Here is a 115,343-nt window from a genome sequence, read left to right on the forward strand (position 1 = left end):
GTTCATGGCCGAGCAACGCGCTCAACCGTGCATGGGTGGCCTTGACGGCGGCGACCGCGCTGACTGCGGTGTCCACCCGCAGCGGCAAGGTGTTGATGAACATCCCCAAGGCCCGATCCGCACCGTCGCCGGCCTGCATACGGCCCATCAATACGGTGCCGAACACCACGTCGTCACGCCCACAGACCAGTCCCAGCACCTGGGCCCAAGCCAAGTGCATCAGGCTTGCCGCGCTCACGCCCAGGCGCCGCGCCTGTTCACGTACGCGTTGGGCCAGCGCCATGGTCAGGGCCTGTTCGGCCTCTTCGATATCACGGCCGTCGCCCTGCACGTCCTGCACGCCAAAGGGCAAGGTGGGCTCATTGATGTCGGCAAGCATTTCGCGGAAGAACCGCTCATGCTCGTCGACGCTCACACCCAGGCGCGCCTGGGCCACGTAGTTGCGAAATGGCGCGGCCGCCGGCAAGTCCTGGCCGTGGTTGAACAGGAACGCGCCCATCTCCTGGCCGACCACGTCCATGGCGGTGTGGTCCAGCGCCAAGTGGTGGAACAGCAGGATAGCTGCCACATGCCCGTTCACTGGATCCTGGGCGTAAACCATGCGCAACAGCGGCGCCTGGGTGATATCCAGGCGGTAATGCCGCGCATCGAAACGGACGTGCAGCTGTTCGAGGATGTCGCCCTCGGCGGGATCAAGGTTCACCTCCTGCACCACCAGCTGCGCCTCACGCCAGACCACCTGCACCGGGCTGTCCAGGCCTTCCCAGACCACGCCGGTACGCAGGATGTCGTGACGGGCGGCGACCTGTTGCAGCGCGCCCATAAAACCGTGCAACCGCTCAAGGCTGTCGAAGGCCATGCGTGATTGCAGCAGATACGGGTCGCCCTGCTCGGCGCTGATGTGGTGGTACAGGATGCCTTCCTGCAAGGGCGCCAGCGGGTAGATGTCCTGCACGTTTGCCGCGCCGCCGGGGACATTGGCGATGATGCGGTCGATGGCGCTTTGGTCGAGTTGCACCAGGGTCAGCATCGCTGGCGTGATGTGGGTGCAGCCCGAGGGAATGCCATTGGCCGGCACCACAACCTCCCGACCACTGCCCACCGCCGCCGCCAGCGCCGCCAGGCTCGGCTGGTTGAACAGCACCCGCACATCCGCGCTCAGGCCGGCCTGACGCATGCGTTCGATCAGGCTGACCGCCAGCAGCGAGTGCCCGCCCAGCTCAAAGAAATGGTCATGCCGGCCCACACGGTCGAGCTTGAGCAGGTCCTGCCAGATCTGCGCCAGCAGGCATTCCACCTCGCCTTCCGGCGCTTCATAACCACGGCTGAGCAGCGCGCTTGCATCCGGCACCGGCAGGCCTTTGCGGTCCAGCTTGCCGTTGGCGGTAAGCGGCATCAGCGCCAGCCAGACATAGGCCGACGGCACCATGTAATCCGGCAACTGGCCTTGCAGGTGGGCGCGCACCGCTTCGATTGGCAGCGGCGCGGCGGCGGTGTAGTACGCCACCAGACGCTTGTCGCCGGGTTCGTCTTCGCGCACCAGCACCACTGCGTCGTTCACGCCAGCGAAGGCTCCCAGGCAGGCTTCGATTTCACCCGGCTCGATGCGGAACCCGCGAATCTTCACTTGCAGGTCATTGCGTCCCTGGTACAGCAAGGTGCCGTCGGCCTGCCAGCACGCCAGATCGCCCGTGCGGTACAGCACGCCCTCGCCAAACGGGTTCGGGATAAATTTTTCGGCGGTCAGTTGCGGCTGGTTCAAGTACCCCTTGGCCACGCCCGCGCCACCGATATACAGCTCGCCGACCGCGCCCAATGGCAACAGTTGCTGGCGCACATCCAGCACATAGGCCTGGGCATTCGCCATCGGCCGGCCAATCGGAATACCGCCCTCGCCCAGGTGGGTAATTTCATGGGTGGTGGAGAACGTAGTGGCCTCCGTCGGCCCATAGCCATTGAGCAAGTGCCGGGGCTTGCCGTGCTTGAGCACGCGGCCGATCACGTGCGGGTCGAGCACATCGCCGCCGACGATCAGATAACGCAACTGCGGGAACACTGGCAACAGCGCATCGGCGTACTGGTGGAACAACCCGGCGGTCATCCACAACACGCTGACGGATTGCTCCTGCAACAGCGCAGCAAACGCGGCCTGGGACAACAGCACTGCCTGTTCGACCACCACCACGCAGCCGCCATTGAGCAACGGCGCCCACACGTCGAGGGTGCTGGCGTCGAACGCCGGGTTGGAAGCGAAGGCCACGCGGTCCTGCGGGTTGAACTCGGCGTAGCCGTTATTGAGCACCAGGCGCGAGATCGCGCGGTGTGGTACCTGCACGCCCTTGGGCGCACCCGTGGAACCGGAGGTGTAGAGGATGTACGCCACGCTGTGGGAGGAAAGTACCAAGTCGAGGTTGCGCGGGGACAGCGCGTCCAGATTCAGCTCGGCCAGGGAGTTGAGCACCCGCTTCGCGCCACTGTCCTGCACGATAAACGCCTGGCGTTCCAGCGGCGCATTCACGTCCAGGGGCACGTACACGGCGCCACACTTGAGGATCGCCAGTTGGCAGATCAGCAGATCGAGGGAGCGCGGCAACGCAATCGCCACGCTTTCCCCCGGTTGCACGCCCTGATTGATCAGGTGATGGGCCAGACGGTTGGCGCGGCGATTGAGATCGCGATAGCTCAAGGATAACTGGCCTTGCACCGCCGCCACGGCTTCGGGACGCGCCAGGGCCTGGGCTTCGAACAGTTGGTGCACGGTCAGTTGCGATGGGTAATCGCGGGCAGTGGCGTTGAATTCCACCAGCAGTTGGTTGCGCTCGGCAGGCGGCACAATCGATACGCCTTGCACTGGCGTGGTCGGCGCTTGTTGCAACGCGGTCACCAGATGGCGCAAGGCAGTGAGCATGTAGTCGCCGACGCGCTGCACGTCCAACGTGGCTACGCCTTGCACGGTCAGCGCGAAGCCTGTGCCCAGGTCATCGACGTTGAGCACCAGCGGGTAGTTGCTGCGCTCCTCGGAGCTCAGGATCTGGATGCCGGACGCCGCAAACGGGCTGTCTCCCGGCGCTTCATCCGGCGCGCTGTGGCGGTAGTTGAGCAGCGTGCTGAACAACGGCAATGAGCCCGGCACCCCGCTGCAACGCTGGGCCAGGGACAGCGACGCGTGCTCATGCCCGAGCAACTGCGCCAGGCGCGCGTGGGTGGCGCGCACGGCGGCTTGTACGCCGACTGCGCCGACGCTGACCCGCAGCGGCAAGGTGTTGATAAACATCCCCAGGGCGCGGTCGGCACCCTCGCCGCCCTGCATACGGCCCAACAGCACGGTGCCGAACACCACGTCCTGCTGACCGGAGACTTGCCCCAGCACATGCGCCCAGGCCAGGTGCACCAGGCTCGCGGTGCTCACGCCCAATTGCCGCGCCTGTTCGCGCAGCCCCAGGCTCAGGGCCGGTTCCAGCGGCAGGTGCGCCTCGACAATGCCGCTGCCGTCGCCGTGCACATCCTGCAAGCCGAAGGCCAGGGTCGGCTCGTCGATATCGCCCAGCATCTCGCTGAAGAACGCTTCATGCTGGGCCTGGCTCACCCCCAGCCGCGCCTGGGCCACGTAGGTGCGGTACTGCACCGCGTCAGGCAGTTGCGCGCTGCGCCCGGACAGGCTGGCGCTCATCTCCTGCACCAGCACGTGCAGGGCGGTGTGATCGAGCAGGATATGGTGCAGCAGCAGGATGCCGACGAAACCGCCCGGCGCTTCGGCGTAGGCCAGGCGCATCAACGAGGCGCGGGACAGATCGAGGCGATAGTGGCGTGGGTCGAAACGCTGTTGCAGGTGGGCCAGGGCATCCACGCCTGGGGTTTCGACCCGCTCTACGGCCAACGGCGCCTGGCGGCAGACCACTTGCACCGGTTCGTCCAGGCCTTCCCAGAGGATCGCGGTGCGCAGGATGTCATTGCGTTCGATCACGCTGTGCAGCGCCTGGATAAACGCGTCCAACGCCGCTTGATCGTTGAAACCCAACTGCACCTGCAACACGTAGGGATCTCCGTCGGTGGTTGCCAGGTGGTGATACAGGATGCCGGCCTGCAACGGCGCGAGACCGTAAATGTCCTGCACATTGCCGATGCCGCCGGGCACCTGTTGCAGGATGTGGTCGATGGCGGCCTGTTCGAGTTCGATCAGCGGCAGCATGTCCGGGGTGATGACGGGGCTGTCTGCGTGGATCTGGTTGACCGGCACCCGCACTTCCCGTTGCCCGCCCACCGCCGCGGCGAGTGCGGCCAGAGTGGGTTGGCCGAACAACACGCGCACATCGGCGCTGAGGTCGACCTGGCGCATACGCTCAATCAGCTTGACCGCCAGCAGGGAATGACCGCCCAGTTCGAAGAAGTTGTCGTCGCGCCCAATGCGTTCAAGTTTGAGCAGGTCTTGCCAAAGGGTCGCGATGGCTACTTCAACAGGGCCGCGTGGCGCCTCGTAATCACGTCGGGCCAACGCGTCGGCATCCGGCGCGGGCAAGGCCTTGCGGTCGAGCTTGCCGTTGGGGGTCAGCGGGAAGGTGTCCAGCAACACGAAGGCGCTGGGCACCATATGGTCAGCCAGGCTCAGCCGCAAATGATCACGCAGCATCGCGACGTTGATGTCGCCTTCGGCGATCACATAGGCCACCAGGCGTTGGTCTCCGGGCGTGTCTTCACGGGCGATGACTACGGCGTCGCGCACACCTTGAGCGGTGGCGAGGCGCGCCTGGATTTCGCCCAACTCGATACGGAAACCACGGATTTTTACCTGGTCGTCGTTACGTCCCAGGTATTCCACGCTGCCATCGGCCAACAGGCGGCCGAGGTCGCCGGTTTTGTAGAGGCGCTGGCCGGTGGTTGGGTTCGTCAGGAAGCGCTCGGCGGTTAATTCGGCGCGGTTCAGATACCCCCGCGCCACACCGGCACCACCGACGTACAACTCGCCGACCACGCCCAATGGCAGCGGCTCGCGCTGTGCGTCCAGCACATACAGTTGCAGGTCGGGAATGCGCACGCCAATCGGACTCACGCCCACCAACTGCGCATCCGCCGCGTGCAGCGCTCGATAAGTCACGTGCACCGTGGTTTCGGTGATGCCGTACATGTTCACCAGTTGGGTGCCAGCATTGATCGCCCGGGCGTACCACGGCTTGAGCATGCCCGGCTCCAGGGCTTCGCCGCCGAAAATCACCTGGCGCAGCGAGTGGGCCTGGGGGCTGTTGCCCTGGGCCGCAATCAACTGGCGGAAGGCGCTTGGCGTTTGGTTGAGGATGCTCACGCCCGCTTCGCACAACAGCGTGTAGCACTCGTCCGGCGAGCGGCTGACCAATTGCGGCACGACCAGCAACTGGCCGCCGTGCATCAACGCGCCCCAGATTTCCCACACGGAGAAGTCGAACGCGAAGGAATGAAACAGTGCCCACACATCGGTGTGGTCGAAGCCGAACCACTGCTCAGTGGCGCTGAACAGTCGCGCCACCTGGCGGTGTTCGATCATCACGCCCTTGGGCTGGCCGGTGGAGCCGGAGGTGTAGATCACATAGGCCAGGTGCTGCGGGCTGACCGCAACGTGCGGGTTGATCAGGGATTCACCGCGCAGGCCATTGAGGTCGATCTGCGCCAGTTCGCCCACCAAGTGACGGGTGTTGGCCTGCACCAGCACCGCCAGCGGTTGGCTGTCGTGCAGGGTGTAGGCGATGCGTTCCAGCGGATACGCCGGGTCGATCGGCACATACCCCGCGCCGGCCTTGAGGATGCCCAGCAGCCCGATGATCATTTCCGGGCCGCGCTCCACGCAGATCGCCACGCGGTCATCGGGGCGCACGCCCTGGGCCAGCAGGCGATGGGCAACCTGGTTAGCGCGTTCGTTGAGTTGACGATAGGTGAGGCGTTGCTGCTCGAAACGCAGTGCGATGGCGTCGGGGTGGGCCGCGGCGTGGGCTTCGACGTGCTGGTGGATCAGGGCGGTGTCGGCGTAAGCGCGGGGGGTGTGATTGAGATGGTGCAGCAGGTGATGACGCTCGGTCTCAGGCAGGATGTTCAGGCCGCTCAGCGGCATCTCCGGTCGCTGTTCAAGGGCGTCGGCCAGGCTGTGGAGCGCTGTGTGCAGGTAGCTCGCCACCCGAGTTGCGCCAATGGAGGCGTCCACCATCACCGTCAGCGCGAAGCCTTCGCCCAGGTCATCCACATTCACCGTCAGCGGATAGTTAGTGCGCTCCTCGGCACCCAGCACCTGGATGCCCTCGGCCACCTCGATCACCTCGGCCATATCCGTCGCGGCACTGTGGCGATAGTTGAGCATCGCACTGAACAGCGGCGTCGGCGCGGCGACCCCGCTGCAACGCTGGGCCAGCGCGAGGGATGCATGCTCGTGATTGAGCAATGTGGTGAGCCGCTCATGGGTGGCCTTGACCCCGGCGCGCACGCTCTGCTCGCCCACATCCACCCGCAACGGCAGGGTATTGATAAACATCCCCAACGCCCGCTCACCGCCCTCGCCCGCCCCCATGCGGCCGAGCATCACGGTACCGAACACCACGGCTTCACGGCCCGAGACCACGCCCAATACCCGGGCCAGCGCCACGTGCATCATGCTTGCCACGCTGACGCCCAAGGGCCGCGCGAGGCTGCGCAGGCGGCGGCTCAGATCAGCGTCGACAGGCATGCGCGCCTCGTCGATCCCCTGGCCATCGCCCTGCACATCCTGCAAGCCAAACGGCAGGGTCGGCTCATCAATGTCCCCCAGCATCTCGCGGAAAAACCCTTCATGGGCCTGCTCGCTGACGCCATGGCGCACCTGGGCGATATAGCTGCGAAACGCCACCGGCTCAGCGGCCTGGGCTTGCTGGCCGGCCAGGTACAACTGGATCTCGTGGCGCACCACATCCAGCGCGGTGTGGTCGAGAATGGTGTGGTGGAACAGCAACATCGCCGCTACCCGCTGATTGCCTGGGTCGTCGGCATACACCAGGCGCAGCAGCGGCGCCTGACCCAAGTCCATGCGATAGGTACGTGCGTCGTAGCGGGCGATCAGTTGAGCCAGGGCATCGCCACCGCTGAAATGCGCTTCCTCACACGCCAGCGTCGCCTTGCGCCACACCACTTGCAGCGGCTCGTCCAAGCGCTCCCAGACCATGGACGTGCGCAAAATATCGTGACGGTCGATCACCCATTGCAGCGCCTCGGCAAAAGCGTGCAGGCGCGTGCGGCTGTCGAACACAAACTGCGCATGCAGCACGTAAGGATCGCCTTGCCCGGCCGAGAGGTGGTGATACAGCATGCCCTCCTGCAACGGTGCCAACGGGTAGATATCCTGCACATTCGCCACACCACCGGGGATGGCCGCGACAATACGGTCGATGGCCGTCTGCTCAAGGCTCACCAACGGCAACATCTCAGGCGTGATGCGGTAAGCCGGGCTCAGCCAATCACCGCCATGCTCAGCCACCAGCGCCAGCAGGCTGGGCTTGTGAGCGATCAACTGATCCCACAGCCGGTCATCCAACGCCTCATCGTCACCGAGGATGATCAGATCGCCCTCTTCCAGTTGCAGACGGATCGCATGGGTGGAAATCGCTGCCAATAATTCGCTGAACTGCATGGGGGTAACCTGCCTGGTAAGTCACGGTGGAGGAGAAAGTCCGTTTTCAGCTGCCGTTTGAATCGGATGCGCTGTGCGCCCAACGTTAAAAAAGCGGGCGCAGCCGGGGGCCTGGAGAGGCTTCCGGTAGGGGTAGGAAATTAAGGGATTTGGGGGGTGGGGGGTGACATGGGAAGCGGGGACAAGGGGACGCCGAGATGGTTCCGTAATTTTCTGCCGTTATCCGGCGAGCTGTTTGCGAGGTGTCTGGAGGATGCGGGGCGACTCATTCCTTTTGCACCAACAGGACAGCTAGACCGTAGGTCGTCAGGGAGGGTGCAAAAGGGATGCAACTTGATTGCAGAAAGGATGCAAAAAGAGCGCAATCAGGATGCAGATAGGGTGCAAAAACACCGGCGCAAGGCCGGTGTCAGTGTGATACAAAGTCATTGCATATCAGTAAAATCTGGGGCTTTTACTGATGAGCAAAATACTCCTCGATCAACCCCAGCGCTTCGCCCAAGCTTTCCACAAACTCTGCCTGCTCATCTGAATACTCTATTGCGATGCTTTTAAACTGTGAGCACAAAGATGATTTAGATTCCAAGTCCATCATTTGCAATGTCGAAGCTAATCGTTCAAGCCCCTGCATTGCGCATCTGGATTTAATGCATCACCCCCCGAAAACTCAAGAAATATAGCAAACTCAACAATGGCTCGCGCAACGTGCTTATTGATTTCCTGGCTCACGAGTCACCTTCACTGAAATATTTTTTATGCCCAGCTCATCAAGCATTTTCTGAGCTCTATTTGCTTGAGCCAGTGTAGGTACTTCCCAGCGCGCAGTTAAACCATTCTGACTTAACACGTCAGACTGCCTAAGCGCCTGGTCCTTCGATTTGTTCGTCGTTACAACCGAAATCTTGCAATCAACTAAAACCTCACCATCCACACCATCGAATTTAACCAACCTTATTGATCCATCCGGCATTGTTCTTTCTAGCGCAGGAGCTTGGCCAGATTGGGTTGCAGGATTGGAGCGAGCACCGGTTGCTGAGTCATTGTAATCACGGGCACGCGAACTCGTACCTGCATTCTCATCAACCCACTTGATCTTAGTTGACGCAAGATCATCTACCTTACCGGCAGCGTCACCAGTTGCTTTTGCACCATCAAACCCTGACTAAGACAAACTCCAAAAAAGTATCGCGATCTGAAATCAACTCAATGAAATCCCTAGCCGACTTTCTAGACATGGCAGGAAATGCTTCACCGGCAGCCACCGCCAAGGCAGAAAAATCCGCAATACAGTCTAAGTCAGGGATTCTTTTATCCCCTACAATTTTAAACCCTTCAATTCCGAGCACAGCCGCATCGCGTGCATCACAATAATTCAGCAACTCATGACTATCGCTCAAGTTAAATAACGGCACACCGCACCAAAGTCTGGTTGGTTCAGGTCCAAAACCCAAAAAAACAAACTCCTTCATTGCTCTACTCCCATGGTGCGACCCAGTTTTTATCATTTTTATCTGATACCTGCACGATTGCACCAGTCCGGTCATTCCGAACAACGTACGAACCATCTTTGGCTACATAACCAGTTGCGGGATCATTGAGCCGCGTACCCGAGACTGGATCGAATCTAGTGTCTTTAGTCACCACAGTCTTGCTGGGATTCGCGATGACGCTTTCAAGCGAGTCCGTTGTCCAGCCTCGCTTCCCCATCTGCTGAGCAATTTTTGGCTCAATGATGGATTGCATTCCTTTTGCACCAACAGAACCAACCGCACTCGTCCCGCCCTTCCCAACAACAAGCCCCACCCCCGGAAGCATACCAGCTATCTCGGCATGCGTTCCCTGCAAGGTCTTCTGCACGGCCAATCGCATGTCATCCTGATTGCTATCCAGAAACCCTCGGACGATTAGCCGCTCTTCCCAGTTGAGTGCGCCGCTGCTTTCGTATTTATCAAGTGCCGCATTTCCCACGGCAATTAATGACCGTTGAGCGTCGCAACTGGCGACATCGGTGCAGTGCATCAGGTCCATCCCGGACTTCTGGTCGCTGATGCCTTCGTACTTGAGCGTCAGGTCTGCTCGACAGGCAGCAGGATTTTCTGCTCCTCTGCACCCTTTCAAGTCCTTTACCAGGTCATCCACTTCGTGGTGATTGAGGTAGTTGTAAGCCGTGGCGTTCTTGGCGATTTCGGCGCCTTTCTGTACATCGCCTTCCGTAGCGCCAGCCGCCGCGATACCTACCAGTTGCGAAGCTGCCAACAAGAGCGCCGGGTTACCTTCCACCGCGTGCGCAAGACTGGTGACCAACGCTTCATTTGCACCTGCTGCCAGCGCCCCTGTAGCAAAACTGCCGCCACCGGCCTCGCTGACCAAACCACCGACCAAAGCATGGAGCGCTACTTTTTCAGGGCCGGACTCGGGCCAGTTTTGACTTTGAGAGAAGTCCCCCACTGCGTTAAAAGCGATGGCCTGCAAGGTACTCTGGAGTTGCGAAACAAGGGCCTGATTAAGGTTTTCGTTCAGGCCACCACCTTGCAGCAAGGTACTGAGGCCTGCCTGGGTAGCCCCTTGTGCTCCTGAGTACGCTGCAAACTTGGCAATATCGGAAGCCGAGGCAAGGTCCAAGCCTTGGGTAATGCCGTTGACCTTATCGCCTGTCACACCGAATGCGGGGTCAATTACGCCGGCAGTGAATCCAGCGGTCAGAGCGTTGGTGGCGTAGCCTTCAAAGCGGCGCTTGACGTAACTGGTAGCGCAGTAGCAGGTAACTTAATGACTGGGCTACTCTGAAGAACCCCCTTCAACTCATTTGGGCTAATAGTAAACACAGAGCGGGAATTGGAGACTTCTACGTCGAAATGACCTTTCACGACGTGATCAAAGCCCGCAGATACAGGTTTTCCAGTATCACGGATACGGAGTAGTTTCTGTGCGCCCATTGGCAATATTTATACGAGATTGCACTCGACCGGACACAGGTATTGCAGCCTCACCTGCGGCTTTTGCACCAGAGGAAACTCAGACAAATGAAATGTCTAACCTATCGACCCGCCATGAAATCAGCTTCCCCTCAAGGAAACCAAAGTCCGCCAGAAAAATCTCATCACAGAAGGTCAATCCACTACAGCACAAACAACTATCCCTCAACTCGCCGATAATTCTGTATGAATAGCCTGGACCTTCTCTAAGGACTGAGGGTGTGACATGAAAAACCTCTTGAACAATATACTCACCAAAAACCATGGGCAACAACTCTGCCCGATACACTCGCCCTATCTCAAGCTGATAGGGAAGATAACTTGCAAAGCAGGTAAGCCGCTGACCACATACAACAATCGAGACCTCCTCTTCTATTTCAGGATTGATGCCATCAACAAGCACTGAATAAATCATGGCACAGGCCTTATAGTTTTATCTTTAGGATCACCATTCAACATCTTCCAAAAACTCTTGCCACTTTCCACATGGATTGTAGTTATGGCGCCATCAGAATTAGTTCCTACGAACCCATACTTCGCATCTCCACGGGACGAATTACCCATGAACTGCACGTAGCCAGTTCGCATTTCGCCCTTGTACAGATACTGAACCTTATCCCCGCCTTGCATAATGTCTTTGCCCACCTGCAAATATTCGATAGACGACTTTGCCCCAAATTCAGCACCGTGTTTTTCAAAGTGACCAATCAGCTTTGCTTCATCAGCAAAACTAGCCGACCTCACATTTACAGGCGCTTTTGCACCACCCGCCACAGCCCGCTTGTAAGCCAAACCCCCTGCAACAGTACCCAACCCTACAGCCAGCGCAACCTTAAGACTATCCGCAATGTCCTTCGCCTGGCTATCGCTCAGCTCCCATTTCGCCTTGATCGAATCGACCATGGCGCCGACTGAATGCTCGGTCGTGGCTGTCGCCAGCATTTCCTGGAATTCAAAATTGCCGTTGATGAGGTTCTGTATCGCATCCCGGGCACCGGGCGAGGCGTATTCAGCGATGTCTTTGATGGCGTCCAGATTCGCCATGGTGTTGGCGACTTCTTTGGACAATGCGGCACAAGACCTGGGATCAGCCTTGCAGCCGACAATAGCGTCAATGTCCTGCTGCAGGCTTAACTCTTTGAACTTACGTGTGGTGTCTTCGATGCAGGAGGCATCGGTGCAGCGGTTTATCTGTTTGGCGGCTCGCTCAAGTTGGTTGTGTGCCAGGTAGTTGTACTGCGTTGCGTTCTTTGCAATCCAACCGCCTTTCTCCAGCGCGGCCGCATCCGTATCTTCTTTTGCTGCAGCCGCTAACACGCCGACGATTTGTGAGCTCATCGTCAACAGGTTGTCATTCCCCTTGACCAAGGAATCCAGCTGGGTGACCAACGCCTCGCTTGCAGCGGCGGCCAAGGCGCCAGTTCTAAAGTCTCCGCCCGTGGCTTCTGCCAGCAGTCCACCGACCATGGCGTGAATCGCTACCTTCGGCGCCGAACCATCCGCGAGGACGTTTTTGGTGTAATCGCCCACCAGGTTGAAGCTGGCTGCAGCCAGTGTATTGAACAGCGCGTTCTTCAATGCATCACTGACGCTTGCGCCCTGCCCCAGCGCCTTATTCAGTAACAGAGACGTGCCATTCTGCAGCCCCTGATTGGCCGCAAATTGGCCGACGCCAGTCCAGGTGTTCAGCGAGCCCGATGCAGTGACTTTCTCTAGGGCCGTATTGGTTTGGGCCCCCGTCCACTGATCAAAATACCCCACAGTCAGACCAGCGGTGATTGCCGAAACGGCGTACCCCTTCATCGCGTCGGAGGACGTCACGTCCTTGAAGACGGCGCCGAGATTGCCTCGGTTATTGATCGCGCTGACGCTGGCATTGGTAGAGGCGCCTGTTGCTACAGCACCTACCATGGCGCCCCCCACACCGCCCCCTGCGGCGGCGGCAGCCATTGGCCCGATAACCGCCGACATCACAATCGCGATGATGATTTGCGACGCAGGTCCTAGCCCCGAGTGGCTGTACTTGAAGCTGTCGTGCACCTCCCTGACTTGGCGCCAGTCCACATCACCGCGACTTTCTGCGTCCTTGAGCCAAGCCAGTTGTGGATCTGCTTTGACCATTGCCTCGATGGACTGGCTGACGGTCTGCTGATTAACCTGTTTGATATCGATCTTCAAACCTTCAACGGCCTTGATCGCAATACTGCCCTCGGCAACCAACTGACTTTGCCGCAGCGTTTCGTCGGTACTGCCCTTGCCCCTGGATGAAACCCAGAACGCGCTGTTGTTACTCTTCTCGTGACTCTCCTGGCGCAAATCCTTCACCGCCTCAAAGGTCACTGCACCACCGCTGCTAATGGTGATATCCGCACCACTCTCCAGCCGCGCGCCCTGGTACAACTGGTCGCCGCCACTGACGAGGTTGAGGCTGCCGCCGGTGCTGATCTGGCTGCCGACAGCGCGTACGTCGGTGACTTCATCGCGCTGGGTTTTGATCGCGCCAAAGCTGCCCTTTTTCTCGTAGTCGTACAGGCTGTAGTCGCTGTCATTGGCGCTCAATAACTCCAGTTGTCCGCCCGCGATCAGGTAAGCATCCTTGCCGCTGGTGACTTGGCTGGCATGCAGCAGGATGTCTTGCCCGGCCGTTGCCGTGAGGTTGCCGGCCGCGTTGAGTTGGCTGCCGATTTGGCGCACTTGGGTGGTTTGTTCGTGGGTCTTGGCACCGTTGCGTTTGCTGTGTACCTCGTGGTCGGTTTCGTTGGCGGCGGCAAGTAGGTTGATGTTTCCGCCGGCGGCCACGCTGAGGTCTTTGCCGGCATTGGCCTGGCTCGCCAACAGCGTGATGTCGCCGCCGGCTTGCAGGCTCAGGTTGCCGGCGGCGTTGACGTTGGCGCCAAGGTGTTCGGTACGGCTGTGTTGGGTGACAAGGTGCCCGCCGTTTTGCGTGGTGCGCACTTGCTGGATGTCGGTGACAGCGATGAGGTTGATATCGCGGGCGGCGGTCAGGCTCGCGTCGCCGCCGCTGCTGATGGCGCCTCGGTTGTTAATGTCGCGTCCGGCATCGAGAGCCAGTTGCTGGCCCGCGCTGATCTGGCTTGCATGATCGAGATGGGTGATGAGCGTGCCGTCACCCTGGTATTGGGCGTGGGCGGTTCGCTCATTGACGATGTCGCCGGTGAGGCTGGTGAGGTCCACGTGGCTGGCGCGGATTTCGCCGGCCATAGCGTTGCGGATGCTGTCGGTGGCCAGCAGGCTGAGGCGTTCGCCTGCAGTCATCGAGCCACCGTTGAGCAGGCTGCCATCAGCCATGGCGGTCAGGTCCTGGGTGGCCCTGAGCGTGCCGACACTGACGATATCGCCGCCGCTGACCAGGTTGATGTCCTGGCCCTGTACCAGGCTGGCGCCACGCAGGTTCTGGTGGTTAACCGTCGCCAGGTACAACACCGGTACCAGCACGTCTTCGCCTTGTACCTGGCGTTTTTCCATCCATACGATGTCGTGGGTCAGCGCGGCGACTTGTTGCGCGGTGAGGCCGACGCCGACGCTCAGTTGCAAGCTGTCGCGCGCGCTGAGGCCGTTGTCCATCAGGTGACGAAACTGCGCTTCATCGCTGTTCTGACCATCGAGAAAGCGTTGCCCGGTCTTGGCCAGCACGGCGTCACGGATCAGGCGACTTTCGTAGTAGCCGTCGCCGAGGCGGCGCCACGCCTCGTCGGTGTTGTAGCCGATCTTATCGAGCAAGTACTGGGAACTGAGGAAATTGCCCAGGTGGGTGAACAGCGGGTTGGTCTCGATGAGGTACGGGCTGCCGGGATCCTTGCTCGGGATAAACAGGCCGTACTCGCCGCTGGGCAAGTGAAACTCAGGCGGACGGGTCAGGTCATCGCTGAGTCGGTCGGGGCTCAGTTCAAGGTCATTGGGGTTGTGGCCGACCTCACCAATCAGCTGCGCCAGGGTGTTTTCGCGCAGGGTGCCATTTTGCAGGTATTGCGTGGCGTTCAGGTTGAGGCTGCCGCCCGCTTGCAGGGTGGCGGCGTACACTTCGCGGCCGTCTTCACGCCAGGTAGTGAGGGTGCCGGGGTTGCTGAAGCCGGGGCCTTCGGAACGGGCCTTGAGTTCGGCAAAGCGCAACGGATCAAAAGGCGCGCTGTTGAAGGCCGGCAGGTCGTGAAACTCCATCTGGTCCCACAGGGCTTTGTCGATGCGCCCAGGGGTGCCGATGATCGTGCTGGACAGGCCGGTTTGTGAGGCGGCGCCCTGGTTGAGCAAGCGACGCGCGCTGAGGTGCATGTCGCCGTTGGCGGCCATCAGGCTGTAGCGGTTTTCCAACGTGTCGGCGTCGATATACAACTGTTGACCGGCCACCAGGCGGGCAGCCTTGGTGGAGCCGGGAGCGGCGGTTTCGCGCCAGGTTTCGGTGATGTAGATGGTGCCGCGCTTGAAGCTGTCATCGCCGTCACAGTGCTGGCCACAAACCCACTGAATGCTGCCGCCGACCAGTTCGCGCTCAAGGGCAAGCACCGTGCGGGCGTTCTCGAATTCACGCGTCTTGATGTGCAGGTTGCCTTCGCTTTCCACGGTGCCGGACAGGTTGCGAAAGCTTGTCGCCTGGCCGCCGTCGGCGGCGGCGAAACTGAAATCGCCTACGCTGTAGACGTCGCCTTCGAGGTTGCTGAAATGCTCGCCGCGTATGTGCAAGTCACCGCCGCTGAACAGCAGTCCGGTATTGGCCACGTTGGCGCTGATCAGCAGGTTGCCTTGACTGCCCAGGCTGCCGTCGTTATTCAGTTGGGTTGCGTTGAGCTGCAGGTGACGGGCCGCACTCAGCACACCGAGGTTGTGCAGCACATCACGTACGCGCAGTTGGATGTCGTTGCCGCTGAGGATCTGGCCGTGGTTCTGGATGAGGTTGCGGGCGCTGAGAGTGGCATCGCCCTTCACGGCGATCAGGCCACTGTTGTGCAGATCTGCGTCAAGGGTAAGTTGCAGGTCACCATCGCTGAGCAGTTCGCCGCTGTTGTCGAAGGTGTTTGCGGCGAGGGTAATGTTGCCTGCCGCGACGGTCTTGCCGCTGTTGCTGACAGCATCGGCAATGAGATTCAGGTGGCCTTCGGTATGGAGCGTGCCGCTCTGGTTGTTGACCTGTTGAGCCGATAGGCTCAGTTCGCGGGCGGTGACGATCTGCCCGCTGTTGTTTATTTGTTGGCGGGCTTCGATCTCCGCGCTGTCTGCAGCGATGTTGCCGCTGTTGTCGACAACAGCGGTCTTGATGTCCAAATGGCCGCTTGCGTTGAGCTCACCTTGATTGTCCAGGCGTTCGGCGGTGATCCTGAGTTGCTTGCCGGCAATACGCTGGTCCTCCTGAATCCCACTGACCACCTTGCCCTGATTGCTCACGGTTGCCGCTTGCAAGTGCACATTGCCTGCACTGGCGAGGGTGTGCTGAACCACCAGATCGCCCTTCGCCTGCAGGTCCACATCTCCTGCCGCAAAGGTTGGGCCTTGCAACTCAATTGACGCGGCCGTGGCGTTCAACGCGCCGACGCTGGTGGTGTGGGCCAGGCTCAGGCCACCGTTGGCATTGATGACTATGTCCCCGGCGGTACTCGCCATATCCCCGGCCAGCCTTACGCCCACGCCTTGTTCCGTGCCAATCAGACGAATCGCCCCGGCATACATGCCGCCAAGGGCGCTGGCGTCGATGGCCAGTTGCGGCTTTTCGCGGCCATCATCGGCATGGGCACGAGTCTGCAGGCTGTCGGCGCTGACATCATTGCGGCCGGTAATAATGTTGAGCTGGTCAGCGTGCAACTGCGCATTGAGTTTGGCGGTGCGAGTGATCAGATCGAATTGACCGACATTGCGCGCATTGAGTCCGGCGCCTTCCAGGGCGATATCACCGCCGTCCACGCGAAAGTGATCCAGACGCCCGTCGTCCAGTACTGGTTTGCCAGTGGTCAGCGTCGCCCGTGGCGTATTGATAAAACCGCAGCCATTGCAGGTGATGCCATGGGGGTTGGCGACAATCACGCGCGCAGCCTGTCCGGCCACTTCGGTGTAGCCCCCCAGGTGGCTGCGATTGCCACCGGTGACCTCATTGAGAATCACGCTGGCTGCCTGCCCCTGCAAGCCGGGGTTGCCGAGGATCACCCCACCGAGCTGGGTGTTTTGCGTGGCATTCGTGGCGTTGTTTAGGATCAACCCGTTGCTGCCGACGTTGTAGTCGGTGAACAGGTTATGGGACAAGCCGATGCCGTTGGGACCGGCGATATTGACCACCGGCACGCCATTGGGCGCTTGATCGATGCTGGTGCCGGGGCTGGCGGGGTCGACGCTCAGTTGCGCGGCAGCCGAGACGATCGGGTTGAGAAACAAAATACCTGCGAGGCTCAGGGCCAGGCACTGGTTAAAGGGGCTGCGCGCGTCCATAGGCAAGGTTCCTTGTTGTTAGAAGAACAGGTCGATTCGGGCGTACATCGGGTGCTCGCGGTGCTCGATCACGGCCGGGCGCTCCAGAGCACGGGCGAATACCAGCGATGCGGCAAGGTGCCGGCCGCGCGCGCTGAGTTCCCAGGCATTGCCAGTGAGGCGCCCGGCCACGTCGGGGTTGTGCGGCCCACGGCGAATAACCCCAACGTCGTAGCCGAAGCCGACGCCCACTTCGTGCACCCACGGGCGCAAGGCGTCCCAACCCACGGCGTGGCGCCAGCGCAGTTGGCTGCGCCAGTAGCCGCCGCTGTTGCCCGAGAGATTCTGTTCGCTGAACCCGCGCACCGCGCCAAAGCCGCCGACGCTGAGGCGTTGTGGTCCATAGAGTTCGTCTTCGGCACGTTGGCCGGTGGCCAGGCTGTCGACGCTCCAGTGTTGGTCCAGCCAGCGAAAGGACTGCAGGTAACTGAGGGTCAGGCTGTATTTCTGATAGCGGGAGGTGGGGGCGCCGGAGCGTGTGGAGAGGTCGCGCTGGGCGTCCAACGCGCCGATGCCTTGCTGCCAACCGGCATCAAGGTTGAAAAAGGCATTGCCGATGCGACGCCCATGGTTGAACCCCAACTGGCGCTCAGTGATGCGATGGCTGGACGTGCGCAACAACGCGTCTTCCAGGTAGTTACGTGTACGCAGGTGGCTCAGGCCGATGTTGAGCGCGGTCTTGCCGAGGTTGTCGCGGTGTAGCACGCGTTCGGCGCGAAGTTGCTGGGTAGAGGTGTCGCCGGACAACGCGAAGGCAAAGCCGGACGCGTCATTTCGGGTGCGGTAATAGCTTTGGCTGTGGCTGAAATTGAAGGTCCACCAGCCATACGGCAAGCTGTAGAACAGGCTTTGGCTTTCGGAATGTCGCCAATGGTCGCTGACCGTGTCACGGTTGGCGCGCAGGCTCAGTTGGTCCGCCAGCCCCAAAGGGCTGTCCCATTCAAGGCCAAGACCGGCCTGCTGGCGGCCGGTGCTTTCGTCTCCGTGGTTGTTGCGGTTAGCCGAGACGCGCCAGGGCTTGAAGCGTTCGCCCTTGAGTGCGACACGGCTACCGCCCACCGCTTGGCCCGGCATCAACTCAAGCTGCGGCTGGCGCGAGGGCAAGCGTCCCAGCTGATCGACCCATTGCTCCAGCTCGCGTAGATCCAGCACGTCACCGACGCTGCCAGGAAAGGTCATGGCTGACTCTGCGGGACTGGCCAGTGATGAGCTGTCGAGGCCTTCGAGGCGCCCTTCCACCACGATGATTTTAAGCTCGCCGTTTGTCAGGTCTTGCTGCGGCAGGTACGCCCGGGTGGTGACGTAGCCACGGCGCAGGTAATGGTCGGTGAGGCTTTTGAGCACCTCGTTTAGCTGAGGAACGCCAAGGCAGCGCCCCGACCAGGGAGCAAGCAAGGCCTCGCGCTTTGCCTCGGAGAGCAAGGTGGCACCTTCAACGGTGATGCGCGTGAGGGTCACGCACTGGCCGTCTTCAACCAGAGCAGGTGCGGTGCGTACTGCGGCTTTTCCAGGAAGGTTTTGCAGTTCGTCCAGACGTCGACGCTGCTCTTCCAGCACTTGCTGTTGTCTTTCGCGGGCCAGCTCTCTGTCGCCCGGTAAGGTTTGCGCCGCGGCAAGAAGTGGACCGCAGAGCAGCGCCACGCCAAGTAACGCGGGTCGTAAAACGGCTGACATCCTTTTCACCCTCACTGGTACTCATATGGAAAGAGCACGCAGCTTGCCGAGGCTGAATTGGTAAAGGAAAAGCAGAAAGGTTACAAAAATCTCAGGATTGCGAAGGGTATTCCTACATCTGTCACGCAGCGTTAAAAAGTCCGTCAGATTTTTCCCAAAAACATGGGAAAAGATCAGGTACCGAGCAGGAAAAAAGAATAAAAAAAGAAACGTATGGTTTTTTCTCCCACTCGAAATCTTCAAACCTACAAGCACATCGGAAAAAAGATAGGAATGGATAAACCAATTTGTCAGAGAGATAACGCAGGACGCTTAGCCATCAGGCTTTTGCGCTTACCTGAAAACGAAAACCGCAGATTAATACCCCGCAGCTACCGTTTTACATCGTAAAAATCGTAGTTTCATCGACAAGCGGTCACGCTTCCCGCGTCTTCACCTTCAAATGCCGCGCATACCACGGCCGCTTCGGCACGCGCTTGAACAACCCTGTGAGCGCATCGTCGTCAGCACCAAAGGTAATACGCAACGCGAGCTTCATGGTCTCCGGGTCCATTTCCATCGACTTGCCCATTTGCAACCCCGGCGTGGTGCTGCAGCCGTGGGTGTCCGGGCCGAGCCACGGGTCGCCGACTTCGACCCAGCGGCCCGGGGCGAACCAGGCTACGCCGTTGACTTCCAGCCGGCTGACTTCGCCTGGATTGAAGCGTTCATGGGCGCGGAACCAGTCTTCGATGCGGTCGTCGATCCAGCCGTGGAAGTGCCAGAACACCGGGTTTACGTGGGAGGAAAACGGGTCGCCAAGGAAGTCGTTTTCGGCGGCGTACCACCGCGCGGCAAAGTCTGCCGGGTCGCGGGCAAAGGGCACTGGCGCGCCGTTGGAGGGATCGCGGGGCACCGAGGCCCAGCGCATGTGCAGCCAGTCGTGCAGGCCCAGTTCCATCTCGGAACCCAGTTGGCCCAAGGTGTATTTGGCCAGGTAACGCGGGTCGCGGTATTGGGACTCCCAGACCTGGAAGTTGCTGTGGTACGTCTCTTGCGACTTGATGTCGCTGACCCACTGGGTGTATTCGCTGTCGTCGGGGGCCAACCAGGTGGGCGGCAAGGCGAAGCCATCGTGGTTGTCGAAGTAGCGCACAAAGCCCAGGCGATCACGCTCCAGCGCCGGTTGCGGTTCGGGGAAGGCCGGCCAAGAGGGTAAGTCCTGCATGGCGCGTGCAGTGCCGAGCATGTGCCGATGCATAAAGAAGAAATCGATGCCCGAGCCGTTGCGATCTTTGCGCTTGCCACGGGCGTCGCGCTCCTGGCCCCGTGGGCCGGGTTGCCAGCCGATGCCGCGCAGGGCATCGCGTTTTTCTTCGGAGAGTTTGTGCCATTGGTCGCGAGTGGCGTGCCACAGCTGGTGGAACAGGCGGTGTTCGGGGGCGATCAGCCAGGCGAGCAGGGTCGGGTTGTGGCCGATGCGCTCGCGGGCTTCGGGAAACAGCTGTTTGTGGGCGATAAAGCGGTTGTCGCGTTCGGTCAGGGCCAGGGGGCGATTCAGGTCGAGGATCTGCCCGCTGAGGGTGCCGCTGCCGGCGTTGCCGAAGTCGGCCCAGACTTCATCGAGGGTCATCTTGAATTCATAGGCGGGCCTGCCATCGGCCGAATCGCGGTCGATCAAGCGCCAGTAGAGCAAGGCGCCCTCGCCCGTCAGCAAATCGCCCAATACCCGGTAACGCGGTTCACCTTCGGCACGCAGGTTGGCGGCGGTGTCCAGGTAGCCGCGCAGGCCTCGGCCACGGGGGGCGATGTCGAGCAGCAGTTCCAAGCCTTGCAGCGGCAGGCCCTTGAGGCCAGCGTCGCGGCCTTCCAGGCGCAGACTCCAGACGCCACGCAAGGTATTGGCCAGTTGCTGGCCGGCGGTGTCGGCCAGATCGACCGTGGCTTCGCCGGGGGTGATGGGGAATTCTTCACGCGTCCACTCGCGATGGGCATAGAAAGCTGCCGGCACAGCGGCGCCGGTGAGCGCGAGGCCTGCGATGAACCCACGTCGAGAGATGGTCATTGTTTACCTTAGGAAACGGCTTGATCAGAGCTAGAACGTTTGCTGGCAGGGGAAATTTACCGCCGCCGTCTCGCCCGCCTAAATTTCCCCGCTCATCGCTCGTTCTTCCCAGATAGCAAAGGCCTCAACTGACTGAGATGGCAATGACAAAATCACGTTCGAAAAAGGCGTTGTATATCGGCCTGCCGCTGGCCCTGGCCGTCGGCGCTGGCTTGCTGGTCTGGGATCACTGGTTCAGGGGCAACGCCGGCTACTCGCTGGAGGTGATCAAGCAGGCCAACGAGATGCAGGATCGGTTGTTGTCGTTCGACAGCCATATCACTGTGCCGGTGGATTTCGGCACCGCAGGCAAAGAAGCGGACAAGGACGGCAGCGATCAATTTGACCTGGTCAAGGCCAGTCGGGGCCGCTTGTCCGGCGCCGCCCTGACCATCTTCGGCTGGCCGGAAATCTGGAACGGCCCGAACGCACCGCACAAACCCACCGAAGGGTTTGTCGAAGCGGCACGCCATGAACAGGAAGTGCGCTACAAGATCATCAGCGCCATGGTGCGCGACTTCCCCAATCAGGTCGCCATCGCCTACACCCCGGACGACTTCCGGCGCCTGCATGGCGAGGGCAAGTTCGCGATCTTTATGAGCATGCTCAACGCCTACCCGCTGGGCAACGATCTGAACCAGTTGGACCTGTGGGCCGCGCGCGGCATGCGCATGTTCGGCTTCAGCTATGTGGGCAATAACGCCTGGTCGGACTCATCGCGCCCGCTGCCATTCTTCAATGATTCGGTGGATGCGCTCGACGGGCTGTCCGACATCGGCAAACAAGCCGTGCACCGTCTCAATGACCTGGGTGTGATCATCGATGTGTCGCAGATGTCGACCAAGGCCCTGGAACAGGTGGCGCAGCTGAGCCGCACACCAATGGTGGCGTCCCACTCGGCGCCGCGTGCGGCGGTGGATATCCCGCGCAACCTCAGCGACAAGGAATTACAGCTGATCAAGCACAGTGGCGGCGTGGTGCAGATCGTGGCCTTCTCGGCCTACCTGCGCCCGCTGAGCCAGCCAACCCAGGACAAGCTCAACACGCTGCGCGCCCGTTTTGACCTGCCGCCCCTGCCGAACCTGGCCATGGCCCTGATGCCAGGCGATCCCATCATCGCTGCCTGGCCCGAGCAGCGGTTCGGCGAGTACGCCAGCGCGCTGTACGGCATCCTCGACGAGGAACCCAAGGCCACCCTCAAAGACCTGGGCAACGCGATCGACTACACCGTGCGCAAGATCGGCATCGACCACGTCGGCCTGTCTTCGGACTTCAACGACGGGGGTGGCATCGACGGCTGGAACAACGTCGGCGAAATCCGCAACGTCACCGCCGAGCTGATCCAGCGCGGCTACTCCGAAGCCGACATCGCCAAGCTGTGGGGAGGCAACTTCCTGCGGGTCTGGGACCAAGTACAAAAAGCCGCCAAACCATTGGCCAACCGTTAACCCTCTAGAAGCCAGTCCATGACCGACCGCCGTACGTTTCTCAAGCAGGCAGGGGTACTTGCCGCCAGCCTGCCGCTGGGCGCTGCCATCCTGCCTCAGGCGCAAGCAGCCGTAACACAAGACCCATGGACCGGGTTCAAGCGACTGTTCAACCAAGACCCGGACTACCTGCACTTCTCCAACTTCCTGGTGACCTCGCATCCCAAACCGGTACGCGAAGCCATTGAGCGTTACCGCGCACAGATCGACCGCAACCCAGGGCTGGCCATGGACTGGGACTTGCAGGAAACCTGGAAGCGTGAAGGCCAGGTGCGCGAATGGGCCGGCCGCTACCTGAAGGCCTCTCCCCCGCAGATCGCCTTGACCGGCAGCACCTCCGAAGGGCTGGCGATGATCTATGGCGGGATCAAGGTACGGCCCGACCAGGAAATCCTGACCACGGTTCACGAGCACTACGCCACCCAGAACGTGCTGGACTTTCGTGTGCTCAAGCAAGCCACACAGGTACGCCGGATCGCACTGTTCGACAACGCCAACCAAGTCTCTGTCGATGAAGTACTCGGCAATATCCAGCGCAACATCCGCCCCAACACCCGTGTGTTGGGCATGACCTGGGTGCAGTCCGGCAGCGGCGTGAAGCTGCCCATCGGCGAGATCGGCAAGCTGGTGGACGAGCACAACCGCAACCGCGATGAGCAAGACCGCATCCTCTACGTGGTGGATGGCGTGCACGGCTTCGGCGTGGAAAACCTCGATTTCCCCGACATGCACTGCGACTTCTTCATCGCCGGCACCCATAAATGGATGTTCGGCCCGCGCGGCACCGGTCTGGTGTGCGCCCGCGACCCCGAGAACAAATACGTCACGCCGATGGTGCCGACCTTCTCCGAGGACAAGGACTTCGCCACCAGCATGACGCCTGGCGGCTACCACGCCTTCGAGCATCGCTGGGCCGCAGATGAAGCCTTCAAGCTGCACTTGCAGTTGGGCAAGGCCCAGGTGCAGACACGCATCCATGGACTGAATACCGAGCTGAAAGACCAATTGCTGGCGCAGCCACAGGTCGAGCTGGTCACCCCGCGCAACCCCGCGCTGTCCGCCGGTTTCACCTTCTTCCGAATCAAGGGCCAGGACAGTGAAGCAGTGGTGGCCCACATGATGAAACACCGTGTGGTGATCGATTCGGTGGACCGTGATGTCGGCCCCGTGATTCGCACCTCGCCTGGCCTGCTCAATAACGCCGACGAAATCCAGCGGTTCATGACCCTGCTGCGCCAGCGGGTGTGACGCTCACTTTTCCCTTTGAACGAGATGCCCACATGATTCCATTCCGACTCAAACCCTTGACCACTCTGGCGCTCACCGCCCTGTGCAGCGCCCTGCTGCCAGGCGTGGCCCAGGCCGCCGCGCCACAGCCGGGCAAGGTGTTCAAGGACTGTAAGGACTGCCCGGAAATGGTCGTGCTGCCCGCCGGCACCTTCACCATGGGGACGCCTGAGGATGAGGTCGGTCGCGAGCCGGATGAAGGCCCGATGCATGACGTGACCTTCGCCAAACCGTTCGCCATGAGCCGCTTCCACATCACTGCCGGTGAATGGGACAGCTATGTGCGCCAGACCGGCGTGAAGATCACCAATGGTGACACCCGCCCCGGCCGCGAATGCATCGCCAGCAAGCCGCGCTATCCACAAGGCCCACGTCAGCCGGCGGTGTGCATGGACATGGACGACATCAAGGCCTACGTCGCCTGGCTGTCGAAAAAGACCGGCCAACACTACCAAATGGTCAGCGAAGCCCAGCGTGAATACGCCGCCCGTGCCGGTTCCACCGGGCCTTTCCCGTTCCCCTTCGATGAAGGCAAGGGCTACAGCATCGCCGAACACGCCAACACCTACGGGCCTGCGGACGGCTACAGCTACTCGTCGCCAGTGGGCAGCTACCCGCCCAACGCGTTCGGCATGTACGACATGCACGGCAACGTCTACGAGCGCGTCGCCGACTGCGAACATACCAACTACATCGGCGCCCCTGCCGACGGCAGTGCCTGGGTAGAATCTAATTGCGAGTCCTATCAGATTCGCGGCAATGACTGGGGTGAAGCACCGGTATTTTCGCGCTCGGGCAACCGCAACACTATCTACCCGCAGACGCGGGGCGACTGGATCGGCTTCAGGGTTGTGCGTGATCTCTGATTACGCACACTGAAACCGGCAAAAAAAACCGCCTGGCATGAGCCAGGCGGTTTTTTTATGTCTGGAGGGCGCCGGCACACGTGCCGGCTCCCGGTGATCAGAACGCGTACTTGGCGTTGATCATTGCGTTGCGAGGTTCGCCGTAGGAGCCCGAAGTGAATGTACCAATACCGTCGTAATACTTCTTATCGAACAGATTGTTCACATTCAGACCAACAGTCAGGTGCTCATCCACTTTGTAGTTCGCCAACAGCCCCACTACTGCAAACGGATCCTGCGTTGCCTTGTAGGTAGGGCCGGTGTATTGAGGGACTTGCCCCTCGGCGTACATCTTGCTCTGCCAGGTAACGTTGCCGCCAATGGTCAGACGTTCCAGGTCGCCCTGCAAGCGGTAGGTAGTGCCGAGCTTGAGGAGGTTGGAAGGCTGGTTGGTCTGGACACGCTCACCATTCTTGTCGTGAGACTCACGATAGGTGTAGCCACCGAATATGTTCCAACCCTTGGTCAACTCGCCCGAAATCTCGGTCTCGACACCACGAGTGCTGGTGCCGCTGATAGCCTTATAGGCTGTTTTGTTGGAGTTGGGATTGAAGACCTCCTCAGGGCTGTTCTTCTGCTCTACATCAAACAACGCGATACTGGCGTTCAACGCACCGTTGAAGAATTCGCCTTTCAAGCCAATCTCGTAGTTGTCACCCTGCAGCGGCTCCAGGGACTTGTCGTCAACCGTCTTGTAGAACGTCTGCGGCAAGAAGATGTTGGTGTAGCTGGCATACGCCGAATAGGTGTCGTTCAACTCGTAGACAATCCCCGCATAGGGAGTGACAACTCCGGTTTTACGAGTTTTGTCAGTGGCTTTGCTCTGATTCGAAATGCTCGTGACGCGGTCTTCCTGATCCCACCAGCTGACACGAGTACCAAGAATTACGGTTAACGGATCGAATGGCTTCAGACGCACCGCAGTGTAAACCCCGCTTTGCTGAAGGCTCGTAACCGTTCCGCCATTTTCGACGAACTTCGGTCGAGCGAACTGACGGCCATCCCAGGCGAAAATATTGTCCACCGCCGCGAAGTCGCCATCGGCTCCAGTGCTGACGTAGTCCGGAAAGTTCAGGTGCGTGCGCGAAGTGCTGGCACCCACTACCAACTCATGCTGACGCCCACCCAAAGTGAACGGGCCGGTGGCAAAGGTATCCAGGGTGTCTTGAGTCTGGTAGCTGTCCAGACGACTGATATAGGCATTTGCGCCGACGCCTGTCACTGGGTCTGGCGCGCCATTACTGGCAGAAGCCCCCTCCCCTTTGCGATAGCTGTATTGGTGGCTGTAAGCAGTTTTCCAACTCCAGTCGTTAGCCAGCTTGTGATCCAGCATGGTGCTGAAGTTATAGCTGGTGTTGTCCTGGAATGCCCAACGGCTGGCAGGGTTGAACGAACGGGAGAAATTAGTCTGTTTGCCGGTGTTGTAGAACAACGGGATATGCCCATAAGTCGTGCCATCGGCGTTGTTGTTCTGGTAATCGAGGCTGGTGCGTAACGTGGTGTCATCACTCAAGTCGATGTCCAGGGCGCCGTACATCACACGCTTTTCTTGCTTGTACCAATCAATGAACGAATTTTGCTTCTGATAAGCCGCGACGAAACGTCCACGCACATTGCCGGTTTCGGTCAGCGGACCCGAGACGTCAACTTCGGAGCGGTAGCGGTCCCACGCCCCCGCCTCTCCGGAAACGTATGCCTGGAAGTCGCTGGTAGGACGCTTGCGCACTAGGTTGACGGTGGCGGATGGAGTGCCTGCACCACTCATCAGGCCGGTCGCGCCGCGCACAACTTCAACGCGGTCATAGATAGCCATGTCCGACAGTGGGCCGGTGTACTGCTGTGACTCGTTGGCCACTTGCGACGGAATGCCATCGTACTGAAAGTTCTGTATTGAGAAGCCACGGGAATAGAAAGAATAACGCTCACTGTCGCGGTGGTTGATGCTGATACCCGGCGTGAACGCCATCACTTCGTTAAGCGTCGAAAGATGCTGGTCGTCCATCAGTTGACGGGTAATCACACTCACCGACTGCGGCGTTTCGCGCAAGGACAAGGGAAGCTTGGTGGCGGTGCTGGTTGCTCCCGTGGTGTACGAACCGGTGTTTTCGGTCGTCTCCCCAAGACCCTCGGCACTGATCGTGGTCGCGCCCAGGTTCAGCGCCGAACCGCTGGATGGCGCCATCACGATATAGCTGCCGCTGGCTTCGCGACTGGCCTGCAAGCCACTGCCCGACAACAGTCGAGACAGGCCTTCATCCACGCCAAACTGCCCTTTCAACCCTGGAGTGGAGCGCTGGCTGGCGATCGCTGGATCGTAGGAAATCGAGACACCGGCCGCCGAGCCGAATGACATCAGCGCATCCGATAATTTACCGGCCGGAATCGCGAAGGCAACCTTGCCGGCTTCGCTCTGGGCAAGTGCGACGCTCGGCATCAATGTGGCGGCAGCTGGCACAGCCAGCGCGGCGCCCAACATCATCAGACGCACGGTCTGCGGCAATTTCTTCAGCGCGTAATGCTTGGGCGTAGACAACCAAAGGAGATAAGGCATCGACAGCAATCCTTGAACAATGAGGCGTGTGTTTGGCAGAAATTAGTGGCGTCTTTGAGCGCCTCTGGTTAATAAGACGGTTCAGGTAATGAAAACCAGACTCATTTACCTGCTTTTTTTTACCACCCCTCTAAACGCGCTCAACCCTCAACCGCCAGGGGCATTGAGGGTCGAGCACGCGTGCTCATAGAAATGAAAGCATCCATGGGAAGGGATCGGCGCACCGGCCTACGGGTGCCGGCCATGAAACATGGCCGCATCCAATCTATAACGTGGGGCTGGCGGACAAATTTAGGGTCCGCGCCCAACGCAATGAGGCTAAATCGCGCCGTAGTCGAAACGTCTTCTACAAAAGCCCGCGAGCGATCAAATGGATCGCCGGGCCTCCACTCGCCCTTAGCACGTAGCCACGTCGCGACCGAGGTAGTTTCATGACTGCAAAACCGCGTAGCGCCCTCAGCGAACTCTTGAGCCTGCTCAAGCCCTATCGCTACACCGTCATTCTGTCGATTCTGTTCGGCATCCTTGGAGGGGTGAGCGTCACGGCTCTGCTTGCCACGGTTAACCAGGGCCTGCACAGCGAGTCCGGCCTCACCACCGCAGTGGTCCTGGCCTTTGCCGGGCTATGCCTGCTCGCCCTGCTCAGCAGCATTGCCGCCGACATCGGCAGCAACTTCGTGGGCCAAAAAGTCATCGCCAGGCTGCGCAAGGACCTCGGCGCCAAGGTGCTGTCAGCGCCAATCGAACAGATCGAACGGTACCGCAGTCACCGCCTTATTCCGGTACTGACCCACGACGTCGACACCATCAGCGACTTCGCCTTCGCCTTCGCTCCGCTGGCCATTTCCATCACCGTTATCCTCGGCTGCCTGGGCTACCTGGCGAGCCTCTCGCTGCCGATCTTCATCATGACCCTGCTGGCCATCGGCATCGGCTCGGCGATCCAGTTCATCGCGCAAAGCAAAGGCATCAAAGGCTTCTACGCCGCGCGGGAAGCTGAAGACAACCTGCAAAAACATTACTCGGCCATCGCCGAAGGCGCCAAGGAACTGCGGATCCATCGCAAGCGCCGTCACGCCATGCTGACCCGCAACATCCAGGCCACCGCCGACCACATCTGCGACACCCACGTGCGCTCGATCAATATTTTCGTGATCGCCAAGAGCCTGGGTTCGATGCTGTTCTTTGTGGTCATCGGCCTGGCACTGACCCTGCAATCGTTCTGGCCCAGCAACAACCCGGCCATGATGAGCGGCTTTGTACTGGTGCTGCTCTACATGAAAGGCCCGCTGGAAAACCTGATCGCCAACCTGCCGATCATCAGCCGCGCGCAGATCGCCTTTCGACGCATTGCCGACCTGTCCGAACGCTTCTCGTCGCCGGAACCGCACTTGCTGCTTGACGCCGATGAGAGCCGCACGCCGACCATGAAGCATCTGGAATTGCGCGACGTGCAATACGCGTTTCCGCCCGTGGAAGGCAGCGCGCCCTTCAAGCTGGGCCCGGTGAACCTGACCATCGAGCCTGGGGAAATCCTGTTTATCGTCGGCGAAAACGGCTGCGGCAAGACCACCCTGATCAAACTGCTGCTGGGCCTGTACACCCCGCAGCAAGGTGAGATCCGCCTCAACGGCACAACGGTGGACGCCCATGGCCTGGATGATTACCGGCAGATGTTCACCACCATTTTTGCCGACTACTACCTGTTCGACGAACTGGTGCAAAGCGATAAAGCCCTGCCGGACGACGCCAACCAATACCTGGAGCGCATGGAAATCGCGCACAAGGTCAGCATTCGCGACGGCGCTTTCACCACCACCGACCTCTCCACCGGGCAGCGCAAGCGCCTGGCGCTGATCAACGCCTGGCTCGACGAGCGTCCGGTGCTGGTCTTCGACGAGTGGGCCGCCGACCAGGACCCGACCTTCCGCCGCGTGTTCTACACAGAGCTGCTGCCGGACCTCAAGCGCCTGGGCAAGACCATCATCGTGATCTCCCACGATGATCGTTACTTCGATATCGCCGACCAACTGGTGCGCATGGAAGCCGGGCGCGTCATTACCGAAAAAGCCTTCGCCTGACCTCCCCCTCCGGCGAGCGCCCTGCCGCTCGCCGCTGCCTGCCAAGTCCCACGTCACACCTAAATCTCGTCGGCCACGCTTCGTCTTTCTGACAACGCATATTTACGCAGCCGATGGCGACGAGACCAAACATGAACCCACTGAATCAACTCCCCGACGACGACTTGCTGGCTTTGTTGATGGCCGACGACGTCGGTTCAGAGCATTCCATCAAGGCTTCCACCCATCGCGGCCCCACTCCCCTGTCCTTCGCCCAACAACGCCTGTGGTTCCTGCAACAACTCTCGCCCGACAGCAGCGCCTACAACCTGCCTAACGCGCTGCACCTGCGCGGGCCGCTGGATACATCGGCGCTCGCCGCGGCCTTGCAGCAGATCATCGACCGGCACGACGTGCTGAAAACCGCGTTCCAGACCGTCGATGATGAACCCCGGCAAGTGCTTGACCCGCAAGCCCGCATCCACGTGCGCGAAGAGGACCTCTCAGGCCTGGCACCGCACGCCCGTAGCACCGCCGTGACTGAGCGCCTGGCCGCCGAGGCCGGTGCACCGTTTGACCTAGGGCAAGCCCCGCTGATTCGCGCCACCCTGATCACCCTTGAGCGCGACGAGCATATCCTGCTGTTGAACATGCACCACATCGTCTCGGACGCCTGGTCCAACCCGATCCTGATGCACGACCTGATCCAGGCTTACCAACGCGCCTGCCAGGGCGACACCACGCCGCTGGCGCGACCTGCCATCCAGTACGCCGACTACGCCCGCTGGCAGCGCGAGGAGTACCCGAACACGCCGGCACAACAGCGGGCCGCCGACTATTGGGCGGGTTACCTGGGACGGGAGATTCCCACGCTCGACCTGCCTACCGAGTTCCCCCGCAATGCCGAACAACAACACCGTGCCGGCAATCTTCAACTGTCAGTGCCCACAGCCCTGAGCCAACAGTTGCACGGCTTCTGCCAGCAACAGGACCTGACGCCGTTTATCGTGCTGCTGGGCACCTGGCAACTGCTGCTCAGTCGCTACAGCGGCCAGCAGGATTTCACCGTTGGCGTCCCGAATGCCAGCCGTAATCAGAGCGAGACCCAGGACCTGGTGGGGTTCTTCGTCAGCAGCCAGATCTATCGCACGCAAATCACCGACGACCTGACCACAGGCGAGTTTCTCCAAGCGCTGCGCCAGCAATCGCGGGCGGCGATGGAACATGCCGACTACCCGATTGAACTGATCATCGAGCGCTTGCAGCTGCAACGCAGCACCCAGGCCAACCCATTGTTCCAGACCCTGTTCAACTGGCGGGTGAGCCAGGATCAACCGGCCGCTCTGACGCTGGGTGAGCTGAGCCTGGCGTTCCTGCCGGTGGCGCAACATGAGGCCAAGTTCGACTTGTCGATGGACGTGGACTACACGCCACAACAGATCACGGCGAGCATCGAGTACAGCACGGCACTGTTCGGCGCGGCGACGATTGAACGCCTGGGACAGCACTGGCTGCGCTTGCTGCAAAGCCTCGTTGACGGGCCGCAGCGGCGACTGGCCGAACTGCCGATGCTCGACCACGCCGAGCAACATCAGATGGTCAGCGCATGGAACGCCACCGCCACCCACTACCCGCTGGACCACAGCGTCCAGCAACTGATCGAAGCCCAAGTGGCGGCCACACCCAATGCCACGGCGCTGGTGTTCGGCGACCAGCAGCTGAGCTATCACCAGCTCAACCAGCGCGCCAACCAGCTCGCCCACAAGCTGATGGAACTGGGCGTCGGCCCCGATGCACTGGTCGGTATCGCCACCGAGCGTAGCCTGGAGATGGTCATCGGCCTGCTCGCCGTGCTCAAGGCCGGCGCCGCCTATGTGCCGCTGGACCCGGAATACCCGCAGGACCGCCTCAGCTACATGATCGAAGACAGCGGCATTGGCCTGCTGTTGACCCAGCAGCACCTGCTCACGCAGTTGCCGATTCCGGCTGCGCTGCGCGGTGCTGACCCTCGATCAACTGGACGTCAGCGCTTATGCCGACACCAACCCGGAGGTCGCCGTTGACGGTGAAAACCTGGCCTACGTCATCTACACCTCAGGTTCTACCGGCAAGCCCAAAGGCGCCGGCAACCGGCATTCGGCCCTGACCAACCGGCTGTGCTGGATGCAACAGGCCTATGGGTTGACCGCCGACGATACCGTGCTGCAAAAGACCCCGTTCAGCTTCGACGTGTCGGTGTGGGAGTTCTTCTGGCCGCTGATGACCGGCGCCCGTTTGGCCGTTGCCGGGCCTGGCGATCATCGCGACCCGGCCATCCTGATCAGCCTGATTCAGCGTTACCAGGTCACGACCCTGCACTTTGTGCCGTCGATGCTGCAGGTGTTCCTGCTGGACGAACAGGTCGCCCAGTGCACCGGCCTGACACGCATCATCTGCAGCGGCGAAGCCCTGCCGGTGGACGCCCAACAACAGGTGTTCGCCAAACTGCCGAACGCCGGGTTGTTCAACCTCTACGGCCCCACCGAAGCCGCCATCGACGTAACCCACTGGACCTGCCGCGAGGAAGGCAAGGCCAGCGTGCCGATTGGCCAGCCGATCGCCAACCTCACCACCTACATCCTCGATGCCGAGCTGCAACCGGTGCCCGCCGGTGTCATCGGCGAGTTGTACCTGGGCGGCGAAGGCCTGGCGCGCGGTTACCACCGCCGCCCTGCCCTCACCGCCGAACGCTTCATGACCAGCCCGTTCGGTGATGGCCAACGCCTGTACCGCACCGGCGACCTGGCCAGCTACCGCCCCGACGGCGTGATCGAATACCGTGGCCGCATCGACCACCAGGTAAAAATCCGTGGCCTGCGCATTGAGCTGGGGGAAATCGAAACCCGCCTGATGGAATTGGACTGCGTGCGCGAAGCGGTGGTGATCGCGGCTGACGGGCAGTTAGTCGCCTACGCTGTGCCCGCTCAGGCCCGTGACGCCGCTGACCTGCGTAGCGACATCAAACACCGTTTGAGCGAACACTTGCCCGACTACATGGTGCCGGCCCAGTTGATCTTCCTCGACCAACTGCCCCTGAGCCCCAACGGCAAACTGGACCGCAAGGCTCTGCCGAAACCCGATGCAAACCTGCTGCAAAAAGCCTACGTGGCGCCGCAGAGCCCACTGGAACAGCAGATCGCTGCCATCTGGCAAGACGTGCTCAAGCGTGAAGCCGTCGGCCTGCACGATGACTTCTTTGAGCTGGGCGGACATTCACTGTTGGCTACCCAGGTCGTCTCCCGTGTGCGTCATGCCCTGAACACCGATGTGCCCCTGCGCAGCCTGTTCGAGTGCAGCACCTTGCAGGCGTTCGTCGCCACCTTGGCGCAAGAACCGGTCCGCCACGAGCCGCCCTTGGTCCGGGTCGCGCGCGACCAGCCGCTGCGCCTGTCTTACGCCCAGGAACGCCAGTGGTTCCTCTGGCAACTGGACCCTCAAAGCACCGCGTATCACATCCCGGCGGCCCTGCGCCTGCGCGGCCATCTGGACACCCAGGCACTGCAGCGCAGCTTTGACCACCTGATCGAGCGCCATGAAAGCCTGCGCACCTCGTTCACCCAGGACGGCGAGCGTACCGTGCAACGGATCGCCGCCCACGCTCCGCTAGCGATCACCGTCGAGTCACGGCTGGGCGCAGACGAGCAGGCGATCCAGGCGTGTGTTGAACACGAAATCCAGCAGCTGTTCGACTTGCAGCATGGCCCGCTGCTGCGGGTCAAACTGCTGAAACTGGCGGATGACGATCACGTCCTGATCCTCACCCAGCACCATATTGTCTCCGATGGCTGGTCGATCAACGTGATGATCCAGGAGCTGATTGCCCTGTACGCCGGTTTCAGCCAGCAGCAACCGGTCAGCCTGCCTGACCTGCCCGTCCAGTACGCCGACTATGGCGTGTGGCAGCGCCAGTGGATGGAGGCCGGAGAGCGCGAGCGCCAACTGGCCTACTGGACCGAGCAGTTAGGTGGCGAGCAGACGGTATTGGAACTGCCCGCCGACCACACCCGGCCGTCGGAGCAAAGCTACCGCGGCGCCCAATTGGAACTGGCGCTGGGCCACGAGCTGAATCAGTCGCTCAAGCAATTGGCCCAGCAGCAAGGCGTGACGTTGTTCATGCTGTTGCTGGCCTCGTTCCAAACCCTGTTGCACCGCTACAGCGGGCAAACCGACATCCGTGTCGGTGTGCCGATTGCCAACCGCAACCGCGTGGAAACCGAAGGGCTGATCGGGTTTTTCGTCAACACCCAGGTGCTGCGCGCAGAGCTCAACGGCCAGGCGCGGTTTGTCGACGTGCTGCAACAGGTCAAACACCACGCCTTGCAAGCCCAGGCTCATCAGGACCTGCCCTTCGAGCAACTGGTGGAAGCCCTGCAACCGGAGCGCAGCCTCAGCCACAGCCCGCTGTTCCAGGTGATGTACAACCATGCCAGCGTGCAGCCGCAAAACAGCGTCAGCCTGCCCGGCCTGAGCCTTGAAGTCTTGGAAGGCACGCTACCCAGCACCCAGTTTGACCTCTCGCTGGACACCACCGAGTCCGCCGACGGTCTGCTGGCCACCCTCACCTATGCGATCGACCTGTTTGAAGCCTCAACCGTCCAGCGCCTGGCCGGGCATTGGCAAAACCTGTTGCAGGCCATCGTCCGTAACCCGCAGCAACGCCTGGGTGAAATGGACATCCTTGGGCATGAAGAGCGGCACCTGATGCTCCATGACTGGAGCAGTGCCACCCTCGATTACCCAAGTGAACAACGGGTTCATCAGCTGTTTGAAGCCCAGGTGGCGAAGCAACCATCAGCCCCGGCCTTGCTCTTCGAAGACCGCCAGTTGAGTTACGTCGAACTCAACGCCCAGGCCAATCGCCTGGCTCGCCATCTGGTGAGCCTGGGCGTCGGGCCCGACGTGCTGGTGGGGATTGCCGTGGAGCGCGGCCTGGACATGATCATCGGCTTGCTGGCGGTGCTCAAGGCCGGTGGCGCCTACGTGCCCCTGGACCCTGAATACCCGCAGGATCGGTTGCTGTGCATGATCGAAGACAGCGGCACACAACTGATGCTGACCCAGAGCCACTTGCGCGAACGCCTGACGATTCCTGCCGAGGTGGCGCAACTGTGCCTGGACCAGAACCAAGCCTGGGTCGATCTGGACGACAGCAACCTGGTCAATCGTGCCCATGCCGATAACCTTGCGTATGTGATGTTCACCTCCGGCTCCACTGGCCGGCCAAAAGGCGTGGGCATCAACCAGTCCTCGCTGACTCGCCATGCCTACGTGTCGTTGGGGTTCTTCAATCTCAATGGCGGCGACCGCATCCTGCAGTTTTCCACCTTCAACTTCGACGGTTTCGTCGAGCAGCTTTACCCGGCCCTGATCTGCGGCGCGTCGGTGGTGCTGCGCGGCACCGAAATCTGGGACACCGAGACCTTCTACCACGCACTGATCAAGCACCAGATCAGCGTGGTCGACCTCACCACGGCCTACTGGAACCTGCTGGCCAAGGATTTTGCCGCGGCTGGCCCACGGGATTACGGGCGCCTCAAGCAAGTGCACGCCGGTGGTGAAGCCATGCCGCCAGAAGGCCTCGCCGCGTGGAGCCAGGCCGGCCTTGGCCACGTCAAATTACTCAACACCTACGGCCCGACTGAAGCCACGGTGACGGTCACGGCCCTTGATTGCACCGACTATGTAACCGGCGCACGCCCTACGCCTTTGACCATGCCCATCGGCAAGGTCCTGGCCGGACGCAGCATTTACCTGCTGGACGACAGCGGTGCCCCGGCGCCGATTGGCGTGGTGGGCGAACTGGTGATCGGCGGCGAGTTGCTGGCGCGGGGTTATTTCAATCGCCCGGACCTGACGGCCGAGCGCTTCATGCCCGACCCGTTCAGCCAAAGTGGCGGCCGCTTGTACCGCACCGGCGACCTTGCGCGCTACACCCCCGACGGGGTGATCGAGTACGTCGGCCGGATCGACCATCAGGTGAAGATTCGCGGGTTCCGTATCGAGTTGGGCGAAATCGAAGCCCGACTGCTGGAGCACGACATGGTGCGAGACGCCATCGTCCTCGCCCAACCGGCCGCCAGCGGTTTGCAGTTGGTGGGTTATGTGGTGCCCGAGGCCACGGCCGTGCCGCACGCAGAGCTGCGCCAGTCGATCAAAGCCGCGCTGGCAGCCGTGCTGCCGGACTATATGGTCCCGGGCTTCCTGATGTTCCTTGATGTATTGCCCCTGAGCCCGAACGGCAAGCTGGACCGTAAAGCGCTGCCCAAGCCGGATGCCAGCCAACAGCAAAACCACTATGTGGCGCCGCGAACGGCCCTGGAAATCCAGGTCGCCGGAATCTGGCAAAGCGTGCTCAACCTTGAGCAGGTGGGCCTCACGGATGACTTCTTCGCACTGGGCGGCCATTCGTTGCTGGCGACCCAGATCATCTCCAGGGTGCGTCAGGCCCTGGGGCTGGATGTGGCCCTGCGCAGCCTGTTCGAACGCAGCGTGCTCGGGGATTTCGTCGCCGGCCTGGACGGTCGCGCGCGGCAGCATGAGCTGCCATTGGTGCCCGTCGAACGCACTCAATCGCTGCCCCTGTCCTACGCACAGGAGCGCCAGTGGTTCCTCTGGCAATTGGACCCGCACAGCACCGCGTACCACCTGCCGGCCGCCCTGCGCCTCAAGGGCGCGCTGGATGTCGCGGCGCTGGAGCACGCGTTCAATCAACTGATCGCGCGTCACGAAGCACTGCGCACCACCTTCGTGGTGGACAACGAACACCCCCGCCAAATCATCGCCGACCAGGCACCGCTGGCGTTGGTGGTCGAGACGCTGAACGGCACGCCGGACGACGCCACGATCAAGGCCTTTGTGGAGCACGAAACCCGGCAACTGTTCGACCTCCAAAACGGCCCACTGCTGCGGGTCAGGCTGCTGCGTCTGGCGGACGATGAACATGTACTGGTACTGACCCAGCACCACATCGTTTCCGATGGCTGGTCGGTGCAGTTGATGGTGGAGGAACTGATCAGCCTGTACGGCGCCGCCCAATCTGGACAGCCTCACGCACTGGCACCGTTGCCCATCCAGTACGCCGACTATGCCGCCTGGCAACGGCAATGGATGCAAGCCGGCGAGCGCGAACGTCAACTGGCGTACTGGACCGGCCAGTTGGCCGGTGAACACAGCGTATTGGAGTTGCCGACGGATCGCCCGCGCCCGGCGGAACAAAGCTACCGAGGTGCCCACCTGTCAATTACCCTGGCGCCTGGCCTGGGCGATGCCGTGCACGCCTTTGCCCATCGCGTTGGCGTGACGCCGTTCATGCTGTTGCTGGCGTCTTTCCAGACCCTGTTGCACCGCTACAGCGGCCAAAACGATATCCGCGTCGGTGTGCCGATTGCTAACCGCAACCGGGTCGAAACCGAGGGGCTGATTGGCTTCTTCGTGAACACCCAAGTCATGAAAGCCGAGTTCAGCTCGCACCTGCGGGTCGAGGCTCTGCTGCAACAGGTCAAGCAACATGCACTGGATGCCCAGGCGCATCAGGACCTGCCATTCGAACAATTGGTGGAGGCCTTGCAACCGGAACGCAGCCTCAGCCACAACCCGCTCTTCCAAGTGATGTTCAACCACCAGAGTGCCGACAAACCCAGCGCCACCGAACGTCCGTCACTGCCTTCGGCGTTGCAGGTCGAGGGATTGGACTGGGAAGGCAGCACCTCGCAATTTGACCTGACCCTCAGCACCAGCGAATCGGCCGAAGGCTTGAGCGCGACCCTGACCTACGCCACCGACCTGTTCAACGCCACCACCATCGAGCGCCTTGGGCGGCATTGGCAACAGCTGCTGCACAGCCTGATTGCCGACCCACAACAGCGAGTTGCAGATTTGGCGATGCTCGACCACGCCGAGCAGCAGCACATTGTCAGCGCGTGGAACGCCACCACCACCCACTACCCGCTGCACCACAGCGTCCAGCAACTGATCGAAGCCCAAGTGGCGGCCACACCCAATGCCACGGCGCTGGTGTTCGGCGATCAACAGCTGAGCTATCACCAGCTCAACCAGCGCGCCAACCAGCTCGCCCACAAGCTGATGGAACTGGGCGTGGGCCCCGATGCACTGGTGGGTATCGCCACCGAGCGTAGCCTGGAGATGGTCATCGGCCTGCTCGCCGTGCTCAAGGCCGGCGGCGCCTATGTGCCGCTGGACCCGGAATACCCGCAGGACCGCCTCAGCTACATGATCGAGGACAGCGGCATTGGCCTGCTGTTGACCCAGCAGCACCTGCTCACGCAGTTGCCGATTCCGGCTGCGCTGCCGGTGCTGGCCCTCGATCAACTGGACGTCAGCGCTTATGCCGACACCAACCCGGAGGTCGCCGTTGACGGTGAAAACCTGGCCTACGTCATCTACACCTCAGGTTCCACCGGCAAGCCCAAAGGCGCCGGCAACCGGCATTCGGCCCTGACCAACCGGCTGTGCTGGATGCAACAGGCCTATGCATTGACCGCCGACGACACGGTGCTGCAAAAGACCCCGTTCAGCTTCGACGTGTCGGTGTGGGAGTTCTTCTGGCCGCTGATGACCGGCGCCCGTTTGGCCGTTGCCGGGCCTGGCGATCATCGCGACCCGGCCATCCTGATCAGCCTGATTCAGCGTTACCAGGTCACGACCCTGCACTTCGTGCCGTCGATGCTGCAGGTGTTCCTGCTGGACGAACAGGTCGCCCAGTGCACCCGCCTGACACGCATCATCTGCAGCGGCGAAGCCTTGCCTGTGGACGCCCAACAACAGGTGTTCGCCAAGCTGCCGAACGCCGGGTTGTTCAACCTCTACGGCCCCACCGAAGCCGCCATCGACGTAACCCACTGGACCTGCCGCGAAGAAGGCAAGGCCAGCGTGCCGATTGGCCAGCCGATCGCCAACCTCACCACCTACATCCTCGATGCCGAGCTGCAACCGGTGCCGGCCGGTGTCATCGGCGAGTTGTACCTGGGCGGCGAAGGCCTGGCCCGGGGTTACCACCGCCGCCCTGCCCTCACCGCCGAGCGCTTCATGACCAGCCCGTTCGGTGATGGCCAACGCCTGTACCGCACCGGCGACCTGGCCAGCTACCGCCCCGACGGCGTGATCGAATACCGTGGCCGCATCGACCACCAGGTAAAAATCCGTGGCCTGCGCATTGAGCTGGGGGAAATCGAAACCCGCCTGATGGAATTGGACTGCGTGCGCGAAGCGGTGGTGATTGCGGCTGACGGGCAACTGGTGGCCTACGCCGTGCCCACTCAAGCCCGTGACGCCGCTGAATTGCGCAGCGACATCAAACACCGCCTGAGCGAACACTTGCCCGACTACATGGTGCCGGCCCAGTTGATCTTCCTCGATCAACTGCCCCTGAGCCCCAACGGCAAACTGGACCGCAAGGCTCTGCCGAAACCCGATGCAAACCTGCTGCAAAAAGCCTACGTGGCGCCGCAGAGCCCGCTGGAACAGCAGATCGCCGCCATCTGGCAAGACGTGCTGAAACTGGAACGCGTCGGCCTGAACGACAATTTCTTCGAACTGGGCGGTGACTCCATCATCTCCATCCAGGTGGTCAGCCGCGCCCGCCAGCAAGGCATCGCCTTTACACCCAAGGAACTGTTCCAACACCAGACCGTGCAAGGCCTGGCCAGCGTGGCCCGTATCGGCGCAAGTGCCCAGGTGATCGACCAGGGACCAGCCACCGGCCCGCTCACGTTGCTGCCGATTCACCAGGTGTTTTTTGAAACGGCGATCCCTGAGCGCCATCACTGGAACCAGTCGGTACTGCTCCAACCTGCGCAACCGCTGGTGGCCGAGGCACTGCAACAGGCGTTGCACGCGGTGATTGAGCACCACGACGCCCTGCGTTTGAGCTTTGAGCAACACCCCGGCGGCTGGAGCGCCCAGTACCGGCCAATGGTCGACTGGCAGTTGCAACAGATTGACGCCACCGCCGAGCAATTGTCGGACCTGTGCGATCAAGCCCAAGGCAGCCTCGACCTGCAACACGGTCCGCTGATCCGTGCCTTGTTGATCCACTTGGCTGACGGTACCCAACGCTTGTTGTTGGTGATCCACCACCTGGCAGTGGATGGCGTGTCCTGGCGGATTCTTTTTGAAGACCTGCAAAACGCCTATCAACAGGTCAGCGACCAGCAGCCGGTGCAGCTGCCGGCCCGCACCAGTTCGGTCAAGGCCTGGGCCGAGCGCCTGCAACGCCGCGCGCAAAACCAGACGTCCCAGGACGAACTGAACTACTGGCTGGCGCAACTCGACACCAACACGCCCGACCTGCCATGCGAACGTCCCCATGGCAGCCTGGATAATCGCCACAGCCACACGCTGCATACCCACCTCGACGCCCGGCAGACAAAACAATTGCTGCAGCAGGCGCCCAAGGCCTATCGCACGCAGATTAACGACTTGCTGCTGACGGCCCTGGCACGTGTCATCAGCCGCTGGACCGGCGCCCCGCACTGCCTGATCGAACTGGAAGGTCATGGCCGCGAAGACCTGTTCGATGACATCGACCTGACCCGCACGGTGGGTTGGTTCACCAGCCTGTTCCCGGTCAAGCTCGTGCCGGCCGCCAACCTTGGCGACTCCATCAAGCAGATCAAGGAACAGTTGCGGGCAATCCCCGACAAAGGCCTTGGCTATGGCGCCCTGCGCTACCTGGGCACGCCGCAGGCACGGGCCAGCCTCGGCGCCTTGCAGGCACCACGCATCACGTTCAACTACCTTGGTCAGTTCGACGGCAGTTTCGATGCCAGTCAGGGCTCGTTGCTGGCCCCTGCCGCCGAAGGCAGCGGCCGTGAGCAGGCGCTGAATGCGCCACTGGGCAACTGGCTGAGCCTCAATGGCCAGGTATACGGTGATGAACTGACCCTAGGCTGGCAATTCAGCCGGGAGATGTTCGACGAAGCGACCATTGCGCACCTGGCCGATGACCTCAAGCGCGAGCTGCTGGCCCTGATCGAGCATTGCTGCGACACCGCCAACGTGGGGGTCACGCCGTCCGACTTCCCGCTGGCGCGGATCAGCCAGGCACAACTGGATCGCCTGCCGGTGCCGTTGCCACAAGTCGAAGACATCTACCCGTTGTCGGCGATGCAACAGGGCATGCTGTTCCACACACTGGAAGCACCGGAAAGCGCTCTGTACGTGAACCAGATGGCCGTCTCGGTCACCGGCCTGGACGTTGCGCGGTTCACCGCAGCCTGGAACGCCGTGATTGAGCGCCATGAAATCCTGCGTACCGGGTTCTGGGCCGACAACCAACTGGCCGAACCGCTGCAAGTGGTCTATCGCGCAGCGACGATGCCTGTCGACGTACTCGACTGGCAGCAACGGGGCGTCACCGCCCAAGACCTGGAGGTACTCGCGAGCCAGGATTGCGCCCGTGGCTTCGAACTTCTGCGTGCGCCGCTCACACGCCTGACCCTTGTGCAGCTCGACCCGCAGACGCACTACCTGATCTGGACCAGCCACCACATCCTCATGGACGGTTGGTCCAACTCGCGGCTGTTGGGTGAAGTCTTCGCGATCTACAACGGCCAGGCCGCACCGGCCAAACGCGGGCATTACCGCGATTACATCCGCTGGCTGCAAGATCAATCCCAGGCGGTACTGGAGCAGTTCTGGAAAACCAAGCTCCAGGACTTGAACGGCACCTCGTCCCTCGCCAACAGCCTGTCGCCTAAACCGGCCATGGAATTGGAAGGCCACGCGGCGCTGTATCTGAATTGGGATGCGCTGCAAACCGCACACTTGCGTGAGCAGGCCCAACGTCTGCGCGTCACCCCGAACACGCTGATCCAGGCCACGTGGTTACTGCTGTTGCAGCGCTATACCGGCCAGGACACCGTGTGCTTCGGCGCGACGGTCGCGGGTCGTCCAGCCAGCCTGCCAGGCTCGGAGGACATGCTCGGGCTGTTTATCAACACCTTGCCCATTATCCAGACCCCGCAACCGCACATGCCCGTCGCCCAATGGCTGCAAGCGTTGCAGGCCTATAACCTGGAAGTGCGCGACCACGAGCACGCGTCCCTGGCGGACGTACAACGCTGGTCGGGCCAAGGTGGCCAGCCGCTGTTTGACAGCATTCTGGTGTTTGAAAACTACCCGGTGGACGAACGCCTGCAGGAAGCCGGGCAAGAACGCCTGAGCTTTGGCGACGTCAGCAGCCGCGATGTGACCAACTTTGCCATGGACCTGGCGATCAACCTCGGCGACACCCTGAAGATCGAGTTCCTGTACCTGCGCAACCGCTTTACCGAGGCCGCCACCGCACAAATCCTGCGCAGCTTTGAAACCCTGCTGCTGGAACTGCTGAACAACGCCCAGGCCAACGTCGGCAGCCTCACTATGCTGGCAGGCACCGAACAGCAACTGTTGCTGCAACGTAACGTGCTGAGCCCAGCCATGGCACCACGCGCCCACCTGGCACAGGTGATCCGTCAACACGCACTGGAGCGCCCTGACGCAGTGGCGGTGGTGTGCGACGGTATCGAGTTGAGCTACGGCGAACTGGATGCCCGGGCCAACCGCCTGGCCCACTGCCTCATGGCCCAGGGCATCGGGCCGGAGATGTTCGTTGGCGTCGCTCTGGAGCGTTCGGTGGACGTCATTGTCGCGTTCTATGGCGTCATGAAAACCGGCGCCGCCTACGTGCCGCTGGACATTGACTACCCGCAGGACCGCGTGCAGTGGATCGTCGAAGACTCTGCCATGAGCGTACTGATCAGCCAGCACTCGCTGCGGTCGCGCTTCGACGGCCTGGGCGAGGCGACGCTTATCGACCTGGATCGCCTGCCGCTGTCGGACTGGCCGGCGACGTGCCCGGCGCCGCAGGTGCACGACGATAACTTGGCTTATCTGATTTACACCTCGGGCTCCACTGGCAAGCCCAAGGGCGTCGCCGTGACCCATGGGCAAATTCGCATGCATTGCCAAGCGATTGCCGAGCGTTACGAGATGGACAGCGGCACCCGCGAATTGCTGTTCATGTCGTTCGCCTTCGACGGTGCCCAGGAGCGTTGGCTGTCGACGCTGCAAAGCGGCGGGTGCCTGGTGGTGCGGGGTAACCAGCTGTGGACACCGGAAGAAACCTGGCAGGCGCTGCACGCCCACAGCATCAGCATCGCCTGCTTCCCTCCGGCGTATCTGCAACAGCTGGCCGAGTACGGCGACAGCCAAACCGATGCACCACCGCCCGTGCGCATCTACTGCTTCGGCGGGGACGCGGTGGCCGAGGCCAACTTCGAGCTGGTCAAACGCGTGCTCAAGCCGCAGTACCTGACCAACGGATACGGCCCCACCGAAACCGTGGTTACGCCGCTGCTGTGGAAAGTGAGTGCCGACGAACGCTGCAACGCGGTGTACGCGCCGATCGGCACCCGCGTCGGTGAACGTACCCTGTATGTGCTGGACGAACACCTCAACCCCGTGCCCGATGGCGTGGCGGGCGAGTTGTACATCGGCGGCGAAGGCGTTGCCCGTGGGTATCACCAGCGGCCCGGCCTGAGCGCCGAACGGTTTGTGGTTGACCCGTTCGCTGCCAACGGCACACGCCTGTATCGCACCGGAGATCTGGTGCGCCAACGCCCCGACGGCGTGATCGACTACCTTGGCCGCCTGGACAACCAGGTGAAAATCCGCGGTTTCCGTATCGAACTGGGAGAAATTGAGTCACGCCTGCGCGAGATCCCCGACGTGCAAGACGCCGTGGTGGTCGCCCGCGATACGGCCGGCGGCAAGCAACTGATCGGTTACGTGGTGGCCGACGCTTCGGCCGGGCTGGGCGAACGCCTGCGTGCAGCTTTGCAGGTGGAATTGCCCGACTACATGGTGCCGGCGCAAATCCTCGCGCTTCCGGCCTTCCCGCTCAACCCCAACGGCAAGTTGGACCGCCTGGCCCTGCCTGATCCGGACTTCAAAGGCCGCGCCTTCGTTGCACCGCGCAATGCGTTGGAGGCACAACTGGCAGCGATCTGGCAGGAGGTGCTGGAGTTGGAGAGCGTAGGCGTCACCGACAACTTCTTTGAATTGGGCGGCGACTCGCTGCGCATTCTCAAGGTGCTGTCGAAGGTGCGCAGCCAGCCGGATATCGGCATCGAACTGAAACTGCGGGACATGATCGGCAAACCCACCATCGCTGAGCTGTCCGGGTTTGCCGAGGACGATGCCAGCCTGAATCCGCTGCTACTGCTCAACAGTGAAACGACGCACAGCTCGCCGTTGTTCTGCCTGCATGCCGGTTTTGGCACGGTGTTCGACTACGAGCCCCTGGCCCGTCGCTTGGATGGACAGCGCAGCGTCTACGGCCTGCAATGTCGCATGCTGCTGGACCGCCAGTGGAACGATGATTCTCTGGCGTCCATGGCCATCGATTACAGCCAGTACATCCGCCAGCAGCAAGCCAGCGGCCCGTACCACCTGGTGGGCTGGTCGCTGGGCGGCACCCTCGCGGTGCTGGTGGCCCAGGAGCTGGAAAGCCAGGGCCAACGCGTGGAGTTTCTCGGCCTGGTGGATAGTTTTGTGCCCACTGGCGAAGACGTCTTGAGCGACGACTGGAGCGAGGACTTGCGCGGGTTCCTCGCGGTACTGTTCGGCCTGTCGGCTGAGGCCTTGCCAACCTTCGACGTCAGGGCGACGACGGACAGCGCGGTGCTGGAGCAACTGATCGCACAGGTCCAGGCAGGCGCTGCCGCGCGTTCGGTGTATGCCGCAATCAGCACCGAGGAGCTGGCTCACACGTTCCTGGTAGCGATGAAACTCAAGGCGTTGTCCACGCGCCTGGACAGCTTGCCGCCCACCCGGGCGCAAGCCCATTGCTGGTGGGCCAAGGCGCTTGCCGACCAGCCGGCATCGAACCTGGCCAGCGCCCGGAGCAACGAACAAATCGCCGCCGGCCACTACGACATGCTTAACCATCCGACCCTGCTTCAGGGTCTGTTGCAGCACCTGGCGCTGCAACCCGTAGCCAGTTGAAACGTCGCCGCCCCTGATGGTCAGGGGCGGCGCTTCAGCCTATTTCACAAGGAACATGCAATGCCCCTGGACCCTGATCTCGAAGGTTTTCTGGAATTGGCGCAGATGGGTCGCCTGACCGGTAAAAGCCACCCCATGCACGCACTGAGTGTTGAACAGGCACGGCGGGAGTTCGAACAGACTTCGGCCATTCTCGACCCCAGCCCGCCGGGGTCGGTGGTGGTCACCCAGCTGACGGCCACCGCCCGCGATGGCCATGCACTGCCCGCCCGCCTTTACCGGGCGCCCGGCACTGCGCAATTGCCGGTGATTGCGTACTTCCACGGCGGCGGTTATGTGGTGGGCAGCCTGGACTCCCACGACTCCATCTGCCGCAGGCTCGCGGCCAGCGGTCAGTACGCGGTGTTCGCGCCCAGCTACCGTCTGGCGCCACAGGCGAGCTTCCCGACCGCAGTGAATGACAGCCTCGACGCCGCCAATTGGCTGGCCGAACAGGCCGGCAACCTGCAACTGGACAACCGCCGAATTGCCCTGGCGGGTGACAGTGTGGGGGCGACGCTGGCGACCGTCCTGGCGATCACCGCAGTGAAGGCGCCGCAACAACTGGCGTTCAAACCCTGGGCCCAGTTGCTGTTTTACCCGGTCACTGATACCTCGCGGCAGCGTGATTCCCATCGCCGCTATGCCGAGGATTACCTGCTGGAAACGGCCACGCTGGAATGGTTCTACCAACACTATTGCCCGGATGCCCAACAGCGCCTGGACTGGCGGGTCTCGCCGTTGCTGGCCGAAGGGCTGACTGCACTGGCACCGGCCTATATCAGCCTGGCCCAGTACGATCCGCTGTATGACGAAGGGCAGGCGTACGCCCAGATGCTGGCCGCGAGCGGCACAGCGGTCAGCCTGCACGTGCAGTCGGGGCTGACCCATGACTTCCTGCGCATGAACGGCATTACCAGCGCGGTTGCAGGCATTTATGAAGGCGTGTTGAGTTGGTTGGGGGAACAGCGCTAAGCAACACTTGACCGTTCCAGCCATTAAACAACGGGGCTGATTGCCAGCCCCGTTTTACATCCCTACCCCTGCTCCTTGCTCGCCTGCAACTGCCGGGCCTTTTCCATAAGCGCCGCTTTCTCTTCAGGTGTCATTGCATCCATGCGCAAACGTGCCTGGGCGATTCTCTCCAACTGCCCAGCGACAGTTTCACGCTCGCGCAGCTCCCGCGCCAATGCCGCCACGCTTGGGTGATCAAACACCACACCGGGATGAATCTCGCATTGCAGCAGTTTGCGGATGCCTGCCACCAGCTTGATCACCAACAAGGAATGCCCGCCTGCGGCGAAAAAGTCCTCCTCGATGCTCAGCCGTTCCAACCCGACCAATTGGGCCATGCGCGTGGACAACAGGGTTTCAAGCGCATCCCGTGGCGCGACGTACACCGCCTGGGAAACCACAGGTTGAGCGTGCTGCAGCGCCTTGCGGTCAACCTTGCCGTTTGGCAGGCGCGGCATGCGTTCAAGGCTCACAATCTGGCGCGGCACCATGGCCGCCGGCAGATGCTGGGCCAGTTGGTTTTTCAATTGAGGCCCTACGTCCTCTGCCGTCGCCGCACGCATTACCACAAACGCTTGCGGCTCCTCTTGCACCAGCACCACCACGGCCTCACTGACCTCGGGCAAACGCAGCAACTGCGCCTCTATCTCGGCCAGCTCAATGCGGAAACCACGCACCTTGACCTGATGATCGCGACGGCCATACAGCTGCACGCCCCCCTCCACCCGATAACGGGCCAGGTCTCCCGTGCGGTAAAGGCGCTCGCCGTCCACCAGCGGGCTATGGATAAACGCGTCTGCATCCGCCTCGCCCTGCAAGTAGCCTCGGCACAGCTGGTGGCCACCGATGAACAACTCACCGAGTTCACCCGTTGCCAGCAATTGCGCGTCGGCGCCCAGTACGAAGACTTGGTTTCCGGGAAGCACGTGGGTCAGCGGCACGCCATGGGACACGTCTTCCGCAGGCAGTAACGGATGCACCATCACGCCCACTGTCGCTTCGGTGGGGCCGTAATGGTTGAACACGCGACAGTCGGGCCGCAGCTGACGAATGCGCTGCACCAGGCTCACGCCGATGGCTTCACCGCCCAGCACCAGCGTGTCAGGCAATACGGCGGTATCAGCCTCAAGCAAAGCGGCCAGGTGCGACGGCACGATTTTCAGGCAATCGATGCTGTTTTCCCGCAGGAACCCGGCGAAGCCCTGGGGATCTTGCAGGGTCGCATCGTCAGCCATATGCAAGGTCGCGCCGTTGTAGAGCGCGCCGAACAAGGCGGTGTTGCCCAGGTCCGCCGCTACCGTGGAACTAAAGGCAACGTGGCGGCAGGCGGACAGGCCCAGTTGCTGGCTGCTGCTCGCGGTGTAGTTGAGTAACGCGCCATGCTCGATCACCACGCCTTTGGGCTGGCCGGTGGAGCCGGAGGTGAACAGCACATAGGCGACGTCACGGGCCTGCACGGACACCGCCGGGGCCACCGAGGCATCCTGGGTTGATGCGCCCGGATTGAGCAGTTTGAACGCGGTCAGCGGGTCGTCCTGGCCTGGCGCATGAGTCACCAGGATCAAGCTCGCGGCGGCGTGCCCTGCGATTTCAGCCTGGCGCGCCACTGGCCATTGCGGGTCCAGCGGCAGATAGGCTGCGCCCGCACGCCAGGTGGCCAGAATGGCGACGACCAGTTCCGCCGAACGCGGCAGCGCCAGGCCCACGATCGACCCAGCGCCCACACCCTGGCGCAGTAATTCGGCACTCAAGCGCGCAGTACGGGCGTCCAGTTCAGCGTAGCTAAGGGCCTGGCCCGCAGCGACCAACGCCACGGCATCCGGCGTCTGATCAGCCCACGCAGCGATACGTTGCGGCAACAGCTGCGGCGTTTGCATGATTTGCGCCGGCGGATTCAGTGCCAGCAACCGGCTCTTTTCGTCGGCACCCAACAGGTTCAGGCGTGCAAGGGTTTCATCCGGTTTGTCGGCGATGCTGTGGAGCAACTCGCGGAGCTGGCCCAACAGCGTCTCGACGGCGGGCGCCGTATAGCGTGCGGGATTGAAGTCCAGTGATAAACCTTGAGGTTCGCCAGACGCTGCGATTTCCAACTGAAGGGCCAACTCGAATTCAGGCAGACGGGCCGGCAGGTCGCTGCCCACCCAAACCATCCCGGCCACTTCACGCGGTTCCGAAACCCACCGATTGCCAAAACCGACCGCAGGCGCGGCCTGTTGCGGGAACGACAACGGTGCCCAGTATTCCTGCCAGGTGCGGTGCTGATCCAACTGCGCGGCCAAGGTGGTCACCAGCTCACGGAAGGTGCTGGCCGGATCAATGCGAATCGCCAACGGCAGGGTTTTCTCGAACAGGCCCAGGCTGTGGCTGAAAAATTCATAGTCCAGGCGCGCATCATGCCGCCACCCCGCCAGGAATGACTCCCGACCACTGATGCGCGCCAGCAGTACCCACCAGGCGGCGTGCATCAGCACGTCCAGCGGCAACCCTGCCGTGCGCAGGCGAGCCAACAGCGATTGATCCAGTGGCACGCTCAAGCGTTCTGCCGGCAGGACTTCTGCGCACGTCAGGCGATAGGGCAAGTCTGGCCCGCTGAGCAGCCCCTCGTGCCCTTGCAGATACTGCTGCCAGTAAGCCTTAGCGGTGTCTGCGTCTTCGTCGAAGATCACCTCGCTGCGCCATTCCAGGTACTGGGAAAACTGCCCCGGCTCGTCCTCTTCAAACCCTTGCTGCCCATAAGCGGCCAACAACTCCTGCTGGATCAGGGCCAAGGTCCCGGCGTCGGCGGCGTAACGCGCCACGCCGATCAACAGTTGCCAGTGGTCCGTTTCCAGGCGCTGCAACAACGCACCGATCAGCGGCTGTTGCTGCTGCAACCACTGCTGTTGGCGTGCAATCACCTGTTGGGGCGACGCCACGTCGAGCCACTGGGTCAAGCTCACCGCTTGAGCCGGCGCAACCCGCTGGCGCAATCCGTGATAACCACTGACGGACGCAAATTGTGCACTCAATGCTTCGTGGCGCACCGCCAGGCTATCCAACGCGTGTTGCAGGCGCACCGGGTCCAGCTCGCCACGAATATCCAGTTTCAGGCAGTGGGTCAGATCCCCCCAGCTCGCCCCTTGTTGCCGTGCGTCCAGATGCTGTTGCTGCTCGACCAGCAACGCCAGTCCCGCGTCCACGGTTCCCTGTTGTGCAGTACTCATGCTCCGGCCTCTTCCTTTTCGGTCTCGCTATGCGCTAGGTGCAGCGCGCTGCGTTCAATCATTTCGCCCATTGCCACAACGATCTTGCGCGGTCCTTCGAAGGGATCACGTGCGTGGGCAGCCAGCATGTTGTCCAGCAGGATGACATCGCCCTTGTGCCAGTCGAACCGCACCGCGCAGGCTTCGTACAGCTCGCCCACCAAGGCCATGACTTCGTCTTCAATCGGCGAGCCATCGCCGTAGTACACGTGCCGAGGCATACGCTGCTCGCCGAACAGCACCAGCAAGTCTTCGCGCACATCCGGGTCCAGGCAGAAGATGTGGTGCAACTGAACCTGGTTGAAGAAGGTTTTTTCCCCCGTCACCGGGTGCCGGATGATCGCCGGGCACGGGGTGCGGATTTGCAGTTCATCGTTGTCCAGCCAGGTCCACGCGATGCCCGCTGCCCGGCAACGCGCCTCGACGTCGGCACGCACGTCGGTCTTGAAGAAGTGCTGCCAGGAAACGTCGAGCTTGTCGGCAAAGGTGCGCACGTACAGCAACCCCTTGTCCTCGAAGCGCTCGCGGATCGCCGCCGGCAACTTGAGGTACATCTGCCGGCAGTCCACCACCGGTGTGGCGCCGCCGATTGGGGATGGCTGTTCGCAGAAGAACAGCTGCTTGCGCGGCCAGCGGTCCTGATGGGAGCTTTCGTTATGGAACAGGATCATTTTCTTTTCGGGGTACGGCGTGGACCGGTAGGTGTTCTTACCGCCCTCTTTTTTCGGCAAGTCGCCATATTGGCCATAGAGGCCCGGCTGTACAGCTTCAGCAAACGCTTCGAAGTCATGAATATCGCGCAGGGCAAATCCACGGAACAGAATCCCCGCATGGCGAGCCAGTTTTTCTTCCACCAGGGCGCGGTTGTCCTTGATCCAGGCCACCAGGTCCAGGCCTGGATCAGTGGGTTCCATCAGCAATGGAAAATCCTGCCCGGGTACCAGCAGCGATTCACGCATCAACGCGCCGGCAGGCCTGTCGGTGCGGCTCTGGGATTTTTTCAGGAACTTGCCCAGCTTGTCGGCCTTGATGGCTGGCGGTACAGGCGTCGTGGTTTGTTCCAAGGTGTTGGTAGGCATGGTGATATCCCCTAATTGAATGTTCGGATCACACACAATCTGTTCAAGAATTCCCGTCCAGGCGTTGACGAATGACTCGATGCGTTGTTGTTCAAACAGGTCGCTGGCGTACTGCCAGGTACCGTGCAGGCCGCCTGCATCCTCATCGATGAACAGGGCCATATCGAACTTGGAGTAACCGCCACGAGTGGGCAGTACCTCAACCTCGATCCCGTCCATCTGGCCACCCTGCACCGGCAGGTTGTTCATCACGAACAACACCTGCACCAGTGGGTTGAAACCCCGTTGGCGCGGGCGCGGCGAGGCCTCCACAATCATGTCGAAGGGCAGGTCCTGATGATCGAAAGCGTCCAGCGCGGTGCCTTGGGTGGTGGCCAGGAAAGCGCTGAACGGTTGCTGCGCCACGAAGGTCGAGCGCAGCGGCAGAATGTTCACGAAGAAACCGATCAGACCTTCCAGCTCAGGCTGCTGGCGCCCGGCAACGTCGGCACCGACCAGCACGTCATCGCTGCCGCTGAGGCGATGCAGCAGGATCTGGAACGCGGCCAGCATCGTGCTGTAAAGCGTCACACCGGCACGCGCCGACACCGCCTTGAGCCCTTCATGCAAGGCCACGGGCAGCGTGAAACCGAGGTCGCGACCTTCATGGGTAGGCGCCTGGGGACGCGGCTGGTCGGTGGGCAGTTGCAACACGCCGCTGTGACCGGCCAGTGCCTGTTCCCAGTAACGCGCCTGCGCGGCCAGCACGCCGGTGCGTTGCAGTTGCTGTTGCCAGAGGGCGTAATCGGAATACTGGATCGGCAGCGACGGCAGCGGCTCAACGACACCCGCCTTCGCCCGGCCATAGAAGCCCACCAGTTCATTGACCAGCACCGCCATCGACCAGCCATCGGAGATGATGTGGTGCATCGAATACAGCAAAACATGTTCGGTGGGGCCCAGCTTGAGCACCTGTCCACGTAACAAAGGCGCGTGCAGCAGGCTGATGGATTGGCGGGTGTTCGCCTCAACGGCGACCGCGACCCGGCGCTGCTGTTCAGCGGGATCCAGGGACGACAGGTCCAGTAACGGCAAGTCGACCTCCACGTGCGCGGCGATGACGGCCTGCGGGTCACCCTCCTCGTCGGTGATGTAGGCCGTGCGCAGGGTTTCGTGGCGGGCAACCACCTGTGCCAGGCTGCTGACCAGCAGCGGCACCGACAACTCGCCGCGCAAGCGCACGGCCAGCGGCATGCCATAGGCGCCACTGGCCTGCGACAGCTGCTCCACTACCCATAGCCGGCGTTGCACCAGGGACAGTGTCGCGCTGGTTTTTTCGCCGTGGGCCACTAACGGGCTGCGCGTCAGCGACTTGTCCTGCCCGGTGCGGGTGGAGATCGCCGCGATAAAGTCTGCCAGTCGCGGCGCGCCAAACAGGTCACGCAGGGTCAGGTCGCAGGCCAACAGCGTCTTCAAGCGTGCGACCACTTGGGTGGCCAGTAGCGAATGCCCACCCAACTCAAAGAAGTGATCGTCCAGCCCGACCTGTTCCAGCCCCAGCACGTTTTGCCAAACCTCGGCGACCTGAATGTCCAGGGCCGTTCGGGGTGCCACATAGTGTTTTTGCCGTTGGCTGACATCCGGTTTTGGTAAGGCTTTACGGTCCAGTTTGCCGTTGGGGCTCAGGGGCAACACGTCGATCAGCATCAGGAAACTCGGCACCATGTAGTCCGGCAACGACTGACGCAACGCCGCCGTCAAGGCGTGCGCCTCCAGGGCATCCGACTGGGGCACGACATAGGCGACCAACTGCGCGCCGGTCGGCCCGTCCAGCGCAATCACCGCCGCCTCGCGCACCTGAGGCATGGCTTGCAGACAGGCTTCGATTTCACCCATCTCGATCCGGAACCCACGGATTTTCACTTGATGGTCAATGCGGCCCACGTACTCCAGGGCCGCGTTGTCGTTGTAGCGAGCCAAGTCGCCGCTGCGGTAGAGCCGCGATCCCGGCACGCCGGAGAACGGGTCCGGCAAGAAGCGTTCGGCGGTCAGCGCCGGGCGATCGAAGTAGCCCTGGGCCAAGCCCGCCGCCGCACCGATGCACAGCTCGCCGACGCCGCAGGTCGGCAGCAATTCAAACCCGCTGTCCAGCACGTACAGCGCGCGCCCGTCGATCGCCCGCCCGATGGGCATGCCAAAGGCGTCATTGGCATCTGCAAGCTGGCAGTCATGCACGCTGGAGACCACGGTGGCTTCGGTCGGGCCATAGGTGTTCACCAGACGAACGTTGCCCAACCCAGCCTCGTGCCAGGCACGTACGCCCTCCACGGCCATGGCTTCGCCGCCGACATGCACTTGGCGCAAGTTGCCCAGGGCGCGGCCATCGACGGCGCACTCCTTGGCCAGCAAGTACCAATAGGCCGCGGGTAAGTCGGCCAGGGTCACGCCCTGCTCGACGATTTGCTGCGCCAGCAACCCGGCGTCCCACAGCTCATCGCCGCGCATGATCAGCGCCGCGCCGATGCACAGCGGCGGGTAGCATTGCTCGACAAACCCGTCGAAGCTGAACGTCGCAAATTGCAGCACGCGGTCGGCAGGCGTCAGCGCACTGTAATCGGCCGCTGTGTCGCAGAACTGGTCGAGTGCAGCATGGTCGATGGCCACACCCTTGGGTTGGCCGGTGGAGCCTGAGGTGTAGATCACATAAGCGAGGTCGGCGGCAGTGGCGCGGTTCGGTGGATTGGTCAACGGGTAGCCCGCCAGCTCTTCACCCTGTGCGCTGAACTCCACACGTTTGAGCCCATGGGGCAGCGGCAGATCAGCCAGCAAGCCGGTCTCGCTGAGCAACAGGTTCAGACGGCTGTCTGCCAACATGTAGCTCAGGCGCTCGGCTGGGTAGTTGGGGTCCAGCGGTACGTAGGCCGCGCCACTTTTGAGGACGGCCAGCAGGCTGACGATCAACTGCGGGCCACGCCGGGAAACCAGGCCTACCCGTTGGCCCGGGCCGACACCCTGCTCCAGCAGGCGGTGAGCCAGACGGTTAGCCCGCTGATTGAGCTGGGCGTAACTCAGGCGTTCACTGCCTGCCTGAACCGCCAACGCATCAGGGGTGGCTTGGGCTTGGGTGGCGATGCGCTCATGCACACGCATTGGCCGCGGCGCAGTACCAGGGGATTGGCTGATGGCGAGCAGCGAGGCTTGCGTGCTGTTGTCCAGCAGTTGCAGGGTGCCGAGTGGCGCGTGGATATCCGCCACCCATTGCGCCAGCAGGTGCTGCAGGTTGGCGCTCAATTGCGCGACGTGTTGCTCGGTGAACCGCGCCCGGTCGTAGCTGAACTCCAGGCGCAAGCCAGTCCCCAGTTCGATGCCCAGGGTCAACGGGTAGTGGGTGCGCTCATGGTTGTGCATCTTGCCGAAGGTCAGGCCCGCTGGCGCGCCTTGCTTGAGCGCTTCGGCTACCGGGAAGTTTTCAAACACCAGCAAGGTGTCGAACAGTGCGGCACCTTGTTGACCGGCCCAGCCCTGGATGTCGTAAAGCGGTACGTGTTCATGGTCGCGCAGGCTGAGGTTCAGCGCTTGCAGCTCCGCGAGCCAGGTGGCGGCGGACTGGGCCGGCGAGGCCGCGCTGATGATCGGCAACGTGTTGATAAACAGGCCCAGTTGCTGCTCGATACCCGGCAACGGCGCCGAACGCCCGGCAACAGTGGCACCGAAAGCCACGCAATCCTGGCCGGTGTAGCGTTGCAGCAAGAGGCTCCAGGCGCCTTGCAGCAGGGTGTTGAGGGTGACTTTGTGCTGGCGCGCGCAATCGCCGAGCGCGCGGGTGAACTGGCTGTCCAGGGTGGTGTGATGGTCGGCCATGCCCGCCCCTTCGACCGGCACGCGCAGTGCTTCAGCCAGCAGGGTTGGGGCTTGCAACGGTGCCAGGGCTTCGCGCCAGAACACTTCGCCCGAGGCTTGCTGCTTCAGCCAACCCAAGTAATCGCGGAACTGCCCCAACGGTGCGGGCAAAACGTGGCCTGCGTAGTCGGCAATGACTTCGCCGAGCAACTGGGCATTGCTCCAGCCATCCATGAGGATGTGATGGCTGGTGAAAATCATGTGCCAGCCCGTACCGGCACCGCGCACCAACATCAGGCGAAACAGGGGCGCCGCGTTCAACTCAAAACCGCGCTGACGCTCGGCGTCGGCCAAGGCGTCGAGGTCAGCATGCGGGTCTTCGATCACGTGCAGCTGCAAATCGCCCTGGCGCTGGATCACTTGATGGGCGCTGTCCAGGCCGAGCCAGTGGAAGCTGCTGCGCAAAATGTCATGCCGATCCAGCGCCGCCTGCCAGGCACGACCAAAGCTCAGCAGATCGAGGCCTTCAATGTCCAGGCGCAACTGGTTGATATAGGCCTGGGCTTCAGGCTCGTACAGGGTGTGGAACAGCATGCCTTGCTGCATGGGCGACAGCGGGTAGATATCGGCGATGGCCGGGCCGGCCACGGGCAAATCATCCAATTGCTGTTGGGTCAGGGTTGCCAGCGCAAAGTCCGACGGCGTCACCTGCCCGGCGGGTGTATCGCAGCAGTGCCGGATCAAGGCGTTGAGTTCGGCGGTGTAATCATCCGCCAGGCGCTGGATGGTCGACGCCTGGAACATCTCGCGGCTGAACCCCCATTGCAGCGCCAGTTCGCCGCCATACACCTGCCCTTCCACCGTCAGCCAGTTGGCCAATGGCGCTTCGGGGTCTTGGGCCTGGCCGCTGCCTTGCGTGGCGGGCACGAACAATGCGGACTCATCGAACTGGCGATCGAACTGGCCGAGGTAGTTGAACGTGATGCGCGGCGCGGCCAGGCCCGCAAGGGCTTCACGCACCTGAGGCGCCGCCAGGTAGCGCAGCAGGCCGTAGCCCAGCCCCTTGTCGGGCACGGCACGCAGTTGCTCCTTGACCGACTTGATCGCGGTCGACAGCTCGCCGTCCGCCTGCAGACGTACAGGGAACAGGCTGGTAAACCAGCCAACAGTGCGGGTGAGGTCGACGGCGTCGAACAGATCTTCGCGACCGTGGCCTTCCAGTTGGATCAGCGCCGCAGCCTGCCCGCTCCACCGGCTGACTACCCGCGCCAACGCCGTCAGCAACAGGTCGTTGACCTGAGTGCGATAAGCCGCTGGCGCGTCTTGCAGCAACTGGCGGGTTTGCTCGACGTTGAGGCGGGATTCAAGCTTGCAGCCCAAGCGGTTTTGCAGCCCGCCGTGGGGGTTGTCGCACGGCAGCTCGGCGTCGACGGACTGCGCCTGCCAGTAAGGCAGTTGTTCGCTGAGGGTTTGCGCGTGGGTGTGCAGTTGGTTCGCCCAGATTTGGTAGGCACTGGTCTTGGCCGGCAAGGATGCCTGGCGGTAAGCCTGTTGCAGGTCTTCCAGCAGGATGCGCCATGAAACCCCATCCACCACCAGGTGATGCACCACCAACAGCAAGCGCTGGGTGCCATCGGCCATGGAGACGAGGGCGGCGCGCAGCAGCGGGCCTTGCGTCAGGTCGAGGCTGCGCTGGGCTTCGTCGCATAGCGCGGCCAGTTGCGTATCGTCGGTGGCATGGGAGTGCCACAGCGCAGGCTCGTCGACGGGCGCAGCGTGGGTTTGCTGCCAGCCGTCGGGACGCTGCACAAAACGCAGGCGCAGGGCGTCGTGGTGGTTAATCAACTGCGTCAGCGCCGCTTCCAGGCGCACCGGGTCCAGGGCCTCGCGCGGGGTCAACAACAAGGATTGGTTCCAGTGGTGACGTGCCGGGATGGCCTGGGCGAAAAAGCTGTGCTGTACCGGCGTCAGCAGCACCTCGCCGCTGACCGGGCCTTGGTCGATAACGCTGGCCTGCTCAAAGGTGGCGACGAGGGCCAGGCTGCGCACGCTCTGGTACTGGAACAGGTCGCGCGGGCTGAGGCGAATCCCCGCCTGGCGCGCACGGCTGACCACTTGGATGGAGATGATCGAATCTCCACCCAACTCGAAAAAGTTGTCTTCCAGGCCGACCTGCTCGACGCCGAGTACGTCGCTCCAAATCGCTGCCAGGGCTTGTTGCAGTGGGTTTTGCGGGGCGATGTAGGCTTGTTGCGGCGCGGCATCCGGCAGCGGCAGCGCTTTGCGGTCGAGCTTGCCGTTGGCGGTCACCGGCAGCTTGGCCAGGTGCACCATGTGGGTGGGCACCATGTATTCCGGCAGGCTGCTGAGCAGCCAGGCCTTGAGGTCGGTCGGCGCTTCACCTTCCAGCACCAGGTAGGCCACCAATTGCTTGCCGCCCTGCACCAGCACCACCGCCTCACGCACGCCTGGGTGTTGCATCAGGCGCGTCTCGATTTCTCCCAACTCGATGCGCAGGCCGCGCAGCTTGACCTGATGGTCGAGCCGACCAAGGTAGTCGATCACGCCATCCTCACGCTGGCGCACGCGGTCACCCGTACGGTACAGACGCGCACCGTCACCGAAAGGGCTGGGCACGAAACGCTCGGCGGTCAGCGCCGGGCGACGGTGGTAACTGCGGGCCAGGCCGGTGCCGCCCAGGTACAGCTCGCCGGACACGCCGGCGGGCACCGGGTTGAGCTGCGCGTCGAGCACGTAGGTGCCAAGGTTGGCGATGGGGCGGCCAATGGGCACGGCGTCACGGCCTTCGTCGACGCAGGTCCAGTGGGTCACGTCGATGGCCGCTTCGGTCGGGCCATAGAGGTTGAACAACCCTGCCTGGGGAAGCTTGGCGAAGACTTGCAGTTGCGCATCCAGTGGCAAGGCTTCGCCGCTGCACACGATGCGCTTGAGGCTGGTGCAGCCCTGTACGCCCGGCTCATGGATAAACGCCTGGAGCATGGACGGTACGAAGTGCAAGGTGGTGATGCCGTGCTGGCCGATGGTCTCGATCAGACGCGCCGGCTCGCGGTGTTCGCCAGGGGCCGCGACTACCAGGCGCGCGCCGGTCATCAGCGGCCAGAAGAATTCCCACACCGACACGTCAAAGCTGAACGGAGTTTTTTGCAGTACCGCATCGCTGGCGTCCAGGCCGTAGGCTTGCTGCATCCAGCACAAACGGTTGACCAGCGCGCGGTGGCTGTTACCGGCACCCTTGGGCTTGCCGGTGGAACCGGAGGTGTAGATCACATAGGCCAGGTTCAGCCCGTGGATGCCTACGGCGGGCGATGCGCTGCTGTATCCGTCAAGCCAGCCAGGCGCCTGGTCCAAGGTGATCACCTGGATGCCCTCGGTGGGCAGCGACGGTACCAGGCTGTGCTGGCTGAGCAGCAGTTGGATGCCGCTGTCTTCGATCATGTAGGCCAGGCGTTCCTGGGGGTATTCAGGGTCAAGCGGGACGTAAGCGCCGCCGGCCTTGAGAATGGCCAGCAGGCCAACGACCATTTCCACGGAGCGCTCGACGCAGATCCCCACCAATGCATCGGGACCGACGCCCTGTTCGCGTAAGGCGTGAGCCAACTGGTTGGCACGGGCATCGAGCTGGGCGTAGGTCAGCGTTTGGGCACCAAACACCAGTGCCGGAGCGTGGGGTGTGGCCTGGACCTGGTCTTCGATCAGTTGATGAATGCCACGCTCAGTCGGATATGCCTCTGCGGTTTGATTCCAGGCCTCAACCAGCACCTGCTTCTCCTGGGTAGCCAGCATCGGCAACTCGCCGACGCGCTGCTCGCCATCGGCAACCATGGCCTGCAACAGGCTGATCCAGTGCCGGGCCATACGCGCGATGGACGGCGCGTCAAACAGGTCGTTGGCGTACGTCAGCGCGGCGTGCAGGGTGCCGGATTTTTCATACGTGTCGAGGGTCAGGTCGAACTGGGTGGTACGGCCTTGCCACTCCACCAACGCCAGCTCCAGGCCGGAGGCGGTACTGACCGATGCAATATCGGCCACCACCGGCTGGTGGTTGTACATCACTTGGAACAGCGGCGTATGGCTGAGGCTGCGCTCGACTTTCAGGGCTTCCACCAGACGCTCGAACGGCAGTTCCTGATGGGCCTGGGCGCCGAGGGCGTGCTCTTTGATGCCTTGCAGCAGCTCAGCAACACGGGTTTGCCCGGTCAGCTCGGTACGCAACACCTGGGTGTTGACGAAAAACCCGATCAGCCCTTCGACTTCACTGCGGTTACGGTTGGCAATCGGCACGCCGACGCGGATATCGCTCTGGCCGGTGTAGCGGTGCAGCAGCACATTAAAGGCACCGAGCAACAGCATGAACAGCGTGACGTTGTGCTTTTGCGCACAGGCGCGCAGTTGCGCCGCCAGTGCCGGCTCAATCGCGAAGTTATGGCGGGTGCCCTGATAGCTGGGCATGGCCGGGCGCGGACGGTCCGTCGGCAGTTCCAGCACCGGGTGCTCATCGCCCAGGCGCGCCTGCCAGTACTCCAATTGACGGGCCTGCTCCCCCGCTTCCAACCAGCGGCGTTGCCACAGGGCGTAGTCGCTGTATTGGATCGGCAGCGCCGGCAATTGCGGTGCCTCGTTGCGCTCATGGGCGTCGTAAAAGCGGATGAACTCGTCGATCAGCACGTTCATCGACCAACCGTCGGAGACGATGTGGTGCAGGGTCAGCAGCAGGACATGCTCCTGGGCGCCAAGCTTGAGCAATTGCACACGCAGCAGCGGGCCGTGCTCCAGGTCGAATGGCAGCAGCGACTGGCGGGTGGCTGCGTCATTCACTGCCTGCTCGCGTTCCGCCGGGGCCAGGTCAGTCAGGTCGAGTTGCTCAACGGCCAATGAGGGTTGAACGGCGACTTGCAACAGGCGCTCATCGGCCTGGCGCTGGAACACCGTACGCAGGGTCTCGTGACGCGCCACCAGGCTGGCGAATGCCTGCTCCATCGCGCTTAAGCTCAGCGCTCCATTGAGTCTCACCGCCCCCGGCAGGTTGTAAGCGCCGCTGGCCGGGTCCAATTGCCACAGGAACCACATGCGTTGCTGTGCATAGGACAGTGCCTGACGGTCCTCCACCTCCACCCCGGCTGGAATCGGAAACCGGGAGAAATCCACCCCTTCTTTCTGCAGTGCTTGCAGGAACAGCTGGCGTTTTTCCAGGGGCAACCCGATAAACCGGCGAGCAAGTTTCAAGGAGTCTTCAGCATTCATTTGTTGGAGTCCGGAGCAATAGGCAGGAAGCACAAAGGCACGTCGTCCCTATAAAACGAACCGGAGAGGGAAAAATTAGCGGCGGGTGGAGGGGTTGGCGCGAGGGGTCATCAAGGGTTACGTCAATCCCGGGAACCCCATGCAAAAGCGAGAATGATCACGTTGCACAGGCCCGGCCCCGGCAATGCACTGAAGCACTGCCTTCGGCGCCGAATCATCGAACCATTGCGTTCAGGAGAACTGATTACGTGAACAACCAACTCAAACGAAAAGCCTGCATCGGCTCCATAGAGGCCAGCCTTGAAGGTAACTGCCTGTTCGGCAAGATCCTGTTCATCAAGGCGCTGAACGCATTCCTGCAACATCACAGCACAGAGGCATGCTCAGCGATGGGTTGATCAACCCAACCGCCGGTACCCCAACACCGCCGAGCCCAACACCACCGCGCCCGCCGCCAACGCCACCCAGAACCCGCTGGCGGCGCCGAAGTGGTCGATCATCCAGCGGAGCTGGCGGCACCAATGGCCACGCCGATGCTGAGGCCGGTGATCAGCCACGTCATGCCTTCGGTCAGGCGGCTGGCGGGGACGATACGCTCCACCAGCGCCATGGACACGATCAGGGTCGGGGCAAAGAACAGGCCGGAGATAAAGATCGCCACCGCCAGGCCTGGAATGTTGGTGACCAGCAGCAACGGCAAGGTGGTCAACGCCGTGGCCACGCCGCAGAACAGAAACTGGCGCGGCAGCGGCGCCTTGAGCTTGAGAGTGCCGAAGGCGAGTCCCGCCAGACACGAACCGATGGCGTACACCGAGAGCACGATGCTCGCCGCCGCCGGCTGACCCTGGTGTTGGGCAAAGGCCACGCTGACCACATCCACCACACCCACGATCACGCCCATGGCCAGCAAGAGGATCATCAGGATCAATACCGACGGTGACGCGATCAGCCAGCCGGCATGGTGATCGTGGTGCTCATGCACCTGGGGTTCGGTCGCTCGTTGCAGGACGAACGTGGTGACGCCCACCGCCAGCAACAAAGCGGCCACCAGCGGCCCGGCTTCGGGGAATAGCACCACACTCAAGCCCACCGAAATCGGCGGGCCGACGATAAAGCACACCTCATCCAGCACCGACTCCAGGGCAAAGGCGGTTTGCAGCTTGGGCTGACCTCGGTACAACTCGGTCCAACGGGCCCGCACCATCGCCGACATGTTCGGCATGCAACCGGCCAAGGCGGCAGACAGGAACAGCGTCCAGGTCGGCGCCTGCAACCGCGTGCACAGCAACAGCATCAGCAGCGCCCCGCCACCGATCAACGCGGCAATCGGCAGCACCCGGCCTTGGCTGTAGCGGTCCACCAGCCGTGATACCTGTGGCGCGCAAATCGCCGTAGCCAACGCGAATACCGCCGCCACCGAGCCTGCCAGGCCGTAGCCGCCATGCACCTGGGAAAGCATGGTGATAATGCCGATACCGGTCATGGACACCGGCATACGCGCCAGCATGCCGGCCAATACGAAGGCCCGGGCGCCAGGGACTTGGAATAACTCGGCGTAGGGGTTTGCCATGACTTAAACGCCTTCTGTCCTTAAATTGCGCATCCTTTTATCACACCAACCGCTTGATCTGTTTATGCCGCCACACCAACCGGTAATACGCGGTCTGCAACCCCAGCATCGCCAGGTACGTCACCGGAAACGCCATCCAAACGCCTTCCAGGCCGAAGTGCGCATTCAGCAGGTACGCCATCGGCAGCTCTACACACAGCACGCAGAAGATCGAGATCGCCACCGGCATCAGCACCACGCCGCTGGCACGCATGATCCCGCCGATCACGGCCTGGAAGCCGAACACGAGGATGCTCCACAGCATGATGTGCAGCAGGTGCTCGGCATTCACGCGTGCGGCGTCATCGGTGATGAACAGCCCGAGCAACCAGTGGGATAACAAGTAGCCCAGCACAATCAGGCCACCGGTGAGACAGGTGTTGATCAGCAACCCGGTACGAAGAATCGGCCCGATGCGCTCCAGGCGCCCGGCGCCAATCGCCTGGGCGCCGAGGATCGAGGCAGTGATGGCAATCGACAGGGCCGGAAACTGCACGTAGTTGACGATCTGCGTCACCGCCCCATAGGCCGCCGTAGCCTGGGAACCATGGCTATTGACCAACGCCAGGATGACCAGCTCCGAGAGCGACAGCACCACCATCTGCAAGCCGGTGGGCAGGCCGATACGCAGGACTTTACCGAGGATGACGCGGTCCAGGCGCAAGGCCGCGAGCAGTTCGCGATCCGGCGCCATCACGTGGTTTTTATGGCGCAGGCGCAGGACCAGAAACAGCATCGCCGAGGCATTCCCCACCAGGCCCGCGTACACCGCGCTCTGGATGCCCAAGGGCGGCAGGCCGATCCAGCCGCGAATCAAAGCCGGGGTCAGCAACAGGCCGACCAGGGTCGAGACCATCAACGCGAGCAAGGGCGAAATCGTATCGCTGACGCCCCGCAGCAATTGGGTGTAAAGGATGAAGACCAGCAACAGCGGCATGATCAGCATCATCATCTGGGCATAGCCGACTGCGTCGTCGAGCACGTCAACCGGCGTGCCCAATGCCTGCAACGCCGGGCGCGCAAACAGACTGCCCAACACCGCCGCGATCAAGCCCACCAGCGCGCCAAGGGTCAGCGTCGCGCCGGTAATCGACTTGACCATCGCGGTTTCCTGGGCACCCCAGGCCTGCCCGATCAACACCGACGCACCCGCCCCCAGGCCGATCACCAGGGCAATGAAGAAAAACACGATGGGGAACATCCCCGACACCGCCGCCAGGGCCTGAGTGCCGAGCATCTGCCCGACATAAATGCCGTTGAGCGTGCCGGAAAAACTCTGCAGGAAGTTGGACAGCACCATCGGTGCCAGAAAGATCAGATAGACCTGCCACAGCGGGCGTTGCAAAGGGCTTTGCATGAGAAACGGGGCCTCGAAGAACTAAAGCGTCCGAGGTTTATACCGCATGTGGATCCAATGTTCCTGCGGTTTATCGAGGCATGCCGTCGAACAGTGGGCAACCTGAATGGGCAACTGTTTTTTTGTCGTGAGCAAGCTCGCCCCGCTCACGACAAAGGCTATGGCGCAACCGGCAGCGCACGCTTGTGTGCGGTCTTGAGATAGGCCGATTCAACGATGTCCCTCACCCGCTCACTCACCGGCTCGCCCATCAGGTACGCATCGATCTCTTCGTACGTGCAGCCATAAGCCTGTTCATCCAGCTTGCCCGGTGCCAGTTCTTCGAGGTCGGCTGTGGGCTGCTTGTGCACCAGGTTCGTCGGTGCCCCAAGGGAACTGGCCAACAGGCGCACCTGGGTTTTGGTCAGTCCGGACAATGGCGCCAGGTCGCAGGCGCCGTCACCGAACTTGGTGAAAAACCCCATCAGAGCTTCGGCGCCATGGTCGGTGCCGACCACCAGGCCATTGTGCAAGTTGGCCACGGCATACTGCGCGATCATGCGGGTGCGGGCCTTGACGTTGCCTTTGATGAAGTCCACTTGTGCGGCGCTGGCGTCGGTGGCGGTGAGGCTGGCCATCAGGCCGTCGACGCTGGCGGCGATGTTCAGGGTGTCGATGTGGTCCGGAGTGATGAAATCCAGCGAGGCCTGGGCGTCGCGCTCATCGGCCTGGGTCTTGTAGGGCAGGCGCATGGCGATAAAGCGCGCGGCGTAATCCTCTGCCCGCAGTTGCTCAACCGCCAACTGGCACAGGCGGCCGGCGGTCAGGGAATCCACGCCACCGCTGATGCCCAGCACCAGGGCTTTGCAGCCCGACTGGCGCAACGTGGTCTTGATGAAATCGATGCGCCGTTGGATTTCCCTGGCCTCACCGCCCTTCACCAGTTGCCGGTTGATATTCAGTTCCTGCGCGATACGGTCTTGCATGTCACACCTCCACGTTGCCGACATTGAATACCTTCGCTGCGTACTGCAAAAACGAGGGGTCTTCGCAGACGTTCTTCACCGGGTCATCGGAGAACTTCACCACCGGTTCGCCGTGCACCCGTACCAGCTTCATAACGATGCTCAGCGGTTCGACGCCGTCCACATCGCAAGCAAGGCTGGTGCCCATGCCGAAACCGAACTTGGCCTTGCCACGGATGTGCCGCAGGATCGGCAGGCATTTTTCGAAGTTCAGGCCGTCGGAGAACATCAGGTCCTTGGTCATCGGGTCGATGCCCAGCTGTTTGTAGCGAGCCAGCACCTTGTCGGCCCAGGCGATGGGGTCACCGGAGTCCTGGCGCAGGCCGTCGTAGAGCTTGGCGAAGTACAGGTCGAAGTCCTTGAGGAAAAAGTCGGTGCTGATGCAGTCGGTCAAGGCGATGCCGAGACGGCCACGGTATTCATGCACCCAGTTCTCCAGGGCGGCGTTCTGGCTTTCGCGCAAGCGCCCCAATTGCTGGTGCACCATCAGCCATTGGTGGGCCATGGTGCCGATCAGCGGCAAGTCGAATTCATACGCCAGGTGCGCGTTGCTGGTGCCAACGAACTGGCCGGGGAAGTCGCGGCGCATGATGTCCACCACTTCGCGCTGGGCCTTGAAGGACAGACGGCGACGGGTCGAGAAGTCGGAGACGCGCAGGTCGGCCAACTCGTCGCGGCTGAGGTTTTTCTCCAGCCAGTCGAACTTCTGGTACAGCTTGCGGGTGACGTCTTCCAGGGTCACATCCGGGTATTTGTCGCGGTTGCGCAGTTCGCTGACCAACGCGAGCACCGGCTGTTCGAACATGATGCAGTGCAGCATCGGGCCGACCACGCGGATGTTCAATTGGCCATCGACTTCGCTGACGTGGATATAACGCAGGTTGAAGCGGAACAGGCCCAGGAAGCGCTCGTAGTCCGGGGTGAGGTACTCGCGAAAGCGTGGGTTGAACAGAAAGCGCAGCTCGCCTTCACGCACCTGCAGGCTGGCGAGTTTGTCCAACTCGGCGCGCAACTGCGGGATCAAGTGGCCGAGTTTTTCCTTGGAGCGGACGATGAAGTTGTATTCCACATCGACGTTGGGGTACTGGTGCAACACCGCCTGCATCATGGTGAAGGTGTAGTAGTCGGTGTCGAGCAGGCCCTGGATCACCGGGGCGTCGTAGTCGTAGGCACTTTCCATGGTAAATCTCCTTAACGCGTGGCCATCGCGGCCAGTTCTTCGCGGGTGCGGCTGATGCCAGCACCAGCCTTGAGCAACTCGTTGACAGCCTGTACGCCGCCCTCCTCGCTGATACCGCGGCACGCCGGCAGGTGCAGCACGACTTCCAGGCCGGCCTTGAGCAATTGCAGTGCGGTGGTTTTGACACAGTAGTCCAGGGCCAGACCGCCAACGATCACACGGGTGACACCTTGAGCCTTGAGGTACTCGATGACTCCGGTGGACAGCTTGTCGTGCAGGTCGTGGTAGCAAGCACCGTAGGGGTGCAGGTCGGGCTCGACGCCTTTCCAGATGAAGTAGTCGTAGTCATAGGGCGTGGGCAGTTCGTCGAGCAACGTGAAACCTTCAGTGCCCGGTACGCAGTGGCTGACCCATGTGAGGTCGGCGTGGGTCAGGCCGGTGGGTTGCAGCATCTCGCTGGGCTGCGCGACCACCCAGGGTGCTTGCGGGGTGTGGGCGTCCTTGCTGCCGACGCGATAGCCGGCGAGGCTGGCCATGTAGTTGAGTTCGGCACCGATCTGGTCACCACCGGCCACAGGCAATTCGTTGGGGCACAGCGGCGTGAAGCTCTTCTGAGGATCGACATCGAAAGAAGCAAGGGCAGTTTTCGCAAGGGTCATGGCTGTTCTCCTGTGGCCTGGAAACAAAAGTACACGTCATGTACTTTCATTGCAAGAAACATTTATTTATCTATTCGCCTTCAAGCACATGACATATCTTTTCGATCCGTTAGACTGAGCCCTCTTCGCCGTTCAGAAGGATTTCATATGCCACTTAGCGCCTACCTCCACACCGTCGACCTCTGCGTACTTTTTTACTGCCGCGCAACTGGGGAACTGAAACTGTTGCTGAACAAGCGCGACGCCGAGCCCTTCGCCGGGCATTGGGCGTTGCCGGGCGTGGTGGTGAATGGCGGCGTGCAAGATCTGAGCCTCCAGGATGCGGTGGAACGCTTGCGAACCAGCGACAAGGTCGGTCTGGAGCTGGCCTGGAGCGAGCAAGTGGGCACGGTGGGCGATGCGTTTCGCGACCCGCGTTGCTGGTCGTCATCAACGTACTACTTGGCGATCGTCGCGGATGAGGTGCAACTGGGGGAGCATCAAGGCTGGTTTGGGTTGAGGGCGGTGGCGGACGGCAGCATCAAGTTGCCGTTCGATCACAACAGCATCGTCGCGGCCGTGCAGGAGCGGTTGTTCTCCAAGTCGCTGTACAGCAGCTTGCCGCTGATGTTCCTGGGCAATGAGTTCAGCGCGCCGGAGGCGACCACGATCTTTTCCCTGGTGCTGGAGCGGCCGGTGCTCAAGACCAGTATTCGCCAGCGCTTGTTGAAGCTGACGGAGGCGGGATATTTGCGCGAGACGGGGCGCAAGAAGCATGGCGAGGGAGGCAGGCCTCAGGCGACGGTGGAGAACTTGAAGCCTGGGGCGGTTTACTTCTTTGATCGCAGTTTTGCCGACTAAGCACCCTTTTCAAGCGCGATGAGGTTCAAATGTGGGAGGGGGCTTGCTCCCGATAGCAGTGTGACAGTCCGCAAATAAAGTGACTGATCCTCCGCTATCGGGAGCAAGCCCCCTCCCCCAGTTTTGATTGGGGTATGGCTTTAGCTCATCCAATTGCCGCCGTCGACGTTGTAGGTCTGGGCCACCACATAATCAGCCTCCTTCGACGCCAGGAAGATTGCCATTCCGGTGAGGTCTTCAGCCGTACCCATCCGCCCAAACGGCACCTCTGCCCCCACCCGCCGCTTCTTCTCGCCAGGCGCCAGCCCTTCATGCTTGGCGAACAGCGCATCTACCCCGTCCCAATGCTCTCCATCCACCACACCGGGGGCAATGGCGTTGACGTTGATCCCTTGCTTGATCAGGTTCAACCCCGCCGATTGCGTAAGGCTGATCACCGCTGCCTTGGTCGCGCAGTACACCGCCACCAACGCCTCACCGCGCCGCCCGGCCTGGCTGGCCATGTTGATGATTTTGCCGCCGTGGCCCTGGCGGATCATTTGCCGGGCCGCGGCCTGCAAGGTGAACAGCGTGCCGGCGACATTGATCGCGAACAGCCGCTCGAAGCTATCGCGGGTGATGTCGACGATGGGCGCCAGGTCGAACAGCGCTGCGTTGTTGACCAGGATATCCAACTTCCCGACATGAGCCACCACGGCGGCAATCGCGCCATCGATGGAGGCTTGGTCAGTGACATCCATCGCGACCGCGTAGGCCTGAGGACCCAGCTCGGCGGCAGTTTGCTGGGCGCGTTGCAGGTTGATGTCGGCAATGGCAACCGTCGCGCCTTCATTGATGTAGGCCAGGGCAAACGCGCGGCCAATCCCGCGCGCCGATCCAGTGATCAGCGCGCTTTTACCTTCCAGTCGTTTCATGGGTGTTGTCCGTCAAGGTTACTTGGGATAGCCGGCGCGTTTCATTTCGCGCTCGGTAGTGGACTGCGCCTGCAACAAGGCCTGGTCAACCGTCATGCCACCGGTAAGCGCCGCTGAAAACAGCTTGCCGACCGAGGTGCCGATGGCCTGGAACTCGGGGATGGTCACGTATTGGATGCCCACGTACGGCACCGGTTTGGCTGAAGGATGGGCGGGGTCGGCGTGTTTCATCATCTCCAGCGTCACCTGGGCAAACGGCGCGGCCTTGAGGTAAGCCTCGTTGTAAGTGGATTGGCGCGTGCCCGGCGGTACGTTGGTGATGCCCTCTTTATCGGCGACCAGTTGGATGTAGTCCTTGGAAGTGGCCCAGGTGATAAAGGCCTTGGCGGCGTCCTTGTGCTTGGAAGTGGCCGGGATCGCCAGGGACCAGGCGTAGAGCCAGGATGAACCTTTGTCGGTCACCTCAGTAGGCGCGGCAGCGAAACCGACGCTGTCGGCAACCTTGCTCTGGCTGGTATCGGTGGTGAAGGAACCGGCGACGCTGGCGTCGACCCAGATCGCGCACTTACCACTGTTGAACAGCGCCAAGGTCTCGTTGAACCCGTTGCTCGACACGCCTGGCGGGCCGTATTGCTTGAGGGTATTGACGTAGAAGTTGGCGGCGGCGGTCCATTCGGGGCTGGTCAGCTCGGGCTTCCATTGTTCGTCGAACCAGCGCGCACCAAAGGCGTTGGCCATGGTACTCAACAGCGCGATGTTCTCCCCCCAGCCGGCCTTGCCCCGCAGGCACATGCCGTACTGACCCTTGTCCTTGGCGGTGAGTTTGGCGGCGAACTCGCCGAGTTGGGTCCAGGTGGGATGCGCGGGCATGCTCAGGCCGGCGCTCTTGAACAGGTCAGTGCGGTAGTAGGTGACGGTGCTTTCGCCGTAGAACGGCAAGGCGTAGAGAGTGTTATTGACCGACAGGCCCTGGCGCACTGAGGGGAAGATATCGTCGGCGTCGTAATCGGCCGGCAGCTCGGTCAACGGTTCCAGCCATTGTTTGGCGCCCCACAACGGGGTTTCGTAGGTGCCGATGGTCAGCACATCGAACTGCCCGCCCTGGGTGGCGATATCGGTGGTGAGGCGTTGGCGCAGAACGTTTTCTTCAAGCACTACCCAGTTAAGTTTGATGCCAGGGTGCTGCTCTTCGAACACCTTGGACAGGCGCTGCATGCGGATCATGTCGCTGTTGTTGACCGTGGCGATGGTCACGGTGTCGGCCGCATGGCCGGGTATAGCCATAGCCAGGCCGGACAGCAGTAACAGTGCTTTTGGAAGCGTTAACATGGCGGTTTCCACCTGTTGTTTTTGTTGTTGAGCACCGATTACAGCAGCTTGGCCAAGCCCTCACAAACGCCTGGCGAATGCGCGGCTGATACTTTTTTAACCGCACACTCAGGATCAAAAAAGTATCAGTGCCGGGCGAAAGCGGGGGTAGCCTGCCCCGTGCAAACCCGCGTATTTTGGTGTAATCCAACGCACAAGAGGCAGCACCATGCCCGTCAGCCGCGCCGAACTGTTCGAGCACCGCCCCGCCGAACTCGAAGTGATCTTGCCCGAACCCGACCACTGCTTTCGTTGGTTCGAACACGATTACCCCTATGATCTGGCGCGCTGGAACCACCATCCCGAATTTGAAATCCACCTGATCCGCCAAGGCACCGGCAAGCTGGTGGCGGGCGACTATATCGGTGCATTCAGCGCCGGCCATGTCGCATTGATCGGCCCGGACCTGCCCCACGACTGGATAGGCGAACTGGCCCCCGGCGAACACTTGAGCGGGCGCGATGTGGTGCTGCAATTCGATGGCGCCGCCCTGCTCGCCCTGCGCAATACCCTGCCGGAACTCGGGGATTTGCAGCCGCTGTTCGAACAGGCCCGGCGCGGCCTGGAGTTCACCGGTGACAGCGCCGCAAAGGCTGCGCACCTGCTGGAAGCCATCGGTAGCGCCCATGGCCTGCAACGGCTGATCCTGTTCCTGCAATTGCTCGACACCTTGAAAAACGCGCCGCCCATCCAGGTCAAGGCACTGGCCAGCCCCTGCTACGCGCCCACGCTGGATGCCCGCAGCGCTGAACGCATCAACAAGGCCTTCGACTACCTGATGCGCGAACTCACTGGCGACGTGCGCCTGTCGGTCATCGCTCAGCAACTGGAGATGAGCGAACCGGGATTCTCGCGGTTCTTCAAACGCAACACCGGCCACGGTTTTATCGACCTGATGCGCAAATTTCGCGTGCAGCGCGCGTGCCGGCTGTTGCTGCACAGTGAGCGGTCGGTGGCGGATATCTGCTTTGAAGTGGGCTACGCCAACCTGTCCAATTTCAACCGGCACTTTCGCATCGAGATGAACCAGACGCCGAGCGAATATCGCCGCGACACCGCGATGCATCTGTTCAATCCCATTGAAAAAATGACACCCAGTCATTTCTGATCAAAAGGCCGACTAATTTGTCTTTTTCCTAGGCCATTCAAGCCATTGGGCAAAGTTGGTACAGCCTGTGCAAACGTTTGCGGTACGAACTTGACCGCCAAGTTCCCCCTTACCTGAGCAATCGGGTTCAAACCGCGTACGAATAGGGACTTTCAATGCACCTCACCTCAAGGCCTCGCGCCTGCTTTGGTGTTTCCTTGCTACTGGCCGCCGTTACGGGAGTACTCAGCACACCCATTTTGGCGCAGGAAACACCTGCCAATGACTCAGCACAGGGCGAAACCCTCAGCCCTGAAGCCACACAATCGAATAAAGGCCCTTACCTGTCGCAATGGTTCAACCAGGACCTGACGCTGATCGGCAGCAAAGACATCAGCTTCGGCCCCAAGCCGTCCGATGACATTTACCTGGAATACGAGTACTTCGGCCGCAAAGGGCCCTTCGAGCTGTATGGCTACATCGACGTGCCGAAGATCCTCGGCATTGGCAACAGCAACGACAAAGGCGCATGGGACCACGGCTCGCCGGTGTTCATGGAGCATGAGCCGCGCATCTCCATCGACTACCTGGCCGGTCGCAGCCTGGCCATCGGGCCGTTCCAGGAATGGTACGTGGCGTTCGACTGGATCTACGACCACGGCAGCAACAAGGAAAACCGCGCCAACACCCTGTACAGCGGCCTGGGCACCGACATCGACACCCACTCGCGGGTCAACCTGTCGGCTAACTTCTATGGGCGCTACCAGTGGGAAAACTACGGTGCCAGCAATGAGTATTCCTGGGACGGTTATCGCGCCCAGATGAAGTACATCGTGCCCATCGGCAAGTTCGACAACGGCGCTTCGCTGACCTACATCGGCTTCACCAACTACGATTTCGGCTCCAACCTGCACAAGGACAACCCGGCGCGCACCGCCAATTCAATGGTGGCGACCAACGTGCTGCTGTACTCGTTCACCCACCTGCGCTTCACGCTGGTCGGGCGCTACTTCCATAACGGCGGCAACTGGGAAGATGGCAGCGAGTTGAATTTCGGCGAAGGCAACTTCCGCGCCCGCTCCGATGGCTGGGGCTACTACGCCGGTGTCGGCTACCAATTCTGATCAAGGAGCATGTGAGATGAACACGTTTACCCGTCTATCGATGGCCATCGGCATGGCCCTGTTGCCGCACCTGGTGCTGGCAGATACCCCGGCACCGATCAAACCCAAAGTGATGCTGATCACCATGTTCGCGCCCGAGGCACAAACCTGGATCGACCGCCTGCAACTCAAGCAAGAAGTGCGCGTGCCGGGCCTGTCCGCCGAATACCCGGTGATCCGCTGCAACACCCAGGACGTTTGCCTGCTCGTCACCGGCATGGGCCAGACCAACGCTGCCGCCTCCACCCTGGCCCTGGCGTTGTCGCCCAAGTTCGACCTGCGCCAGAGCTACTTCCTGATCGCCGGGATCGCCGGCATCAGCCCCAAGCACGGCACCATCGGCACCGCTGCCTGGGCGCATTACCTGGTGGAGTTTGGTACGCAGTGGGAACTGGATTCGCGCGATGCGCCCAAGGACTGGCCGACCGGCTACATCGGCATCAACACCAAAGGCCCCAACGAAAAACCGCCGCTGGACTACAAGACCGAAGTGTTTGAGCTCAACCCCAAGCTGCAAGCCAAGGCGTTTGCCCTGTCGCAGAAAGTCGAGCTGACGGAAAGCAAAGAGTCGACGGCCTGGCGCAAGCACTACCCCGCCGCCCCGGCCAACCAGCCGCCGCAAGTCACCCGCTGCGACACCCTGGCGGGCAACACGTGGTTCTCCGGCACGCGCCTGAGCGAACGCGCCGAGGTCTGGACCAAGCTGCTCACGGATAACAAAGGCGAATACTGCACCACCCAGCAGGAAGACAACTCCACCTATGAGGCCCTGCTGCGCGCCAGTCGCGAGGGTTTGGTGGATATTCAGCGCCTGGCCGTGGTGCGAGCAGGTTCCGACTTCGACCGGCCTTACCCTGGCTACAGCGAGGTGGATAACCTGCTCAACTATGCGGACCAGGGCGGGTTCGTGCCGGCGCTGGAAAACCTGTATCGCACGGGCAATCCGCTGGTGCAGGCAATCCTCAACAACTGGTCAGCCTGGGAAAAAGGTGTTCCCGACGCGTGACGATCCCTGTGCCGGCGATGGCGTGCTTAGGGCCAATCGCCGGTAAGCCGGCGCCTACGGGACCGTATCAGGGCAGGAAGATAATTTTGTCTGCACTGCCCTGGTTCACGTCTTCGTAGCACTGCGTCCCTTCGGCCAGCGCCACTTCGCGCAGGCCGACCGGCAGCGGCAGCAGGCCCTCATCAAAAAAGCGCCCGAACTGCTCCAGCATCACCGCGCACTGCTCGCAGCTGTAGAGCAATGAATTGATCCCCACCACCGAACCTCCCTTGCGGTACAGCGCCAGAGCCGGCAATTGCACATGACCGTCCACGGGCGCAGCAATGATGGCGATACGGCCAAAAGCCGCCAGACCCGCCACGGCGGCAGGCAGCCAGAAACCGGTGGTGTCGAAGATTACGTCGGCGCCGCCTGCGAACACGGCATTCACTTGCGAACCCAAGTCCTGCGGTTTAGCGAGGCTAATCGCCTCGAAACCTTGCGCCTGCAAAACCTCGACCTGCTCAACCCTGCGCACCGCCGCCAGCACCCGGGCGCCACGGATTTTCGCCAGGGCCAACGCCGCACTCCCCACGGCACCGTTGGCGCCGATCACCATCAACCGCGTGCCTTTGCCCACACCGCTGCGCTCCAGCGCATCCCAAGCGGTGGTGTACGGCACACCCAGGCTCGCCGCCTGGGCAAAGCTCAAATGCGTAGGCTTATGGGCCACGCCCTTGGCAGACACCGTGAGGTATTGAGCGTGGGAGCCATCGGCAAAAAAACCAAGATCGCGGCCGGTGCCCCAGACTTCCCGGCCAACCAATGCCTGCGGGCCTTCAACCACCACGCCAGCAAAATCGCGACCAGGAATGCGTGGCAGCGTGGTGTAAGGGAAGCGACCGAGCACGTTCTTTACATCGCTGGGGTTGAGGCCCGCAGCCTGGATTTTTACCAACACTTCATCAGCGCCCGGCACCGGAGTGGGAACGTCGATAAAGCTGAGGGTATTGAGATCGCCAGTGGCGGAAAATTGCAGGGCTTTCATGGGCAGTACATCCATCGAAAAGAAAAAGACTTCAGGACAACCAGGCACTGACCAACTGTCGCCCCATGGGCCACAGTTTTTCGCCGATCAACATGCCCATCAGGCCGACAAGCGCGATGGCCGGCGGCGCGGGTGAGCGAAAATCCAGCGCACCATAAATCAAGCCGACAAACAGGCCAATGGCGAGGGAAATCAAGTAATTCATGGGGGCAGCGCCGTGTGGGTTGGTGGGCTCAGTGTAGGGAGCCCCTCCCGCTGGCATCGGCCAACTGCTTCAGCGATTTCGGCCAAACCTCAGCCGGTGTAGTGCGAAGGGGCCACACCGAGTTCGCGGCGGAACATGTCGCTGAAGCTGCTCGGCGAATAACCCAGGGACCGCGCAATCCCGCTGACCGACTGACCCTGGATCAACTCCGCCACCGCCGTGGCGAGTTGCACTTGCCGGCGCCATTCGGCGAACCCCATGCCCAGGTGGTTCTGGAACAGCCGCGCCAGGGTACGCACGCTGGCACCGGCCACCTCGGCATGCTGCTCGAAGGGGATCACCAGGGAAGGCGCAGCCATGACCGCCTGGCACGCGCTGATCAGTCGACGGTCGGCTTCAACCGGCATGGCGATGCGGATCCGGGAGCGACGCGCCCGCTGCAACTCCAGCAGGGCCAGGCCGACCACCGCGTCGTAATACGCACCGTCGCCGCTATCGCCCTCCTCCACCAGCGTGACGATCAACTCGCGCAGCAACCCACCGACCTCAATCACCTGCACCTGGCTGTCCAGCGTCGCCGCCAAGGCAGGACGCAGGTAGATATTGCGCATCTGCAAATCCGACACTACGCGAATCCCGTGCTCGACACCCGGCGGCAGCCATACCGCGCGCTGTGGCGGCACCACCAGGGCTTCGCGTGGGGTCTCGACCCACATCACGCCGCTCATGGCGTAAAGCAATTGGCCCCACTCGTGCCTGTGGGGTTCCACATACCACCCACGCGGGTAAGTACGCGCCAGAGGTTGCACGGGGACAGCGTGATCACTGAGGTCAGGTGGCGCGGCCAGGGCCATGGGACGTACGTCAGTCTAGGATGAGCCACCATGGTAATGACCACCGCCCGACAATCCGAGTGAATTTTTGGCGTTCGTGACGATCACTTGCTTACACCACCAGGGTTGATGGGCCGATGAATAACGCAAAACTGTTTGTGATCGATTACACCCTCCATGGCGAGGCCAAGTCATTCATTATCCGCCTGGAAAAACTCGATGCCGCCGAAGCTTGGCATTGGGCAAGCTGCGATGCCGGCGTCGGTCGTATTGGCCGTTTCGCCCGGGAGCAGGTCAAGAAGACCAGCCAGGTTCAGGCCGAGAAATTCGGCATCACCAACGTGCAATGGCGCCGCTCGGACGCGCGCGCCCAGGCTTGATCAAGGAGAGATACCCATGAATGTATGTGGCCAGGTCAATGGCAAGGCTCGGATTGATTACACCCAGGACACCCTGTTTGGCCCACTGGCCAGGCATGTGGAATGCCAAGTGAGCGTGCAGCGCAAACCCGACAGACTCGTACTGAAGGTGTTTCAGCCGCTCCCGGATGATCTGCATGCAGCGAAAACGGTGGTGTTTGCCCTGGAGGGACGGCGGACCAGCGGGGTGGTCAGAGGTCGGCAGCGCCTGTCTGACCATAGCCTCCGGCTGGAGTTGGAAACCCAATAGCAGCTAACAGATAGATCAAATGTGGGAACGGTTTTGACCGCTCCCACCGCATTCAACCGTTGGCCGACTTGGCACACTCGCAGCCCGTAGCCGCAGCGCAGGGTTCACCATGGGCATGGTGCTCGGCACAGCCCTGGCAGCAATAGCCCTTACCGTCTTTCATCACCGCTTCGACACCCAATACACATTTGCAGTGTGGGCAGGCACAGGTTTGATCTGGCATGGTCAGACTCCTTCATCATGGTCGTCTCGGTACGGCGAGCGCCGGCACCTTAAGCAATGACTGCCGGCTCACGCAGATCGTTCAAACCATCAGTCGGTGCGCGTATTGCTGCGATACATGAACACCAGCGCCAGCGCCAGGCACACCATCGCCAGCATGCGACCGCCCGACAATTCGATGGCAGGATTGCCCAGCCAGCCGAAGTTATCGATCAGCATGCCCATGCCCAACTGCCCGGTGATCACCGCCACAGTGGCCACCGCCGTGCCGACCACCGGCACCGCACCGACCATCACCATCATGTACACCACGCCGAAAAGCGCGCCGGTCAGCTGCCATTTAGGCACGTCCAAGAGGCTCAACGCCTGTGCCGGTTCAAAGAAGAAAATCAACAGCGCGGTGGTGAGCGCGCCTACGGCAAAGGTCAGCAAACTGCTGCGCAACACACCCACCGTCTGGCCCAGGCGACCGTTGATCGCCGCCTGCACACTCAATACCGCACCGGCCGCGATGACCAGTACCAACAACAGAATCAGATTCATCGTCTTACCCTCGTGCGATCAGAACAAGTGCCACCACAATCAACGCCAGCGCGATCCAGCGCTCTCCATTGACTCGCTTGCGCGTCGTGCCGAACCAGCCGAAATGGTCGATCAGAACGCTCTTGCCCACCTGTCCTGACAGAATCGCGATCATGGTCATCGCAATACCGATGTGCGGCGTGGCCAGGGTCAGTACCACCACGTACATCGGCCCCAGAAAACCGCCGATCAGCTGCCAGCGCGGCAAGTCCGTGAGCGCCGGGCCTTTTTGCGGACCGCTGAACAGCAGCAGCAAATACAGAATCGCCGAGCCCAAGCCGAAGATGCTCAACGTCGCCCACAGGTGCCCCACCTGCACGCCCAATGGGCCGAGCAAACCGGCCTCCACCGACAAGCCCATACCGGCGAGGATCACCAGCGGCAACAACAGCAACCGCAGAAGGTTTTTTTTCGGCGTGGCGTTCGCCACACCCTCGATAGAACTGGCCTGCATACATCACCTGCGCATCAACAAATGGATTAATGGCGCGCATTATCCAGTGGCCGTCCTGTGCGATAAATGGGAGCATGCCAACAACACCTTTGCGCAAAACGCACAGCTTGGAGCCATGATGCAAGGTTTGAACGAGTTGAGTTTCAAGGCGCTGCGCCTGTTCGTCGCAGTGCTGGACCACGGCAGCTTCTCCGAAGTGGCGCGCCGCGAAAGCCTGGCGCCCTCCTCGATCTCGCGGCAGATCCAATTAATGGAGCAGGCCCTGGGGCAACAGTTGTTGTATCGACACACCCGCGCCGTCAGCCCCACCGAGGCTGGGCGCCTGCTAGGGCGGCACGCGCGCCTGATGCTCGAACAACTGGAAGCCGCCGGCCAGGCCCTGCAGGAACAGGAAAGCGAGCCCAGCGGCCTGGTGCGTATCAATGCGCCGATGGTGTTCGGCCAGCGTCACCTCTCACCCTGGCTGGGCGAGTTGTGCCGCCGCTACCCCAAGCTGCAACTGGATATCCAGCAAACCGACACCTACGTCGACCCTCTGCAAGATGGCACCGACCTGCTATTTCGCATCGGCGTGCTCAACGACTCCGGCATGCAGGCACGTATCTTCGCGCCCCAGCGCTTTCGCATCGCCGCCAGCCCTGCTTACCTGGCGAAGCACGGCACGCCCTCGCACCCCGATGAACTGATCAACCACCAATGCCTGGCGTACAAGGGCATCACCGGCCAACAACGCTGGTTTTTCCGCCGCGACCAGGGCGACTGGACGCCCTACAGCGTCAAAGGCCCGATCACTGGCAACCACGCCGACACCCTCACCCACGCCGCCGAACAAGGCCTGGGGCTGGTGGTGTTTCCATCCTGGTTGATCGGCGAAAGCTTGCGCGCCGGCACGTTGCACGCGGTGCTGACGGAGTACGAAGTGGCGACCACGCTGGAGCCGCAGCAAATTGCGGCGTTGTGGCCAGGGAGCCGGCGCTTGTCGCTGAAGGTGAGGACCGTGATTGATTACTTTGTGGAGTGTTTTGGGGCGGTGCCTTATTGGGATCGCTGACTCAAAACACCCATTGCCCAATCAACCATGCATTCGCCCCACTGATCACCACAAATAGAAACCACACCAACACCCTGGTGGGCAGGCTATTCACAAACGGTCCCATCAGCTGCTTGTCGCCAGTCATGCGAATCAGCGGATACAGCGCAAACGGCAGCTGCAGGCTCAGCACCACCTGGCTCAGGATCAGCAATTTGCCGATGGCATCGTCACCCATCAGCCACACCCCGAGAAACGCCGGGATCAGCGCCAGCCCCCGGGTAATCAGGCGCCGCTGCCAGCAGGGAATGCGCAGGTTCAGGTAGCCTTCCATGATCACTTGTCCGGCGATGGTGCCGGTAAACGTCGAGCTTTGCCCGGACGCCAGCAAGGCGACGCCGAACAGGATGCTGGCAAAGGCGCCACCCACCAACGGATCGAGCAGGTGGTAAGCATCCTGGATTTCCACCACGTCGGTGTGGCCGGTCTTGTGGAATGCGGCGGCGGCGAGTACCAGGATGGCGGCATTGACCAGCAGGGCCAGAGCCAGGGAGCCGATGGTGTCGATGCGCGCCAGCTTGACCGCGTCCTGTTTGCTGGCCAGGTCTTTACCGATCAGGCGAGTCTGCACGATTGAGCTGTGCAGGTAGAGGTTATGGGGCATCACCGTAGCGCCCAGAATGCCGATGGCCAGGTACAGCGGCGCGGCATCGCTGATGGCCGACAGTGACGGCGTGAAGCCGCTGAAGACGTCCGGCCAATACGGTTTGATCAACACCAGCTCGATAAAGAAACACACCCCGATGGTCGCCACCAACGCCAGCATGATCGCTTCCAAGCGGCGAAAGCCTCGGTTTTGCAGGGCAAGGATCAGCAGCGTGTCAAAGGCCGTGATCACAATACCGGTCGTCAGGGAAACGCCCAGCAGGAGGTGAAACGCCAGCGCGCAGCCGAGCACTTCGGCCAGGTCGGTGGCAATGATGGAGATTTCCGCCAACGCCCATTGGGTGCGGGCGGAGCGCTTGCTGTAGCGCTCGCGGCATAGCTGCGCCAGGTCTTTGCCGGTGGCGATGCCGAGTCGCGAGCACAGGCACTGCACCGCCATCCCCGCCAGGCTGGCCAGCAGCACCACAAACAGCAGGCTGTAGCCGTAGCGCGAACCGGCCTCGATGGCCGTAGCCCAGTTGCCCGGGTCCATGTAGCCAATGGAGATCAGCAGGCCGGGGCCGGCAAACATGAGGGCACGCTTGAAGAACGACGCCTTGGGATCAACGGCGACAGAGCCCGCCACTTCCGGCGGGCAGAACGGGGCGGTAGCAATTTTCGGCAGGCTGAATTTCACGCGGTATCCCAGGCAAACACACTCGACAGCGCGCAGCTTATCAGTCGGACGCGACCGTGCGCATCACCGTGTCCCGTGGCAGGTCAAACGCTTCCACCACCTGCACCACGAGGTCCATCTCCTGGTTCAGCGCCTCACGCTCCATGCGCTGGCGAATCACACCGATCACCAACACCGCCAGGGTCGTAATCGAATACGCCGGACCGGAAAACGCCCGAACACCACTCACCAGCAGCATCGCGGCCGCCAGTGCCTGCCCCACCACCGGAATCGCTGAGGCCGCCCCACGACGCAGGATAAACCCGGTCAGCCCCGCCAGCGCCGTGCCGCTCAAAGCCGTGGTGGCCGAGCGCCCAACATCGAAACGCTTGAACAGGCCCTGCTCTTTTTGCGCGGCCGCCTTGAGCTCGGCGTCGAATACCTGCCGGTCGGCATTACTGAGCTTGTCCTTGTACTGCTCGATCAGCTTTTGCGCGACCTGGGTTTCGATCTCTGCCAGCGCAACCGTTTCAAGCGACTCGTCAAACTTGATCCCCAGGCGCTGCGCCACGTCTTCGGCGATCTGGCGATAACTTACGCCATGCCCACGAGCCAGGTTCATAAAGCTATCGCCGCCCATGCGCTGTAACTCGATGGCCAGTTTGAGCGGCTCGCGCACCTTGGCATCAATCGATGCACTGCGCTTTTGCGCCATCAGTTCGGCGAGGAATTTCAACTCCTCCGGCCGCGCCTGCACCAAGGCTGGGAACAGTTCCACATCCTCCTCGGCAAAGCGCACCTCGCTGCTGCGCTGGTCGGAGCGGATCATGCCGCGTCGCTCGTGCAACAGGTCGGTGTACTGCACCACCGTCTGCAATTGCGGCCAATAGGCGGCGTGATCGAAGGTAGCCAAGTGCACATTGGTGATCTTGGCCTTGAGTGCCGGCGTCACCTCAATTGCATAACGACCAATGCAGCGCTCGGTGTCCGGCTTAATGGCCAACGCCCAATCCTTGCTGGAGTGGCAGTTGATCAGCCGGCCCTTGAGTGGCGCCGACACCTCATCCCACGGGCTCGACGTGCAGATCGCCCCGCCCATCAGCAGTAGATTGTCCAACGGCAGTTCCCGCGCGGTTTCAGGGCTGGCCAGGAGGCTCTTGACCAGAATCCGCGCGCCCAGGGAATGGCCGATCAGGTTGATACGCCGCGCGTTCAGCGACTCACCGTGCAGGTAATCCGCCAGCTCCGGCAGCAAACTCTTGGCCACTTCGTCCACCCGCGCCTCGACGCTTTTGTAGTGGTCGAGGAAATAGGCAATCGCCTTGCCCACGCCGACGGTCGCTGCGCCGACACTGCCGCCGCCGAGCATCGCGCCGATCACGTCCTTGAAAGGCGCAAACAGGTTTTCCAGGAAGTGCCCCGCGGGCCAGAACAGCATCAGGTTGGTGGAGCCTTCGATGCCCGCCAACTGCGCCTTGAAATTGCCCAGCTGTTGCCGGTTGAAAAACGCCGAATAACCGTGAACATAGAGATTGAGCACGTCACCCTGAGGCTCGCCACACAGTAGGAATGTGGGCTTGCGGGTGCGGTGCATTTCATCCCACTGGTGTTGCATTGGGCGGTAACTCCGGGTGACAAGGGTGGGCGATAGTAACAAAGGCAAGGCCCAAGGGAGGTGAATCCTGACCGACGTGGCAGCAGCAAAAGCCTCAGAACTGCGCGCCAGCCTTTGAGTTCGCCAGGTAGCGCGCCGGAGAATCCCCCAGGTTGCGCCGGAACACCGACGTGAACGCACTGGAACTGCTGAAACCCAACCCGAGCGCCACCTCGGTGATGGAAGCGCCATGGCTTAGCCGCGCAGTGGCTTCCAGCAGGCACACCTGCTGACGCCAGGACACAAACGTCATCCCCGTGCTTTCCTGGAAATGGCGGGTGAACGTGCGTCGACTCATGTTCGACCACTCAGCCATCTCGTCGAGGGTGATTTTTTGCGTGGGCGCCTCCAGGAAACGCTGACAGGCCCGCGCCAGCCGTGGTTCGCCAGGCAATGGCGCGCTGAGGGGCACCTCAGGCATGGCTCCGATTTCATCAATCAACAGCGTCAGCACGCAGCGATGCCTCACATTAAGTGGCATCGAGGGATCGATAGCCAGCGCCGCCTCCAGCAAATGCCTGAGCAAGGGCGACACTTCAAACACCTGACAGCGCGCTTGCAACCCCGCGCGCAGGACGGCATCGGCGTTCAGGTAGGTATTGAGCATCACCACCTCCCCGCGCATCTGCATTTCATGGGGCACACCACCGGGCACCCAAATCGCCCGCTGCGGCGGCACCACCCAATTGCCGAGGTCGGTGAACATTTTCAACGCACCGGTGGAGGCATAGGCGAACTGCCCACGCGCGTGCGTGTGCCGCTCGAAAACGGTGCCATTGGGGTATTCGCGTAGCGTCACCACGGCGTCAGGGCTGGAAAAATCAAAGGCTGGAATCATGGCCCGATCTTGTCAAAAGTTGACCTGACATAGCAAGCGGGCCAATCGAACTGCCCCTAACATCAACGCCCTTAAAGAAGCGTCATGACCTAGGGAACATTCCATGCTGAAAAAACACTTGGCGCTAGCCGTGCTCGTCACCCTGGTGTGGGGAGTGAATTTCCCCATCACCCAATTAGGCTTGCGCTCGATCGATCCCTTTGTGCTTACCGGCATCCGCTTTGCCTTGGCAGCCCTGCCCCTGGTGTTCTTCATCAAGCGCCCCGCCGTCAAGTTCAGCTACGTAGCCGCCTACGGTTTTATCTTCGGGATGGGCATGTGGGGCGTAATCAACTACGGGATCCAAATCGGTGTGAGCCCTGGTATTGCTTCATTGATCATTCAACTCAGCGTGTTCTTCACCATGGGCTGGGGTTTTTTACTGTTCAAGGAGAACATCCGCAAGGCGCAGATCGTCGGCGCCTTGCTGGCGCTCAGCGGCCTGGCGGGCATCATTTCCACTCAGGAAGGCAACCACGCCGTCCTTGGGGTGATGTTGATCGTATTGAGTGCGCTGGCCTGGAGCGTGGGCAACGTCATCATCAAGAAGTCCGGGGTCAAGGAGATCTTCTCGTTCATGGTATGGGCCAGCCTGTTTCCGCCGATTCCACTGTTCCTCATTGCCTGGTGGATGCACGGCAGTAGCCCGTTCGAAGGCTTGAACGCCAGCCTCGACCTGGCAGCGATACTGTCCATCCTGTTCCAGGTGTACCTGGCCACACACTTTGCCTACTGGGGCTGGAACTCGCTGCTAAAACTGTACCCCGTGTCCACAGTGGCGCCGCTGTCGTTGCTGATTCCCGTATTCGGGATCAGCAGTTCGATGTTGATCATCGGTGAGCACGTTTCCACGCCGAACCTGATTTCGATTGCAATCATCATCGTCGGGTTGGCGGTGGGCTTGTGCCGCCGGCCATCGACACTCGCGCCTGCCGGACTATCCTTGCGAAACCTCAGCAAGAAGCGCATTGCCCGTTAAAAACCGCGACACATCGGCCTGATACGCAGCAAAAACACAATTTTCAAAATGTAAAAAGCGCTCTAATACACGCCTGATGACTGGTTTTGAAGATCCTGGAGTTCGCAATGCCCCATGAAGGCAACCTGTTACAAGCAGCCGTGGTGTTCCTGCTCGCGGCCGTGCTGACCGTGCCCCTGGCCAAGCGCCTGCAATTGGGCGCGGTGTTGGGCTATCTGTTTGCTGGTGTGATCATTGGTCCATCGGTGCTGGGCCTGATAGGCAACCCGCAAAGCGTGGCGCAGTTTTCGGAGCTGGGAGTGGTGTTGCTGCTGTTCATCATTGGTCTGGAACTGTCGCCCAAGCGACTGTGGGTGATGCGCAAGGCGGTGTTTGGTGTCGGCCTCGCCCAGGTGCTGTTGACCGGGCTGGTCATGGCCGCAGTGGCGCTCTGGGTATTTGGCCAGGCCTGGAACAGCGCCATCGTGCTGGGCCTGGGCCTGGCGCTGTCGTCCACCGCGTTTGGCCTGCAAAGCCTGGCCGAGCGCAAGGAGCTCAACCAGCCCCACGGCCGGCTGGCGTTTGCCATCCTGCTGTTCCAGGACATCGCGGCGATCCCGCTGATCGCCATGGTGCCGCTGCTGGCCGGCAGCGACCACCCGACCACCGAAGCCCAGGGCGTGCAACACGTCCTGCAGATCCTCGGCAGCATCGCTGTGGTGATCATTGGCGGGCGCTACCTGCTGCGGCCAGTGTTTCGCATCGTCGCCAAGACTGGCCTGCGCGAAGTGTCCACTGCCACCGCGCTGCTGGTAGTGATCGGCACAGCCTGGCTGATGGAACTGGTGGGCGTGTCCATGGCCCTCGGCGCCTTCCTCGCCGGCCTGCTGCTGGCGGATTCGGAATACCGCCACGAACTGGAATCCCAGATCGAACCGTTCAAGGGCCTGTTGCTGGGACTGTTCTTTATCAGCGTGGGCATGGGCGCCAACCTCAGCCTGTTGCTCAGCTCGCCCCTGGTAGTGATCGGCCTGACCCTGCTGTTGATCGGTCTCAAGCTACCGCTGCTGTACGCCGTGGGCCGGATGGTGGGCGACCTCAATCGCGAAAGCGCCCTGCGCCTGGGCGTGGTACTGGCTGCCGGCGGTGAATTCGCCTTCGTGGTGTTCAAGATCGGCCGCGACCAGGGCCTGTTCGAACCCCATCTCTACGACATCCTGGTGCTGACCATCACCCTGTCCATGGCCGTGACGCCGCTGCTGTTGCTGGTGTGCCCGAAGCTGTTCAAGCCCAAGGTCAAGCCGGTGGAAGTGCCCGAGGAGTACCGCGCCATCGAAAGCGATGCGCCGCGTGTGGTCATCGCCGGCATGGGCCGTATGGGCCAGATTGTGGCGCGGATCCTGCGCGCCCAGAACATCTCGTTCATCGCCCTCGACACCTCGGTGGAAACCATCGAACTGACCCGCAGTTTCGGCGGCATGCCGGTGTTCTACGGCGACCCGCAGCGCCCCGAGATCCTGCACGCGGCCAAGGTCGACCAGGCCGAGTTCTTTGTGATCGCCATGGACGACCCGGAGATCAACATCAAGACCGCCGAGCTGGTGCGCACCCTCTACCCGCACATGAAAATCATCGCCCGCGCACGTAACCGCCAGCATGTGCACCGCCTGGTGGACCTGGACGCCTCGCCCGTTCGCGAGACGTTCTACTCCAGCCTGGAAATGAGCCGCCGCACCCTGGTAGGCCTGGGGTTGACCCAAGCCCAAGCTGATGCGCGCATCAACCGGTTCAAGAACCACGACCTGCAAGTACTCGCTGCCCAGCACGCGGTGTACGACGACGCAGCCAAAGTGATGCAGACCGCCCAGGAAGCCCGTACGGAACTGGCGCGGCTGTTTGAGATGGACAGACTTGAGGAAGAGTCCGACAAGGTGTGAGGCTAGCGATGAACGATCTTGCGAATTTTCTGACAGAATACGGCGCAATTTCGTTCATCCCTGGAGCGCTTCATGGCCACTTTCACCAAGACCGCCGCCCTGCTGGCCCTCGCGCTTACCGCCGGCAGCGTATTCGCCGCTGCCAAGCCGACCGTGCAAACCATCTCCACCTTGGGCGGCAAGTTCACCTTCAGCCTGCCCAAGGCCTACACCGCCGACACCCTGCCGTCGGGTAAGGCTGAAGATGGCACTGCCGACACCCAAGGCACGATGTACGCCAACAAGACCACGAAAAGTGTAGTGATCGTCGCCGAAACCGTGCGTAACGACGGGGTTAGCATCAAGGACAACGACCCACAATTCCTCGACGGCGCCGTGGCCGGCTTCGTCAAGGACCAGAGCGCCGCCCTGCCCGACTTCAAAAAGCAAAGTGAGAAAAAACTGACCTTCAAGGGCCTAGGACTGCGCCAAGTGGACAGCACCGCCACCCAAGGCGGCGGTAAAACCTTGAACTCCACATTCCTCGGCGGTTCAGGCAATCACCTGCTGGTGATCCAGGCGATTTCACGGGCCGATGATGCAAAAGGACATGCTGAACTGGTGAAACAAATCACTGGCGGCAAGTAACCAGCAGTCCTGACGACGCCAATCAAAAGTGGAAGGGGCTCGCCCCCTCCCACTTTTGTTCAACGCACTCACTTCAAATTCGTTTCCAGCCAGGCCTTCAGGTCCTGCACTTCCGTCTCACTGACGGTGTGGTTCATCCCCGGATAGCCATGAAACTCCGGCTTCAACCCCAGCCCCACCAACACCTCATTCGCCCGCGTCGCCGACGCATACGGCAGCGCCTGGTCCAGGGTGCCATGACCGATAAAGATCGCCAGTTTGCCCAGACGTTCGTCCGGCTTGAGCTCAGCCTTGAGCACCGGCAGCAGGCTGCCACTCAGTGCCGCGATGCCGCGCACCAACTGCGGGTCACGTAAAGCCACCTCATACGTCATGATCGCGCCCTGGCTGAAACCTACCAAAAACACCCGGTCAGGCTGGGTGTGATACTTGACGGTGGCTTTGCCGACAAAGTCCCTGATCAGCGCAGCGCTGCTCTGCAAATCGGCCGTCACCCCATCGTAATCGCCGTCCCCCGGCGTCTTGGTAAACCAGCGGAAGCCATTGGGCTCCACCGGCATCGGCGCGCGGGCCGATAGGTAGGTCCAGGTGGACGGCAGCGCGTCCTTGATCCCGAACAGGTCCTCCTCATTACTGCCGAACCCGTGCAGGAAAATCACCAGCGGCTCGTTGCGCGCATCGCTTTGGGTCTGTTCCAGGTACGCCAGCGGCAAATCGGTGTGCAACTCGGAATCGGCGTGAGCAACGCCAGCCATCAGGGTCAGCGCCAGGGCAAACAGTTTGAGCATGGGAAATGACCTCAGGGTTTGCGCAATAAATAGGTGTCCATGATCCAGCCATTCTCAAGGCGCGCCGCCTTGCGCACCCGCTCAATCTCTTCAGCCACTTCGCTGACTTTGCCGCTGATGAGGATTTCATCAGGCGTGCCCAGGTAGGCGCCCCAGTAAATATCGAGGCCCTGATCCGCCACCGTGCGGTAGGAATCTTCCGCGTCGAGCATGACCACCAGGGTGTCGGCATCGCTGGCCTGCCCCGCCGCCAGCCTGCGTCCCGTGGTGATTTCGACGGACTTGCCGATACGGTTCAGCGCCACCTTATGCTGGGCCGCCAAGGCCTGCACACTGGTGATGCCGGGGATCACTTCAAACTCGAACGTGCACCGGCCAGTGGCCAGGATCGCCTGCAAGATGCGAATGGTGCTGTCGTACAGCGCAGGATCGCCCCACGCCAGGAAAGCGCCCACTTCGCCGTCGGCCATTTCCTCATTGATCATGCGCTCGAAGGTGGCCTGCTTGTCACGGTTGAGGTCCTGCACCGCGGTGGTGTAGTCGATCTCACCGCGTACACGCTCGGGGCAATCGGCCTCGACAAAGCGGTAGCCGGGCTCGGTGATGTAGGTCTCGCAAATCTCGCGGCGCAGGTCGATCAACTTGTCTTTGCTCTGGCCCTTGTCCATCAGGAAAAACACGTCGGTGCGGTTCAGCGCCTTCACGGCCTGCATCGTGATGTAGTCAGGGTTGCCGGCGCCAATGCCGATGATCAGGATGCGTTTCATGGGTTGCTCTCATTGCGGGGCGTGGATTTTGCCATGTTCACGCGCCTGGGCGTGAGTTTCCAGGCGCAAGCGCCAGACCTTGTTGAAGCGAAGTTCAGTGGCCGACAACGCTTCGACGTCGATGAGGTAGAACATCGACAGCGGGAACTGCATGACGTACAGCAGTGCGGCGCGGATCACAAAGGGGTGCGTAATGGCGACCACATGGCCGGGTTGGGTTTCGAGGGATTTCATCCACTGCGCGACACGTGTGCAAACGTCATCCACCGACTCGCCGCCATGGGGTGCGCACGTGCTGTCAGTGAGCCAGGTGTTTAACTGATCGCCATTCAGTTGGCTGATGGCCTGGCCTTTCCACTGGCCGAAATCCGCGTCACGCAGGGCGTCTTCGATTCCTGCGTCATCGCCGAACAAGCCGGCTGTCTGCCGTGTACGCACTTCCGGCCCGCACAACAAACGCCGGGGTTTCTTATAACGCCCGGCGAGGGACAGCGCCGCGCCATGCCAATCCATCGCCACCGCCTCGTCGTCCGGAAAACGCCCGCGCTTTTGCAGAGGCGTGGCGGCATGGCAGATGAGTGTCAAACGGGTGGCCTGGATCACGGATTGTTTCAACGACAAGGATTAAGGCCACCAAGACTGGCGCAGTTATCACTGGGGCGCAACGCCTTGTGCCAGATAGAGCACCTGGTAGCCCGTGCCTGGGTGCTCGGCATCCAACGTTTTGGCCGACAGCGTAAACCGCACCAAGCGCCACGCTTGTACGTCCAGCGCGAGGAACACCGCGAACGTGTCATTGCTATCCGCCAACTGCTGATTCCGTCGTTTCTCATCGGCCAAGATGCCCGCGCGGTCCACGCCAGGCGCCAGCGGCCGTTCCTCCCGATACAGACTCAGCGCGTTCTGCGCCGGGCCACGTTGTACATCCAGCGGCAGCCAACTCTCGATATGCGGACGACCGAAGCTGTCGAGCACTTTCTGGAAACGCTCCCCCAGCAAAAAGTCAGCGGCCTGCAACGGGTCGGCCCACAGGTACACCGAGGAATACACATTGCCGCCAGTCTCCTGGGCGATAAACGCCTTGAACAGCAACCCTTCAGCGTGATCCCACAACGGCCCCAACTGCGTGGCACGTCGGCGAATCACGTTCATGTCGTAATCGGCGGGTAAGCGGTGTGAATACTGTTTGGCGAACATCAGGAAGCTCCCAGGCAAGATGAGGTATCAGCTTGCGCATCCGCGATGATTTCAACAAGATATGACCGAATATAGGTGCGATAAGGATTTGATATGACTGACGCGCTCAAACCTCTGGACATCGACACCGTGCACGCCTTCGTACTGGTGGCCGATTTCGGCAGTTTCACCCGTGCCGCCGAGGCCCTCGACACTTCCCAGGCCGCGATCAGCCTTAAGCTCAAGCGCCTTGAAGAGCGCCTCGGCTATCGTCTGCTTGAGCGCACGCCACGGCATGTGCGGCTGTCGCCCCAGGGCGAGCAGTTCATCGTGGCCGCGCGTGCGCTGCTCAACGCCCATGAACGCGCGCTGGGCGACATGGGCACCCACGCACCGCGTCGCCTGGTGATCGGCATCAGCGACCATGTCGCCGGCCCGGACTTGCCGGCCTGGCTCAGCCGCCTGGCCGCCTATGACCCTTTGGTGATCCTCGAAGTGCGCATCGCCTCCTCCCGCGACCTGGTCGCGGCCTTCGATCGCAACGAGCTGGACGCGGTCATCGTGCGCAACGAGGGCGACCGCCAGGACGGCGAAGTCTTGGTGGTGGAACGCTTTGGCTGGTTCGCCGCGCCCACCTGGCAGCACAGCGCCGGCACGCCACTGCGCATGGCGACCATGGCCGCGCCCTGCGGCGTTCGCCACTTGGCCACACGCGCACTGGATGCGGCGTGCATCGACTGGACCGAAGTATTCGTCGGCGGCGGTGTGATGGCCGTGGGTGCGGCAGTCAGCGCCGGCCTCGGCGTCGCCGCCCTCGCCCACCGCGTGGCACCCGCTGGCGCGGTGGAGGTGAGCGAGCAATATGGGTTGCCGGCGTTGCCCGTCAGTGAAGTGGTGCTTTACAGCCGTATCAGTGACGCACGCTCCAGGGAAACGTTGCGCGCCCTGAGCGCAACCTTTCGTGGTGTGCTGCAACGGTGAAACCAGCCCCGCAATTCCTCTGCTACGGGCCATCTCATTGAACATGTGCAGTCAATCAAACCACTCGCGGCGGCCTTCGAACGTACTGACGATCAACGCCACAATCATCTGCACCGCCTCGGCATCCTGCACCTGTGCATTCACCGCCAGCCACACCTGACGCTGCATGCTCTCGGCCAACAACCCCGGCAAGGCCACCAGACCTCGGTCGAAGCTGCTCATGTAGTGCGGCAGCAACCCGATGCAGGCGCCGCAGCGGATCATCTCCAGCATCAGCGAATACGCATGCACCTGCACCACGGCGGCCAGGCGCTGCTCCACCACGTGGTTCCATGGCTGCAAGGCCTCGACCTGCGCATCGGGTTGCCATTGCACCAGCATGTAGTCAGCGAGGTCTTCCACGCTGTCCGGGCGCGTGGTCAGCCGCGAGTAGCGCTTGGCAATGTGCGGCAAGTACTGCAGGCGCGCCAGGGCCCTTGGCGGTTCGGTGACAAAGCCCGGGCCGGGCATCGGGCTGTCGCTGTCCGACAGCCACACCACCACATCCACGTCCACCGCTTGCAGGGACAGTTGGCTGTCGATGGAGATGATCTCCAGGCGCACGCTGGCGTTGCGGCGCAGCAAGGCGATCAAATCGCGGCCGAGGATGTCATGCAGGATCGGTTCGGCCACCGCCACGCGGATCAGCGGCTGTTCCACCACCGGCAGGCGTCGTTCATGGGCCAGAGCGATCAGTTGCGCCTGCAATTGCTGGCCGTCCCGACTGAGCACCAGCCCATTGCCCTGGTAACTGAACAACACGTGCCGCAAGTGCTCTTCCAGTTGCGCCAGGCGCTTGCGCAGCAGCGTCGCCTTGATGTTCAGGCTGCGCGCCGCCTGCATAAAGCAGCCGCAGCGCGCGCTCACCAGAAAGTAGCGCGCCACCTCCGGATCAATCTCATGGGCCAGGGCCAGCCAATGGCTGCGCGGCTCGGCCGCCGCGGGATAGGCGGCGGTGCCCTGAGGGCCGGACGGTTCCAGTAATGCCATTTGAGACTCCCTGTCTTGTTGGTCTGGGCATCCAATGCGGGTGGACGGGTATTACTCCAACACTTTGTTCAGCTCAGCGCCGTCGATGCTCAAGGTCGCGGTGTTGAGCATGCCTTCAAGGTAAGCCTTGGCGATCTGCTCTTGACGCTGGGCACGCAGGGCCTGGGTTAGGCGTTCACGCAGCTCATCGAGGCTGGCGGTGCGCGTCGGTTGTTGGCCGATCAACTTCAGCACATGGAACCCCGCCGGGCTCTGCACCACGTCCGACACCGCGCCGACCTTGAGTCGCGACACCGCCTCGCGCACTTGCGGCACCAGTTGCTGCAACGGCTGCATCCCCGAATCACCTCCGCGCGCGGCGCTGTCCGGGTCCTGGGAAAACTGCGTGGCCAAGGCCGCAAAATCGGCCGGCGCGGCCTGGGCCTTGCGGCTCAACTCCTGGGCCTGGCGCCGCACGGTATCGAGGGTTTGCGGGTCATTCACGGCGAGGAAAATCTGGCTCACCCGGTACAACGGCGGCGTCACCCATTGCGCCTTGCCGCTGTCGTAGGCCTGTTGCAATTCAGCGGCGCTGGGGTAATCGGCCGGGACTTTACTGACCGACAACATGTAGTCACGAAACACGATCTGCTCGGTGGCGGCGCGGGTCTGTTGCTCCACCTCCGGGCGCTGGCGCCAGCCTTGGGCGTCGGCCTGTTCCAGCACGGCTTTTTGCGCCAGACGCGAGCGGATCCAGGTTTCCAGGGCGCCACGGTTGCCACGCAATTGTTCGCGGGATTCAGCCGGCAGGCTGGCGAGCACGTTTTTCAGTTCCGGCAGGTCGATCTGCTGGTTGCCCAGGCGCGCAACCGCCGGCCCGGTTGACGCAGGGCTGATCACCGGCGCCGGTTGTTGCGCCGCCACCGGGTCGCTGCCCGGTCGCAGGCTCAACGCCACTGCCACCACCAGCAGGGCCAACGCGCCCGCGCCGACCATCAGTGTCGGCTTTTTCACAGGACAGGCGCCTCTTCCCCAACCGCGGCGGCCTGCAACTGCGCCGCGTGCTGGCTGTATTCACGCAGGTAGACAATGAATTCCTGCAACAGACGGTCCCACAATTCCAACTGACTGCGCAGGTGCGTGGCGCCAACGCCGGCCACCACCACGTCCATTTCCATCAATAGGAATTCACCCTGCACCGACAACCGCGCAAAACGGCGCGAGGCATTCCACACCTGGGCCAAGCCTTCGGGCAATTCGCCCTGGACCCGCAGCGCGCAGCTGTAGGTGAAGTCCACATAGCTGCCCTGCTCGGCCGCCGGGTTGCCGAAACGCACGGCAAAGCCGATGCCCTGGCTGGCGCTGAGCAACTGCACGATGCCGTTCTGTTCGGATTGGTTGACCCGGTAGCCGGCTTCCTGCAACAGCTCGGTGAGGCTCTGGACGCTAACGCTAGTGATCAATTCGCTCATGGTCTGTTCTTCCTTGTCGATCAGTGGGTGACGCCCGCCTGGGGCGCATCAAAACGGCTCTTGTACAAATCGTCGCCAAAACCCTGGGCCAGTTCCTCGAACTTGACCCGCGCGCTGCTGGCGAACGGCTGGCGAATACTCATCACCTCAGCCACATCGATTTTTTCGTAGGCCGCGAGCAACTGCTGGGCCACGCCGTACATTTGTTGATTCTTGACTGAACATTGCTGCACTTGTGTGTCACGTTCGCTCAATTGCGCTTGCAACCGCGCACGCTCGGTTTCCTTGCCCTTGGCCAGCACCAGCAACTCGTCATAGGCCTTCTTGAACTTGCCAATCTGCTCGTTGCTCGCATTCACCTGGGCTTGCGCCTGGCTGTGCAGACTTTGTTGCTGGCCGGCCAGTTGCTCGGCCATGCCACGGGTCTTTTCCAGCTCAGCCGTCAACTGCTTGATCTGGGCCTGGGCCTGCTTGGCCTGGGTTTCGGCGGCGATGCGCGCGGCACTGGCCTGGGCCTGCTCGCTTTGCAACGCCTGCAATTGCTGGGTAGTGCTGCGCAGTTGGGTACGCAGACGTTCCTCCATGCCTTCGGCGCAAGCGCCGCTGGCGACGAACAGCAACAACAGCCCGCAGATTCGCGTGTTCATGTGGCATCTCCCTGCGCATCAAAAGCGCGTGTTGAGTTCCAGTTGCATCACATCCACTTCAAATGGCTGGCCGTAGACTTCGGAGGCGCTCAACCAACGTGCGCTGGCGTAGATGTTCTTTTCGATGCCGTAGTTGGCGCCAATGAAATAGCCCTTGGCATTGGTGCCGCCCAGGTGGAACGAGGAGTCATTGAAGCCGTCGGGCAAGGCGTCGGGTTGGATGTATTTGTAGCCGGCCAGCACGTTCCAGTCGCCACGCTTGCGCATCTCCAGCGCGCTGCCGAGGGTGAACGAGACCATCAAGGCATTGCCGCCACTTTCAAACTGGCCGTCGCTGTTGAGGTTGTTGACGATCTGGCCTTCGCTGCGCTTGAGCATTTCGCCCTTGTCGTAGGCCAGGTTGTGAATGAAGTTGCCCTGGCTGCGCAGCTTCAAGTCGCTGGGCAACTCGCTGTCCCAGACCGCGTTGAGGTCCAGCACATTGAACTTGGACGCCAGGCCGACGTATTGCGGCTCCGGCGTGAGGCCGGGTGTGGCCGGGTTAGGCGTGATGTTGCGCAGGTTGAACACGCTGTTGCCCTTTTGCATAAACGCCACCCGCGAGCCATCAGTGTCGCAACCGGGTTGGCCTGCCCACGGTGAGCACGGGCTGGAACGTTCGCCTTCGATGTCCTGGAATTGGTAGTACGCGGCGGCCAGCTTGAGTTTGTTGCTGCGGCTGATCTTCCAGTCCGCGCCGATCTGCCCGCCAAACAGCCATTTGGTCTCGCTGTCCTGCTTGTCGACGCCGTTGCTGCTGGCAGTGTCGGAGGTGTACTCGACCGGGAACGCACCAAGGGTGCCGAACAGGCCCCACTCGCTGTTGAGGCTGTGATTGAAAATCGCCGCCACGCCGTCGAAATTGAGGTCGTTGGAATACATCATGTCAGTGGAATAGAACGGGTTGCCGATACGCCCGCCGGTCAGCGTCACCGCGTCGGAGGCTTTCCAGCTCAGGTAACCCTGGTCGAGCCAGATGTCTTTCTTGCCGAAACCACCGCCCAGGGTCTGGGTGGTGGACACCGGGTTATTGTCCGAACCGGTACCCAGGCGAATGCCGGCGGTCCATTCCGGCGAAATCACCGCTTTCATGCCCAGGCGGGCGCGCAGGCGGAACAGGTTCTCACGGTCCTCGCGGGTATTGAGCAACGGCGGGAAACGCGTATTGGAGCCAGGATTGACGTCATACGGGCCTGAATCGTTGAGCTTGGCGTAGTCGGTGATGGTGTCGTCGTTCTTGCCCGAAAAATACCGAGATTCGTCGCGTAAACGGATATCGCCATCAAAGCTCACCCGTGAGATCCAATCCGGAAAGGTGTTGGGTTGGGCCCAGTTTTCCTGCTTGGCGGTGGCCATGACTTCAGCCTTCACCTGGTCACGGATCTGATCACGCACCGCTTGCGGCACATACTGCACCCGCACATCCCCAGGCGCTGCGACCGGGCCGCTGGCAACCACCGGCGCCGCATTGGCCTGGCGCGCCTGCAAGGCTTCTTTTTCGGCCTGGGCGATCAGGCCGTTGGCGGTGTCCTGGGTCAGCACGCCCTGCTGCACCAGCAGGCGGATCAGGTTGATGGTGACGTTTTCCGAAGGGGCAACCGGAGCAGCCGCCGCCTGGCCGACCAGGGTCGCGATGACCATGCCAACCGCCAGGGTCAGTCGATTCACGGGGGAAATCATGTGTACGCAACTCCTGTAAAAAACCATTGAAAAAGCATTCGATCAATCTGGACGCCGACCCTTGAGGGACAGGCGTACCGGCATCGTCACCGAGGCCGGCACCCGTTGCGTGGCATGGGGCGCACGCAAGGCGGCGAGGACCTGGGCATCGGTGTCGGCATCGCCGCTGGACTTGGCCAACTGCGCACGGGTGACCGCGCCTTCGGCGTCAAGCCACAAGTCCGCTTGCACCGTGTAAGCCTTCTTGCGTAACTCCGGGTCTTCGCGCAGCAGGCGTTGAAACACCCCGGCCAAGTACTGCTTATAAGTGCCGGCACCGAGTCCACCACCACCGGAACCCGCCATGCCGCCGCCCTTGCCCGCGCCAATGTTGAAACCGTCGTTGCCTGACTGGGCGTCGCCATCGATCTGCATCGGGTTGGCCAGGTCATCGGCCGGTGAAGGCGGCGCTTCCTCGGCCGGCTTGACCTCTTCCGGTTCTGGAGTAGGGACCGGCTCAGGGATTTTTTCTTCCACTTGCGGCTCCGGTTCCTTGGGCTTTTCAGGCGGTGGCGGCGGCGGTGGCGGCAACGGAATAATCGTCGGCACCTTCGGCGCTTCGCGACGTACGCCACTCATGTCATTGGCCCATTGCCATAAAAACCAGGCCGCCACGGCCGCCAGCAGCAGGCCGGCGCCCCACTTCAGCGGGCGCAGCTTCGGCGTTTTCTTGACCGGCAACGGCGTGATCGGGATCTGTGCAGTCATGACTCAGCCCTGGCTCGGTTTGCCGGTGACCAACCCGACCTGGGACAGCTCCAATCGGCGCAGCAGGTCGAGCACTTCGATCACTTTCTGGTACTGCACCATGGCGTCGCCGCGCACGATCACCGGGAAATCCGGGTTCAGTGCTTTCTCGATGCGCAGGCGCTCTTCCAGCTCGCCGAGGGTCACCGGGTAAGCGTCGAGGAACACCTGGCCGCCGTCATTGACGGAAATGGCCTTGGTCTTTGCCTCCGACAACGACACCGAAGCGCTGGCCTTGGGCAGGTGAATCTGGATACCCGACACCTGGGCGGTGGCGGTGAGGATGAACATCACCAACACCACCATCAGCACGTCCACCAGCGGCGTGATGTTGATGCTGTCGACAGCGGCATCATCGTCATCGTCGTGGGAGGTATTTACGGAAGCCATGGCGATTCTCCTCAGGCCGGAACCGATGCGTGATGTTCGCGACGGTGCGCGGCTTCACTGTGCTGGCTCTCGCCGTGCATCTCCGCCAGGCGGGTGATGAACTCGTCGACGAACACCCGCATGTCGGCGCTGACTTCCTTGTTGCGCGTGATCAGGCGGTTGTAGCCAAACAGCGCGGGGATCGCGACGAACAGGCCCATGGCCGTGGCCAGCAAGGCGGCCGCCATACCGGGGGCGATGGCGTTGATGTTGACGTCACCGGCCATGGCCGTGCCGAGGAACACCACCATGATCCCCAGCACCGTACCGAGCAGGCCGATGTACGGGCCGCCGGCAATGGCGTTGGACAAGGTCGAGAGTTTGGAACTGAGGGCCTGGTTCTCACGGGTGCGCACGCCGTCCATGGAACAGCGGATGGCTTCGATGGTGGCCGCAGACACCGATGAGGTGTCGGCGCCCTGGGCACGGCGCGTGCGGATCTCCTTGACCGCCACCAGGTACAGGCGCCACAGCGAGGAATGGGTCAGCCGCTCACCCAGTTGCGCGTCGTCGGCGTACATTTCCAGGCGGGTGCCGATCTGCGCGAAGTGCTCGCGGAACACCTCGTTGGCACTGCTCACACGGCTGACCTGACGGTTCTTGCGCAGCATGATCACCCACGATTGGAACATCATCGCCACCAGCACCAGGATGATGACCCAGGCATCAACCGGCACGGCATTGAGCAAAAAGCCCAGGCTGCCGAAGCCCATGCCCGACTGTTCTTCATCCACCCCGTAAGCCACCAGTTTCGACTCGGCGCCCTGGGCACTGGCATCAGCCAGCAACAGCGCGGCCGGGCGCGCCACTTTGGACAAGCGCAGCTCATCCATCGCACCAGCGAACGGCAAGTGCGTACTGCCTGCTTCCGGCAGGTCGGCACCGATGGCGAATTGGGAATTGAAGGCCGGCAATGCGACGGCGAGCGTCGCGGTTTCGCGACCATTCACATACAGCGCGACTTTTTCACCCTCGGCGGTGAACGCCAAGTGCTGCCATTGGCCGGGGTTCAACGGCTGCGTCGAGACAGCGCGCTGGCCGTCGATTTCCACAAACGGCATGCCTTGATTCAAGCCCAGCAACAGGCTGTGGGCACCGTCGCGACGGGCCAGGACGATTTGTTCGCCACTGGCCTGGTCCAGACGCAACCAGGCGCTGACGGTGAACGCCCCACCGGCGGCGTGTTGCAGCGACGGGCTGGCCGGCAGCAACAGCGGCTGGCCGCCGAACTGCAAGGCGCGGCCGATTACGCCGTCGATGCTCGCGCCGGTGGCGTTCAGCGCCGTGTTGGCATAGGCCGTGGTGTCCCGTGGCGGCGTGGCATTGGCGCCGTCAAAGTGATAGAGCGCGGTGTAATTAGGGTCAAACGTCAGCTGGCCGTTGGCGGTGGCCGGGGCCTTCTGGTTGCCGTAGTACATCCAAATGTCCTGGCGCTGGCCGCCTTCGACCTTGGGCACGTCGACCCAAATGAGCGCCATGCCCATCAACGGATCAAAGCTCTCGATCTGGTGATTGAGCACGGTCTTGTCATCGGCACTCACAAAGCGCAGGTCGGCGCCGTCGTCCTTGACCCCGTCAAAGGTGAAATTGCCGGTGTGCAAGCGCACCAGCAGTGCGGTACGGCCCAAGGCCTGATTGATCGCGGCGCCTTGGGCGGTGGTGTCTACCGAAATCTGTTTGCGGTAGTGCCAATCGTCCTGCCACCAGGCGTGGGCGGTGGCCGGGAGCGCGAAGCCCAGGCAGATCATCAGGCTCAGAAATAGGCGTTGCATGGGTGAAGTCTCCGGAAGAAAAAGTCAGAACGTCGCCTGCACACTGAAGTGCAGTCGCGAATCCTGTTTCTGGGTGTTCGGTCCATCGAGCAGCGGGTAGCCCCAATCCAGGCTGCCGGACAACCATTTGCTCAAACTGGCGCGGGTGCCCAGGCCGACACTGGCCAGGCTGTATTCGTCTTCTTGCTCGGGCAGCGGGTCGTGCAGACGCAGGCGCGCGCCTTCGGCGAACGCATAAAAGCGCCACTCCTGCACATAACTGCCGAGGAACTTGGCCAGGGACGGCGTGCGCAGCTCCTGGGACAGCAGCAAGCCTTCGTCGCCGGTGCGTTCGGCCGCCAGGTAGCCGCGCACCGAAGTGGCGCCGCCGGCGGAATACTGCTCGTTGGACACCAGCGGCCCCGAGGCCAATTGGAAGCCGGCCTTGGACGCCGACTGCCAATCGTTGGCGAAGGTGTAGCTGTAATTCAGGTCGCCCTTGAGCACGGCAAAACTGGCGCTGGCCTTGTAGCGTTTGTAATCGAACTCTTCGGCGTCGCTGCCGTAACCAAAGAACGCACGGGTGCCGACCACCAGGTTCAGGCCCAACCCCAACTGGGACTGTTCGGTGTAGCGATAGCCGTTGTAGCCGAGGGTGAACGGCGCGTACTTGAGCGGTACCTGATCGCTGCTGGAACCGAATCTCATCTGCTCGTCGAAGTCTTTGAAGTCGATACCGAACGAGAAAGAATTGGCCCAATTGCCGGCGGCCGGCAGGTTGTAAATCGCCGACACCCCATAGGAGTGGCCCTTACCGAGTACGTTGCTGCCGCCGATGGTGGCGATGTTGCTGTCGGACTGGTAACCGGAGAACTGCAAAGTCCAGCGCTCATCCAGCGGCGCGCTGTAGGAGCCCGACCAGACCTTGGCGTTGTCGGTGTCCTGGGGTGCGGTGAAGTACGTCAGGGAGATGCTGTGGCCCAGTTGCCACAGGTTGTCGTAACCCAGTGTCGCGACCGAACGCAGCTTCTCGGTGTCGGCGCTGTAATCGTTGTTCAGGCCGATACTGGCGTGCCAGGGGTTCTGGTCTTCCACCTGCAAATCCACATCCATGGTGCCGGGGCGCTGGCCTTCGCGCACCAGCGGCGTAACCTGGCGCCCGGCGCTGCGATTGAGCCCGGCCAACTGGGTTTGCACCGTGGAAAAATCCGGCACCGCGCCCTCCTCCAGGCCCGGCACTTGCTCGCGGATTTCCACCGGCGAGTAATGCTTGGCGCCGACCACACGTACCCGGCCGACCTTGGTTTCGCTGACTTGCAGATAGACGATGCCGTCATCGACCTTCTGCTCCGGCAACTCGACAAACACCGACTGGTAACCGCGCGCCTGGTAGATCTTCTGCAAGGCGTCCCGGGCGCCTTCGATATCGTCGAGGGTCTTTTGCGGGCCCAGGAACGGGTACACCGCCTCCTCGATGGTGGCCGCATCAAGCACGGTATTGCCACGCACGAAGTACTCGTTGACGTCCACTTTGCGTGCCGGCGCTGCGTCCTCCGCCAGCGCGGGTTGGGCCATGGCCCCCAGCGCCAAGCAGCACAGCACCAGCGTTGATTTGAACAGATGCTCCACACCGCCCCCTGACGTTCTATAAGTGTTCGCCGCCGCCACTGGCACGGCGTTCGGCCGGCTCAATTGCTGGCGATCGAGGTGTTGCCGTGGCGTGCCAGCCAGGTGTGCAGCAAGGCGAAGTTCAGCGAGAACTCCGGCATGTGCAGCAAGGCGCCACAAAACACGTCACCAATGATTTTCTGGATGAGCTGTACCGCACGAGGGTTGTTGAGCAGCGTGGCGATATCGCGGGTGAGTACGTGAATGCTCCAGACCTTCTGGTTCAGGTCCAGGCCGACGAACCAGCGGAACAGCAGGTTGTAGTTGAGCTGTTCGTGCAGTTGCTGTTCGCTGGGCACCGAGTACAGCAGTTGCAGCAGCAGGATCTGCAGCACGGTCTGCGGTGCGATCAACATCGAGGGCTCGGCCACCAGCCAGTCGCGGTGCTGGTCGAGGACGTCGTCGATCTGCGGGCGCAGTAGCACCAGGGAATGGCCTGCGGGGATGTAGCTGGAGACTTCCTTCACGGCGCCCTGCCAATCGTCCTGGGAGACGATCCATACCCAGGGTGCGCCATAGCGATAGACCGACACCGGCTTCTTGCGCGCGGCTTCGACGATCTTTGACAGGCGCTGGTCGAGCTCCTGCATGCCGACTTTTGAATAACGTTCCATAGATCCCATTGCCCCACTCCTGGCGTCCTGCTGGCGGCTTTAAGAACACCTTCGTGGTGTTCTTGAGCGCGTTACACAGGAGAGACGGGGGTAAGGGTTGGCTACCGAACTTTTGTCATGAAAGCTTCATTTTTTGGGTTTTTTTGGGGGTGGTGGGGTGAGTACATATCCGTTATTTGGGTAACGGCCGCTTAGGGTTTCGCTCTTACAGCGACTCACTTTTGGAAGAGCCCAAAAGTAAGCAAAAGGCTCTCGCCCCAACACTCGGCACCTCGCCTAGGCTCGGTGTGCCCGCACTCCGGCTTGAATCCGTGGGCCGCCGCGATGGGCCATCCATGGCCCAGCGCGGCTAACCCGGCGTCCTGCCGGGTTACCCACGGATTCAAGCCTGCGTTCGGCCAGCGTGTTTGACGGGGCGCCTGAGATCAAGATCAAAAGCGCAGATCAAAAGACCGCTGACTTCGTCAGCGAAAAGGATGTAAGAGCCAGATCAAAAGCACATCAAAAGCAGAGCAAAAACAGAGCAAAAACAGAGCAAAAACAGAGCAAAAGCAGAGCAAAAGCAGAGCAAAAGCAGGACAGCAGGCTAGGACCTATCTATCTGATCTATGGAGATCAAACTGTGGGAGGGGGCTTGCTCCCGATGAGGGTGGGTCAGTCACAACTGCATCAACTGACACACCCTCATCGGGAGCAAGCCCCCTCCCACATTTGGACGGAGTTCGGCTTAAGAACCCGGTCGGCTCTAAGGCCGCCGCGCTCTTGCTTTTGATCTGAAATCGCCCCGTCAACCACGATGGCCGGAATTCGACGTTGATTTGGGGGGTAAACCGGCAGGGATGCCGGTTTAGCCGCCCTGCGCCATGGATGGCGCGTGGCGGCGGCCCCCCAAATCAATGTCGGATTACGGGCATGCCGAGCCTAGGCGAGGCACCGAGTGGTGGGGCGAAGGCCTTTTGGTTACTTTTGTCTGGGCCGGCATTCCGGCCTTTACAAAAGTGACCCGCTTTAAGAGCGGAACCCTAAGCCGCCGTTACCCAAATAACGGATATGTACACGAGCAAAAAAAAACGGGGCAATCAAAGATCACCCCAAAAGTCCAACGAGAGGCCCTACCAACCCAACTACAACGAAATCTGCTTCCTCTCCTCGTCCGTCAACCGCGCCCGCGCCTGTTCACTCAGCGGCCCCGCGCCCAGCACCTGCACCGGGCTGTTGGGGTTATACCCCGACGTCTTCTGCCCCTCTTCAACCCCACGCTGCACCGGCTCAGTCCCAAACCCGAGCACTTCCACCGTCACGATCGAAGCCCTGCCCTGCTTGGCCGCCGCCTGCTGACTGCGCGCCGCATCTTCCGCCGCCTGGGAGGCCGCTGCCCCCGCCGCGCTGGCCGAGCTCATGGCGCCGGTATTGACAGAGGCCGTTACAGGCACCCCAGACGATTTGCCCTGGGACTGGATATTCGCCGCGTTCACCACCCGCAAGGCCGCGATGTTGACGTTACCCGACACCCGAATCCCCGCCTCGCCCGCATCGATGGTGCCCAACGGCGCGATCAGGTCGATGTCTCCCGCCGGTACTTCCGGGATCGGGTTCAGCGTGGCGATCCCCGCACCGGTGCTCGGCACCGACGGCGACAGGCCCACGTTGCCCCAGTTGTCATAGACACGCTTGGGCGGTGTGTACACCACGGTGGTCTTGGAGCCGCGACCGGCGTTGATGTCGCCCTCGGCGGTCCACCCCATGATCGAGCCGCCAAAGGTGGTCATGATGCGGCTCTGCCCCAAGAGGATGCTGCCCATGGAATACAGCTGAATGTCACCGGCACCCTGGGTGATCACACCCGCCGTGGACGGTGGCGCCGCGCCTTCGATGCCGAAGGTCTGGCCGCCGCCGGGGGTGAGCATCTGGATCGACCCACCGGCATTGGTGTGCACGCCCGAGCCGTTGAACAGTGTGATGTCGCCCTGGTAAGTGATCGGGTTGCCGGCCACGTCCCTGGTCGGGAACAACGCCGCGATCGCCGCACGGCCACGCAGGTAGCTGCCCTCGCGGACGCCGCCGTCCTGGTTGTACTCGCGGCCAGCGGCCTTGAGTTCGGCAAAATACACATCACGGGCAAACACCCGTTGTTGCTCAGCGGGTAATGCAGCGTAGTAAGCGCGGGCCTGCTCGCTGTCGCCGGCAAACCCGAAGCGCTCGGCCAGCCAGGTGGCCAGTTCGTCCTCATAGGTCTTGGCCACTTTGCCGCCCTGCAAGGACTCGCCCGTTTGTGCCTGGTTGAGCGGGTTCAGGTAGCTCTCGACGAACCGTTGGTAATCCGGTCCGGTGGCGCCGACACCGGCCTGCATGACGATGCTCGCGCCAGGGCGGTTGTCGCCCGTCAACACCGCGCCGAGGCTGGTCACGCTGTGCTCGCCGCCCGTGCCTGTCAGCAGGATATTGCGCCCGGCCGAGACTTCCAGCAGGCCGGGGCCGGCTACCTGGAAATTGCTGTAGAGAATGTCGCGCCCGGCAGACACGATGGAGATGTCCTGCGTGTTTTTATGAATGAACAGATTGTCGCTTGGCGACGCGACGGTAAAACCATCAGTGCCAAAAGTACGACCACTGCTGACGATATCCCGCCCAGCCATCATGCGGACCGCGCCATTCCCTTCATACCAGGTCTCACCTTCATGCACTGACCCGGGTGTCTTCTGGAACGTGATTATCCGACCACTGCTCACCCCGACAAGGTCGCCGTCCATCGCATAAAACCGCGCCGGTTCAGCACTGCCCGCAGATGAAGCGGCTGTGGTGCCAGACCCGAATGCGAACAATGAGAGGTTGCCCGCGTTACCCGTGACCGACAGGTTGCTGGCGACCACGGCGTTGCCCACCCGGCCTTGGTACGCAGGATTCCACGGCGTCGCCATCGCACTGTTCGCCGTGCCGGACTGGCTAACCGGCATGCCGCCGGCGTAGATCGAGTCTTGGGCGAGGAACTGCAACTGGCCGTTTTCCCCAGGCGCCAACAGCAAGGGATAACTGTAGGCGCTGTCACCGTTGGTCTGCGTCTGCGCGGCTTTACCGTAATACAGGCTGCCGCCCGCTGCGGTAGCGTTAAGGATGGACGGGTAGACCACCGCCAGGTCGGCCGTCGCTTCGGAGCGGGTGAAGGGTGTGAGGTTGCCGCCCAGTGAAAACAGATCAATCGCGGTGTCTTTAGTCCACAACGTAAACCAGCTTGAACCGCTGCCGACTTTCGCGCCTTGGGCAAAGGGTGATACGTGCGAAAGCTGTACCCGGCCCGGGTCTTCGACGTTTTGCACCACCAAGTCGCCCAGGGTCTGCAGGTTGAACGTGGCATCACCGGGCACCAGGGTCATGCCACCACGGGCAACGCCACGGGTCGCGACCAATGGGTCGAACGCGCGGGTTTCGCCCGGGCTCTGGGTGGGGGAAATGCTGCCGTAGAGCATGTCGACGCTGCCCACGCTGGTGCTGCGCAGTTGCACATCGCCGCGCAGGTTGACCAGCACACCATCACGATGGTCCGCAGTCGCGGCCACGCTGGCCGGGTTCAGCGCCCCACCGATGCGCACGCGCAAATCGCCGCCGCCGGTCAACTGCTGGCTGCCATCGCTGGCGATCCGGCCCGTGCTGCCGACCGCCAGGGCCAGGCCCTGACTGTGGGGGTTTACAGTGGTGTTGTTGAAGCCATAGCCCAAGGTATCCAAGACCCCGGCATCACCGACCACGTTCACGTCCAGATTGCCGCCACCCAAGGTGCCGAAACCGGTGAAGCCAAGCATTTTGTCCGCCGCCGTGGTCGCGGTGTAACTGCCGAAATTGATCCACCAGGCGGTGGGTTGAGCTTGCCCGCCCGTGGCCACGTCACCACTGCCCTGGCGCCACAGCCAGTTGCCGACTGCGGCCGAGTCCACTCCGGCGTCCTTGGGGTTGGGACGCGCATTGCTGGTCGCAGTGCTGGTGATATTACCGGTCAGGTCACCGCCGACATTCAGGGTCAGATTGCCCCCAGCCTCCGGGTACCAGGCCCGGTAGCGGCTGGTGGGTGAGCCGTTGACGAATTGCTCAAAGTAGCTTCCCGGATCGTTCAGCACAGCGCCGGACGGTTGAGCGTTGGGCTGGTTGTACGGGTCACCCGCAAACGTGCCGGTCGATGAAGTACCGGCGGTGTACACGCCGTACAGCGAATCCATGCTCAGGTTGCCCGCACTCAACAACTCCAGGTCGCCGCTGCCGGTGCGGATCACACTGAAGCGTGTACTCGAAGGCGTCGCCCCGTATTCGGTCGTGCTCTGGGCCGCGCAATATTCAGGAGCCAGGGCGCAGACTTCATCCACCGTAGGCAGCTCCAGGCTGGCGAGGAACTCATTGGTGATCACCGCGCCCACGGGGATGATCACACCGGACTGGTTCAACAGATCGTCAGCCGCTTGCTGCGTCCACACGTAGGTCACTTTGATCGCGCAATACTCCGGCGCGCCGGCGCAGAAATCCTCGATCGACCCCAGGCTCAAGTCATCGAGCAATTGCTGGTCGATGGGGTCGCCCTCTTTGATGTCCAACCCAGCCTCGGTCAGCACCGCCACCGCTTCGGCCGTCCAGGTCTGAACGCCTTTGCTCGGCAATTCCTTGGCATACATGCCGTAGTGATTGTCGGCCAGGTGAATATCGCCGCTGCGCGGATGGGCTTGCAGCAGACGGCTGTCCGCGGCCTCGGTGTCGGCACCCGCCACCAGGCGCAACGACCACGATTGGGTGCCTTCGGCCAGCATCGGCGAGATGGCCCACACCTGACCGGCGTCGCCAGACACCCCAACCCGCAACTGCACCGAGGCAGCCCCATTGGGCAACTTCACATCGGTGCCGGCGGGGATCAGCGCGCCCTTCGGCAGGGCTTTGCTGCCACTCAGTTGCACGATGTTATTGGCCAGGTTCGCCCCGTGCACCGTCGGCAGCGGTACACCTTTGGGCCAGATCATGTCTTGCAGACGGGTGCCTTGGGTCAACAGTGTCCCGGCGCCCAATTGCGTGCCCGCCACCAGGGTGTGCGCCTCGGCGAGCAACGTACCGGCGGCAAACAACAGGTTGCCCCCGGCATCACGCACGTCCGCCGCCAATACGCTGCCCGCCGGCAGAACCAGGTCCTGGCCCAAGGTCGCGGCCACTGGCAAACGGGTGCCGGCGGCGACCGTCAGGCCTTTGATCGGCAGGTCGTAGTTGAGCGTGCTGCCCGCCGGGAAGGCCGTACCGTCTGCCAGGGTTACACCGTTGCCCGGCACCACGATGGTGCCGCCGCTGAAGTCCACACCGGGCAGCAGCACCCAGCCTTTGTCATCCTCCGACACCGGTGGTTTGGCGAAGCCATCGTTGATGCTGCCGTAGATGTTCAAGTCCCCACCGGCGCGCAGCGTCAGGCTGCCGGACTCGCCGGAGCCGTAGACGGCATTGTTCTTCTGGCTGTTGGGGTTGAGGCTGGCATAGCGATAACCGGACAAGTCCAGGTCGCCCTGGACCACCAGGTCGCCGTCCGGGGTCTTGCTGACGATTTCCACACCGGGGCGCAGGTGGAAAGCGTCGGCGTAGGTCTCGTTATTCAAGCCGGCGAGCTTGTTATCCAGCAAGTTCGTATTGAGCAGGGCGGCATTGATGAAGGCCTCGCTCAAGGCGTGTTTTGCATCCAGATAACCTTGGGTGATTTCCTGATACGGCCTGCCACTGGCGGTCGGATCGCTTTTTTCGGGTGCATCGTCGTAGGTCGCCATGCCGTTGAGGGTGATCGAGCGCGCGCCCTGAATGGTCAAGCGTCCACTGGCGTCGATCGCCACGTCATTGCCTGCCAACCGTGGTGCATTCAGTTCCAGGGTGCCGCGATTGCGTCCGTCATTACCAGCAGCCGCGCCGGTACCGTGGCGCAGGTCGATGCGTACGCCATCGGCGAGGGTCAGTTGGCCGCTGCCGGAGCCCAGCACCACCGTGGCGCGGTTCGGCGAGTCGATGATCTTGCCGTAGCTGTCCACGCGCAGCTTGCTGCCGTGAGCGTCGAGAACGGCTGTGCTGTCCAGGGTCAGGCCGTTCTTGCCGGCCAGGTTGATACTGCCGACGCGCTCACCGCTGGCGTCCACCAGGCCGGTCACGCGCAGGCTGCCGTTGTCCACGGACACGCTGACGGTGCCGGCCTTGAGCCCATTGCCGATGGTCAGGTCGCCCTGCTTGAGCTGAAAGCTGCGCGCACCGAACACCTCGCCCTGGTTCAGGCGTTGGTTGAGGTCGGCAAACTGCTGGTCCAGGGAGCCGCTGCTGCCCAGGCGCTGCGCCTGGATCTCCACGGTTCCGGCCGGTTGCGGCATAGAGGTGCCACCGGCGTTGTAGTAACCACTGCTGCTGCCGAGGATCTTGCCCTGCAGATCGACGATTCCACCCGCCGCATCCGTGGCCACCGCACGCAACTTGCCGGCTTGGTTGTGCTTGGCGGACAGGTCGATGGTCGAGCCCGCCGCCTGCAGGATATTGCCGCTGCGGCTGTCGAGCAGCACATCGCCGCCCCACCCGTATTGGGTCACATCGTTGAAGGTGATCCCACGACCGGCCACGTCAATCAGCGCGTCGTCGGTCAACACCACATCGCCACGGGCACTGAGGCTGACTTTACCGCTGGGCAACACCACCGCACTGGCCACGCGGATGCTGTCGCCTTGCAGGGACAGTGCGGCACCCTGGCCGCTGGCGTTGCCACGGGGGCCTGCCGAGGCGCCGATATCGATCGCACCGCCGGCTTTGATCGTGTTCACCGAGCCGGCCTCACCGGTCATCAGCGGGGTGCGAATGGTCAAGTTGCCGCCGCTGTACTGGAAGCCGCTGACCGGGTCATAGGCGCCCTGGCGCTGGTACACCGACAAGCTGCCCTTGTGGTTGGCGGTGATGCGCTCGCTGGCGTTGAGAGCAACGTTGGCAAAGCCCAGGGCCAGGCGGTCGAAGCTTTTTACAGTGCTGGGCTGGCCAAATTCGCCATAGCCAAACTCGATGCGCTCGGCATTGATATCCAGGCGCCCACTGCCAGTGCCTGCGCCGCCTGCCACCACCGCGCCGGGAGCGTTAGTAGCACCCAGCCAAATCAGGTTAGCGGTGTGAATGGTCGCGACATCGCTGGCACCACCGGCGCCATAGATGGACGGGGTGGACAGCATCAGGTTGCTCAGCAGCGACTTGCCGGTCAGCGGGTCATAGGTGTCGAGGCTGGCGCTGCCGTATAAGTTAAAACCGTCACGCGCCGACAACTGCAGGGTCTCCAGGGCCGGTGCGCCTAATTGCGTGTCGCCGCGCAGCAGGCGGTCGAGCAGCGCCTGGTTCAGGGTCAGGCCGGCTGGCAAGCGGTTTGCGGCAGCGGCCGCGGCGAGGGCTTCGACGCTGCCCAGGTTGATGGTGCTCACGCCCAGGTTGAGGTGACGAGTGCCATAGCGCACTTGGTCGCCCAGTTGGAAGGTGCTGTCGGTCAGGGCCACGATGCTGCCATCGGAATACAACCCGGTCTGGCCGGTGCAGACGCTCGTGCTGCATGCGCCGATGTTGATACCACCGCTGGTCACACCGCCGACTTGAGGGGCACTCACCACGTTCAGCAAACCGTTGGACACCGCCAGCATATTGGCAACCTGGTAGATAAAACCGTCGCGGGCGTCGTAGCTGGCGGCACCGCGCCCCAGGGTGTTGATCGAAGCGCCCTGCTCTACCACGATGGCGCCGGTGTTGCTCACCAGGAACACTTCGGGCGCGGCAAGGGTGGCGCCCGCACGTAAAGTCACGTTGCTATCGGCGGCATTCACACCCGATGCCAGGCTTATGAAGTTGCCCGACTGGCCATACTCCACCATGGTCATGCCCCCCACCATCAGCCGTGAAGCACCGATGGCATTGAGGGTGTCGGCTTTAAGCGTAATGCCGGAAAAACCGGCGGTAGCCGAAGCGTCAGCCGCGATCACTTCAATGCCGAGCTTGCCAGGGTCCAGTACCGCTACCGTACCGCCATAGCCTCCCGTCGCGGCATCAAAACGTCCGATACCCTCGAAGGAGAATGCGTCGCCCCCCTGGCCGGGGCGCAGTGCCAGTTTCAGGGTCTTGGCGTCGGCTTCCAGCATGGGGCGCGGTACGCCTAACCTGGCCGCATCGGCTTTGGCGAATTGGGCGTAACTGGTTTCGTTGTATTGGGAATAACGGCGCAGGGTGTCCGCCGAAGTCAGGATCAACTGGCTGGCAGTGCTGTTGCGGATCCCGGTGTGGGCAATCGACAACTGCCCGGCCGTGGCCCACGAGCCATTGCGCATCAAGGTGGTCGCGGCGTCGCTGCCGACTCCGGCCAGGCCATTGATCTCCACGCGATAGGCGCCGGGCATCAAGGCATACGTCGACGGCATCAAGGTATAGGTGCCTGCCGGCAACCCTGGCACACCCGCGCCGATGGTGACCTGCTGGCCAACCAGCGGCGCCACGGCACCGCCCTCCGCAGCCACCGGCGCTACGCCGGGTTGCACGCCCGGCACGATGGCGTAGATCGGGTTGGTGGACAGCCCCGGCAACACAAACCCGCCGTTGGCACCAAATTGCACCAGCGGGTTGTAACGCGCATCCGTGGAACCGCCGCGCCCGGAAACAAACCCGGCGCCGAGTAACTCGCCACCGCCCGACAGGTCCAGGATGGCATCCGGCTGCACCGCAACCGACTGGCCGCCCAGAATGACGCCCACGCTCAAGTCGCTGTTGGTATTGGCCAGCCCGCCTTGGCCGAGGAATGTCACCGTCTTGCCGTTGTACTTGTAAACCTGCCCGTCCAGCGTGCCGCCATAGGGCAACACCAGGCCCTTGCCGCTCACCGAGGTGACGCTGCCCGGCAGCAATTGCACCAGGCTGCTACCCATGCTGCCGATATCGATCAGGCCCAATGGCGCGCGCACCACACCGCCTTGCTTGACGGTGGCAGCGCCCAGTTGCAGGCGTCCGAACGCCGAATACGGCAGGGGCGCGTCCGTGCTGCCGACGCGGCCAATGGTCAACGTGCGTAAAGGGTCAAACGTCAGGCCCTGCACAGCTGATGACTCGCCCAGGTAACCGGCGATGACACGGGCACTGACTTCCGTGCTCGGGTACACCTGCGCCGCCCGCAGGGTCATGTCGCCCTGAGTCAGTAACTGGGTACTGACACCGGTGATGATGTCGTTCGCGGAGGCGCCCACCAGAAAGCGCAAATCGCCCTGGCTGGTCAGGTTGACCTGATCGAAGCCACGGCGCTCAAGGCTCGCCAGGCTATTGTCGGCGCCGTACAGGCTGCTGCGATTGCCGAAGATCACATTACCGCGCACTTCCACCAGGTCGCCGTCGGCATTGAACTGCGCCTCGGTTGCACGCTGGGATGGCGCCGGCAACACCGGCACCGGACGCACGTATAAATCCTTGCCCGTCTCAGGAGGCGCAAGGTAGCCCGCCAGCAACAGGTGCGGCGCCGTCAGGTTGACACGTGAGTTGCCTGCCGCGTTTTCACTGAGGCCATAACCACGGCTGTAAAGACGCAGGCTCTGGCCCATGTCCAGGCTCACATCACCGTCAAAGCTCAATAAGCCATTGCTCAACAGCGCGAGGTTATCGAAGCCGCCGGCAGTGACTTGATCCACACCCAGGCGGCCATGCCCGTACTCCAGGCTGTCGCCCAGCGCGGTCGGTTGGTGCACCTGGCTCAACACCAGGTCACGGACCTTAAGCACCCGATCGGTGACCCCGGCTTTCTGGTAATACGGGCTCTCCAGCGCCAGGTTGAGGCTACCGCCCGCCGCGCCGGCGCCACCGGCCTTGGCGACCAGGCTGCCATCCAGGTACAGGCCATTGTTGGAGGCCAGGCTGATGCTGCCGCCGTTACTGGCGACCTGCACCGCGCCCTGCCCTGCAATATTCAGCAAGGCCTGGGTGCCGGACGCGTCCAGGCGCGCACCGTCGCGCACGACCACGAACATGTCGCTGGCCGTGGCAAGGCCGGTGTTCAGGTCAAGCGAGCCGCCAATGTTGATAGTGCCGCCGTCGCGCACCACGCCGTAAGTGCGGCCACGGTAGTCCACCGCCGTGGCCGCCCGCGCCGCCACGTCGATCAACGCCTGTTCGCCAATCCAGATCGAGCGGTCATGGCCGATGGCGTTCACCGCCTCCGAGGCGCCGGTGGTCACACCGCCCAGGCTGACACTGCCGCCCCAGGCATTGAGCGTTCCGTCCAGGGTCAATTGGCCGATGCTGCGCAGCTTGATGGCCTGGCCGGGATCGACGTTGATCACCGCGCCGTGGCCCACCGTCAGGGCTGTGCTCGCCAGTTGCGCAGCCGTGGCGTAGACCGTACCGGCGGTGAGGCTCAAACCGGCACCACGGCGTTGGGTCAGCACGCCCTTGGTCGCGTCCTCCTGGTACAGCGGCGGCGTCCATTGCTCCAAGGCCGTGGCGGGATCGCTGCCCGTTGGCGTGGTGGACGCTTGGGCGCCCAAACGATAGGTCGGCAGGCTCACATCCACTTGCGTACCGTCGGTGACGATCAGCCCTTCGTTGCCGGTGATGTCGTAGGCCGAAAAACCCTTATTGAAGAAGTCGCCAGCCAGTTTCAGGGTGTCGCTGTCCACCGCAGCCGCGCTGTTGCCGATCTGCACCTTGCGTGCCTGCAAGGCCAGGGTGCCGCCGCCACTCACGCCAAAGCCGCGCACCTCGCCCTCCAACGCCAAGGCGCCGAGGGCGCCCAGGGTCACACTGCCGCCCTTGCCGCCGGTGAGCTTGCCGTCGACGCCGAGGGTCGCACCGGAGGACACATCCACCACACTGCCGGCCGCCAGGTTGACGTTGTTCGAACTGCGCAACGAGACCTTGCCGCCGTTGACATACGCCACGCCGGTGCTGTTGGTCGGGTCGAGCAGTAGGTTGTTCCAGCGGCCACCGGCGTCGAGCTTGACGCCGGCCGCGACACTCACACTCGAACCACCGGCCAGGGTCGTGTCTTCGACCTCGCCCGCTTTCAGCGGGTTGACCTGGCTGAGGATGTTGCCCGCATTGATGCTGCCACCCAGGGCTGTCAGGTTGGCGTTGATATCAACCCTCGGCCCGAACAGGGTGATGTCGCCGCCGTCGGCCACGCTGAGCGCGCCATTGACGGTCACCTGCTGCCTGGCCGCGACCTTGATCGCGCCCAACGGGTTGCCACTGAGCTGCTCGCTGTCGAGCAGGATTTTGCCCTGGCGGTCCTGGGGCAACGCGGTGGCGAGGTCCAGGCCATCGGCGATTTTTTCCAGGCTGCCTTCGATCGACACCTCGTCGGCGTTCGCCCCTAAGGCGTAGCGCAAGGTGCCGGTGGTCTTGTTGTAGATCGGCGTGTACTGGCCAATGATCAACTGCGCGAGCTGGGCCATGGCTTTTTGGGATTGCTGGTAACCGTCCAGGTTGATGTTCGGCGCCTGGGTCTGGCGATCACCCTGGAACACCGCGCTGATCATCTGGCCTTCCAGCACTGCGCTGGCGGTGCTGACCACCAGCTTGCCGGCGTCACGGCCCACGGTATAACCGGCCTCGTTACGGCCCTGCGGAGCAATCATCGGGTTGTAGTAGTACTCGGTCTGGCCCCAGCGAACACTGGTGTCTTCATAGCCCTTGTAAATGCCGGAATAGAGAATGTCGCCGGGTGCTTTGGACAACTCGTACAACCGTCGATCCGGGCCCTTGAGCCAGGTTTGTCGGATGTAGCCCCCTTGCACATCCACGGTGCCGCCCGACAAGTTGATCTGCGCGCCCTGCTGGGTCACGACATCTTTGCCGGTAAAGGTCACGGTGCCGCCCTGGGCCATCCATTCGCCCACCGAATGGCCCTGGGTGCCGAGGTAACCGCCGACTTCCAGCAGACCACCGGCGGTGTACCAGCGATCGGTGGCGTAGCCGTTGGTGCCGGCCGGGACAAACACCAGGTCGCGTAAGTCGACCCACACGTCGTTATTGATCAGTTGCCCATTGTCGCGGTTGATCGCCGCATCCCGCTGCTCGTTGCCCTGTACGTTGATCTTGATGTTATTGGCTTCCATCGACACCTTGACGCCCACGGCGCCCGACACGTCGATCATCGCGCCATCGCGCACCAGGCTGCGTTGACCGGCGCTGACCGCCACCTGGCCGCCGGTGGCGAGGGTGATCGAGCCTTTCTGGAAGTCCACGGTGCCACCGCTGACGATCTCGATACGCGACTGGTCAGTGCGGTCGGCCACGGCGCTGAGGTGGTTGAACTGCCCCGTGATCAGGTTAGCCGGCGTGCCGTCGAGCTTGATCAGGCCGTTGTCTTTCTGGCTGTTGAGGGCGGTGCTGCCACTGGCGTCCAACAGGATTGCAGTGGTGCTGCCCTCCCCCAAGGTGACGCTGCCGCTGGTGTCGCTGGCCGAGTTGAGCAAGTGAATGGAGCCGCGGGTGTCCACCGAAGTGCTGGCCAGGACCACGCCGTTTTGCTGAACCTGGTGCCCGGTCAGGGTGACGTCGCCGGTGGAGGCCATGATCAGGCCGTTGTTGATCACCTTGCCTGCGCTGCTGCCAGGCTTGAGGGCTGGCGGCGACTTCATTGCCACGGGTGGTGGAACGCTCGTTGCCCGCCGTGCCCACCCCTTTGCGAATATAAAAGCTGTCACCGGCCGCCAGGGTGGTCTGGCCCTTGGCGGTGATGATCGTGCCGGCGTTTTCCACTTCGGTGCCGAGCAGCAAGGCATAGCCGCCCGCGTCGGTGGAGGTGGCGGCGTTGTGGGTCTGGATCAACGCACCGCGCTGCACCTCGACCTTGCCCGCCGCGTCGGTGAACGTCGGTTGAGTGCCATTGGTGTCGACATAAAGGCCGCGCTGGATGAACTGGTCATCGGTGATCGTCGCGGCAGCCGCCACCAGGTTGCGCACATTGACCTGGCTGGTGCCGCTGAAGACCACGCCGTTACGGTTCATGATCATCACCGTGCCCGCGCCCTGAATCTTGCCCTGGATTTCGCTGGGGCGTGCTTCAGGGTCATTGACGCGGTTGAGCACCGCCCAGGTGGACTGCTGCTGGAAATCCACCGTGGTGTTGCGCCCGACGTTGAACGTCTCCCAATTGAGGATCGCCTTGTCGGCGGTCTGCTCAATGCTCACCGTGGTCTTGCCGCCCGCCTGGGTCTGGGTCGGCGCCTTGGCATTGGTCCAGCCCTGGGTCAGGCTGTTGTCCACCTGCAAGCCGCCTTTGCCGAGGCCGTCGGGAATCGTCGAGACCTGACCGAACGCCGCCTGCCGACCGGCCGCCTGCGCCGCCTGCTGCGCCGCAATCGCCGCGACCGTGGTGTTGAGCGTGCTGATGGACCGCGCCAACTGCTGGTTGACCCGCGCCTGCTGGTTCAGCGTCGGCACCGACGGCATCTGCCCCGCATTGATCCGCGCCGCCGTCGTCGCCTGGGTCGCCCCCTTGGCCGCGAACCACGCTGGGCTGAACGCCGTCGCCGCATGGGCATTGCCCGCCACCACCAACAAGGCAATGACCTGAGCCAGAGGCTTGAGGCGCAACACAGTCTGGGCGTGCGAGCCCTGGGCATTCAGCTTGAGCGTGGGTTTGCAGCGGACCATCGGGAATCTTCCTTCTTTGTAATCGCCAGGAGCAAGACAGGCTCACGTATGAGGGTTAGGCGGTTGGCGAGGGGCGGGACTGAACTTCTGTCATGCAAAGTTCATAAAGGGCTGCTAACGCAAAAAAAATCAGCAACGGCACAGGCCGTTGCTGATCGGGGTTGCGGGTCGTTGAAAGCCTGGGTTACAGCGGACGACCGATGGCGTTGCAGACGCTGGTGTTACCGATGCCTTGAGCGCTGGAAGCGGTGGCAAAGGTGTCACGCACGGCTTTTTTCCAGTTGGCTGGCAGCGGCACGAAGCGGTTGTTGTTGATGGCGGTGTCGTTGTTGATCAGGTTGCCGTAGTGGCGGTTGAAGAACGCACGGACCTGGGTGGTCTGGGTGGCGTCGGCGTAGCACTGGCTGAAGATCACGTTAGTGAAGCCCAGGATCGGGTAGCCGCTGGATGGGTAGGCGAACGTCGCCGGGCCGCTGGCGGTGGCAGCGAATACCGGTACCCAGTTGTCCGGGTTAGTGGCGTCGATGAACGAACCATCGGCACGGGCTTCGGTTGGCGCAGGGATCTGGCCAATGGCGGTGGAAACGTTGGCAGGCGCTGGCGAAACACCGCCAATCTTGGCCACTTTGGTGGCGTCATCCAGACCGGCCAAGGTGGTCGCCGCGTAATCCGGGCTCATGTAGGTGATCGCGCCATCTTGAGCGTTCAACGCGGTCATTACGCCTTGGCTGCCGGTAGCGGCCACTGCGCCAGCAGGCAAGCCTGCACCGTAGCTGGACGAAAAGGTGGTGGTCACGGCGAACGGTTGCGTCTCAGCGCACTTGGCGTTGAGGAAGCGCGTGAACAGTTCGGTGGTACCGCTGGACTCGCTGCGGTAGATCACTTTGATCGCGCCAGTGCGACCCGAACCAGTGATCTGGCTCCAGTCGGTCAAGCGGCCCGAAAACACGCCGCACAGTTGGTTGACGCTCAGATCAACCGCGTTGGCGCCAGCCTTGTTGAATGGAATGGCGACCGAAGTGGCCACCGAAGGCGCCTGGATCAACTTGCCCCAAGTCGCTTGTTTGTTGGTTTGGTAAGCCAGCAGCTCAGCAGCCGTCAGCTTGGAATCGCTGCCTGCCCAGTGCACGTTCTTGTTAGTCACGCCCGCCACGAACTTGGTGTAATCGTTGTTCAGGAAAGCCGCCTTGCCGTTGCCGCTGCCCACGCCGACGTAGGCGGCGAAGCCAGTGGTGAGGACGCCGGAGGTTTGGTACAGCGGCTGTGGCAAGGTTGCGCCGCCGCCGTTGATGTCAGCCATTGCAGCCTGGGCCGAGCACAGTGCAGCGAGGGTCATGGATACCGCGAGAACGTTGCGCTTAAACATGAAGAATCTCCTTTCGTCGTGTTTGTACGTTTGGGGTAGATGGCTCTTGCATGACGCCATGGCTTCGGTCCCAAGCCGTGATAAAGGGGTGGCCGGGGGTGAAAACCATGGAAGAGAAAGTCGCAGTTTCCGATGACAGATGTAGGAAAAAACCTCGGGAGGAAACACTTGATTTTTAAAAAGATTCTCGGGTGTTTTGGTCATGATTCTGAGCGATTTCAGCCCAGGTGACAGCGAGGTTTCAGAGGCCCTGCCGTGGAGGCGGCAGGAACCGTTGGCAGATGACGGAATGAGGATCCCGAGGTTGGGACCCGGACATCGGGATACCAAAAAAACAACTGAAAAACGCGTTGAGTGGTGGAGGACGCTCGCCCCCCAATAGAACTGGATTTCCACGCAATGGACCTGCCCCCCGACAAAACGAGGTGTCTCAGAGAGGGTGCCGTGTCAGGTTTTGGGGGGGCTTCACCACCCAGCGCGGGGCAAGCCCGCTCACCACAGTAAGCCCGCTCACGCCGTTTGATCAGGTAACGAGTTGGTTGATCTCGATGATCGGCAACAGCACCGCCATCACAATCACCAGCACCACCGCCCCCATCACCACGATCATCAGCGGCTCCAGCAGCGCGGTCATGCCCATGGCCCGGCGTTCGATATCCCGCGACAGCGTCTGCGCTGCACGTTCGAGCATCGGCGGCAGCGAGCCGGTTTTTTCGCCGCTGGCGATCAGGTGGATCAATACCGGCGGAAAGACTTTCTCCACCGCCAGCGCCGGCGCCAGGTTGACCCCTTCGCGTACCTTGGCAGTGGCGTCGTTGACGCACTGGCTCAGGCGCTCGTTGGACAAGGTCTGGCGAGCCGCCTCCAGCGCCCGCAACAGCGGCACGCCAGCACCACCGAGGATGGCCAGGGTCGAGGCAAACCGCGCCGTGTTCAGACCCAGCACAAAGCGCCCGATCAGCGGCAGGCGCAGCACGCGACTGTGCCAATTCAAGCGCGCCACCGGGTTGCGCAGGTACAAACGCCAACTCCAGAAACCGCCGACAATCCCGGCGAAACACAGCCAGCCCCACGCGCGGATAAAGTCGCTGGCGTTGAGCATCGCCAGCGTCAGCCCAGGCAGGTCCTGACGCGCCTGGGAAAACGCACTGACCACCTGGGGCACCACGTAACTGAGCAAAAAAATCACAATGCCGATGGACACCAGCCCCACCACACCGGGGTAGATAAACGCGGTGAGAATCTTGCCGCGCAGGTTGTTGCGTTCCTCGATGTAGTCCGCCAGGCGCTCCATCACCTGGGCCAAGTCACCGGACTCCTCCCCCGCCGCAATCAACGCACGGTAGATCGACGGAAAGTCCCGTGGCCGCGCCGCCAACGCATCCGCCAGGCGCATGCCGCCGCGCACATCCCCACGCACGGCCGCCAACGTCTGGGCGATGTGCTTTTTCTCGGCCTGCTCCACCGTGGCACTCAGCGCCGCCTCCAACGGCAGGCTGGCGCCGAGCAGGCTCGCCAGTTGCCGCGTGGCCCAGGCCAAGTCGTTGTCCGAGAGCTTGGGCGTGAACAGGCTACTGCCCGCCGCCGCTGGCTGGCCGCCTTCGATCTGCACCAACAAGGCCGTCAAACCCCGCCCGCGCAAGTGGGCAAACGCTGCGCTCTGGCTGTCGGCCTCCACATGCCCGACCTCGACTTTGCCGCTGGCATCCGCGGCTTCATAGCGATAGCGATTCATCAGGCGTCCCGTGTCACGCGCAGGATTTCTTCGGGGGCCGTGGCGCCGCTGCGCACCCAGCGCTCACCGTCTTCACGCATGCTGAACATCCCGGCCCGCCGCGCGGCCAGGCGCAAATCCTGCTCGCCGGCGCCCTGATGAATCAGGCTGCGTACATCGTCGTCGACACAGAACAATTCATGGATACCGGTACGCCCGCTGTAACCGACCTGGTTGCAGTGCGAGCACCCCACCGGACGCCAGGTGCCCGGCGCGGCAGGATCTTCCTGCTTGCAATGGGGGCACAGGCGGCGCACCAACCGCTGGGCCAACACACCTAGCAATGACGACGCCAACAGGAACGGCTCGACGCCCATGTCGATCAAGCGGTTCACCGCCGACACCGCATCGTTGGTGTGCAACGTGGCGAGTACCAAGTGACCGGTGAGCGAGGCCTGCACGGCGATCTGCGCGGTCTCCAAGTCGCGGATTTCACCGATCATGATGATGTCCGGGTCCTGACGCAGAATGGCCCGCAGCGCCAGGCCGAAGGTCATGTCGATCTTGGCGTTGACCTGGATCTGGCTGATGCCCGGCAAGTCGTATTCCACCGGGTCTTCCACGGTGAGGATATTGCTGGTGCTCGCGTCCAACCGCGCCAACGCCGCGTACAGGCTGGTGGTCTTGCCACTGCCGGTGGGCCCGGTGACCAGCACAATGCCGTGGGGCTGGCGGATCAAGGTATCGAGGCGCGCCAGCAACTGCGGCTCCATGCCCAGAGTCTCCAACTGCAAACGCCCGGCCTGCTTGTCGAGCAAACGCATCACCACCCGCTCGCCATGCCCGGTGGGCACCGTCGACACTCGAATATCAATCGGCCGCCCGGCCACACGCAACGCAATGCGCCCGTCCTGGGGCAGGCGTTTTTCGGCGATGTCGAGCTGGGCCATGATCTTGATCCGCGACACCAACGCGCCATGCAGCGCCTTGCGTGGCGACACCACATCGCGCAGCGTGCCGTCGACGCGGTAGCGCACCACGGAATGGGTTTCGTAGGGCTCGATATGAATATCACTGGCTTCGTCCCGCGCTGCCTGGGTGAGCAAGGCGTTGATCATGCGGATCACCGGCGCACCGTCCTGGGTGTCGAGCAGGTCAGTGATCTCGGGCATGTCCTGCATCAGGCGGTCGAGGTCGACCTCGTTTTCCGCCGCGCCCACCACGGCGGCGGCGCTGCCGGTGTCGGCGTAGGCACTGGCCAGGAGACCGTCGAGTTCGTCATCGCGTATCTGCTCAATCCGCGACTGGCCGAACTGGCGCTGCACTTCGCTGATCGACCAGCCGGGGGTTGAGGGGCAGACGGTCAGCAACATGCCGTCCTCGCCGGGGCGCAGGAGGATGCGTTGGGATTTGGCCCAGGCGTAAGGGAGAAGGCTCACAAGGTATCTTCCTGACCGAGCACGGTCCAAATGTGGGAGGGGGCTTGCCCCCGATAGCGGTGGGTCAGTGTGTACATCTGTGGCTGACACACCCTCATCGGGGGCAAGCCCCCTCCCACATTCAGATCTTCATTTGGATTCATGGCCGTGCACCTACCGGTACAGCCCGAATCACCGCCCTCGGCC

The 115,343-nt window shown here is 62.1% G+C and carries 62 protein-coding genes and 4 pseudogenes (1 of these 66 only partly in view); 19 read left to right on the plus strand and 47 right to left on the minus strand.

The window, feature by feature from the left end:
- From ACVWXD_RS12720 to pvdP, 9 genes and pseudogenes are all read right to left on the minus strand, one after another.
- A protein-coding gene (locus ACVWXD_RS12720; protein ID WP_457371084.1) for an amino acid adenylation domain-containing protein crosses the window boundary here: on the minus strand, nucleotides 1-7,618 show its 5' portion. 5,288 nt of this gene lie to the left of the window's left edge; only the first 7,618 of its 12,906 coding nucleotides appear in the window; it begins with the start codon at nucleotides 7,616-7,618; its stop codon lies off the left edge, out of view.
- A 709-nt stretch (nucleotides 7,619-8,327) separates the two neighbouring features.
- Nucleotides 8,328-8,567: a hypothetical protein gene (locus ACVWXD_RS12725; RefSeq protein ID WP_181644302.1), complete on the minus strand. Its 240-nt coding sequence runs from the start codon at nucleotides 8,565-8,567 to the stop codon at nucleotides 8,328-8,330.
- A 202-nt stretch (nucleotides 8,568-8,769) separates the two neighbouring features.
- Nucleotides 8,770-9,087 carry a hypothetical protein gene (locus tag ACVWXD_RS12730; protein WP_181644303.1) on the minus strand — a complete coding sequence of 106 codons (318 nt, stop codon included), beginning with the start codon at nucleotides 9,085-9,087 and terminating at the stop codon, nucleotides 8,770-8,772.
- Between the two features lie 4 nt (nucleotides 9,088-9,091).
- Nucleotides 9,092-9,646: a colicin E5-related ribonuclease gene (locus ACVWXD_RS12735; RefSeq protein ID WP_457371588.1), complete on the minus strand. Its 555-nt coding sequence runs from the start codon at nucleotides 9,644-9,646 to the stop codon at nucleotides 9,092-9,094.
- Nucleotides 9,647-9,949: 303 nt separating this feature from the next.
- Nucleotides 9,950-10,333, minus strand: a pseudogene (locus tag ACVWXD_RS12740) (DUF637 domain-containing protein); the annotation flags it as partial.
- Nucleotides 10,334-10,633: 300 nt separating this feature from the next.
- Complete coding sequence (locus ACVWXD_RS12745) at nucleotides 10,634-11,008, minus strand: hypothetical protein (RefSeq protein WP_457371085.1); 375 nt, start codon at nucleotides 11,006-11,008, stop codon at nucleotides 10,634-10,636.
- Entirely contained in the window at nucleotides 11,005-17,022 is a 6,018-nt protein-coding gene (locus tag ACVWXD_RS12750; RefSeq protein ID WP_457371086.1) for a two-partner secretion domain-containing protein, read from the minus strand. The genes ACVWXD_RS12745 and ACVWXD_RS12750 overlap by 4 nt, the downstream gene beginning before the upstream one ends.
- An 18-nt stretch (nucleotides 17,023-17,040) precedes the next feature.
- Nucleotides 17,041-18,735 (minus strand): ShlB/FhaC/HecB family hemolysin secretion/activation protein, encoded by a 1,695-nt coding sequence (locus tag ACVWXD_RS12755; protein ID WP_457371087.1) that lies wholly within the window; start codon nucleotides 18,733-18,735, stop codon nucleotides 17,041-17,043.
- A 415-nt stretch (nucleotides 18,736-19,150) separates the two neighbouring features.
- Complete coding sequence (gene pvdP / locus ACVWXD_RS12760; RefSeq protein WP_122755920.1) at nucleotides 19,151-20,779, minus strand: pyoverdine maturation tyrosinase PvdP; 1,629 nt, start codon at nucleotides 20,777-20,779, stop codon at nucleotides 19,151-19,153.
- A 143-nt stretch (nucleotides 20,780-20,922) separates the two neighbouring features.
- Here pvdP and pvdM point away from each other — a divergent pair, with 143 nt between their 5' ends.
- From pvdM to pvdO, 3 genes are read left to right on the plus strand one after another with little or no spacing between them, the layout of a single operon-like run.
- The gene (gene pvdM / locus ACVWXD_RS12765) at nucleotides 20,923-22,266 is read left to right on the plus strand and encodes a pyoverdine-tailoring dipeptidase-like protein PvdM (protein WP_032885334.1); all 1,344 of its coding nucleotides are present in this window, start codon (nucleotides 20,923-20,925) and stop codon (nucleotides 22,264-22,266) included.
- Between the two features lie 18 nt (nucleotides 22,267-22,284).
- A complete protein-coding gene (pvdN, locus tag ACVWXD_RS12770; RefSeq protein WP_457371088.1) occupies nucleotides 22,285-23,553 on the plus strand; it encodes a pyoverdine-tailoring periplasmic protein PvdN in 1,269 nt (422 codons plus the stop codon).
- A 32-nt stretch (nucleotides 23,554-23,585) separates the two neighbouring features.
- Complete coding sequence (gene pvdO / locus ACVWXD_RS12775) at nucleotides 23,586-24,458, plus strand: dihydropyoverdine dehydrogenase (protein WP_260367293.1); 873 nt, start codon at nucleotides 23,586-23,588, stop codon at nucleotides 24,456-24,458.
- A 97-nt stretch (nucleotides 24,459-24,555) separates the two neighbouring features.
- On the opposite strand, the gene ACVWXD_RS12780 is transcribed toward pvdO, so the two are convergent.
- Entirely contained in the window at nucleotides 24,556-27,048 is a 2,493-nt protein-coding gene (locus tag ACVWXD_RS12780) for a TonB-dependent siderophore receptor (RefSeq protein WP_401380050.1), read from the minus strand.
- 431 nt (nucleotides 27,049-27,479) lie between these two features.
- Between ACVWXD_RS12780 and ACVWXD_RS12785 the strand changes: the two genes are divergently transcribed.
- The 4 genes from ACVWXD_RS12785 to ACVWXD_RS12800 all read left to right on the plus strand — a co-directional run bounded on the left by ACVWXD_RS12785 (nucleotide 27,480) and on the right by ACVWXD_RS12800 (nucleotide 45,167).
- Nucleotides 27,480-29,129 carry a cyclic peptide export ABC transporter gene (locus ACVWXD_RS12785; protein ID WP_032885338.1) on the plus strand — a complete coding sequence of 550 codons (1,650 nt, stop codon included), beginning with the start codon at nucleotides 27,480-27,482 and terminating at the stop codon, nucleotides 29,127-29,129.
- Between the two features lie 131 nt (nucleotides 29,130-29,260).
- The gene (locus tag ACVWXD_RS12790; RefSeq protein ID WP_457371089.1) at nucleotides 29,261-31,171 is read left to right on the plus strand and encodes a condensation domain-containing protein; all 1,911 of its coding nucleotides are present in this window, start codon (nucleotides 29,261-29,263) and stop codon (nucleotides 31,169-31,171) included.
- Complete coding sequence (locus tag ACVWXD_RS12795) at nucleotides 31,107-44,153, plus strand: non-ribosomal peptide synthase/polyketide synthase (RefSeq protein ID WP_457371090.1); 13,047 nt, start codon at nucleotides 31,107-31,109, stop codon at nucleotides 44,151-44,153. Before ACVWXD_RS12790 ends, ACVWXD_RS12795 begins: the two co-directional genes overlap by 65 nt.
- Nucleotides 44,154-44,213: 60 nt before the next feature.
- Nucleotides 44,214-45,167, plus strand: coding sequence for an alpha/beta hydrolase (locus tag ACVWXD_RS12800; RefSeq protein ID WP_457371091.1), 954 nt, complete (start codon nucleotides 44,214-44,216; stop codon nucleotides 45,165-45,167).
- A 62-nt stretch (nucleotides 45,168-45,229) separates the two neighbouring features.
- On the opposite strand, the gene ACVWXD_RS12805 is transcribed toward ACVWXD_RS12800, so the two are convergent.
- Both ACVWXD_RS12805 and ACVWXD_RS12810 read right to left on the minus strand, forming a co-directional pair.
- Nucleotides 45,230-48,409 carry a non-ribosomal peptide synthetase gene (locus ACVWXD_RS12805; protein ID WP_457371092.1) on the minus strand — a complete coding sequence of 1,060 codons (3,180 nt, stop codon included), beginning with the start codon at nucleotides 48,407-48,409 and terminating at the stop codon, nucleotides 45,230-45,232.
- The gene (locus ACVWXD_RS12810) at nucleotides 48,406-58,608 is read right to left on the minus strand and encodes an amino acid adenylation domain-containing protein (RefSeq protein ID WP_457371093.1); all 10,203 of its coding nucleotides are present in this window, start codon (nucleotides 58,606-58,608) and stop codon (nucleotides 48,406-48,408) included. Before ACVWXD_RS12810 ends, ACVWXD_RS12805 begins: the two co-directional genes overlap by 4 nt.
- A 248-nt stretch (nucleotides 58,609-58,856) precedes the next feature.
- Here ACVWXD_RS12810 and ACVWXD_RS12815 point away from each other — a divergent pair.
- A pseudogene (locus ACVWXD_RS12815) lies at nucleotides 58,857-58,964 on the plus strand (type II toxin-antitoxin system HicB family antitoxin); the annotation flags it as partial.
- A 42-nt stretch (nucleotides 58,965-59,006) separates the two neighbouring features.
- Here the strand turns inward: ACVWXD_RS12815 and ACVWXD_RS12820 are convergent.
- The 5 genes and pseudogenes from ACVWXD_RS12820 to ACVWXD_RS12840 all read right to left on the minus strand — a co-directional run bounded on the left by ACVWXD_RS12820 (nucleotide 59,007) and on the right by ACVWXD_RS12840 (nucleotide 64,417).
- A pseudogene (locus tag ACVWXD_RS12820) lies at nucleotides 59,007-60,178 on the minus strand (MFS transporter).
- A gap of 40 nt (nucleotides 60,179-60,218) precedes the next feature.
- Nucleotides 60,219-61,574 carry an MATE family efflux transporter gene (locus ACVWXD_RS12825; protein WP_032885342.1) on the minus strand — a complete coding sequence of 452 codons (1,356 nt, stop codon included), beginning with the start codon at nucleotides 61,572-61,574 and terminating at the stop codon, nucleotides 60,219-60,221.
- Between the two features lie 158 nt (nucleotides 61,575-61,732).
- Complete coding sequence (gene nadE, locus ACVWXD_RS12830; RefSeq protein WP_181644315.1) at nucleotides 61,733-62,539, minus strand: ammonia-dependent NAD(+) synthetase; 807 nt, start codon at nucleotides 62,537-62,539, stop codon at nucleotides 61,733-61,735.
- Nucleotide 62,540: 1 nt separating this feature from the next.
- On the minus strand, nucleotides 62,541-63,758 hold the full coding sequence (gene pncB / locus ACVWXD_RS12835) for a nicotinate phosphoribosyltransferase (protein WP_032885346.1): 1,218 nt from the start codon (nucleotides 63,756-63,758) through the stop codon (nucleotides 62,541-62,543).
- An 11-nt stretch (nucleotides 63,759-63,769) separates the two neighbouring features.
- Nucleotides 63,770-64,417: a nicotinamidase gene (locus tag ACVWXD_RS12840; RefSeq protein WP_095185973.1), complete on the minus strand. Its 648-nt coding sequence runs from the start codon at nucleotides 64,415-64,417 to the stop codon at nucleotides 63,770-63,772.
- A 147-nt stretch (nucleotides 64,418-64,564) separates the two neighbouring features.
- Between ACVWXD_RS12840 and ACVWXD_RS12845 the strand changes: the two genes are divergently transcribed.
- Complete coding sequence (locus tag ACVWXD_RS12845; RefSeq protein ID WP_099601598.1) at nucleotides 64,565-65,257, plus strand: NUDIX hydrolase; 693 nt, start codon at nucleotides 64,565-64,567, stop codon at nucleotides 65,255-65,257.
- Nucleotides 65,258-65,397: 140 nt separating this feature from the next.
- Here ACVWXD_RS12845 and ACVWXD_RS12850 read toward each other — a convergent pair whose 3' ends face one another.
- Complete coding sequence (locus ACVWXD_RS12850; protein WP_032885349.1) at nucleotides 65,398-66,171, minus strand: L-iditol 2-dehydrogenase; 774 nt, start codon at nucleotides 66,169-66,171, stop codon at nucleotides 65,398-65,400.
- 18 nt (nucleotides 66,172-66,189) lie between these two features.
- Nucleotides 66,190-67,455, minus strand: a complete 1,266-nt coding sequence (locus ACVWXD_RS12855; protein ID WP_371854025.1) for an ABC transporter substrate-binding protein — start codon at nucleotides 67,453-67,455, stop codon at nucleotides 66,190-66,192.
- A gap of 253 nt (nucleotides 67,456-67,708) precedes the next feature.
- Here ACVWXD_RS12855 and ACVWXD_RS12860 point away from each other — a divergent pair, with 253 nt between their 5' ends.
- The 3 genes from ACVWXD_RS12860 (at nucleotide 67,709) to ACVWXD_RS12870 (ending at nucleotide 70,795) form a co-directional block, all read left to right on the plus strand.
- Nucleotides 67,709-68,647 (plus strand): AraC family transcriptional regulator, encoded by a 939-nt coding sequence (locus tag ACVWXD_RS12860; RefSeq protein ID WP_095185977.1) that lies wholly within the window; start codon nucleotides 67,709-67,711, stop codon nucleotides 68,645-68,647.
- 155 nt (nucleotides 68,648-68,802) lie between these two features.
- Nucleotides 68,803-69,750: a nucleoside-specific channel-forming protein Tsx gene (locus tag ACVWXD_RS12865; protein WP_457371094.1), complete on the plus strand. Its 948-nt coding sequence runs from the start codon at nucleotides 68,803-68,805 to the stop codon at nucleotides 69,748-69,750.
- A gap of 16 nt (nucleotides 69,751-69,766) precedes the next feature.
- Entirely contained in the window at nucleotides 69,767-70,795 is a 1,029-nt protein-coding gene (locus ACVWXD_RS12870) for a purine-nucleoside phosphorylase (RefSeq protein WP_122681444.1), read from the plus strand.
- A gap of 67 nt (nucleotides 70,796-70,862) precedes the next feature.
- On the opposite strand, the gene ACVWXD_RS12875 is transcribed toward ACVWXD_RS12870, so the two are convergent.
- The 3 genes from ACVWXD_RS12875 to ACVWXD_RS12885 all read right to left on the minus strand — a co-directional run bounded on the left by ACVWXD_RS12875 (nucleotide 70,863) and on the right by ACVWXD_RS12885 (nucleotide 72,881).
- On the minus strand, nucleotides 70,863-71,822 hold the full coding sequence (locus ACVWXD_RS12875; RefSeq protein WP_457371095.1) for a quinone oxidoreductase family protein: 960 nt from the start codon (nucleotides 71,820-71,822) through the stop codon (nucleotides 70,863-70,865).
- A gap of 31 nt (nucleotides 71,823-71,853) precedes the next feature.
- Nucleotides 71,854-72,027: a DUF1427 family protein gene (locus ACVWXD_RS12880; protein WP_457371096.1), complete on the minus strand. Its 174-nt coding sequence runs from the start codon at nucleotides 72,025-72,027 to the stop codon at nucleotides 71,854-71,856.
- 89 nt (nucleotides 72,028-72,116) lie between these two features.
- On the minus strand, nucleotides 72,117-72,881 hold the full coding sequence (locus ACVWXD_RS12885; protein WP_095185980.1) for an AraC family transcriptional regulator: 765 nt from the start codon (nucleotides 72,879-72,881) through the stop codon (nucleotides 72,117-72,119).
- Nucleotides 72,882-72,997: 116 nt separating this feature from the next.
- Here ACVWXD_RS12885 and ACVWXD_RS12890 point away from each other — a divergent pair, with 116 nt between their 5' ends.
- Nucleotides 72,998-73,240: a DUF6555 family protein gene (locus ACVWXD_RS12890; RefSeq protein ID WP_032885356.1), complete on the plus strand. Its 243-nt coding sequence runs from the start codon at nucleotides 72,998-73,000 to the stop codon at nucleotides 73,238-73,240.
- A gap of 16 nt (nucleotides 73,241-73,256) precedes the next feature.
- Nucleotides 73,257-73,529 carry a hypothetical protein gene (locus ACVWXD_RS12895; RefSeq protein ID WP_032885357.1) on the plus strand — a complete coding sequence of 91 codons (273 nt, stop codon included), beginning with the start codon at nucleotides 73,257-73,259 and terminating at the stop codon, nucleotides 73,527-73,529.
- A 52-nt stretch (nucleotides 73,530-73,581) separates the two neighbouring features.
- On the opposite strand, the gene ACVWXD_RS12900 is transcribed toward ACVWXD_RS12895, so the two are convergent.
- The 3 genes from ACVWXD_RS12900 to ACVWXD_RS12910 all read right to left on the minus strand — a co-directional run bounded on the left by ACVWXD_RS12900 (nucleotide 73,582) and on the right by ACVWXD_RS12910 (nucleotide 74,787).
- The gene (locus tag ACVWXD_RS12900) at nucleotides 73,582-73,752 is read right to left on the minus strand and encodes a metallothionein (protein WP_095185981.1); all 171 of its coding nucleotides are present in this window, start codon (nucleotides 73,750-73,752) and stop codon (nucleotides 73,582-73,584) included.
- Between the two features lie 89 nt (nucleotides 73,753-73,841).
- Nucleotides 73,842-74,294, minus strand: a complete 453-nt coding sequence (locus tag ACVWXD_RS12905) for a DMT family transporter (protein ID WP_032885358.1) — start codon at nucleotides 74,292-74,294, stop codon at nucleotides 73,842-73,844.
- A 4-nt stretch (nucleotides 74,295-74,298) separates the two neighbouring features.
- Nucleotides 74,299-74,787: a DMT family transporter gene (locus ACVWXD_RS12910; RefSeq protein WP_457371097.1), complete on the minus strand. Its 489-nt coding sequence runs from the start codon at nucleotides 74,785-74,787 to the stop codon at nucleotides 74,299-74,301.
- A 118-nt stretch (nucleotides 74,788-74,905) separates the two neighbouring features.
- On the opposite strand from ACVWXD_RS12910, the gene ACVWXD_RS12915 reads away from it, so the two are divergent.
- Entirely contained in the window at nucleotides 74,906-75,838 is a 933-nt protein-coding gene (locus ACVWXD_RS12915; protein WP_095186030.1) for a LysR family transcriptional regulator, read from the plus strand.
- A gap of 1 nt (nucleotide 75,839) precedes the next feature.
- On the opposite strand, the gene ACVWXD_RS12920 is transcribed toward ACVWXD_RS12915, so the two are convergent.
- From ACVWXD_RS12920 to ACVWXD_RS12930, 3 genes are all read right to left on the minus strand, one after another.
- Entirely contained in the window at nucleotides 75,840-77,159 is a 1,320-nt protein-coding gene (locus ACVWXD_RS12920; RefSeq protein ID WP_032885360.1) for an Nramp family divalent metal transporter, read from the minus strand.
- 40 nt (nucleotides 77,160-77,199) lie between these two features.
- Nucleotides 77,200-78,753 (minus strand): DUF726 domain-containing protein, encoded by a 1,554-nt coding sequence (locus tag ACVWXD_RS12925; protein ID WP_457371098.1) that lies wholly within the window; start codon nucleotides 78,751-78,753, stop codon nucleotides 77,200-77,202.
- A 94-nt stretch (nucleotides 78,754-78,847) separates the two neighbouring features.
- Nucleotides 78,848-79,630, minus strand: a complete 783-nt coding sequence (locus ACVWXD_RS12930) for an AraC family transcriptional regulator (protein ID WP_032885362.1) — start codon at nucleotides 79,628-79,630, stop codon at nucleotides 78,848-78,850.
- A 103-nt stretch (nucleotides 79,631-79,733) separates the two neighbouring features.
- Between ACVWXD_RS12930 and ACVWXD_RS12935 the strand changes: the two genes are divergently transcribed.
- The 3 genes from ACVWXD_RS12935 (at nucleotide 79,734) to ACVWXD_RS12945 (ending at nucleotide 83,191) form a co-directional block, all read left to right on the plus strand.
- Nucleotides 79,734-80,648 (plus strand): EamA family transporter, encoded by a 915-nt coding sequence (locus ACVWXD_RS12935; protein ID WP_457371099.1) that lies wholly within the window; start codon nucleotides 79,734-79,736, stop codon nucleotides 80,646-80,648.
- Nucleotides 80,649-80,755: 107 nt separating this feature from the next.
- Nucleotides 80,756-82,564: a monovalent cation:proton antiporter-2 (CPA2) family protein gene (locus ACVWXD_RS12940; protein ID WP_032885382.1), complete on the plus strand. Its 1,809-nt coding sequence runs from the start codon at nucleotides 80,756-80,758 to the stop codon at nucleotides 82,562-82,564.
- 72 nt (nucleotides 82,565-82,636) lie between these two features.
- Complete coding sequence (locus ACVWXD_RS12945; RefSeq protein ID WP_032885383.1) at nucleotides 82,637-83,191, plus strand: DcrB/PsbP domain-containing protein; 555 nt, start codon at nucleotides 82,637-82,639, stop codon at nucleotides 83,189-83,191.
- Nucleotides 83,192-83,259: 68 nt separating this feature from the next.
- Here ACVWXD_RS12945 and ACVWXD_RS12950 read toward each other — a convergent pair whose 3' ends face one another.
- Genes ACVWXD_RS12950 through ACVWXD_RS12965 form a run of 4 tightly spaced genes read right to left on the minus strand, consistent with a single transcriptional unit; the run spans nucleotide 83,260 to nucleotide 85,943 of the window.
- Nucleotides 83,260-83,979, minus strand: a complete 720-nt coding sequence (locus tag ACVWXD_RS12950; protein ID WP_122763651.1) for an alpha/beta fold hydrolase — start codon at nucleotides 83,977-83,979, stop codon at nucleotides 83,260-83,262.
- An 11-nt stretch (nucleotides 83,980-83,990) separates the two neighbouring features.
- Nucleotides 83,991-84,746, minus strand: coding sequence for a precorrin-6A synthase (deacetylating) (gene cobF / locus ACVWXD_RS12955; RefSeq protein ID WP_181640165.1), 756 nt, complete (start codon nucleotides 84,744-84,746; stop codon nucleotides 83,991-83,993).
- A 9-nt stretch (nucleotides 84,747-84,755) separates the two neighbouring features.
- Nucleotides 84,756-85,346 carry a histidine phosphatase family protein gene (locus ACVWXD_RS12960; RefSeq protein WP_032885417.1) on the minus strand — a complete coding sequence of 197 codons (591 nt, stop codon included), beginning with the start codon at nucleotides 85,344-85,346 and terminating at the stop codon, nucleotides 84,756-84,758.
- Nucleotides 85,347-85,397: 51 nt separating this feature from the next.
- Complete coding sequence (locus ACVWXD_RS12965; RefSeq protein WP_032885386.1) at nucleotides 85,398-85,943, minus strand: DUF4865 family protein; 546 nt, start codon at nucleotides 85,941-85,943, stop codon at nucleotides 85,398-85,400.
- Nucleotides 85,944-86,036: 93 nt separating this feature from the next.
- Between ACVWXD_RS12965 and ACVWXD_RS12970 the strand changes: the two genes are divergently transcribed.
- Complete coding sequence (locus ACVWXD_RS12970; RefSeq protein WP_032885387.1) at nucleotides 86,037-86,903, plus strand: LysR family transcriptional regulator; 867 nt, start codon at nucleotides 86,037-86,039, stop codon at nucleotides 86,901-86,903.
- 51 nt (nucleotides 86,904-86,954) lie between these two features.
- On the opposite strand, the gene ACVWXD_RS12975 is transcribed toward ACVWXD_RS12970, so the two are convergent.
- From ACVWXD_RS12975 to gspE, 15 genes and pseudogenes are all read right to left on the minus strand, one after another.
- Nucleotides 86,955-87,932: a LysR family transcriptional regulator gene (locus ACVWXD_RS12975; RefSeq protein WP_032885388.1), complete on the minus strand. Its 978-nt coding sequence runs from the start codon at nucleotides 87,930-87,932 to the stop codon at nucleotides 86,955-86,957.
- A 51-nt stretch (nucleotides 87,933-87,983) separates the two neighbouring features.
- Nucleotides 87,984-88,925, minus strand: a complete 942-nt coding sequence (locus tag ACVWXD_RS12980) for a peptidylprolyl isomerase (RefSeq protein WP_457371100.1) — start codon at nucleotides 88,923-88,925, stop codon at nucleotides 87,984-87,986.
- A complete protein-coding gene (locus ACVWXD_RS12985; protein ID WP_032885390.1) occupies nucleotides 88,922-89,383 on the minus strand; it encodes a YbjN domain-containing protein in 462 nt (153 codons plus the stop codon). The genes ACVWXD_RS12980 and ACVWXD_RS12985 overlap by 4 nt, the downstream gene beginning before the upstream one ends.
- Before the next feature lie 20 nt (nucleotides 89,384-89,403).
- Entirely contained in the window at nucleotides 89,404-90,030 is a 627-nt protein-coding gene (locus ACVWXD_RS12990) for a DNA repair protein (protein WP_181640167.1), read from the minus strand.
- A gap of 18 nt (nucleotides 90,031-90,048) precedes the next feature.
- A complete protein-coding gene (locus ACVWXD_RS12995; protein WP_457371101.1) occupies nucleotides 90,049-91,749 on the minus strand; it encodes a putative porin in 1,701 nt (566 codons plus the stop codon).
- A 42-nt stretch (nucleotides 91,750-91,791) separates the two neighbouring features.
- The gene (locus ACVWXD_RS13000; RefSeq protein WP_032885393.1) at nucleotides 91,792-92,496 is read right to left on the minus strand and encodes an energy transducer TonB family protein; all 705 of its coding nucleotides are present in this window, start codon (nucleotides 92,494-92,496) and stop codon (nucleotides 91,792-91,794) included.
- Between the two features lie 3 nt (nucleotides 92,497-92,499).
- The gene (locus ACVWXD_RS13005) at nucleotides 92,500-92,925 is read right to left on the minus strand and encodes an ExbD/TolR family protein (RefSeq protein WP_016980095.1); all 426 of its coding nucleotides are present in this window, start codon (nucleotides 92,923-92,925) and stop codon (nucleotides 92,500-92,502) included.
- An 11-nt stretch (nucleotides 92,926-92,936) separates the two neighbouring features.
- Nucleotides 92,937-94,736, minus strand: a complete 1,800-nt coding sequence (locus ACVWXD_RS13010) for a DUF2341 domain-containing protein (RefSeq protein WP_099601618.1) — start codon at nucleotides 94,734-94,736, stop codon at nucleotides 92,937-92,939.
- Between the two features lie 24 nt (nucleotides 94,737-94,760).
- Nucleotides 94,761-96,344, minus strand: coding sequence for a ShlB/FhaC/HecB family hemolysin secretion/activation protein (locus tag ACVWXD_RS13015; RefSeq protein ID WP_095185993.1), 1,584 nt, complete (start codon nucleotides 96,342-96,344; stop codon nucleotides 94,761-94,763).
- 59 nt (nucleotides 96,345-96,403) lie between these two features.
- The gene (locus ACVWXD_RS13020) at nucleotides 96,404-96,997 is read right to left on the minus strand and encodes a transposase (protein ID WP_032885396.1); all 594 of its coding nucleotides are present in this window, start codon (nucleotides 96,995-96,997) and stop codon (nucleotides 96,404-96,406) included.
- Between the two features lie 1,124 nt (nucleotides 96,998-98,121).
- A complete protein-coding gene (locus ACVWXD_RS13025) occupies nucleotides 98,122-109,620 on the minus strand; it encodes a filamentous haemagglutinin family protein (protein WP_457371102.1) in 11,499 nt (3,832 codons plus the stop codon).
- 91 nt (nucleotides 109,621-109,711) lie between these two features.
- Nucleotides 109,712-110,638 (minus strand): annotated as a pseudogene (locus ACVWXD_RS13030) (two-partner secretion domain-containing protein); the annotation flags it as partial.
- A gap of 184 nt (nucleotides 110,639-110,822) precedes the next feature.
- On the minus strand, nucleotides 110,823-112,004 hold the full coding sequence (locus ACVWXD_RS13035) for a substrate-binding domain-containing protein (protein WP_181644160.1): 1,182 nt from the start codon (nucleotides 112,002-112,004) through the stop codon (nucleotides 110,823-110,825).
- A gap of 523 nt (nucleotides 112,005-112,527) precedes the next feature.
- The gene (gspF, locus tag ACVWXD_RS13040; RefSeq protein WP_095185996.1) at nucleotides 112,528-113,739 is read right to left on the minus strand and encodes a type II secretion system inner membrane protein GspF; all 1,212 of its coding nucleotides are present in this window, start codon (nucleotides 113,737-113,739) and stop codon (nucleotides 112,528-112,530) included.
- Nucleotides 113,739-115,157, minus strand: a complete 1,419-nt coding sequence (gspE, locus tag ACVWXD_RS13045) for a type II secretion system ATPase GspE (protein WP_032885400.1) — start codon at nucleotides 115,155-115,157, stop codon at nucleotides 113,739-113,741. The genes gspF and gspE overlap by 1 nt, the downstream gene beginning before the upstream one ends.
- Between the last annotated feature and the right edge of the window lie 186 nt (nucleotides 115,158-115,343).

The sequence above is a fragment of the Pseudomonas sp. TE3911 genome (assembly GCF_054062775.1).

What these genes read in the sequence shown, in the direction of transcription:
- ACVWXD_RS12880 (WP_457371096.1), bottom strand. Translation starts at nt 72,027, where the DNA reads ATGAATTACTTGATTTCCCTCGCCATTGGCCTGTTTGTCGGCTTGATT.
- ACVWXD_RS12890 (WP_032885356.1), top strand. Translation starts at nt 72,998, where the DNA reads ATGAATAACGCAAAACTGTTTGTGATCGATTACACCCTCCATGGCGAG.
- ACVWXD_RS12790 (WP_457371089.1), top strand. Translation starts at nt 29,261, where the DNA reads ATGAACCCACTGAATCAACTCCCCGACGACGACTTGCTGGCTTTGTTG.
- ACVWXD_RS12870 (WP_122681444.1), top strand. Translation starts at nt 69,767, where the DNA reads ATGAACACGTTTACCCGTCTATCGATGGCCATCGGCATGGCCCTGTTG.
- ACVWXD_RS12810 (WP_457371093.1), bottom strand. Translation starts at nt 58,608, where the DNA reads ATGAATGCTGAAGACTCCTTGAAACTTGCTCGCCGGTTTATCGGGTTG.
- ACVWXD_RS13020 (WP_032885396.1), bottom strand. Translation starts at nt 96,997, where the DNA reads ATGGAACGTTATTCAAAAGTCGGCATGCAGGAGCTCGACCAGCGCCTG.
- ACVWXD_RS12930 (WP_032885362.1), bottom strand. Translation starts at nt 79,630, where the DNA reads ATGATTCCAGCCTTTGATTTTTCCAGCCCTGACGCCGTGGTGACGCTA.
- pvdP (WP_122755920.1), bottom strand. Translation starts at nt 20,779, where the DNA reads ATGACCATCTCTCGACGTGGGTTCATCGCAGGCCTCGCGCTCACCGGC.
- ACVWXD_RS12895 (WP_032885357.1), top strand. Translation starts at nt 73,257, where the DNA reads ATGAATGTATGTGGCCAGGTCAATGGCAAGGCTCGGATTGATTACACC.
- ACVWXD_RS12805 (WP_457371092.1), bottom strand. Translation starts at nt 48,409, where the DNA reads ATGAGTACTGCACAACAGGGAACCGTGGACGCGGGACTGGCGTTGCTG.
- ACVWXD_RS12855 (WP_371854025.1), bottom strand. Translation starts at nt 67,455, where the DNA reads ATGGCTATACCCGGCCATGCGGCCGACACCGTGACCATCGCCACGGTC.
- ACVWXD_RS12925 (WP_457371098.1), bottom strand. Translation starts at nt 78,753, where the DNA reads ATGCAACACCAGTGGGATGAAATGCACCGCACCCGCAAGCCCACATTC.
- ACVWXD_RS12945 (WP_032885383.1), top strand. Translation starts at nt 82,637, where the DNA reads ATGGCCACTTTCACCAAGACCGCCGCCCTGCTGGCCCTCGCGCTTACC.
- ACVWXD_RS12915 (WP_095186030.1), top strand. Translation starts at nt 74,906, where the DNA reads ATGCAAGGTTTGAACGAGTTGAGTTTCAAGGCGCTGCGCCTGTTCGTC.
- pvdM (WP_032885334.1), top strand. Translation starts at nt 20,923, where the DNA reads ATGACAAAATCACGTTCGAAAAAGGCGTTGTATATCGGCCTGCCGCTG.
- ACVWXD_RS12965 (WP_032885386.1), bottom strand. Translation starts at nt 85,943, where the DNA reads ATGTTCGCCAAACAGTATTCACACCGCTTACCCGCCGATTACGACATG.
- ACVWXD_RS12975 (WP_032885388.1), bottom strand. Translation starts at nt 87,932, where the DNA reads ATGGCATTACTGGAACCGTCCGGCCCTCAGGGCACCGCCGCCTATCCC.
- ACVWXD_RS13035 (WP_181644160.1), bottom strand. Translation starts at nt 112,004, where the DNA reads ATGTTTAAGCGCAACGTTCTCGCGGTATCCATGACCCTCGCTGCACTG.
- ACVWXD_RS12905 (WP_032885358.1), bottom strand. Translation starts at nt 74,294, where the DNA reads ATGAATCTGATTCTGTTGTTGGTACTGGTCATCGCGGCCGGTGCGGTA.
- ACVWXD_RS12860 (WP_095185977.1), top strand. Translation starts at nt 67,709, where the DNA reads ATGCCCGTCAGCCGCGCCGAACTGTTCGAGCACCGCCCCGCCGAACTC.
- ACVWXD_RS12825 (WP_032885342.1), bottom strand. Translation starts at nt 61,574, where the DNA reads ATGCAAAGCCCTTTGCAACGCCCGCTGTGGCAGGTCTATCTGATCTTT.
- ACVWXD_RS13025 (WP_457371102.1), bottom strand. Translation starts at nt 109,620, where the DNA reads ATGAAGTCGCCGCCAGCCCTCAAGCCTGGCAGCAGCGCAGGCAAGGTG.
- ACVWXD_RS12865 (WP_457371094.1), top strand. Translation starts at nt 68,803, where the DNA reads ATGCACCTCACCTCAAGGCCTCGCGCCTGCTTTGGTGTTTCCTTGCTA.
- ACVWXD_RS13010 (WP_099601618.1), bottom strand. Translation starts at nt 94,736, where the DNA reads ATGCAACGCCTATTTCTGAGCCTGATGATCTGCCTGGGCTTCGCGCTC.
- ACVWXD_RS12875 (WP_457371095.1), bottom strand. Translation starts at nt 71,822, where the DNA reads ATGAAAGCCCTGCAATTTTCCGCCACTGGCGATCTCAATACCCTCAGC.
- ACVWXD_RS13000 (WP_032885393.1), bottom strand. Translation starts at nt 92,496, where the DNA reads ATGACTGCACAGATCCCGATCACGCCGTTGCCGGTCAAGAAAACGCCG.
- ACVWXD_RS12970 (WP_032885387.1), top strand. Translation starts at nt 86,037, where the DNA reads ATGACTGACGCGCTCAAACCTCTGGACATCGACACCGTGCACGCCTTC.
- ACVWXD_RS12755 (WP_457371087.1), bottom strand. Translation starts at nt 18,735, where the DNA reads ATGTCAGCCGTTTTACGACCCGCGTTACTTGGCGTGGCGCTGCTCTGC.
- ACVWXD_RS12730 (WP_181644303.1), bottom strand. Translation starts at nt 9,087, where the DNA reads ATGAAGGAGTTTGTTTTTTTGGGTTTTGGACCTGAACCAACCAGACTT.
- ACVWXD_RS12800 (WP_457371091.1), top strand. Translation starts at nt 44,214, where the DNA reads ATGCCCCTGGACCCTGATCTCGAAGGTTTTCTGGAATTGGCGCAGATG.
- ACVWXD_RS12950 (WP_122763651.1), bottom strand. Translation starts at nt 83,979, where the DNA reads ATGCTCAAACTGTTTGCCCTGGCGCTGACCCTGATGGCTGGCGTTGCT.
- cobF (WP_181640165.1), bottom strand. Translation starts at nt 84,746, where the DNA reads ATGAAACGCATCCTGATCATCGGCATTGGCGCCGGCAACCCTGACTAC.
- ACVWXD_RS12840 (WP_095185973.1), bottom strand. Translation starts at nt 64,417, where the DNA reads ATGACCCTTGCGAAAACTGCCCTTGCTTCTTTCGATGTCGATCCTCAG.
- ACVWXD_RS12745 (WP_457371085.1), bottom strand. Translation starts at nt 11,008, where the DNA reads ATGATTTATTCAGTGCTTGTTGATGGCATCAATCCTGAAATAGAAGAG.
- nadE (WP_181644315.1), bottom strand. Translation starts at nt 62,539, where the DNA reads ATGCAAGACCGTATCGCGCAGGAACTGAATATCAACCGGCAACTGGTG.
- ACVWXD_RS12940 (WP_032885382.1), top strand. Translation starts at nt 80,756, where the DNA reads ATGCCCCATGAAGGCAACCTGTTACAAGCAGCCGTGGTGTTCCTGCTC.
- ACVWXD_RS12885 (WP_095185980.1), bottom strand. Translation starts at nt 72,881, where the DNA reads ATGGCCCTGGCCGCGCCACCTGACCTCAGTGATCACGCTGTCCCCGTG.
- ACVWXD_RS12750 (WP_457371086.1), bottom strand. Translation starts at nt 17,022, where the DNA reads ATGGACGCGCGCAGCCCCTTTAACCAGTGCCTGGCCCTGAGCCTCGCA.
- ACVWXD_RS12995 (WP_457371101.1), bottom strand. Translation starts at nt 91,749, where the DNA reads ATGATTTCCCCCGTGAATCGACTGACCCTGGCGGTTGGCATGGTCATC.
- ACVWXD_RS12785 (WP_032885338.1), top strand. Translation starts at nt 27,480, where the DNA reads ATGACTGCAAAACCGCGTAGCGCCCTCAGCGAACTCTTGAGCCTGCTC.
- pvdO (WP_260367293.1), top strand. Translation starts at nt 23,586, where the DNA reads ATGATTCCATTCCGACTCAAACCCTTGACCACTCTGGCGCTCACCGCC.
- ACVWXD_RS12735 (WP_457371588.1), bottom strand. Translation starts at nt 9,646, where the DNA reads ATGGACCTGATGCACTGCACCGATGTCGCCAGTTGCGACGCTCAACGG.
- ACVWXD_RS12780 (WP_401380050.1), bottom strand. Translation starts at nt 27,048, where the DNA reads ATGCCTTATCTCCTTTGGTTGTCTACGCCCAAGCATTACGCGCTGAAG.
- ACVWXD_RS12935 (WP_457371099.1), top strand. Translation starts at nt 79,734, where the DNA reads ATGCTGAAAAAACACTTGGCGCTAGCCGTGCTCGTCACCCTGGTGTGG.
- ACVWXD_RS12900 (WP_095185981.1), bottom strand. Translation starts at nt 73,752, where the DNA reads ATGCCAGATCAAACCTGTGCCTGCCCACACTGCAAATGTGTATTGGGT.
- ACVWXD_RS12845 (WP_099601598.1), top strand. Translation starts at nt 64,565, where the DNA reads ATGCCACTTAGCGCCTACCTCCACACCGTCGACCTCTGCGTACTTTTT.
- ACVWXD_RS12990 (WP_181640167.1), bottom strand. Translation starts at nt 90,030, where the DNA reads ATGAACACGCGAATCTGCGGGCTGTTGTTGCTGTTCGTCGCCAGCGGC.
- ACVWXD_RS13005 (WP_016980095.1), bottom strand. Translation starts at nt 92,925, where the DNA reads ATGGCTTCCGTAAATACCTCCCACGACGATGACGATGATGCCGCTGTC.
- ACVWXD_RS12850 (WP_032885349.1), bottom strand. Translation starts at nt 66,171, where the DNA reads ATGAAACGACTGGAAGGTAAAAGCGCGCTGATCACTGGATCGGCGCGC.
- pvdN (WP_457371088.1), top strand. Translation starts at nt 22,285, where the DNA reads ATGACCGACCGCCGTACGTTTCTCAAGCAGGCAGGGGTACTTGCCGCC.
- pncB (WP_032885346.1), bottom strand. Translation starts at nt 63,758, where the DNA reads ATGGAAAGTGCCTACGACTACGACGCCCCGGTGATCCAGGGCCTGCTC.
- ACVWXD_RS12985 (WP_032885390.1), bottom strand. Translation starts at nt 89,383, where the DNA reads ATGAGCGAATTGATCACTAGCGTTAGCGTCCAGAGCCTCACCGAGCTG.
- gspF (WP_095185996.1), bottom strand. Translation starts at nt 113,739, where the DNA reads ATGAATCGCTATCGCTATGAAGCCGCGGATGCCAGCGGCAAAGTCGAG.
- ACVWXD_RS12910 (WP_457371097.1), bottom strand. Translation starts at nt 74,787, where the DNA reads ATGCAGGCCAGTTCTATCGAGGGTGTGGCGAACGCCACGCCGAAAAAA.